Origin of the sequence: Streptomyces sp. NPDC048606 (genome assembly GCF_040650855.1) — a bacterium.
In the GTDB taxonomy this organism is placed as follows: Bacteria; Actinomycetota; Actinomycetes; order Streptomycetales; family Streptomycetaceae; genus Streptomyces.
The window spans coordinates 1-112044 of record NZ_JBEZIB010000004.1 but is presented as its reverse complement, the minus strand read 5'-3'; the positions used below and the strand labels follow the sequence as shown (position 1 = coordinate 112044).

Genomic DNA, 112044 nt, shown 5'->3' with positions numbered 1-112044 from the left:
GTTCAGCACCGTCTGCGCGGCCAGGGCCTGCGCCCCCAGGGAGCCGATGACCAGGGTGAGCACGCTGAAGAACCCCGCCTCGGAGGCATAGGTTCCGGCGATCGGCAGCCCCAGGCGCCAGACGGACCGGACCGCGTCACCGTTCCAGCGTCGCGTCTGGGGCGAGGTGAGGTACGGGCGCAGCACGTCGTCCCGCAGGATCACCGCGAGGAAGGCGAGGAAGGAGAGGAGGAAGACCGTCACGGTGGCGATGGCGACGCCGACGAACCCGAACGCCGGCAGGCCGAACTCGCCGTGGATCAGGGCGTGGTTGAGCCCGACGGTCAGCGCGACCGACACCAGGGTGATGGCCAGCAGCGGCCCGGGTCGCTTGAGTCCGGTGGTGAAGTGCCGCAGGGTCTGGAACCACAGGCAGGGCAGCATGCCCGGCGCCAGGACCATCAGGAACCGGCCCGCTTCGTCGACCACGGTCGGGTCCTGGCCCAGCAGGACCAGGAGGGGGCCGATCATCAGCAGCGCGGCGCAGAACACCACGCCGCACACGGTGGCCCAGAAGAACCCGGCGAACAGCAGCGCGGCGATGCGCCGGCGATCCTCCCGCACGCGCGCCTCGGCGACCAGGTTGCCGAGGCCGGTGACCAGGCCCGTACCGGTGGTGCGCAACTGGTTGAACAGGGCGATGGCCAGTCCGGCGGCGGCTATCTCGACCGTGCCGAGCCTGCCCAGCATCAGGATGTCGACCGTGGTCAGGGCGACGTAGGCGAAGTTGGTCAGGATCAGTGGGAGCGCGAGCGAGAGGAGCACCCGCGAGTTCTCGACCCACCATCCGGCGCCGCCGGTGTCCGCGCCGCCGGTGCCTGCCGCGCCGGTTCCCGCGGCACCGGTCCCGGCGGTGCGGGTCGCTTCGGTCATGTCGCCGCTCACCAGAAGTCGACCTGTTCCCCGCGCCCCGCCGCCCGCGCGAGATCGGCGACGTAGCGGCCCAGCGCGGCGTCGGTGACCGCCATGCCGCTGTTGTAGGCGAAGACGACGTCGTCCTGGTGGCGGCGGGCGGGGGCCCGTCCGAGCAGGATGTCCGGCAGTTGGGCGTCCACCGCGGGGAGGCTGCCGTCCGGGCTGCGGAGGTCGTCGCAGGTGGCGTGCATCTGGGCGGTGTCGGTGGCGATCCGGTAGTCCGCCTGGTGGCATACGTCGGGGTGCACCCCGTACCCGAGGAGGACGGCGACCGAACCGGGCTTCATCCACGCACGGCGCACTTCCCGCGTGGCGGACAGGCCGGCGGCGCCGATCACGATGTCCGCCTCGCCGGCGGCCTCCCGAAGGTCCTTGACGATCTCCACCTCCCGGCCGTCGACGCTGTCCCGGACGGCGCGCAGTCCGTCGGGGAAGGTCCCGAAGACCCGCAGCCGTTCGAGCTTCGGCAGGGCCGCGAGCAGCATCGGCAGCGCCGCCCGGGCCTGGACTCCGGTGCCCACGACCAGGGCGCTGCGGGCGTCGGGGCACGCCGCGCGGGCGAACAGGGCGGTGGTGGCCGAGGACCGCAGGGGGCCGAGCCGCACCACGTCCATCAGGGCGATGGGCGCGCCGGTGGTGTCGTCGACGAGGAAGACGAACGACTGGAAGCGGTAGCTGTCGCGGGTGCGGCGCGGGTCGAACTCGTAGACGGCCTTGAAGCAGACGGTGCCGCTCCCGGCGTCCCTGGCCACCATCGAGTAGCTCAGCGAGCGGTGCTCGGGATCGTCGATGATCGTCTTGACCGGGTTGTTCGAGCCGCCCTCGCGCAACGCGCGGTAGGCCTGCTCGACGACCGCGATCACCTGGCGGTGGTCGAGGTCCAGTCCTTCCTGTTGGGATTGCGGCAACAGCCACAACTTGCCGGGTGGGGCGTAGCTCTGTGACATGCGGGATCTCTCCTCTGTTCTTCGGTGGTCGCGTCGGTGGTCGCGTTGGTGGGGCCGGGCGTCGCGTCAGATGCCGTCGAGGCGCCAGCGCGGTCGGCCCGACGCGTCGTCGAGACGGATCACGGCCTTCAGCGGGAGGGCCGCGTCGTGGAACGGCGACTCGTTGGAGTCCATCTGGTAGCCGGCGGTGTTGAGGTAGGCCAGCTGGTCGCCGCGCCGTACGGGCTGCGGGAAGCCGATCTTCCGCCAGGTCACGAGGTCGCTCTCCAGGCAGGTCGACCCCGCGACGCAGGCCGGGAACACCTCGCCGGCGTGGGCGTGGGCGTGGGCGTGGGCGTGGGCGTGGGTTTGGGTGTGGGCTTCGGCGTCGGCGGGGAGCAGCAGCGGGTCGGGGAGGTAGTCGCTGTTGAACCACTGTTCGGAGAGGCTGAAGCTGCTGCCGGCGACGGTGACGATCGCGTAGCCGTCGGTGTCCCTGCGGTCGTCGACCTGCTGGACGCGGTACAGGGTGAGTCCGGCCTGGTCCAGCAGGGCCCGGCCGGGCTCGACGATGAAGCGGATGCCGTTGCGCCGCGCCTTCGCCGACAGGCTCTGTCCGCCGGCGACCGGGTGTTCCATGATCGCGCGCGCCGTTTGGGCGGCGGTCGGCCCGCCGTAGGCGTAGAAGCTTTTGAAGTCCTTGGCCGCGTGGTAGTGGGCCGGCCCGTTGTCCCGCAGGAACTCCTCCCAGACCCGCGGGTCGACGTAGCGGACCGGCAACCCGCCGCCGATGTCGACCAGTTCCGCGGCGGGTGAGCCGCGGCGCCTGGCGTCGACGCAGTGCTCGATCATCTCGTTCGCCGCTGTCGCGCGTTCCGCCGCGCAGTACCCGTTCAGGTGGAAGGAGAACCCGCGGAGGGCGATGTGGGCGCCGAGCTCCGCGCAGAGGCCGACGGCGGCCTCGCGCTCGGCGGCGGACATCCCGAACCGGCTGCCCGGCTGCGCGTTCGTACGACAGCGCAGCAGGACGGTGGCCTGGCGGCGCGCGAGCCGCGCGGTCGCCGCCAGTCGACGCAGCTCGCTGATCGAGTCGACGGCGACGAGGCAGCCGTGCCGCACGGCCAGGGCGTGCAGCGCGTCGTCCTTCTCGGGCCCGGATACGCCGATCCGGTGTCCGGGCACTCCCCCGGCCAGGGCCTTCACGAGTTCGGGGGTGCTTGCGACATCGACTCCGATGCCGAGCGCGGCGGCCGAACCGACGTAACAGTCGGCCTTGTTGGCCTTCTTGGCGAACAGGATGTCCACGGGGGCGCCGGCCTCCGCGAACGCCGTACGAAGTCGGCGGACGTTCTCTTCGAAGATCTCGGGCAGCACCACGTGCAACGGGGAGCCCAGGCCGTCCATGAGGTCGGCCAGCAGGGAGCGGTGATCCGCGAGGAGCGTGGAGACGGTGGGATGTCGGAGCGCGGTGACGGCGAGGGGCCGGACATGTGCCGGCCGGCGCTCGAGCACCTGTCGTGAGGTGAGCACCCCGTACTTCTATCTGATTATGACACTCGTTTTCAATAGAGATCCGAGGTGCGGGTGCTGCGACCCGGAATGCCAAGTGAACTGAAATCATCACGAATCGGGCATGCCGCCAGGCGACTCTCGATCGAGCGACCTCCGCGCGCGGCCTGCTCCGTCCGGAGGCCCGACCCGCACGCGACAGGCCTCCCGGGCGACCCCCGCACCCGCCCCGACCTCGCCTTATCGATGGCCCGAGCTATTGCGTACGGTGATCAACTCCGGGATCATTCCCCGCCGTGACCCTCTTCCTCGTCGCCCTGATCGGCGTGCTCCTCATCACCCTCTACCGCGTCTTCGTCAGCACCGAACGGGCCGATGCCTGGGCCGAGAAGCACTTCGTGGCGACCTCCTACGGTCTTCCGCCCCGTGACGTCCTCGACAACCGGCGCGCCGGTCCGCTCCCGTCGGGACACCGGTCGCAGGAGAGGCAGGCCGTCGCCGACGCCGCGTGGGAGGGGGACTGGAAGGCCGCCCGGCGCTACGTCGGGGCGGCGGGCGAGGACTGGGACGAGCGGTGGTCCCGGCTGGAGTTCCTCCAGCACGTGGCCGGGCGCGACGACGCCTGGCTCGACGCCTGGCGTGCAGCCGAACCCGGCGACTGTGACGCGGCGACCCTCCTCTCGAGCCTGATGGTCCACCGCGCCTGGGAGATCCGCGGCAGCGGTTACGCACACCAGGTCCCGACCTCGGACATGAACCGCTTCCGCGAGATGCTCCCGGCCGCGATCGAGGAGGCCCGGAAGGCCGCACTGCTCGATCCCGCGAACCCGGGCCCCTGGGTCGTCATGATCACGGCGGCGCGCGGCGCGCGGTACTCCCGCGCGCGGTTCCAGCAGCTCTGGGCAGAGCTCATGGCGCGCGCCCCCCACCACTACGAGGGCCACTGGCAGGCCCTCCAGTACTGGTGCGCCAAGTGGTACGGCAGCAACCGGCTGATGATGCGCTTCGCCCGGGAGGCGGTCCACACGGCGCCGGCAGGCAGCCCGCTCGCCGGGATCTACCTGCACGCGCTGGACGAACTCGCCGAGCGGTCCGGTTCCCGGTTGCTGCCCGTCACGCCCGTACGCCGGCGTCTGCTGAAGCGGATCGCCGCCTCGTTCGACCAGGTGGCGCCCGACGACGAGCACCTGCCGGTCCTGCGCCACCTGCTGGCACACCACTTGGTGGAATCCATGCTGTACACGGCCGCTCTGGAGCAGTTCCGCCGGATCGGACCGTGGTGCGGCGCCGAGCCCTGGCGCGCGGCGGGGAATCCGGTGATGGCGTTCGAGAAGGCCCGCGGCAGAGCCGCGAAGCTGTCCCGGACCCGCCCCACCCCGGCGGGGCAGGTGCACCGGATGGCACGCTAGCCGGTCCTCGCGGGTCTCGTCGGAGTCGGAGGACGGGCCTGACGCCGCCGGCCGGCCCGCCCCTCACACGAGTCCCCGCTGTAGCGTGCGAGCCATGACGCTGGGAACCGAGCCGGTACACGGCTTCTCCGTACGCAAGTTGCTGTGGGCAGCGGGTGTGGAACCGCACGAGCTGCGGTTGGAGGAGTACGCGCACGTGGACCGCGGGGTCGCTCTTGCCCTGCGCGGGTTCGACTCCGAGCGCTCCGAGCTCGTGGAGGGTGCGGTGGCCATCACTTCGGGCGTGCTGACGCGATGGCGTCAGCCACGGCCGGAGTTGGTGGCCGGCCTGGTGCGGTGCCTGGACCTCCGGCACGCCCACGCCGCCGGCGACGCCGCGATGGTGCCGGCGCGGCTCACGTCGGCGGACTCCACGCAGGACATCACCGCGGCCGTCCCCGCGCTGGTCCGGGCCGCCCGTCATCCCTACGAACGGATCGCCGGACCGGCGGCGCTGGCTCTCGCCCTGCTCGACCATCCGGCCGTCATGCAGCCCGTACACCGGTGGTTGTCGTCGAGCACCCGACTCCCGTACTTCCAGGTGACCTCGCTCGGACAGGTCCTGCGGCCCCTGGCGGGACGCGCCGACGCGCTGCTCCCCGGGATCCGCCGGCTGCTCGTCGACTCGGCCGGCGACGAGCACCTGCGACCGGTCCTCGCGGCCCTGGCCTCGTGGGGTCCCGCCGCGAGCGAGGCGGTTCCGGAACTGCTGTCGACGCTCGCCACCCGCAACGCGCGTTGGGCCTGCGACGTACTCGGCGCCGTCGGCCCGGCGGCGATGCCCGCCGCGCACACCCTCGAGGCCTTCGTACGCGGCACCGCCCAACCACCGCGCCACGACGACGGCGCCCTCGCGCCGGACGGCGTACGCAGGTGGCACGGTGTTCAGAACGCCGCATGGGCCCATTGGCGGATCACCGGCGAACCGGAGCTCTTCCTGACGTTCCTGCGGGACGCGGCGGCCAGGGGGTTGGGGCGGGCCGACCTCGGCCGGTTGGCCGAGCTGGGTCCGCGGGCGAGGGCGTGCGCCACCGCGGTCCGGCCGTTGCTGGAGTCGCCCGGCGCGTGGACGCGTGTCCAGGCCGCACACGCCTGGTGGCGGATCACCGATGACGCGGACGCCGCCGTCCCCGTGTTGCTGGCCGCCCTGGAGCCCCTGAAGTCGGGCGCCGCCGACGAACCCTGCCGCGCGGCGGTGCGCCACATCGCCCGGATCGGCTCTCCGGCGTGCGCCGCGGCGCCCCTCCTGGAAGCCGCCCTGTCTTCCGACCGGTGCTTCCCCGCAGACGTCTACCCGGCGGCCCGCGCGGCACTGGCGGCCTTCGAGACGGGCCCGCGCGTCGGACGACCGGTGCCCGGCGAGTAATCCGCCGTGCGGCACTCCCGGTGGCGGGGTCAGATGGTCACCCCGGACACGCGTACGTGCGCGACGTCCCCGTCCTCGTAGTCGATGCGGACGTTCAGGACGTCACCCTGCCGGTCGCCGTTCTCGTCCGTGTGCGGCACCGGGCGCGGCTGCGGGTGCGCGCAGGCGTCGGAACCGTTCCAGCAGTCGCCCCGGCGGACCGGCTCGTCGGGATACGAGGCCCGCAGCCAGGCCTCGGCCTCCTCCCGGGGGGCACGGAAGTCCAGTTCGTAGGAGATGCTCATCCACTGGCCCGTGGTGCAGCGCCGGTCGTGTGTCCCGGCGGGTAGTTCGGCGGCCCGGACGAACCGGGCGGCCCTGTCGCAGGGCGCCCCCAGGGTGCCGTCGAGGGCCGACGCGAACAGGTACGCCTGCCGGCCGCCGAACGCCACGGCCGCCACGACGGCTGTGGTCGCGATCCATCGGGCGGCGCGGCGGGATGGTGCGGTCATGGGTGGGAACCTCCTGGTGGAGCTCGACTTGAACACGTTCAAGGATCCTGAACATGTTCAAAGACGAGGCTCGATGATCTTCGGTTCCCTCGGGGACAAGTCGATCGCTACACCTTGCGACCCAGGAAATTGAGCAACCTGGTCTGGGCGTCCGCGTCGGAGGCCGAAGGGACCTTGGCGCCGAACGCCCTCGGCATCCGGATGTCCCCGTCTTCCGGCAGCAGGATTTCGGTCGCCACGGCCACGGCCTCGGAGTCCAGCGCCTCGTCCTGACCGGTCGCGCGCGCCAGGTCCCATCCGTGGATCAGGGTATCGGCACAGGCCATCCGCCTCACGAACTCCTCGAACGGGATGGATCCGAACTCCTCCCCCAGAAGGGCGCGTGCCTTCACCGGGTCACGCAGGGCGGTCTTGATCTCCCCGGATACCGCCTCCCACGCCTGGATCAGGTCCTCGTCCCGGCCCGGCTCCGAATAGCCCGATCCGTCCAGCCCGGCGACGGCCCGTCTGTGATTCGAGACCACGTGGGCCGCGACGTCCCGGGCCGTCCAGCCGGGACACGGGGAAGGATCCCCCCATCTTCCCGGCGGGCAATCGAGGATCAACTCTCCGAATCGCTCCGCGATCCGCCCGTAGAGCTCCGGCACGGTGGATGCCACTTCGTTCCCCTTCCAGTGATCAGACCGGCGACACGACGCCGGGGCAGCCGACGTACGGGCTTCAGGAACCCGGTTCGATCAGGTTGCCGGTCCGGGCGTCCACGAACGCGTCCGGTACCCGCGACCCTTCCGGCATGCCCATCATCCAGACCGGGCGCCAGACTCCCGCGATCTTCTGAGCGAGGAGCACGGCGCTCGTGGAGCGTTGGCCCGTGCTGTGCCGGACCCGTTCCTCGGCTTGGCCGCGGGTGAGGACCGGAGCGTCGAAGGGAGGGTCCGGCTCCGGAGCGCAGACCGCGCTGAGGATCCGTCCGCCCGATGTGACCGCGATGTCCAGTCGCATCGGCATCATGACCTGGTCGACGTACCTGCGATAGGTCAGCTCGTAGACGCTGTGGTCCCCCGAACTCCCGGCGAGTGCGGATGTCTTCAGGGTGCTGCCGCGCACCTCGTCGGGGAACCACCTGCCGGCGAACTCCTGGCCGACCGTGGCCGCCTCGACCGCGCTCAGAGCTCCGGACTCGGCCCTGTTGTCCGTGGCGATCACCCGCGTGATCTTTCGCTCCGGCCAGATGCCCTCGATCGTTCCCTTCTCGTTCTCGGCCGACACGATCCAGCGCCCCTCGCGCTCGACCGTCCGGACACCCCGCGTCGCGGCGTCCGGACCGAAGGCATCCCTCGCGGCTCGCCCCAGCCACTCGGCCGCGCCGTCCGTCTCCGCCACCCTCTCGGCCGCCTCCCGGTCCGAACGGACCGCGTCGTGCACGGCCGGAGGCCATGCGACGAGGAGCGCCGAGGCCACCGCCCCTCCGATGGCCCCCACCAGGAGCGCCACGCGCGCGTCACGACCCCAACGGAGCCCGGACTCTCTCGCCGAAACCGAAATCCAGAGGACACCTGCCGCGGATCCCACCACGGCGCCGGTCGAGTTCATGAGGAAGTCGGTGAGGCTGCACGACCTCCCGGTCACCCGGATCTGCGCGATCTCGATCAACGCGCTGCCCAGGCTCGCGCACACGGCGGTCAGGACCGGCGCGCGGAAGTGGAGTACGGCGAACAGCGAGGGCGGGACGAACAGCGCCAGGTTCAGCCAGGCCGACTGGTTGAGACCCGCCAGGCCGAACCCCAGGTCGCACGCGTTCCTCCCCGCGTCGCCCGTGAGGGCGGGGACGAGCGTGACGCAGAGGACCCCTGCCACCGATGCCGCGAGCAGTACCGGCAGGGCCACCGGCCCGCCCCTGCGCCGGGCGACGACACCGACCGGGACGCACACCAGCAGGGCCAGTACGGAGAAGGCGAGCAAGAGGCCGGGAACCGCGCCCATCGATGCCTCGATCAAGATGGTTCTCCTCAAGGACATGCCGGGCGTGACGCTGGGGGCAGCACCACGCCCGGCATGCGCGGCCACACGATCAGCAGAAGTGGACCGTCGGCGTGTAGTGGACGGCGCCGTTCGCGGCCATCGCACCGGTCGCCTTGCAGTCGGGTGCGTAGGTCGCCTTGCTCACGCCGCCCCACTGCGTGATGACCGTCTGTCCGGCGGAAACCGACTGGTAGGCGTCGCCACTGCCGAAGCGTCCGTTCTTCGTGAGCATCTCCAGCCTGACGGAGACCCTCGACCCGCCGGTCTTCCTGTAGCTGCTGGACGCGTAGAACACGGACGGGTCTCCGTACGCGGACCCGTCCTGACCGGTGAAGGACAGTGTTCCGTTGCTCAGCTTCGTACTGATGGTCACCGCCTGGGCCATTCCTCCACCCACGACCAGCGTCCCCGCCACGATCCCGACAACCGCTATCCGAGAAAACACGGATTGCCTCCCCATCGTCACGACCAATCACAGGAGAAGAATGCTAAACGGACAGAACCCCATGAGACAGGCGAAGATCAGCCTTTGCCGGCTCAGTACGCATTTCGAATGGATTCACCCATCTCGAACATTCACGTCCGTTCTCGCCCGAGAGGCCGGGGGCCCGCGCAGTCAGCTGTCGGCGCCAAGGCGCGCGAGACTCTGACGCCGGGCGCCGGGCGCCGGGCGCCGGGCGCCGGGCGCCGACAACCCTGTGCCCGTGCCGGTCAACCCTGACGATCGTCGGGGTGGCGGGGTGCCGTTCGGCCGGGGTGCGCCGGCCGCCGGGTTCCTACGGTCGGGGCATGGATGCGAGCAAGCGGTACGGATGGGGTCGACGGTCGGCGATGGCGGCCGCGGCGGCGGGTGTGGGCGCGGCGGTCGTGGTCCGGTCGGCGCCCGACGGGGTGGCGGGGACGAACGAACCGGTGCGCGTCACCGCGGGGTTGTCGGTGCGGGTGCACCGGGCGTTGACCGGGAGCGTGGCGGACGGGCCGTCGTGGGCGGGGACCGTTCTGGAGGCGGCGAGCGAGGGCACGCTGCTGTTCCTGGGCCTGCTGTTGGCATGGATCGGCGTACGCGCCCTGCGCCGCGGGGACGCGCGGGGCCTGGCCGGGGTGGTCGCGGTCGGCGCGGGGACCGTCGTCGCCTACGGGGTCAGTGAGGCGGTCAAGCTCCTCGTCGACGAGGAACGGCCCTGTCGGGCGCTGTCGGGGGTCGCGGCCCTCGCACCGTGTCCCGAGCCGGGCGACTGGTCGTTCCCCAGCAACCACGCCACCCTGGCCGTCGCGTTGGCCGTCGGCGTGGTCCTGATACGGCCCCGGCTCGCGGCCGTGGCCCTGCCGGTGGCCGCGTCGGCCGCGCTGTTGCGGGTGCTGGTCGGGGTGCACTATCCGCACGACGTCCTGGCGGGTTCGGCGCTCGGAGCCACGGCCGTCGTGACCGTGTGGCTCCTCCTGGGGCCGCTCGCCCTGCGGGTGGTGTCAGCCGTCGGCGTACGGCAGCCGGTCGGACGGCACCGGGACCACGCCGGCCTCGTGCGCGACCACGGCCGCAGCGGCCCGGTTGTCGACGCCGAGGCGCGCGAGGATCGAGCTGACGTGGGCCTTCACCGTCCCTTCCGCCAGGCGCAGGCGGCGCGCGATCTGCCCGTTGGAGAACCCGCTGCCGAGGAAGCCCAGTACGTCCCGCTCCCGCGCGGTGAGGGCCTCGACGCGGGCGCGGGCCGCGGAACGGCGCTGGGCCCGGGCTCCCGTCCCGCCGGCGGCGAGGTGCGCGACGACCCGGGCCGCGACCTTCGGTGACAGGTAGGCGGCGCCGTCACCGACCGCCCGGACACCGGCGATCAGTTCCTCCGGCTCGCCGGACTTGATCAGGAATCCGGTGGCGCCCTCGCTCAGGGCGCGCAGGATGTACTCGTCCTCGCCGAAGGTCGTCAGCATCACGACCCCCGTTTCGGGGACGGTCCTGCGTATCTCGGCGGCGGCTTCCAGACCGCCGGTGCCCGGCATCCGGATGTCGAGGACGGCCACCTGCGGGCGGTGGAGCCGGGCGAGTTCCACCGCCTGCCGACCGTCGGACGCCTCGGCGACGACGGTGATGCCGGGGTCGGTGGCGAGGACCGCGCGGACGCCCGCGCGGATCATGGGTTCGTCGTCGGCGATCAGGATCCGGATCATCGGACGTCCTTCCCGGTGTAGGTGTCGGTGGAGACCAGGCGCCCGTCCCGGAAGCAGAGCCGGTAGAGGTCCCCCGAGCGGTCGTCGAAGGGGTCGGCGGTCTGCACGTAGAACGCGCAGGCCGCGCCCTGCGGCTCCGGCGTGGGCGCGGCCGGGCGGCGCGTGGTCTGGCGCTCGGGCAGGTGGCGCGCCACGTCGGCGCGGGGCTGGCCGACGTACAGCAGGGCGTAGTCCTGCGGGGCGAGGACCGACTGCCGTGCCGTCACGGTGTCCCACACCCGCACCCCGCCGATGAGCAGCGCGCAGGTGCACAGGGGCACCAGGACGGCAGCGGCGGCGGTACGGCCCAGCCGGCGGCGGGCGCTGCGGTGTTCCGGCGGCAGTGGGTCGCCCGGACGGCCGGGCTCGGCGCCCCGGCGCGGCGGGGGCACCGCCCCGGGGCGGTGCGGGAGGGTGGCCCGGACGGCGAACCCGCCGCCCTCGGGGCCGGAGGTGAAGGTGCCACCGGCCAGGCGGACGCGTTCGTCCAGGCCGATGAGCCCGAAGCGGTGGCCTTCGCCGGCTGCCGGGACCGCGTGCTCCGGCGCGGCGCGGTCCTGGGGCGCGGCGCGGTCGTGGGGGGACGTGGACGCGGGGGCGGGCGGCGGCGCGTTCGTCACGCTGACGTCGGTGCGTCCCTCCGCATGCCGGACGACGACGTCGGCCCGGTGCCCGGGCGCGTGTTTGGCGACGTTCGTCAGCGCCTCCTGGACGACGCGCCGCGCGGCCCGTCCGACGGCCGGCGGCGCGTCGACGGCCGCCGCTGCGCCCTCCACCCGCAGCCGGACGTCGAGCCCCGCCGCGACCGCCCGGTCCACCAGGCCGTCCAGACCCTCCAGCCCCTCCGGGCCCTCCGGTTCGGTGCGCCCGGCGCCGGGTCCGGAGCCCGGAACCGGGTCCGACGGCTCGCGCAGGACGCCGATCACCTCGCCGAGCCGGTCGACGGCCTCGGCCGCCCTGGCGCGGATGTCCCGCGCGGTGGCCCTGTGCTCCTCGGACAGGCCGGGGGCCAGCTTCAGCGCCCCCGCGGACAGGGCGATGAGGCTGAGGTCGTGGCCGAGGAGGTCGTGCATGTCCTGCGCGATCCGGGTCCGCTCGCGCAACCGGGCCTGTTCGGCGACCAGATGCCGCTCCCGCTCCAGCCGCGCGGCCCGGTCCCATCCGGCCCGGACCAGTTCGCGGTACTGGCGCAGGAACCGGCCCGCGAACCACGGCAGCATCGCCGCCACCAGCAGCAACCCCACGAAGCGGCTCGCCCAGCCCAGCCACGCGGGCACGAGGAGCACGGCCACCACGGCCGCCGCGAGCACGCCGACGAAGGCCACCCCCGTGCTCCGGTTCCGCCCCGGCTGCCACCCCGCGAGGAAGGCGCAGACCGCCGCGGGTACGCCCCACCACAACGTGGCGGCGCCCGTGCCGACGGCCGCCATCGCCCCGACGAAGAGGCCTGCGGACAGTACGGGTGCCGGCGCCCGGGTGATGATCGTTTCTCTCACGGACGCGACCCTACGGAACCCGGCCGGCGCGCGGCACTGCCGAAAGTCCACTACCGCGGGCCGGGATCCCCGGTCCCGAGCCGGCGGCACCCGGCGGTGGTCCTGTTAGGAAACCCCTCCTGCGGGTCAGGGATCAGCCGGGGCGTCGCCCGTTCGTCCAGGAACCCGAAGAGTCAGAAGGAGTCTGTCGTGAAGTACACGGTCTCGATCGAGGTCGCCCAGCCGCGGGAGAGGGTGGTCCGGTTGCTCTCCGACCCGGCGCACCTGCCGATGTGGCTGAGGGGCCTGGTGCTGCACGAGCCGCTCAGCGGGGTGCACGGGGAGGTCGGGACCACGTCGCGGGTGGTGATGCGGACGGGGAAGCGGACCTTCGAGGCCACCGAGACGATCACGCGCCGCGAACCGGCGGACCCGCACGGGATCCCGGCGGGCAGCGTGGTCCACTTCGACCGCGAGATCGTCGCCGAGGGCATGTGGAGCGTCACGCGCGACCGGCTGACCGAGGCCGGCGCGCACACGACGCTCTGGGTGAGCGAGAACGAGTACCGCTTCAGCAGCCTGCCGATGCGGCTGGTGGGACTTCTGATGCCCGGAGCCTTCCGCAGGCAGTCGCTCCAACACATGCGGGACTTCAAGGCGTTCGCCGAGGAGGGGAGGGACGTCCGCGAAGCGAGGGACTGAGCAGTTCGCGACGACCGGCGGAGCGGAGCCGAGGCGCCATCACGTCCGGTCACCACGTCCGGTCACCACGTCCGGTCGCCACGTCCCGGTCACCACGTCCGGTCACCGGTGAAGGTGGACTCGGCGATCCGGGCGAGGCCGTGGTCGAGGCGGCGGAAGTACGTGGCCCGGCTCAGGTGCAGACGGTGTGCGACGCCCACGTGGTCGGACCGGCGGCGCACGTAGTACGAGTCCAGGATCCGGCCGGCCTGGGCGGTGCGCGGATCGTCGGAGGCGCTCAGGGCCGCGATGGCGTCGAGCAGCGCGCGGCGCAGCGCCGCGGCGGTCGGGGTGGTCGTCGAGGCCAACAGGGGGCTCCGGGAGAGGCGTACCGGGTCGGCGAGGTGTTCCAGGGCCTTGCGGACCTCGGCCACGTACCAGCGCAGGGTCGGCGAGGGCTGGGTGGTCAGGCCGGTGGCCGCGATCCGGCCGAGCCACGCGGTCAGGCCGTCGGGGGTGGGGAACGCCAGTTCGTGGATCTCCGCGGCGCCTCCCCCGTCGCAGGTGTCCCCGCGCGGAGTGCCGACGAAGGCGAAGCCGAGGCGGCGCACCAGTCGTTGGTAGTCGGGCGAGGGCGTGGCCACGACCATGCGCCGCCGGGCGATGCCGTCCGCGAGGATGCGGCGCAGCAGCGCCGCGTGCGCCTGTGGGTGTCCGTCCGCGCACGCCGCCATGCCGATGAAGGAACCGCCGTCGCCGCGGGCCAGCCGGTCGGTGTGCTGTCGGGTCACCGGTTCGATGACGGCCATCGAGGCGTCGTCGAGCAGGGGGGTGTTGGTCATGCCCACGGCTTCGTCGGCCTGGTCGCACACCACGTGGAAGCCGTCGGGGGTGTGCCGGAGCCAGGCGTCGAGCAGCCGTCCGGTACGGGCGGTGCTGTGGCCGAGGCCTCGGGCCCACTGGTCCGCCAGGGCGAGGATGCGGTCGTGATCGCCCGGCCGGGCCGGTCGTACGGTGGGCAGGCGGGGAGCGGGCGGGAACAGCGCCTGACGGATGACGGGGTCGTCCGTCAGGTGGAGCGCTTGCTGCGCGAGTGCCTGCCGGCGGGGCTCGTCGGTGGTCGCGTCCAGCAGGCGCAGGTTGCGGGCGGCGGCCCGGGTGATCGCGGCGCGGTGCGCGACCGGGCGACGCCAGCGGTAGCGGAGGTCGAGGAGGGAACGGTACGGCTCGACGACGGCCGGCCCGCATTCGGTGACCGTGATCAGGGCGAGGTCGGTGAGCGCGGCGAACCAGTCCGCGGCTGCGGCCGGCTCCACCAGCTCGGAGAGCAGTTCCTCGTCCCCGCGCCCGATGGCGGCCAGCACTTCCACGACGTCCGACAGGTGACGGTCCAGGGGGACTTCGGCCAGGAGCTCGCGCAGCGCGCGGTCGGCGACGGCGCCCGGGACCTCGTGCGGTGTCGGCGCGAGCAGTGCTCGGCTCAGGGCGGCCGCGACGCGGGGCAGCCCGCCGGCCAGCGCGACCACGAGGTCGAGGCCGGCCGTCACGCCGAGCGAGGCCGCGAGCTCGCGGACCTGCGGGCCCGTCCAGGGTGGGACCCGTACGGTGGTCGCGCCGGGCAGGGGGTGCCTGCTCGTCAGGACCACGTGCACGTCGTGCCCGTCGGGGCCGCGAAGTCGCTCGCGCGGTGTCCCGGCGAGGCCGGGCCCGTCGGCGTCGTCGTCGAGGTAGACGACCGGGTGTGCGCTGTGGGAGGCCTCGCGGAGGGTGGCGTTCGGATCGTCCTGAGGGGCGGCGAGGACCGGTCGGCCGGCGGCGAGTCCGTTCAAGATGGTGCTCTTGCCCGACCCGAGGGGGCCGACGATGGCGATGACCGCGGGGGGATCCGATGTCGCGAGGAGGGTCGTCACCCGTTCCCGGACTTCGTCCTGCCCGGGGTTGGGCAAGGTGTGGGGCAACGTGTGGGCTAACGCGGAGGGTAACGCGGGCTCGGATGTTCCTCGTTCCATGGCGGACCTCCCGGCCGTCGGACGCCGTAGCGGGCGGACCACGGAGCGTGAGGTCCACTTCCGGTGATGCTACGGGTCGGGCAGGGCCGAAGAGGGCATTCCGCCGGCTCCGGGAGGCCTGGGGCCTCCCGGAGCCGGTCGTCAACGGAGCCTGTCAGTCATCGCAGATGATGACGTGCACCACCCGACCGTTCGAGTAGATGATGTAGCCCCCGTAGCGGCAGCCCGCGGCCGCGGCCGACGCCTGGGCGGTGGCTCCGTCGGTCACGAGGTGGACCTTCCCCGTCGAGTCGGCCGAGCCGGCCGAGACGGGCGCCGCCGAAGCCGGAACGGCCGCGAGCAGCATCGCGCCCAGGCCGAGCGCTCCCCCGAGCAGGCCGATCCGCATCCGTCGCATCATGATTCCCCTCACTATCCTTCACCCCGATGGGGTGGGCCTCTGCCCCCTGACGTCAGAGGCGGACACCAACGACGTTACGGGCGGCGACACCGGCCGGAGTCTCACGAGGGTCTCAACTCCCTTGGCCGGCGGGCCTCGTGCCAGGACGGGGTGCGGGGTGGGTGATCACCGGGTGGGTGATCACCGGGTGGGTGGCGCGGTGTGTCGGGCGCCCGACGTCGTGAGGGTGCCGTGGGGCCGGAGGGCTTCGGTCGGGTCGGTGGGGTGGTCCCGCAGGGTGGCGTCCAGGAAGGCGAGGGTGGCCGCGGCGACGACGCGGGGGCTTTCGGTGCGGCCCAGGGTGCCGACGATCGAGGGGACGGGCGGCAGGTATAGGGGGCCGTCCGTGAAGGTGAGGTGCCCGGCCCCGGGGATGGTGAGCCGGTGGCTCGTGGCGGTGTTGTGCGCGAGGGCCTCGGTGAGCCGGGGCAGGTAGCGCGGGTCGGTGTCGGCGGTGATCTCCTGGGTGAGCGCGAGCGCCGGCTGCCGCAGGGCGGGCTCGGTGGGGCCGTGGGGGTAGCCGTCGAGGTCGATGACGGCGGCGAACCGGGGGTCCTGCCGGGCCGCCCGGAGGGCGGCGGCTCCGCCCAGCGAGTGGCCGGTCACCGCGGCGCGGCCGGTGTCCAGGCGGCCGGTCAGCGGGTCGGCGTCCTCCCCGCGGTCCAGGCGCTCCAGTCGGGTGAGGACGAAGCCGAGGTCCGCGGCCCGTACGGCGGTCCAGCCGGCGGCGAGTTCCTCGTCCCGGTCGCGGTCCCCGGAGGAGGCGGTGGTGGCGCGGATCGTGCGGCCGTCGGTGAGGAGGACGGCGGTGGAGTCGTACGGGTGGTCGAGGGCGGCGACCACGTAGCCGTGGCTCGCGAGTTCCTCCGCCCAGGCAGTGTTCTGGGTCCGCACCCCGCCCGATCCAGGGGAGAACAGGACGACCGGGAACCGCCGCGCCCCGCCGGCCGGCGGGGCGTCGACGACCGCGTGGCCGCGGGCCTTCGAAAGGCCGTCGAGCAGGAATCCGGGCAGGCCGACCCCGCCGGCGAGGGCCTCGGAGACGGTCCGCGCCTCGTCGCCCGTGCGCCCGAGGTACCGGGCCCGGGGGACGTCCGCGGGGCTCTGTCGCGCCGGGTACCAGAGTTGGACCACGACGGTGCGCCGGTCGTCCGGGGCGGCGGTGAACCCCTCGGGGCGCAGCGGGTCGGTCCACTGCACCACCCGGGTGCCGACCGCGAAGTCGCCCGTCGGTTCGGGGAAGACGGGTACGGGGAAGGCCCAGGCGGCGACCGGGCCGGTGGCGATCAGGCCGGCGCAGGCCAGCGATGCCGGCAGGGCCGGCCGGCGACGGGTCCGGCGCGCCGGTCGGCCGGTACGGCGCCGCCCGCGCCGCAGCAGGGGCGGGAGGGCGTACGCGGCGCCGGCGAGGGCGGCGCCGGCCAGGACCGGCACCATCTGCCAGCGGATCCCCGCGACAGCCGACACGAGCGCCGACGGCACGAGGAGCGCTCCGGCCGCGAAGGCGCCGGGCCGGCGGGCGGCCGGGGGGAGTCGGGGCGCCACGAGCAGCGTGACGGCGCCCAGCAGGAGGAGGAGTTCGGGGAGGGACAGGTGGAGCCCGGGGATGGTTTCGGTCACCCGGCCATGCTCGGCGCCGCGTCCGCGCCGCCACATCGGCCCGGGGTAGTCGCCGATCGCGACCGGGGTGGCAACGGGCCGCCCCGGCGAGGCGGTCGGACTGCGACCGTGGGAGGTAGCGGGTCTCCTCCTGTGGTCGTACCCCGGCACGGTGCGATGCGACGTCGGGCTCATGTGCGGCGGGGACGGGCCGCCTACGCTGCGGCTGTACGCGGTGGCGGCCCCGGCCGGGCCGGCACGACGACCGATCGGCGAGGGGGTGTGACGGTGCGCCACCGGGACCGGGTACCGCCCCCGGTGTGGGACTCGGCGCTGCCGGCGCTGCTCCTGCTCCACGTCGTGGGCACCTACCCGGCCCGGGAGCTGCCGGTGGCGGCGGCGCTCACCGCCGCCCTGGCGCTTCCGTTGGTGTGGCGGCGCCGGGCCCCGCTCGCGGTGTTCGCCGCCGTGGTGGCCGCGGCCTGCGTCCAGTGGCTCGCGGACGTCCCCCTGGCCGCGGACGTCGCCCTGCTGGTGGCCCTGTACACGGCGGCCGCGCACACGGGCCGGCGCGGCGCGCTGCTCGCCGCGGCCGTCGTGGAGGCCGGGGCCGTGGCGGCCTGCCTGCGCTGGGCGCGGGACGGAGCGTTCGCGGCCCCGTTCGTCGCGCTCTCCGCGATGGTGGTCGCGGCCACCGTCCTCGGGGTGAACGTGCGGACCGGCCGGGCCCATCTCGTCGCCGTGCGGGAGCGGGCCGAGCGCCTCGCGCTGTACCAGGAGCAGCGGGCGTTGCTCGCGGTCGCCGAGGAGCGGGCGCGGATCACCCGCGAGGTGCACGACATCGTCACCCACAACCTGTCCGTCATGGTCGCGCTCACCGACGCCGCCCTCTGCGCGCAGCACGGGTCCCCGGAGCGGGCCACCGCCGCGATGGCGCAGGTCTGCGAGACGGGGCGGCAGGCCCTCACCGACATGCGGCGTTCGTTGGGGGTGCTGCGGGCCGACGAGCCGGAGGCCGAGCGTCATCCGCCTCCGGGCATCGCCCAGTTGGGGGCGCTGGCCGACCAGATGGCCGCCGCCGGGCTGCCGACCGGCCTGGAGGTCCGCGGCGGCCACGCCCACGTGCCGGCCACCGCGCAGCTCACCGTCTACCGCCTGGTGCAGGAAGCCTTGACGAACGCCCTCAAGCACACCCCCGCGGGCACCCGCGCGACGGTCCTGGTCGCGTGTTCGGCCGGGAGCGTCGGCGTGGAGGTCGTCGACAGCGGCCCCCGGCCGGCGCTCCCTCCCGCCGAGCCGTCCGGGCACGGCATCCCCGGCATGCGCGAGCGCGCGGCGGCGTACGGGGGGACGCTGGCGGCCGGTCCGCTTCCGGGGGGCGGCTGGGGCGTGCGGACCCGGCTCCTGCTCGACGGCGGCGGGGCGGGTGTCGTCGTATGACGATCCGCGTCCTGATCGCCGACGACGAGGCGCTGCTGCGGATGGCCTTCGCGACGGTCCTTCGGGCCCAGAGCGACATGACGCCGGTCGGCGAGGCCACGGACGGCGCCGAGGCCGTCCGTCTCTGCCGGGAACTGCGGCCCGACGTCGTACTGATGGACGTGCGGATGCCCGGGACGGACGGGATCGAGGCGACCCGTCGGATCGTCGAGGCCTCCCCGGGGAGCCGGGTGCTGATCCTGACCACCTTCGACCTGGACGCGTACGCCTTCGACGCGCTCGCCGCCGGGGCCTCGGGCTTCCTGCTGAAGAACGCCCGGCCCGAGGAGCTGCTCGGCGCGATCCGCGACGTCGCGGCGGGCGGCGCGGCGCTCTCCCCGCGGATCACCCGGCGTCTGGTGGAGGACTTCCGTACGCGGCCGGCCGAGGGGGGCGCCGTCCGCGACGAGCGGGTGGACCGGCTGAGCGGCCGGGAGCGCGAGGTGCTCGTCGCGGTCGGTCGGGGCCTGTCCAACGCGGAGATCGCGGCCGCCCTGTGTCTCGCGGAGGCGACGGTGAAGTCCCATCTGGGGCGGATCCTGCCCAAGTTGGGGCTGCGCGACCGGATCCAGGCCGTGGTCTTCGCCCACGAGAACCGTCTGGTGCCCCCGGCCTGACGCCGGGCGCCCCATGCCCGACGCCGGGCAGCTCCGGGTGCGCCGGGTGCGTGGTCCCCCGCGGCGCGGGGCGGGCCGCTCAGGCCGTGTACTGGCGGCACGCGCCGGTGAAGACGAGGGCGAGCTCGGCTTCGAGCAGGGGCGCCACGAACCCGGCGACGGCCTCCGCCTCGGGCTCGCGGTAGACCTGGAGCGCGAGTCCCTCCATCACGGCGGCGAGGCGTACGGCGGCGGACCGCGGGTCGAGCGCCTCGTCGACCTCCCCGCACTCCTTGCCGTTGTGGACGGCGCGGGCGATGTCCTCGCGCATCCGCCGGGCGCTCTCGGTGTCGACGTCGGCCAGCGCGGGCGCGTCGAGGGCACGGCCGGCGAAGGCGCGGGCCACGCGGTATTCGGCGCGACGGGCCTCGTCCAGGGGGATGTACTCGGTCATCACGTCGGCCATGACCCCCGCGAGGGAGCGCCGGTGCGCGACCCCGTCCCGGATGCGTGCCTCGACGCGGGCGCGGATGCGGGCCGAGACCTCGCGGAAGGTGTGGAGCAGCATCTCGTCCTTGGTGCGGAAGTAGTGCTGCACCAGGCCGACGGACATGCCCGCGGCGGCGGCCGTGCGCGCGACGGTGACGGCGTCGAGCCCCTGTTCGGAGATCAACCGGCTGACGGCGTCGGCGATCTGACGGCGGCGTTGTTCGTGGTCGGCGGTTCGCGGCACTTGATAACCGTACCAGCGTACGGCTATAACCGTATCGACATACGGTTATCCGTCACGCCCCCCGGAAGCGCGAGGCCCACCGATGCCCCACACCCTTGGCCGCACCCTTTGCCGCACTCTTGGCCACACCGGTCGACACTCCCTGCGACGCGCCGCCGCGGCGGTGGCCGCCCTCCTGCTCGCCCTGCTCGCCTTAGGCGGGGCGTCCGCGGCGGCGGCGACGCACCCGCCCTTGCCGGCGGACCGCTTCGCGGCGATGGACTCCTACGTACGCGAGCGCATGCGGGCCACCGGCACACCCGGCCTCGCCTACGCCGTGGTCGGCCCCGACGGTCCGATCCACGCCCGGTCCCACGGCACGGACGGGTACGGCCGGCCTGTCACGGCCGCGACCCCCTTCCTGTGGGGCTCGGTCGCCAAGCCGATCGCCGCGAGCGCCGTGATGACGCTCGTGCAGGACGGCCGGCTGCGACTCGACGACCGGGTCGTCGACCACCTGCCGGCCTTCCGCTTCGGCGGCCGCGACCACGCCGGCCGGGTCACGGTCCGCCACCTGCTCCAACAGACCTCGGGCATACCGGAATCGGCGACCTTCGCGATCACGGACTGCGTCGACGCCGACTGCCCGGACGCCCTCGACCGGATCGCCGCGCTGGACGACGTACGCCCCCTGGGCCCGGCCGGCACCGCGTACGCCTACACCAGCGCCAACTACCTCGTCCTGGCCGCGCTGGTCGAAGCCCTCACCGGCCGGCCCTTCGCCGACCACCTCCGGGACGGCGTCCTGCGCCCGGCCGGCATGGACGGGGCGATCGTCGACCGGTCCTCCGCCCGGAAGCGGAACCTCCCGCCGGGGCATCAACTCCTGTGGGGCGTACCGTCCGCGATCGTCGACGGCGTGGACGACGACGGCGCCGCCTACGGCTACACCGGCGGCGACCTGAACGACCTCGCCGCCTTCGCCGCCCTCCAACTGCGCTCGGGAAAGACCGCTGACGGCGGCACGGTCCTGTCCGCCGAGTCCGTCCGCCTCATGCGGCGCTCCGGCCGGCTCGACCCCTCCGGAGCCGGCGCCGACTCAGACGCCGCTACCGGGGCCGAGACCGGATACGGACTCGGCTGGCGCGTCGGCGGCCTCGACGCCCCGCTCGACACCGCCGTCTGGCACACGGGCGCCACCCCCGGCTACTCCGCGATGATCTTCCTCCTGCCGGAACGGGGCCTCGCCCTCGTCCTGCAGCAGAACCTGCACGGCCTCCTGCACGACGGCGCCGTCATGGACGTCGGGTTCGGCGCGGCCCGCGTCCTCGCCGGCGGAACGCCCGGCGAACCCCCCTCCGCCGCCGGCTACCACGCCACCGTCTGGGGCCTCACCGCCGTGGCCCTCGTCCTCCTCGCCGAGGCCCTGCACGCGCTGCGCCTGCTGCGCCGGGGCGGCTCGCGGCGCGTCGCCCCCGCCGTCCTGTGGTCCCTCGCGGGCGCCGCTCCCCCGGCCGTCCTGGTGGCCGCCCTCGCCTTCGTCGGCCCCGGGGCGCTGTGGACCTGGACGCCGGACGCGTACACGACCCTCTGCGTGGCGACCGTCGCCGGGACCGCCGTCATCGCCCTGCGGCTCGGGGGCGTACGCGCCACACGCCGCCGCCGACCGGAACGGTCCTGAACGCCACGCGACCGGCGCCCGTACGGAACCTCCCGCCGGAGTGAATCGGGATCGGCCCGACGGGTGACGTGAGGTCATACGGCGTTACGCCCCGATGCCCGTTGCCGCTACAACCCCGCCTGTGACGAAGACCCCGCGCCGCGTGGCGCCCGTGATCGCCTTCTCGTTCCTCGCGCTCGTACAGGGCGCCGCACCGGTGGCGCCCGCGCACGCGGCGCCGCTGCCCGATCCGATCGTGTTCGTACACGGCTGGAACAGCGACGGTTCCACGTGGAACACCATGGCCGATCGGTTCCGCCGCGACGGCTGGCCCGCCGAGCGCCTCCGGCAGTGGAGCTACCCCACCAACCAGTCCAACGCCACGACCGCCTCGCGGTTGGCCGACGTGGTCGACCACGTCCGGGCGGACACCGGCGCCGCCAAGGTCGACCTGGTCACCCACTCCATGGGCGGCCTGTCCTCCCGCCACTACCTCAAGGAGTTGGGTGGGGACCTCAAGGTCGACGCGTGGGTGTCCTTGGCCGGCCCCAACCACGGCACGGACGCCGCGTACCTGTGCGGCGGGGCCGCCTGTGCGGAAATGCGACCGGTGTCGAGCTTCCTCGCCGCGCTGAACTCCGGTGACGAGACGCCGGGAAGCCCGCGATACGCCACCTGGCGCTCGCCCTGGGACAGCATCGTCAAGCCGGAGGAGAGCGTCGCCCTCGCCGGCGCGCTGAACACCAGGGCGTCCTGCGTCCAGCACACCTCCTTCCCGACCGATGCCGCCGTCTACCGGGAAGTCAGGGACCACGTCGCGCCGGGGGGTCGGTGAGGCCGCGCAACCCCGCCGGAAGAACACGCTCCTGACGGACCCTTGCATCCCACTCGCGGTATACATACCCTTGGCGGTATGCCCCGGACAGACGCTGACGACGAACTCGACGAGCGGGACCTCGCCTACCGCATCGCCCAGGCGGTGCACGACCGCCGGACACGACTCGGCTGGTCCCAACGCAACCTGGCGGAAGCGGCCGGCATGAGACAGCCGCACGTCTCCCGGCTGGAAGCCGCGAAGAGCCTCCCCAGCCTGGACGTACTGCGCAGAGTCGCGGAGGCGATGGACACCGACCTCGTGGTGTCCCTCGTCCCGCGGGAGGCCGACGCCGCCCCTGCGACCCCCGCCCACACCAACCCGACGAAGGAGACCGCGAGATGACCGATCGGCGCAGAAGGATGGCCCGCGTGCGACACCGCCACTACGGACTTCACATACAGGCCGTCGCCGTCGCCTTCGTGATCTGCACCCTCCCGCTCACCTACGCGACCCCCCTGGGCCTTCTCGTCACCGCCTTCGGCCAGACGGTCTTCGGCCTCTCCGCCCTCACGCAGTTGCGACACCACTTCGGCCCGCCCTGCACCGAATGCGTCAAGGAGATGCCGCTCGACCCGCAGGAGGCCGCCGAGGAACACCGCGGCTCCCGATGGGCGCTGCGCGCGTCCCACAGCCTGTTCGGATCACTGCCGACGTACGTCGTCTCCCTCGCCCTCCTCCTGATCCTGTCCTTCGGGCCGCTGTACGGGGCCGTCGGCCTGGGTGACGTGGCATGGATCGCGAGCGTCTTCCTCGTTCTCGCGCTCTGCCTCACCCTGGGCATCAACTGGGTGGCGCGGACCCACAACCGCCTGCTGCTCTGGTGCCCGTACTGCCCCGACGACGACGAAGGGGACGACGAATCCCCCACGCCCACCCCCACCGACGGACGCGACCAGCCCGTCCCGGCATGACCCCCCGCAGCGGCACCGCCGCCGGGCTCGGGAAGCCGAGCCGACCCGGGGCGCCGGGCCGAGGACAGCCTTCACCAGCAGTCGCAGCCCGTGCCGTAGAGCAGCAGGAAGATCGCCGTGATCGCGGTCGCACCGAAGGCGGCCGCCGTCAGGGTGGCGAGCCCTCGCCGGCGGCCCTTCGTGGAGGTACGGAAGGTCTGCCAGGCACCATGCGCGAGGAGGAGGCCGAGCACTCCGGCGCCCGCGATCGTCAGGCGGGGGCTGAAGGACCAGGCCAGGTAGGCGACGAGGACCAGGCAGCCGAGCAGAGCGCAGGCCAGAAGGCTGAGGACGAACTCGCCGACGGCTTCTCCCAGCGCCTCGATCACGAAGTCGCCCACGCCCTTCGCCACCCTGCGGACCCCCACGGACATCCCCCGTCCTCGCGTCCCACCACGCCCCATGAGCTGCGTTGCGAAAGACGCCCACCGGGCCGTCATGGTTGCGAGGGTGCGGGGTGGCCGCGAAGCGGGCGGACCGGTCAGCGGGTGCGGATGGCTGTGACGGTGAAGCGCTCGACTTCCGTCAGGTGGCCGCCGGTGGAGGCCACGAGGGTCAGGACCTCGTCGGTGGGGCGGGTGTACGAGACGGTCGTGGTCCAGGGCTGCTCCGAGCCGCCGGCCGGGACGCAGCAGGCGGTGCCCAGGGGGCGCGCCGACGACGGCTGGCGCACCTGCACGTTGATGCTCTCGTCCACGCCGGTGATGCGTCCGCCGACCCGGAGCGGGGAGCGCGCCGTGGCGCCGTACGCGGGCGCGGTCAGCGTGAACGTCGTGTCGTCGGTGCCCACCACCTCCCAGGGGGCGTCCGGTCCCGTCCCGTACCGCACCAGGTGGATGACCGCCGCAGTGCTACGACGGGCCTCCTCGGGAGCGCTCGGGCCGACGCCGATCCGGGCGTGCCGTCCGCTGACGGAGCGCGAGGCGATGCGGTCGATCTCCCCGAAGCCCAGGTAGCCCCGGACGAAGGAGAGCGCGGTCTGGTCCGCGTCCAGGTGCCAGGGCTGGTGGCCGCGTTCGCGGTAGGCCCGCTGCCAGTCCCGTACCTGCGCGGGCGTGGTGAACGGCCACAGCGGGTGCAGGCCCGCCCCGAGGGCCGGTTCGGCCGCTCCGGGTGCCGAGGGCGCGCGGGTGGAGGTGGGCTTGGGTATGGCCGGTGCGGTGGGCGTGATGGGTGTGGTGGGGGTGGTGGATGTGGCGGCGAGGGTGGGAGTGGCGGGCTCGGGGGTCGCCGGCGGAGGGGCGGAGGGCGAATGGAGCGTGCCGGTCGGCCGGGCGGTGGGGGCCGGCGGGGCCGGTGCGCCGTCGTCGCAGCCTGTCAGCAGCAACCCGGTGACGGCGGCGGCGAGGAATCGATGGGGCCGGGTGGGCAGGAGCCTGATGTTCATGGGGACTCCAGGACGGTGACGCCGGCGGGTACCGCCGGTGGCGTCATGGTCCCACCGGACCGCCCCGCCGGGAAGCGGGGCGTCCACCCGAAGCGGAACAGCCGTACGGTGGCGCAGATCGCACCGGGCAAGGGTCCGAAAGCGAAACGGAACACGCCGGCTCGGTGAAATCCGCTCCGTACGGGGCGAATTGGAGGGATCTCCGCACATCGACGGGGGTCTCTTTTTGGATCTTCAGCCAGTACGGCGCGGGTCCACCCTCGGATGAAACTTCCTCCACGGGCCGCGGCTCATTTCAGGAGCCGACGCCACAAATCGAGGGGAACCACCACGATGAGTGGACAGCTGTACGACGGTATCGGGGAAGCCTTCGAGGGCTTCAAGACCCTGCCCATCATCCGCTACGCCGAGGTGCCGGGCTTCCTCGCCCTGGTCGGGGACGTGACGGGCAAGTCCGTGCTGGACATCGCCTGCGGGACCGGCTTCTACAGCCGTGAGCTGCGCCGCCGGGGCGCGTCCCGGGTCCTCGGGTTCGACATCTCCGGCGCGATGGTCGACGCCGCCGAGACCATCGAGCGGGCGGAACCCCTGGGCATCGCGTACGAGGTCGGGGACACCGCGGGCCTGCGGACCTTCGAGGAGCCCTTCGACGTCGCGGTGGCCGTGCAGGCGTTCAACTACGCCCAGGACGTCGCCGAGATCGAGCGGATGATGCGCAACATCCACCGCAGCCTGACCCCCGGCGGCTCGTTCTTCCTCTTCGTGCAGAGCCCGGACTTCGACTTCGACGGTCCCTCGCTGGCCAAGTACGGCTTCCTGTGCGAGTCGACCGGCAAGGACAACGAGATCGGCCGGGGGATCCGCCTCACGGCCCTGCTGGAGCCGCAGGTGTCGTTCGAGGCGACCGTGCCGTCCCGGGAGACGTACGAGAAGACGCTGACGGCGGCCGGGTTCTCCGCGGTCGAGTGGGTCCGCCTGGACGTGTCGGAGGCCGGTGTGGCGGAGTTCGGCGAGGAGTACTGGCAGGACTACGCCGGGAACCGCCCGCTGACCATGATCCGCTGTACCGCCTGACCGGCCGGTCCGCTCCTGCGCGCACGTACGCACGCACGCACGCCCCCGCTCGGCCGATCCGGCGCGCCTCCGGCTCGGCCGGGTGGGGGCGGGGCGGGCACCCCGGGCCGCGGCCCCGGCCCGTCACGGCCCGCGCCCCGGCCCCCGCCCGTCACGGCAACCGCTGCTCCGGGCGCAGGAACCGCAGGCCGCCCCGGTGGTCCCGTACCGCGTGGAACCCGGCGTTCGTCAGCCGCCGGGCGATCGTCCGGCGTCGGACGGTGCCCGTCCGGAACGCCGCGGTGAAGAACAGCGCGACCGCCCCGCCGGAGAGGACCGCCTCGGCCGGCGACCTGTCCAGGAGCAGGAGGACGGTCAGTGCGGCGCAGGCGAGGTAGCCCAGCACCTTCTGGCGGCGGTCGACGACGTACAGGGCCATGACGTCGAAGGTGACGAGGTCCTTCATCACGGCCACGGCGTCGACCGCGTCGGGGAGCGGCTTCAGGGAGCCCGGCTCCAGCCCCGGTACCGCCCCGCCGTTGCCCGCCCGCGGATGGGCTGCGACGGTGGCCGCCTCGCGGGCGCGCGCGTCGGGGTGAGTGTCCCGGTCCATCCGGACCTGGACGAGCGAGTTCCTGAACCCGGTCCGGTACGCCGCGCCGTACGTGTAGCCGTACCGCTCCGCGACGTGGGCGAGGGCGGCGGCCTTCCGCGCGGAGCCCTGGGGAGCGATCTCTACGGCGTCCTGCCCGCGGGCGATCTGCTGGAGCATCCCCGCTATGTCACGTTCTACGGACATCCTGTTCCCCACCCCACGGGACCCCGCACCCGGGGCCGATCGGCGCCCAGCCTAGAGCGTGGACAGCGGTCGCCGTACACGCTGCCCCGGGGCCCGGTCGCGGCATCGGATCGCCACCGTGGTCCGGTAGGGCCACCGTGAGGCGGCTGCGGACGGGGTTTCCCGAACCACAGGCGTACCGAACCCGGCGCGCTCCGAGCAGGAGGCCTTGAGCACGTCCCGCGCGTCAGCGAGGAGCACGGATCCAGGGCCGTGGCGGCCCGGGGCGGTGGTCCGTACGGGTGCGATGAATCGATTCGGCGCGTGGCGGAGGCTGACCCCGACCCGCGGCCACGGGAAGGTGACGCCGGCCCGTGGAGGGGATCACGTGAAGTTGTGGCTGCTCAACCACCTGCCAACCCCGTGGCTGGCACTGCTGGTGGTCGGCGGGATCATCGTCCTCGCGCTCGTCGGCAGCCTGTTGACCACGCGCTTGCTGCCCACCCTGGCCACCGGCGACAACAACGACATGGTCGGCGTCGTCCTCGGGATGTTCGGCGCGATCTACGGCATCATCCTGGCCTTCGTCATCGTCAACCTGTGGACCGACCTCCAGACCGCGAAGACCGTCGTCGCCACCGAGGCCAGCGCCGTGTCCCAGATCGTCCGCGACGCCCAGGCCTTCCCACCGGTCACGCGCGGCGCCGTGCACGCCTGCGTGCACGACTACGTCCACTCGGTCGTCGAGCGACAGTGGCCGCTCATGCGGGCCGGCCGCGGCGACGCCGCCGCCACCTCACAGGCGGTCGACGACCTCTACCGCGTCCTCGCCGCCTACCAACCCCGCACCTTCCCCGAACAGGCCTTCTACGAGAAGGCGCTCGACAGCCTCAACGAGGTCGCCGCCCAGCGCCGGGCCAGGATCTCCCAGAGCCACGACGAACTCCCTGTCCTCCTCCAGGTGCTCATCTTCGGGGGAGCCGCGGTGATCGTCCTGATCACGCTCTTGTACGGAGTCCGCCGGCAAGGGGTACGGCTGCTGTTCGTCGGCTCGGTGTCCGCGCTCATCGGCTTCAGCCTCCTGCTCGTCATCGTCCTGGACTGCCCCTACGCCGGAGACATGAGCGTCTCGCCCCAACCCTTCAGGGAGAGCGCCCTCGCGCCGCTCTGGTAACCCGGGCGGCCCGGCCGAGCCCCGATCAGCGGGAGGATCCGGGCATCATCAGGCGCCCCACCAACCGCATCGTCCGCTTGGTTCGGTCGGGGTCGCGCGCGGCGCTCCAGGGATGGTCCGTAATTCAGATGTGCGTGCGGCGCGATGTTGTTAGGTTCGCGATGTGCCGAAGCTGAATCAGATCATCGCTGTCGAAAAGGGCGTCAAGTCCAAGGCCCTCCAGGAGCTCACCCAGGCTCACCAGGACGTGCAGAAGCCCGCCCTGCTGGCCGGCATCTCCCGGACCTACCAGCCCAAGGACGAGGAGGGCGAGCAGCTGCCTCCCGAGTCCACGCGGGTGCAGATCAAGGCCGAGGACGCCCTGCGGACGACCGCCGGGACGCTGACGCGGCTCTTCGACGTGACCGCGACGAAGGACTGGGCGAACCGCTCGGCAGTCGCGGACGTCGTGGTCGACGGTACGGTGCTCCTGGCCCAGGTGCCCGTTCCGTACCTGCTGTTCCTGGAGAAGCAGCTCACCGATCTGCACACCTTCGTGCGCAAGCTGCCGGTGCTCGACGCATCCGAGTCGTGGAACCTGGACCCCTCGACGGACGCGTGGAAGACGGACCCGGTGCGCACCATCCGCACGAAGAAGGTCCCGCGCAACCACGTGAAGGCCGAGGCCACGGACAAGCACCCGGCCCAGGTCGAGGTGTACTACGAGGACGTCCCCGTCGGTTACTGGACCACGGTGAAGTTCTCCGGCGCGCTGCCCGCCCGGCGGGTCAACGAGCTCCTCGACCGCGTCGAGAAGCTCCAGCAGGCCGTCAAGTTCGCCCGCGAGGAGGCGAACAACACCGAGGTCACCGACCAACGGGTCGGCGACGCGGTCTTCGGCTACCTCTTCCGGTAGCCGCCACATTCGCCCTCCGTCGCGAGCGGAGGGTGCGCGATGAGCGCAAGCTGAAACTGATGTTGAAGCTGATCAAGGGGTGTCAGTTGGGGGTTCGAATCCCTCTCCCCGCACCACGTGCGGGGGTGGCCCAAGCCTGGCAGAGGCGGCCCCGTGAAACTCAGATTCTCGCTCCAGTCTCAGTATTCGCCGCCGAACACCGGATCGACCGAGCGTGGGCGAACATCGACGGATGGGGGTTCAAGTCCCCTCGGCGCCTCACTCGTGGCGCTGTAGTTCAAAGGCAGAACACGTCGATCTCAACGTGACCCGCGGTTCTTAAACGCCGCCGGTGTGCGCAATTGGGTGGCAAGCTGGAGCCCGGGAGCTGGACATGCTCCCGGGCTCCGTCATCACAACGGCCGGACGTGGGCCGAGACCGTCATCCGCGAGCTTGGCGGATGCGGCGCCTGTCGCGATCACGGCGCGGGAATTCCGGCCTGCCGCGCGTGCAGGTCGGAGCGGACGAGCTCAAGGAGCCGGCCCGTCCAGTTGCGTCCTCGCCCGCTGTTCTCTCCCCAGAAATCCGAGTCCACGTCGTCGTAGAGCAAGGTGGCGTCCTTCGTCGCCACGAGCATCTCCGCCAGCTCGGAGTGCCGGTCGAACTTGGCCCGCAGCAGGCCGGTCATGACCGAGGTCCGCGCGTGTTCCCAGCCCTCGCGACGCCGCGCCCCGCGCGCGAGCTCCCGTACGGACGCCGTGGTGTCCGCCGTCGTGACCGCGTCCCGGACCTCCGCGTCGGCGACCGACAGGGCCCGGTAGGCGTGGGCGACCGACGGATAGTCGACCCCTCCGACGCTGATCGGGGCGGGATGCTCGTTCCGCAGTTTCCTCGCGCCGGGCGCGGCCATGCGATCGGCCGTGGGCTCGTTCGGATACGGGTCGTGCAGATGCACCACCGAAACGTGCGCGGAGGCCGACGCGACGGCGGCCGGGACTCGGGTGGGCCGTTCGCTCCGCCGGCGGGCACGGTCCTCGAAGTACGCCAGGGCCCTGTCGTAGGCGTCCTGGGTGACGGGCGCATCGCTCGGCAGGTACGTGTCTCCTCCGGGCCCCGCGACCAGTACCCGCAGCGGCCGGTCCTTGCGGTCCATGTCACCCAGCGCGAAGCGGCGTCGTGTGATCGGGATCGCCAGGAAGGCGGTGCGCACCGCGATCCGGTTCGCTTCGGTCCTGTCGGCGAGGAAGGCGTCCACGGCAGCCAGGCAGCGGGCCGTCGAGTCGGGCCGCCCGTTCAACTGGTCGATGGTGTCGCGGACTTCTGCGGCGAACAGTTCGGGGGTGAGCCGGGTGCGGGGCTCGCCGAACGTCCAGGACGCCAGCCCGTGCACGGATGCCGGGGCACCGTCCGGAATCTCGGTGGCCACCCGGCCGGTCCGGAGCTGCTCCTCGAACTCCTCGATCGTGATCAGGCCCCAGCAGTCGATCAGGCCGTCGGCGTAGATGAAGAGCTCGGTCAGGAAGTACCGGCCGTTGCGGATGAAGGCGTACCGCCAGGTCCCGGGTATGCGTACGCCGTCCACGACGCGATGGGTGACGCGCTTGCTGATCATCCGGGGATGGTTTCAGACGGGCCGCTTCCGGAGCAGGCAGTGGCCGCCCGCTCCGCTATCGGGGTTCCGTCGAGACCGGGGTGAGGAGGAAGAGGCACTGCTTCGCCCTGAATTCGCCCACCCGGGCGACGAAGCGGAACGTGTCTCCCGCGCGGACGGTCTCCGGGGTGTTCGGGCCGGTCAGTTTCAGGCCGGGGACGTTGACGTCCTCGTACTTGAAGGCCGGGCCGATCCCCGTCTGTGCCCCCTTGTCGCCCGGGCCCAGGAGGAAGTCGTAGCGCGTGTCGTAGCTGCCGTGGGGGGCCACGTTCACGATCGAGCCGTCGAACGCGATCGTTCTGCCCGCGTGCTTGGTCGCGAAGTCCTGGTTCGCCTGGTCGCACGAGTCCGGTGTCTTCAGCAGCGCCGCGAATTCCGGGCTGTTCTGAGTCGTGATCACCTCCGCGGCGGCCGACGGGGCGGGGGGCGCCGCCGCGGTCGGAGTCGACGGGGCGGAGGGTGCCGCGCTCGCGCCGGCCACCGAAGGCTTGTCCGCTCCGCCCTCGGCGTCCCCTCCCCCCTCAAGCGCCGCGCCGATCCCGATGACGACGGCCAGGAGCACGAACCCGCCGGCCACGGAGACGATCAGGGCGCGCGGCAGCGGCTTCTTCGGCCGGCGGAATTCGAGGGTGGTGCGCACCTTGCCCTGGGACTGTTCGACGAGTTCCCAGCCTTCCTCCCGCATCTTCGAGATCACCCTGCCGTCGGTGCCGCGCACCGCCTTCACGGTCTTGTGCTCGTACGTGATCTCGTCGGCCATACGGCTCCGCCCCCACCCTTGAATGACCTGTTCACACCAATCGCCCCGCGATCATAGGGGACCGTGCGACGGCCCGTGTCCCGAAGCGGAAGCACCGGGCCGCCGGCCTGCGGCGGGGATCCCACGGGAAAACCGGATGCCGGGCGGTGCGTGGTGCGACGACACTGGCCGGACCACGCACCGCACCACGCCGCCCCGCCCTACCCCACCCCAACCCCGAAGGACGTTCCCGCCCGTGCAGGCTGCCGTCACCGTCACCCCCGCCCAGATGCCCGAACTGCTGCTCGGTCTCGCCACCGTGCGGCCCGTGTTCCTCTGGGGGGCGCCCGGCATCGGGAAGTCCTCGCTCGTCAGGAAGTTCGCCGACTCCCTCGGCCTGGAGTGCGTCAGCCTCCTCGGCACGCAGCTCGCCCCCGAGGACCTGATCGGCGTACCGCAGATCCGTGACGGCCGCTCGGTGTTCTGCCCGCCCGAGGCCATCGCCCGCGACGAGCCGTACTGCCTCTTCCTCGACGAGCTGAACGCCGCCGGCCCGGACGTCCAGAAGGCCTTCTACTCGCTGATCCTCGACCGCCGGATCGGCTCCTACGAGCTGCCCGCCGGCTCCATCGTCATCGGCGCCGGCAACCGCGCCACGGACAACGCGCTGGCCCGGCCCATGGCCTCCGCGCTGGTCAACCGGCTCACGCACGTCCACCTCCAGGCGTCCGCGCAGGACTGGTTGGTGTGGGCCGGCGAGCACGGCGTCCACCCGTGGGTCACCGACTACCTCACCGACCGCCCCGACCACCTCTGGTCCCAGCCGCCCAAGACCGAGGAGCCGTTCTCCACCCCGCGTTCCTGGCACATGCTCTCCGACGCCCTGCACTCCTTCGGCGCGGACATCGACGAGCCGACCCTCAAGGTCGTCGCCCACGGCACGCTCACCCCCGCGCACGCCGTCTCCTTCTGCGGCTACGCCAAGATCGTCCGCCACACCTTCGGCATCGAGGCCATCCTGAAGGGCGACGCCTCCTGGCCCACCCGGCTCCAGGACCGCGACCTGCTCTACTACCTCGCCGAGGCCTTCCGGGGCCGCCTGCTCAAGGAACTCCCGGCGCGGAAGGAACACGTCTCGCCCGCCCTGCGGCAGCACACCCACCGCTTCAAGTCGCTCCTCGTGCAGCTCGCCGAGATCTCCGTCGAGGTCGCCCAGACCGTCATCGCCGACGACGCCGACGGCCTGCCCGTGCTGCCCGGATGGTTCCTGATCGAGGCCGCCCGCGACATGCCGCGCCTGGTCGAGGCCCGCCGGTGACCCGGAGCGGCAAGGCCGGGGCTCAGACGTCCGCCAAGGCCACCAAGGCCGGCGTCAAGCCCGACCCGGCCACCCAGGCCTTCGCCGAGGGCCTGGCCCTGGCCAAGCGGAACCCCGCCCTCGGTGCCCTCCACGCCAAGATCTGCCGCGAGGCCGGCTGCCCGGAGGCCCCGGACGGGGGCCTGGCCACCGTCACCTCCAACGGCATCATCCACGTCCACCCCACCCGACGGGCCGAACCCCAGGAGTGGGCCTGGACGATCGCCCACGCCCTGCTCCACCTCGGCTTCGGCCACGTACCGGCCGACAAGGACGAGGACCGCGCCCAGCCGGACCCCTTCGACATCGCCGCCCGTTGCGCGGTCGTCAACCGCTTCCTGCTGACCTTCCCGGTCGGCCGCGCCCCCGACCACCTGCCCGCCGCCTACCCGGGCGGCGACGCGGACGAACTCGCCGCCCGCTGGCGCCGCGACGGCATCCCGGCCGCCCACGCGCACTGCGGCACCGCCGGGCAGGCCCCCGACCAGGTCCTGACCCCCTGGCGGGCCGGGGGCGGGGCCGCCGTCCCCGACTGGCAGACCGCGTTCGCCGCCGCCCTGACCCGTAGCGTCTCCGCCGCCATGGACGTGGCCGGCGGCCGCCGCGACCGCACCACCGGCGAACGCGTGGCCCAGCGACCCTGGGACCGGGCCCTGAACTGGTTCGTGTCCTCGTACCCGCTGCTCGGCGGACTCGCCGCCGGCCTCACCGTCGTCGCCGACGCCGAACTGGCCCGCGCCCAGGGCATCGCCATCGCGGCCGTCAGCGCCGCCGCCGGGGAGATCTACGTCAACCCGCTGCGCGCCTTCGAGGACGACGAGTGGCGTTTCATCCTGGCCCACGAGATGCTGCACGCCGCCCTGCGCCACGGCGAGCGCCGCGGCGGCCGCGACCCGTACCTGCACAACGTCGCCGCGGACTACGTCGTCAACGACTGGCTGGTGGAGATGCGGATCGGCAGCATGCCCGAGGGGCTGCTGCACGATCCGGCGCTGCGCGGGCTCTCCGTCGAGGAGGTGTACGACCGGATCGCCGGCGACCTGCGCCGGATGCGACGCCTGGCCACCCTGCGCGGCAGGGGCGCCGGCGACATCCTGGGCGAGCCGCTCGCGCACGGCGCGGGGCGCCCGTACACGGATCTCGACGAGTTCTACCGTCGCGGCCTCGTCCAGGGCTTCGACCTCCACGTCCGGGGCGGGCGCGGTCTGCTGCCCGCCGGGCTCGTCCAGGAGATCCGGGCGCTGGCCCACCCGCCGGTGCCGTGGGACGCCCGGCTCGCCCGCTGGTTCGACGAGCACGTGCCGAGGCCCGAGGCCGTACGGTCCTACGCGCGCCCCGCGCGCCGCCAGGCCTCGACCCCGGACATCCCGCGCGCGGGCCGGTACTTCCCGCCCGAGGAGACCGCCCGCTGCACGTTCGGTGTGGTCCTCGACACCTCCGGTTCGATGAACGCCGCGCTGCTCGGCAAGGCGCTGGGCGCGATCGCCTCGTACGCCGAGGCCCGTGACGTGCCGGCGGCGCGGGTCGTCTTCTGCGACGCGGCGCCGTACGACGCGGGCTACGTCCCGCCGACCGAGATCGCGGGCCGGGTCCGCGTCCGCGGTCGGGGCGGCACGGTGCTCCAGCCGGGCGTCGACCTGCTCCAGCGCGCCGAGGACTTCCCGCCCGCGGCTCCGATCCTGGTGATCACCGACGGCTGGTGCGACACCCTGCGCATCCGCCGCGAGCACGCCTACCTGATCCCCCGGGCCGCCTCTCTCCCCTTCACCCCGAAGGGGCCCGTCTTCCACCTGACCTGACGACGATGCAGGGCTCCGCCCGGTCGAAATGGTTTGTCACGCGGTCGGACATGAATGATGATCAGCTCATGACGACCAGAAAGGGCCATGCCCTCTAGCGCCCCGCTTGGGCGCCCCGCTCCGCTCTCCACCGCTCGCGCGCCACCGGCCACCGCTCACCGCAGCGCCCGACAGCCGTGACCGCCCATCCAGGAGAGCCCGCCCGTGCAGCAGACCGCCCTCGTCCCTTACGCCCACCTCCCCCGCGCACACCACGACCGTCAGGTCCTGACCAGTACCGTCGACGTCTTCGGCTCCGCCCACTGGCTGCTTGCCGAGCGCGCTCCGCGGACGGGCGGCGATGTCCCGCCCTTCGACGCGCTGGTCGTCTCCGTCCATCCGGGCGGCGACATCGAACTGACCGAGCTGAGCGCCGTGCGCGCCCGACGGCCGCGCCTGGACCGTCTGCCCGACGGCGGGTTCGTCGTCGCCGCGCCTCGCACCCGCCGGGAGGACGACGCGGACCAGGTCCAGGTCTTCGACGTGCTCGGCCGCGAGATCTCGTCCTTCGGCGTCGGGGACGCCGTCGACCACCTGCTCGTGGACGCGTCGGGCCACATCTGGGTCGGGCACTTCGACGAGAACCCGGAGGGGATCCGCCGCTGGAGCGCCACGGGACGACTCGCCTGGACGTCGGACGGTGCCCGGATCCCCGGTCTCTTCGACTGCTACGCCCTGAACGTCTCCCGCGCCGGCGCCTGGGCGTGCGCGTACACGGACTTCCCCCTCGTCGAGATACGCCCCGATCGCCCCGGCCGGCCCGTGCGGGTGTGGGCGAACCGGATACGGGGCGCCAAGGCGGTGGCCGTCCACGACGATCGGGTCGTCTTCTACGGCGGCTACGGCGAGGAGCGCGACCGACTCGCCCTCGGAGAGCTCACCGAGACCACCGTCGAGCCCACGGGCCTCGGCCTCCTGACCTTGCCTGACGGGTCCGCCCCCGGCCGGCGGCGGGTCGTCGGTCGAGGAAGCAGGATCTACGTCCAGGCAGAGCCGTACACGGCGTGGGGCATGTTCGACCTCGACGGCTGATACCCGGCGCCGGAGGAACGGCGCCCGGCCCCGGGGACCACGGCAGTCCAGCCGGACAATCCCCCGGTGGGGTGACAGGAACCTGTTCGAGCGAGTTTCAGATCCGCCGGCGCAGGCCCGGCAAGCCCACCCGGCCGGATCAGAACATCCGTTCACCACGCGTCTCCGATCCGGCCGTGACGCACCCGAACGGGAGGCGTTATTGGAGCACCAGTACCAGTCGTGCGCCCATCCGAAGGACCCCGTGCACCTCTTACCGAACCGGCTCGACCTCCCCGTCGCAATCGAACGTTCCCGACCGGCCGGCGGACGTCGCGTTGACGCCTCCGCCCCGCGCGGTCGCGCCGTACGGCCCGACACCGGGAGGGCCGCGTGAGCGGGGACGCGAAGGCCGGGCACGGCTCCGCGGGGGTGTCGGAGTCGGAACGGCTGCTCTTCGGCGGTGAACTGGCCTACGACATCGGGTGGGACCGGCACGAGGGCGCCTGGCTGAAGCTCGGGCTCTGGGCCATGGCGAGGGAGCTGCCCCGCCTGGTGGGCACCGGGCTGCGGCTCGCGCACCTGGCCGACGCGCGGGCCCTGCGCGTGGTCCTGGCCTCCGAGGCCGGCCGCGGCGTCACGCAGGCGGTCGGCCTGGTCGCCGTCAACAGCGTGCTCGGGCACATCCTGGCCGGAGGCAGCACGCATCAGCGCCTCGCCCAGGCGGTGCCCGCGCTCGCGGTCGTGGCCGTCACGGCGTTCCTCGGCTCACTGCTGCGCTCCGCGTCGACGGCGGCCACCGGAGCGCTGGAACCCAAGGTGCAACGGGTGGCGACCGAGCAGTACCTCGGGCTCGTGCACCGTACGGAGCTCGCGGCGATCGAGGACGACGAGTTCCACCGGCTCCTCGACGCGGCCCGCTACGGCGCGGACTCCGCCCGGCGCATGATCCGCTACTGCACCAACACCCTCAACGCCGGGGTGTCCCTGGTCGCCGCGGCCGGCGTACTGACCGTGCTGCACCCTGTGCTGTTGCCGCTGCTGGTCCTGATGACGCTGCCCAGCGCGTGGAGTTCGCTCACGATCTCCCGGCAGCGGTACGTCTCCTTCCACGCCTTCGTGCAGCACGCCCGGGCCGGGCACCTGCTCGGGCAGTTGCTGACCCAGAAGGAGGCCGCGGCGGAGGTCCGCGTCCACGGCGTCGGCCCGTTCCTGCTCGGGCACTTCCGGACCATGGCGCAGACCAGCGAACGCGAGCAGACCCGGCTCGCCCGGCGGGCCGCCCGGGTCGGACTCGTCGCCGACGGCGCCGGCGGGATCGCCACCCTCCTCACCTACGGCGCGCTGGGCGCCTGCTGTGGGGCGGGGCCATGGACCTCGCCGTCGCGGGCACGGCCGTCCTCGCCATCCGCGCCGGCGCCGGCAGTCTGGACACGCTGGTGCTCCAGATCACCGAGCTGCACCAGGAGAGCCTGTTCGTCGCCGACTTCGAGCGGCTGTGCCGGGAGGCGAAGGTCCGGGCGATCCCGGTGGGCGGACGGGATCTGCCCGAGCGGCTGCGGGAGGTCCGGTTCGAGGACGTCACCTTCACCTACCCCGGCAGCGGCGGGAGCGAGCCGGAGCCGACGCTGCGGGAGGTGAGCCTGTCGTTCCCGGCCGGGAAGATCATCGCGCTGGTGGGCGAGAACGGCTCCGGCAAGTCGACGCTGGTCAGGCTGCTGGCCGGGCTGTACCTGCCGGACGAGGGCGGCGGCACGATCTGGTGGGACGACGTGGACGCCCGCACCGCGGACCGCGACCAGGTCTTCGGACGGGTCGCGTTGATGTCGCAGGACTTCTACGAGTGGCCGTTCACGTTCCGGGTGAACGTCGGCATCGGCCAACCCGGCGCGGCCATCGACGACCGGGCGGTCGAGGAGGCCGCCTCCTTCTCCGGCGCCGACCGCGTCCTCGACGACCTGCCGCGCGGGCTCGGCACGCTGCTGGCCCGCGGCTACCGCGGCGGCCACCAGATCTCCGGCGGGCAGTGGCAGCGCATCGGGATCGCCCGGGCCAAGTACAGGCGGGCCGAGATCCTGATCGTGGACGAACCCACCAGCGCCCTGGACGCGGTCGCGGAGCAGCGGGTCTTCGACCAGATCCGGGCACTGGCCACGAGCACCGGGCAGACGATCGTACTCATCACCCACCGCCTGCACTCGGTGCGCCACGCGGACCTCATCCACGTCCTGAAGGACGGCCGGATCGCCGAGTCGGGCACCTTCGAGAGGCTGATGGACCCGGCGACGGGGACCGGCGAGTTCCGGGACGCCTACCTGCTCCAGGCCTCGGCCTTCGACGCCGCGATCCCCCACCAGCCCACCGGCGCCCACGACACGGCCCCGACCGAGGAGCGGACATGAGCCCGTCCACCCCCGATGTCACCACCCCCCGATCCGGCGCGTGCCGGTGCGGCCGGATCCGGTTCACCGTCTCCGGGCCGCCCGACCACCCCCACACCTGCAGTTGCGACGATTGCCAGAGGCTTTCGGGGGCACCGATGATGACGTGGGTCTCCTTCCCCCTCGACGGCCTGGCATGGAGCGGCGGCGGAGAACCGTCGTGGCACTACACCTGGCCGGACTCCAGGCGCGGCTTCTGCCCGGGCTGCGGCAGCCAGATCTGCGCACTCGACGACGGGGCCACCCACATCGCGGTCACCCTCTCCTCGCTGGGCAATCCGCCCGACCTGGTGCCGGTCGACCAGAGCTTCCGCGAGAACGCCGTGCCCTGGCTTCCCCGGATCCCCGACACCCGCGACCCCGACCGCGGGTGAACATCCCGCCCGCGCCACGAGATCGGAGAGCCGTGCCCCCGTTCGTTCCGATGGACCACGCCCACGCCCGCCACCGGCCCGGGACGTCGCGGTGAGCGGCGGGGCCCGGCACACCGTGCCGGTCGACGTGCACCTCATCCTGCGCCGCGACGGCGAGGGCGGGCCGGAGGTGCTGTTGTCGCGCCGGGCGGGGCCCGTGTACGCGTCGGGGTTGTGGCACCTGCCCTCCGGGCACCTCGACCCCGACGAGGACATGGTCGCGGCGGTGATCCGGGAGGCCCGTGAGGAGACGGGCGTGTCCATCGGCGTGGAGGACGTGACCGCCGCGGTCACCGTCCACCACCGCCCGCCCACTGGGTCCCGTTCGCGCCTCGGGGTCTTCTTCGAGGTGCGCAGGTGGTCGGGCCGGCCGCGGATCATGGAACCGGACCGGTGCGACGGCATGGGCTGGTACCCGTTGGACGCCCTGACCGGGCCGATGGTGGCGTACTGCCGGGCCGGTCTGGACGCCTACCGCGCGGGCCTGCCGGCGGCCGTGCACTTCCAGCGGCCGGGCGACGCCGTCGAGCACGACGGGACCGCCCACGACCGCACCCGCCTGCTGGGCGGACCACCCGTCGCCGGAACGTAGCCGTCGTCCTGGTCCCGCCGAAGGACAGGAGATCAGTCGGCGTCCGGTCGGCCGCCGAGTACCCGCGTGAGGTCGGACTGGAGCGCGAGGTCGTCGGTGGTCCTGATGAGGCGGTCGGCGTAGGGGGCGATCAGCCAGCCCGCGTCGTGGTCGTACGGGGGAAACATGCCCGAGGCGTTGTGGGCCACCTTCGCGACCAGTTCGGCGAGGGTGAACAGCACGTCCTCCCGCCCGCTCAGGGGTGCCTCCTCGTCCAGGCGTCGTAGCCGCAGCCGGTCGAAGACGTCGGCGGCGTGCGGCCACTGTGCCTCGGTCTCGGCGAGGAGGACGGCCTCGGCGACCTCCGGAAGGGCTCGAAGTGCGCTGCGGCGCAGCGGAGTACGTCGCCGGCCCACGCGACCGGGGCCGTCCGGCTCTCGAAGCGGGAACGGCCCCAGACGTAGCGACGGCGTTGGGCCTCCTGCCGATCGGCCATGATCGCTCCTTCGTCGGAATCCGCGTGCGGTGCGCGGCGAGGCGCGGCGTGCCGTACCAGTCAACCAGGGTGTCCTCCAGGCCGTCCGCCGTACCTCCGGTGTTGTCGTCGACGTACTCGGCGTCGTCGGCGCCCGGCGCCAGGGGTGTGGGGCTCCCCGGCGCGCGGCGGTGCGACCCGGCCTTCAGGACACGTCGGTGCGGACGGCCTTCCCGATCAGGCCGTCGGTGTACGCCACGGACTTCGCCGTGAACTTCCCCTTCGAGGTGACCGTGCCCGTCACGTTCTCACCGGGGGCCAGCTGCACCGTGCTGATCTGGTCTTCGTCGACGCCCAGTTCCGACGTGTGCTTGCCGCCGCCGGTGTCGGTGATCGTGAAGTACAGCGGATTCACGTCGATCGCCTTCGACGAGTTGTTCGTGACCGTGACCGAGACGCTCGTGTAGCCGTCGCCCTGCGCCAGGACGCTCGCCTTGAACGCCGTCTTCCTCGCGGTCACCTCCACCGCCGCCTTCGTCCCCGCCGCCTTTCCCGCCGGGGCCTCCGGCTGCCCGGGCGCTGCCGCGGCCGGCGGCGCGGGGTCCTCGCCGGACGTGTCGTGGCCGCTCCCCGCGATCGCTCCCGCAGCGACGACGGCCAGGAACACTCCGACGATCCCGAGACAGCCGAAGCCGAGGATCTTGCCGACGGGCGACTTCTTCGGGGGTGGCGGGGGCGGGTAGCCGTATCCGGGCGGGGGCTGCTGACCGTACGGGGGCTGCTGCGTCATGGCGTGACCTCGTTCGACGTGCCGGACGTGATCGCGCCAACGTACGGGCGGCACGGGCGCCGCGTGTGGCAGTGACGAAACCGTGACAATCGGTGATCGGCGGCAGTGGCATTCGCCTCCACCCCGGCCGCGTCGGAGCGACCGGAGTGGGTCCCGGCGCGTGTCACCTGTCGACGCGGGTTCCTGCCATCAGGTCGTAGAGGGCGCGTTCCGGGATCACGAAGGAGAGGAGGAAGGCGGCCAGGGGGAACACGTAGAGGGCGGTGATCGGCCAGGTGGTGATGGCGTCCCAGTCCACCGGCCGGTCGTGGAGGACGGCGTATCGGATGGGCACCAGTTGGTAGATCGTCGCGGTGATCAGCGGTCCGTACAGCAGCACGGTCCGCCACAGGGCCCGTAACCCGCCGGCGCGACCCGACGTCGAGGTGTTGCGGACCGTCAGGCGCAGCAGGGCCTTGCCGGGGGTGCGCCGCGCGCGCAGGACGAAGAGCAGCTCGTAGCAGGTGGCGGTCACCAGGAACACGATGATCAGCATCAGGAGGAGGAAGTCGGTGGCATCCGCCATGGGCCGGGCTACCTCCCCGGCGTCGGCCCAGGAGGTCTTGGCGTCCTTGCCTTCGTGGCCCATGCCCCTCGAGAACTCGTTGAGCCGCTCACTCAGGCTCATGCCCATGAATTGGAAGGCCAGCCACCCCAGTGGGAATCCCACGGGCAGCGTCAGGACCGCGCAGAACAGGCAGTCCAGCAGCCGGGCCCAAAACCGTCGTATCGCGATCCGCATGTGGTGTGTCCCGTCCTTGTACGTCCGGTTGTCGAGCGCGGCTGGATTTCTTGCGGTTCGAGCCGTTCGAGGGAGGCCTTCTCGTTCGGGTCGGATGTTCGGTGTCCGCGGGACGACTCCGCGGGCCTTCGTCGAACGGTGTCGACCCGGTCGGTCCTCCGACGCGGGCCGCTCCCCCGCAACGGCTCGGGGCCGTCACCGGAAGGTGACGGCCCCGAGCCCGGTCGGATCCTCCCGACCGGATCGCGCGCCTGCTACGCCGGCTGCGCCGGGACGCGCGAGCCCGCCGGCCCTCCGGGGTAGGTGAGCTTGGCCCGGTAGTACGTCTCGGCGGCGTCGGCGAACTTGTTGACGAAGTGGGCGTTGATCGCGGCCCCGGCCAGCGCCCCGAGGAACGGCACGATGCCCGTAACGGCCTTCGAGCCGAGCATCATCGAGAACTTGACCGCGATCGCGTGCGCCTTCATCTGAAGGACCGGCTTGGTCAGTTTCACCGCCATCTTGCCGCCGGCCTTGCCCCCGACCTTGCCGGCGACCACCGTCATCGCCGCGTGGCCGCTCTGCGTCAGGATCTGCGTCATCACGGCCTGCGCGAACGTCGGGTACGTCGCGTTGAGCGCGATCAGGCCCGCGGCTCCGCCCGCGGAGACCGCGGTGACGCTCAGGGCGTCCCGTTCCACCGCCCCCGACCACAGTCCCAGGATGATCGCCAGGTCGTCCTCGGACTCCACCGTGGCGCCCAGCTTGTAGCCGATGCCCCAGGCGCAAACGGCCATCTTGCGCAGCAGGACGACGAAGTCCGCCGCCAGGGTGGCCATGTGGGCCACCGGTATCGCCATCGCGGCCGCCCCGGCGGCCGCCGCCTGCGCGATCTGGGACGCCCGCCAGCTCTCCAGGGTCTTGTAGTTGCCCACTGCCTGCGCCGCCGCGCTGCTGTCCCCACCCACGCTGTTGAAGGCCTTCAGGAACATCTCCGCTGTGATGTCGGCTGCCATGGTCCACCCTCCCGACATTCGTGCGCCCGCCCTCTACGGGCACCACCCGGTCCTGTCCTGGCCCCGACTGGCGCAAACTCGCCCGTCATGTGCGGCCGTTGACCGCTCCCGGCGCGCCGGGGGCGTCCGGCCGCGTCCGACGGCCGTCCGAGTTCGGTGTCGGACACCCGGCGGGCCTCCAACCTTGGATTACGTCACCGGGAGCCACCCGGGACGGACACCGCCCGGGGAGGAGCCCCGTGATGGACCTGGTTCATCTGTCCGACGTCCTGCTGAGTCATCTGACCGACCTCGTCCCGTACTTGCAGCTCGTCATCGCGACCGGCAGAGCGGGGGCCCTGGTACGCAGGGGCGTCCGTGCGGGTCGCCGCCGCCTGCGCGCCCGCCGCGGCCGGCAGGCCGAGGGGAACCGCACCACCGCCGGGAACTGAACCCGAGGTGCCGAATTCGTGGGAACGGCGGTGCCCGGGGCGCCGCCGTTCCTACGATCGGCCCGTGACCGACGAAGAGAACGGCCGGGCCCCGCAGCGCGGACCTTCCCCCGGCCAGACCCCCCGCGAATGGTTCGCCGCGTTGCTGCGCGCCCACATCGAGGAGCGGGGCGGAGGCTCGTACGGCGAACTGGTGGAGGCCACCAGGCGGGCCCATGTGCCGGTGGCCAGATCGACGCTCGGCGACGCCCTTTCCGGAACGCACACGCCGCGTCTGGAGACCGTCCAGAACCTGGTGATCGCGCTGCACCGCCGGCAGGGGCTGCCGGGCGAACCCGACCTGCCCGGCTGGGGGCGCGACTACGAGCTCCTCCAGGATCTGCTGTCCGTGCGGCGCGAGGGCAGCCGGTCGGCCTCGGACGCCCGCGCGGCCTCGGAGGGCCGCACGTGGCCGCGCGAGTTCGGCAAGGTTCCGGAGGCCGCCGGCGCCTTCCTGGCCCGGCCCGGACGGCGCGTACCCGAGGGGCCGGGGCGGTTCCTGCTCACCGGAACGGGCGGGGTCGGCAAGACGCAGACGGCCGCCGAGTACGTCCGCGAGCGCCTCTCGGCCGGCTCCCTGGACCTCGTGATCTGGGTGACGGCCGCGTCCCGCGAGAAGCTGGTGGGTGACCTCGCCGCGATCGCCGCCGATCTCACCGGCACCACCCGGCCGAACGCCGAGGACGCCGCCGCCCAACTCGAACGGTGGCTGGCCCGCGCCCGGCGCAGCTGGTGCGTGGTGATCGACGACCTCGCCCGGCCCCAGGACCTGGAAGGGCTGTGGCCGCCGTACTCCGATCACGGCGTCACGCTGGTGACGACCCGCCGACGGGACGCGGCCCTCCAGGCCCGCGGCACCGTCGTCGACCTCACCCCCTTCGACGAACGGGAGTCCCTGGCCTACCTCACCTCCCGCCTCGGCCCGCACCGCGCGGCCCCCGAAGACCTCGCCGCCCTCGCCGCCGACCTCGGCCACCTGCCCCTGGGCCTCGCGCAGACGGCCGCGTTCCTGCTCGACAGCGACATCAGCCCGGCCGCGTACCGCGCCCGCCTCGCCCGGGAGGGCGCCAGGCTCGCGGAGCTGGTCCCGAACTCCCTCCCCGACGGCTACCCGCTGCCCTTCAGCGCCGCCTGGTCCCTGTCGGTCGAACGGGCCGACGCGCTGCGTCCGAGCGGCGTGGCCGGCCCCGTCATGCAGGTCCTCAGCCTGCTGGACGGCACCGGCGTGCCCGGCGAACTCCTCGTCACCCCGGCCCTGTCCGCACTCTCCCCGCACCCCTCCGATGCCACCGCCCGCGACGAGGTGCACGACGCGGTGCACAACCTGCGCCACCTGAGCCTCCTCTCCGTCGACACCACCGCCACCTCATCCCGCCCACCGGAGCACGCCACCGGCGAGCCCGGCCCGGGCGGCGCGCTCGCGGGCAAGGCGATACGCGTCCACACCCTGACCCAGCGCGCCACCCGCGACCTGCTGGCCGCACCCGAACGCCGTTCCGCGGTGAGCACCGCCGCGCAGGCCCTCGTCGAAGGCTGGCAGGCACCGGGCGTCCCCGCCCGCCTCGACCGGGCCCTGCGCGCCAACGCCTTCGCCCTCGCCGGCCACGCCCGGGACGAACTCCTCACGCCCGTACCGCACCCGGTGCTCTACCGCATGGGCCACAGCCTCGGCGACTCCGGCCAGGCGAGCGCGGCGCTGCGCCACTTCCGCCGTCTGCGCGAGGTCGTCGACGCGCGCTTCGCGCCGGACGACGAGATCAGCCTCGACACCCGGGGGCACCTGGCGTGGTGGCAGGCCAAGGCGGGCGACCCCGCCGGAGCGGCCCGTGCGTACGCCGCCCTCTACGCCGACCAGGCACCCCTGTACCCGTCCGACCATCCCGGTCTGCTCCAGACCCGGCAGAGCGCCGCCGTCTGGCGGGGCGCGGCGGGCGACCCCCACGCGGCGGTGGTCGAACTGAAGTACCTGTACGAACTGCGCATCGGCCTGGGGCGGTCCACCGACCGCGACACCATCAGCAACCGCAACCACCTCGCCAACTTCCTCGCCGCCTCGGGGGACCACGCCGGGGCCCTGGCCCTGCACGAGGAGGCCTGGCGCGAGGACGAGGCGCGCCTCGGGCCCGACCACCCGGACGTGCTGCGCGCCCGATCGGCGGCCATGCACCACCGGGGCGAACTCGGCGACGTGCGCAGCGCGCTCGCGGCCCTGCGGGACCTCCTCGAAGTGCAACAGGTCGAGGACCCCGACGGCCCCGACACCTTCGCCACCCGCGCCCGCATCGCCGACTGGACGGGACGCTCGGGCCACGCGGCGAAGGCGGTGGCCCTGCTGGAGCCGCTGTTCTCCGACCGGCTGCGCGTGATGGGCCCGGAGCACCCGCACACCCTGGGCACCCGCATGGACCTGGCCCGTTGGCGTACGGCGGCGGGCGAACCGGCCCGCGCGGCGACCGAACTCACCGAGCTGCTGGCCGACGAGGAGGAGCTCCTCGGCCCGAACCACCCCGCCCTCCCGGCCACCCGCGCCGCCCTCGCGGAGGCCCTCGCCGAAGCCGAAGCCGATGCCCTGGGCGCGGCCCCTCCGGAGCGCACCTGACCTCGGCTCGGGCGGCCGATCACGCCGGCCGTTCCCGGCGCATCGGCCGTTCCCGGCGCATCGGCCTTCCGCGTCAGCCGGTCGTCGTGTACCAGCCTCGTGAGGTCAGGGCGGCGTACTCGTTGACGAGGAGGGGCGCCGCGCCGGGGGACAGCTCCCGGTCCTTGCCGGTCCCGCCGTCCAGCACGATGGGGTCTCCCGGCCGGCCGTCGCTCAGCAGTTGGCCGTAGACCGCTCCGTGGAACGCCGTCAGGAGCAGCGGCGCTTCGCGGCCCTCCTGTTCGGAGGGGCCTCCCACCGTCCACAGGAGCTTGCCGCTCACCGCGTCGTACCCGGCCAGTTCCCCGCCCTTGGTGGTGCGCGCGAAGCAGAACGTGGACGCCTTCTCGTCGTACACGCACTTCTCCACCTGGTGCAGTCGCCGGCCGAAGCCCTCGACCTCCCGGGGGTTTCCGTCGGCGATGCCCAGCACCTGGTCCCCGCCGTAGGCGGAGTCCTCAGCGATGTGGACCAGATCGGGGGAGAACGGGCGGATGGTGGCGCCCGACGTGAGGCCCTTCGACCGCCACAGTTCCTGTCCGGTGGCGGCGTCCAGCGCCCTCGCCGTCTTCTCCCCTCCCGCGTGGTCCTTCCCGACCACCTTCCCGCGCTGCACGAGGGTCGCTTCGAAGTCGGGTCGATCCCAGACCCGCCTGCCGGTCGCCAGATCGATGCCGTACGTGGTGGCCGGGCCGAGGTTGCCTCCCAGGACGAGCACGGCGGTGCTGTCCGAGACCCCCGTGACCTCGCAGGAGTCGCCGCTCACGGGAACGTCGAGCGGCACCTGGAGTGCGGCCAGGCCGGACGCCGTGTCCACCGCCACGAGCTCGAAGGTCGATGTGTCGGCGGTGGTGCCCGTCCCCTTGGTCACCGTCGGGAAGACGCCGACGGCCAGGCGCTTGCCGCCGACCGTCCCGACTCCCGGCCGCTTCCGCTCGCACACCGGGGCCTTCTTCTCCAGCGCGTCCTCACCGTACGTCTCGGGCAGCGTCCCCTTGGGGCCCGCTCCCCGGCCGACGCTCTCGCCGGAGGCCAGGTCGACGACCTCGATCCTTCCGTGCCCCGAGGCGTAGGTGTAGGCCTTGCGGCCGTCCAGCGCGACGGCGCCGACGCCGAACCGGTTGAGCGGCGCCCCGCTCGCGAGGCCGAACATCAGCGGAGGGTCGTGCGCCACCAGCTGCCGGGGCTGCTCCTCCGTCGGCTCCGTGGTCTTCTCCGCCGTACGGCTCGGGCCGGTGTCCTTGCCCCCGTCCGGGGTCCCGCCCTTCTCCCCGGCACCGCAACCCGCCACCCACACCGATAACGCGACCGCCAGAGCCGCCGCTCCCCTGCTCGATCCCACGCGCACGCTTTCCCCCTTCGACCTTCGATCGGACGAGCCCGTCTCACGCCGGGTCAGTTTCGATCAGACCGGCGCGGGACGCCAGAGCCGCCGGGGATCCCCTCGCGACGCGCGGGCCGGCGGCGGATGCCTGACTCCCGCGTCAACTCGGCCCGGGGAGGCCGGTGTCCACGGGCTCGGCCAGGCGGGCTTCTGCCGCGGCCTGGACTTCCGGGGTTTCCATCGGGTCGTCGCGGAGTGCTCTGATCCGCTCCAGGTTCCGCGGTCGGTGGGGTGCGGAGGCGATCCCCAGCAGGCGGGCGCGTTCCTCGCAGTCCCAGAGGGACTCGGTGTGGGCGTCGTCGAGGCCCGACGGGTCGATCGCGGCGAGCGCCCGCAGGTAGTCGGCCCGCTCGTAGGAATGGGGCGTGTGCTGCCAGAAGCTCCACAGGATCGGGGCGGCGTCACCGGCGTCGGGACCGAAGCGCGCCAGTCGCCTCGCGGTCGTGTCGGGTCCGCACCAGGCGCGTGCCTCCCACTGTTCGGTGAGTTCGGCGATGAGCCCGGGCAGTGCCTCGGGTCCGGGGTGGTCGGCCAGGACGTCCGCCCCCAATCGGGCCAGCCATTCCCGTTCGTCGGCGGCCCACGCGTGCGCCGCCGGCACCGCGAGGGCCCCGAGGCGGTCGACCGCCCGGCGCAGCAGCGGCAGGGGCCTGCGGCCGTCCGGGGTGTGGAGCGTGGGCACAAGCGGGATCAGCGCCTCGGCCGGGTCCCGGCCGGCCAACGCGCGCAGGGCGTCGATCCTCGTGTTGAACTCGGTACCGCCGGCCGCCAGCAGGGCGAGCAACTCCTGGTCGTCCAGGCCGCCGAGCGACGGCCGCGGCGGGGGTCGGTACCCGGGCACCTCGATCCCGAACCGGCCCCACGGCTCGGAGGACCACAAGAGCTCCTCCTGCCCGCCGATCCGGGCGCGCGCGACGTCGCCCAGGTCCTCCCACCACGCGGCCGGCCAGTGATCCGCGACCGATTCCAGTACGGGCACCCAGTGCGCGCCGTCGCGGATGTGGGCCCGCAGGCCCTCCCGGGCCTCCCACGAACCGGCGAGGGCGAACAGTTCCAGCACGTCGGCGGCCCGGGAGCACTCTTCCTCGCCCCCGGCCAGCTGATCGACGACCGGTGTAGGCGACAGTTCCAGGTCCCGGAGCAGCCGGGCCAGGTACAGACGGCGGGTGTCGGTCTGACCGTCCCACTTCCAGTCCCGGCGGATGCCGTCGTACACGAACGGCGCGGCGGCCTCAGGATCGCGTTGCGCGTACTCGGCGCCGAGCCCCCGACCGCGTTGCAGGAGCCCTTCCAGAGTGTCGTGGGGGGCGTAGGACAGGGTGCGGAACGCTTCGTCGTCATGGCTCATCACCACACACCCTGCCTGTCCGGGGGGCCGGTCGCCACGCGATATCCCCGCATCGGTCGAGGCGGTGGCGGGTTCGGTCGTTCGGTCGTTCGGTCTCATAGCGGGTCATCGCGTCGGCGTGGTCCTGCGTGCCGACGATCCGCCGGCACTCCGCGACCGGCTGCGGTCGGCCGAGCTGAACAAACGCCGGCGGTGCCGGTTCCCGCAGCGCACCGACCCGGTCTCGCAGGCGTACTGCCACGACGGCACCCCGCGCGAGAAGCCCGGTGGTGCGCGCCGCCCAGGAGTTGTCTGCACACGGCGCTGTGGAACGTCGACACGGACGGGCCGGCGCCCCTCGGACACGACCTGCCGTCCGCGGAGTTGGCCGTCGTACCACTGGTCGACATGGCACCGAGCCACGTGGTGGTGGTGTGCGACGCGGGGGTCACCGGCCCGTGGGTCCGGTCCTTCGTCGAGAGCGCGGCGGTCGCCTACCCGTCGCTGAGCGCAGGCGGCCGTGCGCGCGGTGGCCCGGCCTTCCGGACCGGGTCCCGACCGGCTCAGAACCGCCGCTCGGTGCGCCAGGTCGCCTGGCTGCTGGGGTTGGTCAGGTCGTAGGTCGTACCGGAGAGCCGGCCGTCCGGGCCGCGCTGTCCGGTGTAGCGGCCCACGGGACCGTGCGACCAGGCGATGACGAAGTAGATCTGCTGACCGTCCACCGAGCCTTCCCGTACGTTGCCCACGGTGTTGCCGGAGCGCACCGACCCGAAGAGGCGCCCCTCGGCGTTCTGCGAGAAGTCCACGTGGACGGTCGCGTTGCTCTGGTGGATGTCGTACACGCCGGTGGCGTTGAAGCCGGGTACGCGCGCGGACCGCTCCGCCGCCGGCACGGCGCCGGCGCCGTTCGCGGGGGCCGCGAGGCCTGCCCCCGCCACGGACAGGAGCACCGCGACGGAGGCGGCGGTCAGGAGCGTGGGGATGCGGACACGGGCCCTCCAGGGCGGCCGAGACGATCGGCTCCGTTGCATGGTGCACGGAACCTCGACGGCAGCCCTACCCAGCGCCTTCGCACTAAGGCCCGACTTCACCCGAACGAGTCCCGGGGACCCGCTCCCTGGGCCGAGGAAACGCATTGACCAGCATCCTCGGGGCGGAGATCGTGAGCCCATGACGGACAGCACCTGGCTCAATCTCGATCATCAACTCGTCCCCGGCAAGGAACTCTTCCGCAGCGAGCGCGCGTTCCACCTCTGGTCCTACACGGCGAGCCACGGGCAACTCCTGATGCGGAGCGGCGGCGATCCCGAGGAGCCCGGCGAGCCCGACACGACGATCGACCTGCTCTTCAAGCCCGCCGCCGTGGTGAAGATCCGCAGCTGCTACCGCGGCCTGGTGATCAGATGCGCGACCGAGACCGAGAGCGAGCGGGTCGAGGCCGACCACCCCAGCGTCCACTTCGGCCGGGACGAGCACGTCTTCGTCCTCGAAAGCCAGGGCGAGTCCGACTTCGTGGTCGCCATGGCCGTCGGCTGGAGGGAAGGGGTGCTCGGCCGCACCCAGATGAGCTTCTTCCATGACTTCCCCCCTCCCGGCCGGCCGTCTGGCCCAGCCGGCCCCTCCAGGGCGTTCACGCCGGCCTCGACACGGCCTCGGCACGGGAACTCGTCGACGCGCTGTCGGCCGACGGGAACCCCGCGGTCCGACGGGAGCGTTACCGCCACGTCTACGTCGTCATGACTCGGGTCGTCCACCGCGACGGACCCGAGGTCTCCGGGGCGGGCGTCTTCCTGACCAGGGCCGACGCCGAGGAGGCCCGGGGCGTGATCACCGCGAAGTCGGTCGACTGCTGGATCGAGGAGCTCCCGATCGCGATCTGACGACTCCGTGCTCGTTTCCCCGCTCGTTCTCGTTCTCGTGCTCGTTCTCGGCGAGGAAGCCGGCGCCCCTTCGGTGCGTCGGCGGTGGGCCGGGCACCGGAATCGAGTCCGGTACTTTGCCTCAGCGTTCGCTTGTCGTGACCCCGACCAGCGATGATCACCCATTGTGCTCACCAACATCATCACCGCCGTCGGCCTGGCCGTCCTCCTCTGGGCGCTGGTCCACACCACCCGTCTCGCCGTCCGCAACCGCAAGGCCCACCACTTCGACGCCGCCGCCTACGGCCTCGTCCCCCGCGAGCGACTCGACGGCAGCCGCTCCGGCCCGCCCTCGGACGAACCCGCGCTGCGCCTCGCCGTCGACGCCGCCCTGAACGGCGCGTGGGAACCCGCCGCCGGGCTCCTCGCGGAGACCGCCGAGCGGCAGGACTGGGAGGAGCGTTGGCGGCTCGTCGAGGTGTTCGCGGACCTGGCGGTGGACGACGAACACTGGCTGCGGGTCTGGCGCGCCAAGCGACCGCAGGACGCGGACGCCGTCGTCGTACACGCCCACGCCCTGCTGCTCCGTGCCTGGGCGGCGCGCGGCGAGGGGTACATCGACCGCACGTCCGCCGAGCAGGTGGCGCGGTTCCACGAGTTGCTGCCGACCGCCGTGTACGCCGCCCAGGAAGCGGCGCGGCTGGCCCCGCGCGACCCTTCGCCCTGGGTCACGATGGTCGCCGCCGCGCGGGGAATGTGGCTCCCCCACGACGAGTTCCGCGGCCTGTGGAGCGAGGTCACGAGCCGTGCGCCGCTGCACTACGACGCGCACTGGCAGGCCCTCCAGTACTGGTGCGCTAAGTGGCACGGCTCCCACCGGCTGATGTTCGACTTCGCCAAGCGGGCGGCTGCCTCCGCTCCGGCCGGGAGCCTGCTCTCGGCCCTGCAGCTGCACGCCGTGTACGAGGCGGTCCTCCAGGACGGTGACGCCGCCTACCGCACCTGGGCCACCAAGGCCGTGCTCGCCGGCGTCCGAGCCGACCTGGCGCAGGCCGACCCCCAGGACCGCCGACTTCCCGCGATACGGCACCTGTACGCCGCCGTGCTCGTGAAGACCGGGCGGTACGCGGAGGCCCTGGCGCAGTTCCGGCTGATCGGCGGGTGGTGCGGAGCGGCGCCGTGGACGGACGCGCAGGACTCCGTGGCGGCGTTCCACCACGCCCGAGGCCTGGCGGCCCTCCACTCGGGCCGCCCGAGGTGACCCGGTCCGGCACTCGGCTGACGTCGCCCGAAACCCCCGTCCTCGGGCGCCGTCAGCTCAGTGCCGGACCGCGAGGGCCCCTTCTTGCCTGCCCCTCACCGTCCTTGCGGCGCCCACTTTGCCAAGCCCCGGAGCACCGCGCATTGGCCCGGAGTGGACAGTGTCTTGACGGAGAGTCGCCCCGCCGCCCGCGCACCGGGGCCCGGGATCTGTTGCGCGGGGCGCCGCGACACGTGTAAACCCGTGGTCATGCTGCCCGAGAGAACGTTCCGCAGCGCGGAACTAGCGCCCGCCGACCGTTTCGAGAGCTGGCGGGCCCTGATGTCGGAGACGCACGCTCCCATGGAGATGGACAGCGAGCACGCCGCCGACTTCTGGGTGAACCAGCGCGTCATCGCTCTCGGCGGGATCACCGTCTATCCGATGGAATGCCGTCCCCTGACCTTCCGGCGCACGCCGAAGCTGATAGCGAGGTCGGACCCCGAGGCCTTCCACCTCTCGCTGATCAAGCGCGGGGCGGGAGCGGTCACCCTGGGCAAGGACACCGTCGTGCACGGTGTGTACGACATCCACACCAGCGACACCTCGCGGCCGTTCGACATCAGTTCCGGCCCGCATTCCGTCGAGATCATCGGCGTCGAGGTGCCCAAGGCGCTGCTGCCCCTGCCCCCGGACACCGCCGGGAGGGTCATCGGCAAGCGCATCTCGGCCCGGGAAGGGATGGGGGCCCTGTTGGCCACCTTCCTCGACCAGGTGACCAAGGACAGCCGGTCCTACCGGGAGGCCGAGGGCCCGCGCCTGAGCGGCGTACTGGCCGATCTCGTCGCCTCGGTCTTCGCCGGCGTCCTCGAAGCGGACCGGTCCCTGACCCCGGAGACGCACCGGCGCGCCCTGGCGCTGCGCGTGATGGCCTTCATCCGGGACAACGCCGACGATCCGCTGTTGGACGTCCCCGCGATCGCCGCCGCCCACCACATCTCCGTCAGCTATCTGCACCGGGTGTTCCAGCAGGAGGGGGACGGGGCGACCGTCGCGGCCTTCCTCCAGGGGCAGCGGCTGGCGCGGGCGCGCCAGGACCTGGCGGACCCGCTGCACGAGGGCGTGCCCGTGCACGTCATCGGCGCCCGGCGGGGCTTTCGGCACCCGTCCGCGTTCAGCCGGGCGTTCCGCGAGGCCTACGGCCTGCCGCCCGCTGCCTTCCGCGGCCAGGCCCGGGTGGGGGAGAGCGCGTAGGTCCTCGCCGTCCCGGGAGTGGACGAAGCGTCGGGCCGAGTGCCCGATCACCGAGGACGGTTGCCGATTCCCTCGCGCCCTCCGACCCGGGCCCGCGGCGGTACGTGGTCAGCCCTTCAGGGGCAGCACCTGGCCGGCGACCACCAGGAGGACCTCCTCGCAGGCCGCGGCCACCGCGGCGTTGAGCCGGCCGAGCTCGTCGCGGTAGCGGCGTTGCCGGGCGGTGGCGGGCTCGACGCCGGCGCCCACCTCGCTGCTGACCAGCACCACCCGGCGCCGGGTCGCCCGTACGGCGGCCACCAGCTCGTCGGCCCGGGCCCGCAGGCGCTGCCGGCCGCCGGCCGTCCAGGCCGTGTCGTCGCCGGCGTCCACGCGCTCCATCGCGTCGGAGAGCCACGACGCGAGGCAGTCGATCAGGAGCGGCGGGCCGTCCTCGGCGAGCAGCGGGAGCAGTTCGCGGGTCTCCACGGTGTGCCAGTGCGCGGGGCGGCGCTCCCGGTGCAGGTGGACGCGGTGCGGCCAGTCGGGGTCGCCTGCGCGGCCGCCTCCGGTGGCGGCGTACACCACGTCGGGGTAGGTCTCCAGGCGGAGTTCCGCCTGGTGGGACTTGCCCGAGCGGGTGCCGCCCAGCACCAGGGTCCGGCGCGGCACGACCGGGGTCGGGGTCGGCCGGCCGACGGGCACCGCGGTCCCGTCGGGCACGGCCCGGGCGCCGGCCGCGGTGCAGCGGCGGGCCAGTTCGGCGCCGGGCGGGGCGTCGTGGTCCAGGTGTACGGCGATCACGTCGGTGTCGGGGCCGACCGCGCCGGCCGCCCGGAGCCGGGCCAGTGCCTCTGGGCGGCCCAGGACGTCCGCGAGGACGACCTCGTACGGGCGCTCCGCGCCGGCGGGCTCGGCGGGTTCCGTGGGTTCGGCGGGTGCCGCGCCGGGCGGCAGGTACAGGGCCCGGGTGCCGTCGGGGCCGGTGACCGCGTAGCCGGTGCCCGGTACGTCGACGGGGACGGCCCGCACCCGGTGTCCGGAGGCAGTGGTCAGGTCCTGCCCGGCGGGCGGGCCGCCCCCGGGGCCGGTCGACAGGACGTGGCCGATCCCCGACGGCGCGTATCCGGCTCGGGCGGCGGCGGCTCCTGCGGCGGGCGTGGCGTCGAGGAGCAGGGTGGCGTCCACGAGGATCGTCGTGGCGGCGCGGACGTGCTCTCCGAGGCAGGCGGCGCAGCCCGCGCAGGGGCAACCGGGCCGGGGCAGTCCCTCGGGGGCGGCGGTGCCGAGCAGGGTGAGTTCCACGGGTGGGCCTTCCGGAAGGGAGCGGGCGGGGAGGCACTCCCTTACCCGCCGGTGCTTGGCACCGGCCCTTCCAGGAAAGGCGCCCCGCCCTGCCGCCCGCGTCCTCCGAACGGCCCCGGGGCCGGGTGAGGCGCGGTCCCCTCACGGGCACGGAACGGCCCGAGGCGGGGTGCGCTCGGGTCAGGCGTCGAGGTCCAGGGCGAAGGCCGTTTGGACGTCTATGCAGACGGCCTCTCCGGTGGTGGAGCGGCCCACCCAGACCGGGTAGACGCCGTCGCCGCCGGTGTGGAAGACCGCGAGGTCCGCGCCGAGGGCGCCGCCGTCGAGGTGCGTGCCGGCCTCGGAGGTGGTGAGCCGGGCGGCCTCCGGGGAACCCGGTCGACACGCCCCTTCGAGCAGGGCGCGCAGGTCCTGCCAGGCCTCGGCGTCGCCGAGGGCGCCCATCGCCGCGTCGGTGTCGAAGCCGTAGGCCTCGCCCGCGCGGAGGTGGAGCGTGTCGTCACCCGGTCCGAGTGCCATCTCCCAGGTCGCGACGGGGGCGTCGCGGATCCGCAGCCGGACCGCGGCGAGCTCCTCGTAGGGTCCGTGGCCCTGGTCCGCGGCCTCGATCCGGGCCGCCGTCACCGGGTAGGTTCCGGGCGGCACGGCCACGGTGATCCTCGACGCCTCGTCCCAGCTCTGCGGGCAACCCACCGCCAGGACCCCGCTCGGCACCCGGACGCTGCCGCAATCGACGGGGTCGAGGACCGTCGCTCCGGCCACGGTCGTTCCGGGGCTGAAGACGCGGTCGAAGTCGGTGGATCCGAGCAGTCGGGAGGGCTCCCGGCGCCGGCCGGGCCCTTCGGTGGTCACCGCCAGCAGGGCGTCGACCCAGTCCGGGAGCGTGTCCGCGACGGTGAGGGCCGGCCAGTCGTCGAAGCCGGGGCGGGGCGTCCACAGGTGCTCCTCGGCCACCACCGCCTCGATCTCCAGGGAGGAGCCCCGCATGCCCTCGGGCTGGTGGGAGATGCGGGCGGTGCCGTCGGCCGAGAGGTCCACCGCCGTGCGGGGGCAGTGCACGTCGAACTCCGTCGTCCGCTCGTCCGGGTAGCGTCGCACCAGCAGACGGCGGACCGACAACCGGCGCTCGTCGGTGCGCAGCCGCAGCTCGGCCTCGGCGGTCCGGCGGCCCTGCGCGTCGTACGCCCAGGTGTCCACGAAGCCGGCCTGCCACGCCACCGTCCGGACGCCGAGGGGCGCTTCGCGACCCGGCACGCGGTGGATCACCGCGTACGGGAGCCCGGTCGCGTCCCGTTCCCGCGCCTCCTGCGCCGTCAACGGCCGCTCGGGGGTGCGGGTCCGCGGGTCCCAAGCCTGCGCGTACGCCACTTCGACGGCCGTCACCGGTTCCCGTCGCGGTTCCCGTTCGTGGTCCCGTTCGTGGCCCCGTTCCTGGTCCTGGCCCCGTTCGTGGTCCCGTTCCCGTTCGCGTTCCCGTTCCCCGCCCATGTCCGCACCGTCCGCTCGCTCCGCCGGTTGTGGTGGACACCGTAGACGCCGCCTCCGACACGTCGCCTCGGGTCGGGTCGGCCTCGTCCTTCGCCGGTGACGGCGGCTACCGCCGCTTCGGGTCCTCGTCGTGGTCGCCGAGGGTGAGCAGGACGCGGCGCAGCAGGTCGGTCAGCAGGTGTCGTTCGGCCGTGGTGAGCCCGGCGAGTTGGCGTTCCTCTCCGGCGAGGTGGTGTTCGACGAGGCGGTGGGTGAGGTCCCGGCCGGTGTCGGTGAGGGAGATCAGCACGCGGCGGCGGTGGGTGGGGTCGACGGCCCGTTCGACCAGGTCTTTCCTGACGAGGTGGTCGATGCGGTTGGTGAGCGCCGCGGAGCTGACCATCGCGGCCGAGCTGAGTTCGCCGGCGCTGAGTACGTACGGGGGGCCGGAGCGCAGCAGGGTGGCGAGGACGTCGAACTCCCAGGGTTCGACGCCGTGGGCGGTCAGGTTCTCCTTGATGCCGGCTTCGAGCAGGCGCGAGGCGCGGGAGAGGCGGCCGATCACGTCCATGGGGGAGGTGTCGAGGTCGGGGCGGACCGCGTGCCATTGCGCGGTGATGCGGTCGACGCCGTCGTACTTCGATTCTTCCGTCATGCCCGCAGCCTAACATTTCGACATGGAACTGTTTGACATCGGCGGATCACTGGACTTATAGTTTCGACATCGAAATTTTCGACGTAGGGGGAATGCTGTGAAGGTCCTGCTCACCGGCGCCACCGGCTACATCGGCTCCGCCGTCACCGATCACCTCACCGCCGCGGGCCACCAGGTCGTCGCGGTCACCCGCACCGCCGTCGCCCCTGGCGCCGAGCACCGGCCCGGCCGGTCCTGGCACTCCCAGGTGATAGGCGACACCGCCGACCCGGCCTCCCTGGCGGGTGCGGTGACCCCGGAGGTGGACGCCGTGATCCACCTGGCCCCGCCGAGCGGCGAGGCCGATGTCGACGCCGCCGTCATCGAGACGCTCGCCGCACCGCTGCGCGGCACGGGGCGCCCCTTCGTCTACACCAGCGGCGTCTGGGTGCTCGGCGCGACAGGCGAGGCGCAGGAGGTGACCGAGGAGGCCCCGACCAACCCGATCGGCATCGTCGGCTACCGCCCGGCGATCGAGCGGCAGGTGCTGGCCGAGGCCGCCGAGGGCGTGCGCGCCGTCGTCATCCGACCCGGGATCGTGCACGGGCGCGGTGGCGGCATCCCCGCCCTGCTCGTCGAGCGGGCCCGCGAGCACCAGCCGCCGCAGTACTACGGCAAGGAGGACGTGCGCTGGCCGATGGTCCACGTGGACGACCTGGCCGAGCTGTTCGTGGCAGCCGTCGAGCGGGCGGAGGCCGGCACCGTCTGGCACGGCGTCAGCGAGTCGGCCGTCCCGGTCCGCGACCTCGCCCGGGCCGCCGGCCGCGCGGCCGGCGTGCTCGCCGCACCGCACACGGTCTCGGCCGAGCAGACCGCCGAGGTGTACGGCCCGCTCTTCGCGGAAGCGCTCGCCCTGGACCAGAGCGTCAGCGGCGCCGCCGCCCGCACCGTACTCGGCTGGCGGCCGAGCCGGCCGGGCGCGGTGAGCGAGCTGGTGTCCGGCTCGTACCGGCCCGTCGAGGTGTTCGGCGCTCCCGATGGCCCGGAGACCGACGCCGAGGTGGCCGCGATCCGCCGCCTGGTCGCCGAGGTCGAGTACGCGCAGCAGACCGAGTCGGTCGACCGGTTCCTGGCCGTCTTCCGCCGGCAGGACCCGGTGTGGACCACCGGCCACGGCAAGCGGCTGTCGGGCTTCGAGGAGATAGCGACCTTCACCGGGCAGGTGCTGCCGGGGGCGACGGCCGAGTCCACCGCCGTCTACGACGTGGAGCGCGTGCTGTTCCTGCGCCCCGACGTCGCCGCGGTGAACGTACGCCAGCAGCCGGTCCGCGGCGACGGCACCCGCATCGCCGACCGTCCCGAGGGCCGCCCCTTCTACATCCTGGTCAAGGAGGACGGCACCTGGCGCGTCGGGGCCGCGCAGAACACGGTCGCGGTGGCCTGACCCGCCCCGCCCCCTCATACCCCCACCGAACGGCTCCGGGGCACACCGGCCCCGGGCCGGCGGGGGCGTGCGGGCCCGGACAGGGGTCGGGCCCGCACGGGTCACCCGGCCGACTCCGACTCCGGGGTCGTCTGCGGGGTGAGGGTCCCCCGCCACGTCGCGAGGGTGCGCAGGAAGATCGCGAGCGGGCCCACGGCGGCTTCCCGGAACACGAAGCGTGGGCCCTGGGAGGCGATCAGGGCGCTGGAGAGGGCGGAGCCGCCGACGCCGGCCGCGGAGTCGGCCACCTCGTTGAGGGCGTTGGCGGAGGCCAACCGCTCCTCGGGGACCAGCTTGGAGAGGGCGGACAGGTTGGAGAGCGCCGTACTCAGCCACGAGACGGTGAACCCACCCCAGACGATCATGAAGTTGGTGCTCTCCGTCGACAGGATGATTCCGTCCGTTCCTCGTTCATTCGTGGGGAGTGGCGCGGTGCCGTCATCCGCCCCGGCCGGTCGCCGGGGCCGGGGCGGGCACCGGGTCCGGGGCGGACGCCGGTCCGGGGCGGCGCGGCTCAGGCCTCCGGGTCGTTCAGCCTTCTGATCTGCAGGAGTTCGTCCTCGGTGAACTCGGACGCCGCCGCGGCCAGGACCTTCTGGAGGACGGCGGTCTTGCCCGCCAGGTAGGCCGGGACGTCCATCCGCGGGTCCGCGGCGAGGGCCAGCTTCACCGCGCCGTACTCCTCGCGCAGATCGGCGCGGCGGCGCAGGACGTCGCGGACGGCGAGGTGGTTGCGGACGTTCAGGGTGCCGCGGGTGCACACGTACACGTGGCGCGCCGGGTCCTCGTCGGGCGCGCGGAACGCCTCGCGGCCGGCGACTCCCAGGTCGCCGCGGTGGACGTAGCCGATAGCCTCCAGGGCCGCCACGGCCGCGGGCACGTCGTCGGCCGGGACGATCACGTCCAGTCGAGGACCGGCTTGGCGGCGAGGCCGGGCACCGAGGTGGATCCGACGTGTTCCACCACGGCGCCGGGAAGGGACCGCAGGGCGGCGCGCAGCGTCTGCGCGAGCCGCGCGAAGCGGACGGGCCAGTCGTCGGACCAGGGCACCACAGTGATCGTCACGGCGCCATTGTCACCCTGACGGACTGTCGGATGTCAGGGCCTCGCCAAGGGCGTAACCCCGGCAGGGATCCGCCCGGGCCAGGTACCGGATACCGGGAGCCGGCCGCCGGGCACAGGGCACCGGGCACCGCGCGCAGGGCGCCGGGTCACGCCGGTCGGCCCGGGCCAGGTACCGGATACCGGGATGCCGGGGTGCCGGGGTGCCGGGGTGCCGGGGTGCCGGGGTGCCGGGGTGCCGGGCCCAGGGCGCCGGGCGCCGGGCCCGGGACACGCGCGCCGCGCGCCCGGTCACGCCGGTGGGGCGGGTCCGTCGGCCGAGGCGAGCAGGGCGAGGACGGTGGCCTCCATGGCGTGCCGCGCCTCCTCGGGTCCGAGCCCGGTGGAGCGCCAGTGGTACCAGGCGCCCCAAGTGGTCACCGCGTCCAGCCCGTTGACGAGGTCCGTACGCCGCCTGCCGTCGAGCCGGTCGAGTTCCTCGGCCAGCACCGCCTCCAGGCGTTCGCGGGCGTCGACGAAGGCCTCGGCGGTGACCTGGCGGATGCGCTCCGAGGGGTGGTCCATGCGGATCATCGCCAGCCGGGCCGGGGTGATCCACTCCAGGATCCGGGCCCGCTGCTCGACGAGGGCGGCCACGCGCACGGCCCGCGTCCCCTGGGTGGGCAACGGCCTGATCTGCTCGGCGAGTTGTTCCAGTCGGCGGGTGATGGCGGTGTCGACCAGCTGGGCCATGTCGTCGAAGTGGTGGAACACCGAGCGCCGCGAGACCCCCGCGTACTCCGCCACCCGGTCGGCGGGGAAGTCCGTCGCACCCTCGTCGAGCAGCGCGAGGAGCGCGTCGGCGATCTTCTCGCGGGTCTGCCGACCGCGCTCGGCCCTGCCGTCCACCCGCTCCGGCCCGGATTGCCCGCCCATCCGCCGCTCCTCTCTCCGATTGACATTATTGCACTCCAAGTGCAACGGTGAATGTGCACTCAGAGTGCAACTTCATCCCCGGAGGAATCACAGCCCGATGTTCCTTGCCCTGGGCCGTTGGTGTGCCCGCAGACCGCTCCGCGTCCTCGCCCTCTGGGCGGCCGTCCTGATCGCGCTCGCCGCCGCCGTGCTGCTGCACGGCCGCGTCACCAGCGAAGCCGTGGTCATCCCCGGCAGCGACAGCCAGGCGGCCCGGGACGTGGCCGCCGCCTTCCCCGGGCCGGCCTCCGGCAACCAGCCGATCGTCCTGCACACGGACCCGGACGGCCCGACGCTGACCTCCGACGCCGCACGGCGCGCCGTCGAGGCCGCTGCCGAGGAGGTGGGCCGGGTCGCGCACGTGGTGAGCGTGGGCACGCCGTACGGCACGCCCGGCGGCGCGGCCATGAGCCGGGACGGGCACACCGCGTACCTGTCGGTCGGGCTGGACGTGACGGGCCGTGACATCACCCCGGAGATCAGCCGGGCGGTCGTGTCGGCCGCCGAACCCGCCCGCCGGGCCGGCATCGAGGTCACCGCGGGCGGCGACCTCGCGGCCGCCGCCGACAAGGGGTCCACCGCCCACAGCGAGTTGATCGGCCTCGCCGCCGCCGCGGTCATCCTCTTCCTCGGGCTGCGCCGGGTACTCGCGGCCGGTCTCCCCCTGCTCCTGGGCGTCGTCGGACTGGTGATCTCGCTGTCGGTGATCGGTCTGGTCGGGCACGTGCTCGACATGCCCTCCTCGGGGGCCACGATCGCGGCGATGATCGGCCTCGGCGTGGGCATCGACTACACCCTGTTCTGCCTGACGCGGTTCCGGGAACTCCTGGCCGACGGGCACGGTGTGGTGGACTCCGCCGCGCACACCACGGCGAGCGCCGGCAAGGCCGCGGCCTTCGCCGGCTGCGCGGTGGCGGCCGCGCTGGCGGGGCTGGCCCTGGGCGGCCTGCCGCTGCTGCACGCGTTGGCGCTGGCCCCGGGGATCGCTGTACTGGTCGCGGTCCTCGCGGCACTGACCCTGCTCCCGGCGCTGCTGGGGCTGTTGGGCCGCCGACTGGGCCCGCGCCCCGCCGACACGAGCGCCCCGGCGGAGCCCGCGGCCGAGTCGGCGTCCTCCCCCACAGATACGACCGCGCCCGCCACACCCGTCACCGACCCCACTGGTGAGCGCTGGCGCCGCCTCGCCGCCCACGTGGCCGGACGCCCCTGGCGCTACCTGCTCGCGAGCCTGGTGCTGGTGGGCGTACTGGCCGCGCCGGCCGCCGGTTTGACGTTCGGCCAGCTCGACGCCGGCGACAAGGCCGCCGGTACGGCGAGCCGCACCTCCTACGAGCGGCTGGCCGAGGCCTTCGGGCCGGGTGCCAACGGCCCCGTCCAGGTGACCGCGACCCTGCCCACGGCAGCCGCCGGCCCCACCGACCCGCGCGTCTCGAAGGTCACCGAGGCGCTGGAGCACACCCCCGGGGTCGCCGCCGTCGCTCCGGCGCGGATCGGGCCAGACGGCCGTACCGTCCTGTGGCAGGTCACGCCGACCACCGACCCCGGCGATCCCGCCACCGTCACGCTCGTGGAACGGCTGCGGGAGTCCACCCTCCCGGAGGCCGTCGCGGGAGCCGCCGGCAACGCCGGAGCCGACGCCGCCGTGACCCACGTGGGCGGTCCGACGGCCGCCCAGGCCGACCTGAACTCCCGGCTCGCGGACCGGCTGCCCGTCATCATCGCCACCGTCGTCCTCCTCGCCGCGCTGCTGCTCCTCCTCGCCTTCCGCGCGCCGGTGGTCGCGGCCAAGGCCGCCGTGATGAACCTGATCTCGGTCGGGGTGGCGTACGGGGTCCTGACCGCGGTGTTCCAGTGGGGTTGGGGGGCCGGGCCGCTCGGCCTCGACGGGCCGGTGCCGATCCCGGGATACGTCCCGCTGCTGATGTTCGCGGTCCTGTTCGGGCTCTCGATGGACTACGAGGTGTTCCTGCTGACGGCCGTGCGCGAGTCCTACCTGCGCCACCGCGACAACCGGCGCGCGGTCGTGGAGGGACTCGCCGGCACCGCGCGCATCATCACCTCGGCAGCGATGATCATGGTGTGCGTGTTCCTGAGCTACCTGCTGTCCGAGGATCCCGTCGTCAAGATGTTCGGGATCGGCCTGGCCACGGCGGTGGCCCTGGACGCCACCGTGGTACGCGGACTGCTCGTCCCGACCAGCATGGTGCTGCTCGGCGAACGCAACTGGTGGCTGCCCCGCCGACTCGACCGGATCCTGCCCCACATGGACATCGAGGGCGCCCCACCGGCCCCTGTCGACGACCGGGAACAGACCGCCAACGCCGACCCGAAGCCCGACTCGGACCCCGACCCGACCCCCGATGCGAACCCGGCGCCCGACTCCGCGTCCGCGTCCGCGCCGGACGACTCCGCACCCGACCGTCTCCCCGCCCCCTGAGGTATCGCCCCATGCCCTCGAAGGCCACCCCTTCCCCCGTCCCCCCGACCACCCCTCGGCCGAAGGCCGCGCGCACGGCCCCGCCGCGCCGCCCCTCGCGCCGGGTGCTCCGCGTCGCCGTCGCGACCCTCCTGGCCGGCGCCCTGCTGCTCGCGGCGGACGCCCTGGCCCGTCAGGTGGGCGAGGAGCGGTTCGCCGACCGGATAGCGGCCCGCCAGAACGCGGACGTGAACTCGCCCAAGGTGACGATCGAGGGCTGCCCGTTCCTGCTCGACGCGGCCCGCGGCTCCCACCCCGAGGTCCGGGTCACGGCCGACGCCCGGACGCCCGACGGCATCCCGGTCAAGGCCGCCGTCGACCTGCACAAGGTGGCCAAAAGCCCGGCCGGCTACACGGCGGCCTCGGCGGACGCCGCGTTCACTGCCCCGTTCGACGCACTCGGCCCCGACGGCGACCGCGCGGTGCGCCTGTCCGACGCGGGAGACGGCCGACTGCGGATGGAGACCGCCGTCATGGGCATGCCGCTGGTGGTCACCGCCGGACTCCGGCTCGACGCGGGCGTGGTCACCCTGCACGCCGAGAGCGCGACCCTGGCCGGCCGACGGCTGCCCGCCGACACCCCCGCCATCGAGCGGACCCTGTCCGCGCAGAGCCGCCGACTGCCGCCCCTCCCCCTGGGCCTGACGCCCACCACCGTCACCGTGGGGCCCGACGGCGTGACGGCGCACGCCGAGGCCGGGCGGGTCAGCCTCGCCTGACCGCAGGCCGCCGGGCCGGATTCCCGGGTGCCGCCCGGGTTCGAGGTCATCGTTCGGGGCATACGCGCGCCGTCCATCACCACGTCACCGGGAGGCGCCTCATGACCACCACCGACACGGGTACCCCGACCCCGTCCGAGGTCCCGTCCGAGGTCCCGTCCGAGGTCCCGTCCGGGGTCCCGTTCGGGGACACGCGGGCCCGAAGCCTCGAAGCCGGCCCCGAGGACACCGACGAACGCATCCGGCGCATCCGACGCCGCCTGGAACGCCTCATCGGGATCGCCGCGACCGAGGGCAACTCCGTACGCCCCCTGCGCAACGGTGACGCGATCTTCGCCTCGATGCTCGACGCCATCTCCGGTGCCCGGCACACCGTCGACATGATGACCTCCGTCTACTGGAAGGGCGACATCGCCCGCCGGTTCGCCGAGGCCCTCGCTGAACGGGCCCGCCACGGCGTGCGCGTACGGCTGCTGCTGGACGGCTTCGGCAGCCGCCTCATCGAGCGGGACCTGCTGGACCGCATGAGCGCGGCCGGAGTGGACGTCGCCTGGTTCCGCAGACCCGCCTTCCTGTCCCCGCTCAAGCAGAACCACCGCTGCCACCGCAAGGTCCTCGTCGTCGACGAACGGACCGCCTTCACGGGCGGCGTCGGCATAGCCGAGGAGTGGTGCGGCGACGCGCGCAACCCGCGCGAGTGGCGCGACACGCACGCCGAGGTCCGCGGGCCCGCCGTGGACGGCATCGCGGCGGCCTTCGCCCAGAACTGGGCGGAGTGCCACCCCGAACTCTTCGACGACCGCGACCGTTTCGTGAACCACGAGCCCGCCGGCTCGGCCGTCGTGCAGGTCGTGCGCGGTTCGGCCGCCTTCGGGTGGCAGGACATGCAGACCCTGATGCGGGTCGTCCTGGAATCGGCGCAGGAGCGGGTGCGGCTGGCCACCGCCTACTTCGCTCCCGACGACTACTTCGTCGAGCTGCTGTGCGCGACGGCCCGCCGGGGCGTCACCGTCGAGATCCTGCTGCCCGGCCCGCACACCGACAAGCGGGTGTGCCAACTGGCCGGCCGGCACCACTACGAGGAACTCACCGCCGCCGGGGTGCAGATCCACGAGTACCAGCCGACGATGATGCACGCCAAGATCATGACCATGGACGCGGTGGTCTCGCTCATCGGCTCGTCGAACTTCAACCGCCGCTCCCTCGACCACGACGAGGAGGTCATGCTGGCGGTCATGGACCCCGCAGTGACCCGCGAGCTGGACGAGGACTTCGACCGGGACCTCGGCGACAGCACGCGCATCGCCCCGGAGCGCTGGCGGCGCCGCTCCGTCCTGCACCGCGCCCGGGAACTCGCGGTCCGGCCGCTGCGCCGCTTCCTGTGACCCGAGGCCGCCGACCCCGCCTCAGCCGCCGAGGAGTTCCCGCACGGCGGCGATCCTCTGCCGGGCCTCCGTGATCCATTCGGGGCCCAGGTCCAGGGGTACGCGGACCACGATCCCGCTCTGGGGCGCGTCGCGGACCTCCACGACGTACGGGTCCTCCGCGATGAAGCGGAGGTATCCGTCGTTGCTGGCCGGGGGCCAGTCCACGGTCAACGGGCCGTCGGTGTCGTCCGGGGCCCCGTCCGTCTCGTGGGCCTCGATGCGGTCCAGGGCTTCGGCCCAGTGGTCCAGATCATCGGGCGTGATGAGCACGTACAGGCGGGCGTTGACGAAGCTGCTCGCGATCACGATGTCGACGGCGTAGTCGTCCGGGGCGTAGGCGGGTTCGAGTCCGGCCAGGGTGACGCTGACGCTCTGGCCGTGTGAGGACAGGTGGATCAGGTCCGGTGCGGTAGGTGTTTCCACGCGGGGAGTATCGCAGGGCTCGAACGGGTGAGCGGAGGGGGGTGGTCGGTCTTCGCGGGACAGGCGGCGACCAGCGGCGGCGACCGGTCGCGCCCGCCGCCGTCAGCCGTTCGCCCTCCAGATCGCGGCGTTGAGGGCCGCTGCGAAGCAGACCCAGCCCAGGTAGGGCACCAGCAGCAGGGCGGCGGCGCGGGACACCCTGGCGAAGCATGCGACGGTGACGCAGATCGCGGCCGCCAGGAGGACGATCTCGACCAGGGCGAGGCCGTACGCGCCGATTCCGAAGAACAGGGGGGTCCAGGCGAGGTTGAGGGCCAGTTGCACGACCCACCACGTGATCGCCCGGCCCCGGTGCGGGGCGGCCCGACGCCGCCAGACCAGCCAGCCCGCGACGCCGATGCAGCCGTACAGGACGGTCCAGACCGGACCGAACAGCCAGGCGGGAGGGGCCCAGGCCGGTCGGTCCAGGGACGCGTAGAGCGCCGGGGCGTCCGAGGAGGCGAGGGCGCCCACCGCCGCCACGGCGTAGACCGCCAGCAGGAAGGCGACGAGGGCGACCCACGCCCTCGCCCCACGCGCGGTCACGGGGTCCACCGATCCAGACATCACGGCTCCGGGCAAGGCTCGCACCATACGGGACACCCGGTCTTCCACCCGGGGGCCCGGATCGGATGCGGCCCGGGAGCGGGCCGGGACCGGGCCGGGCCGGGACCGGGCCGGGCCGGAGGGGTCGGCCCGGCCCGGTCCCGGCGGGTGTCAGCTGATGGAGGCGATGCCGCCCCAGCCTCCGCTGCCGACCTGGACGCTCGGGCCGTCGATCGGGCCGTGGATGGAGGTGCCGCCCTTGTAGAACTTCAGGGTGCCGTCACCGGCGGTGGCCCACATGTCGGCGGTGCCGTCGCCGTTGGCGTCGGGGCCGGAGGCGATCAGCGGCCGGAAGGCGGTCGTGTACCCGCGGCCGTACTCGGTGCGGGAGGTGAAGGTCTTCCCGTCCGGCTGGCCCATGTAGTGGTACAGGATGCCGTCGCGGGTGTCGCGGGCCAGGAGGTCGATCGTGCCGTCGCGGTCGGCGTCGCCGGGCGCGCTGAGGTCCATGACGTCCCAGCCGCCCGTGCCGATGAGGATCGGGGTGGCGATGGCCGGGGCGGTGCCGACGGCGCCGTGGTGGATGTAGAGCTTGTCGGAGTGGGTGACGAGCAGGTCGGGCTTCCCGTTGCGGTTGGTGTCGCCGACGGAGAGGATCCGGGCGGTGGTGGGCAGGGTGGCCATCTTGATCGGCGCGCCGATGGTGCCGTTGCCGAGGTTGGGGTAGACCCGCAGCTCGCCGCCGACCCGCGCGACGACGTCCTCCATGCCGTCGCCGTTCCAGTCGCCGCGGTGGCTGACGGAGGCGCCCGACCAGCCGCCGCTGCCGATGACGACGGGCGCGCCGAGGGCGCCGGTGCCCGTACCGGGGTAGAGGAGCAGCTTGCCGGCGTCGTCGACGGCGACGAGGTCGGGCTTGTTGTCGCCGTTCAGGTCGCCGGGTACGGCGGAGGAGGTGCTCTCGACCCAGGCGCGTACGTCGTCCACGCGGGTCGCGACGGCCCCGGTGCGGGTCTCCGTCGCCGGAGTGCCGAGGCATCCGCCCTGCCAGGACGCGCTGGTGACGGCGAGGAGTTCCTGCTTGCCGTCCTTCTGGCGCAGTACGGGGCCGCCCGCGTCGCCCTGGCACAGGACGCCGTCGCCGGAGGCCGTCAGGGTCAGGTCGGCCGAGGTGTCGCCGACCGCGGTGAAGGGCGCGGTGTGCAGCCGGTCGGGTACCCAGGTGGTCTTGGTGCGGCCGAAGCCGGCGGCCTGGACGGCCTCGTCGGCGGTCGCGGGGGTGGCGGCGAGGACGGCCGGCTTCACCTGGGCGATGCCGGTGTCCAGCTTCACCATGACCAGGTCCCGGTCGGCGTGCGGGACGAGCTGGATCGCGGAGCGGGTGGCTCCGGCGGTCGTCTGGGTCAGGTCCGCGCGGCCCACGACGACCTTGGTGGCGGTCTTGGGCTTGCCGGGCTGCACGGTGCCCGACGCGTCGGCGAAACAGCTCGCGGCGGAGAGGACCCAGCGGGGGGCGACGAGGGTGCCCGTGCAGGCGCGCTCGGAGTTCCCGATGACGATGCTCGCGGTGTGGGCGTACGCGGCCGCGTCGGCCGGGGCGCCCTGGAGGGCCTGCGCGGGCGAGGCCATCATGCCCGCGGCCAGGGTGGTGGCGACGGCGGTGGCGCCGATCCAGGCTCTGCGGGTGCGTGCGTGTGACAAGACGTTCTCCATGGGAGTCGATGCGGGGTGTTCCGGCCGCGCGGCACGGCGGGCGGAACGACGGTCGGGTACGGCGTCGGGTGCGACGCTCGGGCACGGCGTCAGGCGGGGTGGCGGGTGCGGCGGCGGGTGGGCCCCGCCCGCCCGCCGCCGGTCAGGACGCGCTAGGAGACGGAGATCTCGACGAGGACGTGGTCGCGGCGCTCGGGGTCGGCGGCCTCGCCGACGCCCTTCCACTCGTTGGCGGCCACGGTCACGTTCTGCCGGCTGCCCTCGGCGGTCAGCGTCACGTCGGCCTCGTGGGTGGCGTCGCCCTTCATCCCGTAGACCGCCGGTATCTCCACGCTGAGGTGGCCGGTCTTCCCGGTGACGCGGAAGCAGATCTTGCCCTTGGTCCGGGAGTACACCTCCATCAGGCCGGTGGCGGAGGCGCAGTCGGCGAGCACGATGTGTCCGTCGCCGCGCTTGAGGACGATGCCGAGCTCGGTCTGGATCCTCGCGGCGTCCGGGTAGGCGAAGTCCTCCACCGGGTGCGGCGGGCGGTCGGCGCTCACGCCGGCGGCGGCCGTGCTCGGGGCGGGGGCCTCACTGGCGTACGTCGTGGTGACGGCGACGGCGATGCAGGCCGCGGCCGCCGCGGTGGTCGCGAGGACGCGTCGTACGAGCTTCATTGCGTTGTTCCTTTTCGTGCGGAGGGGGTCGGCCGTCGAGGCGGCCGTGAACACCGAGGGGCGGGAGGGGCCATGAGGCCGAGGGGGTCTACCACGTCAGCCAGCCGATGACCGTGGTCACCCCCTCGCCGACGACTTCCGAGACCTTCCCGCCGACCGTGTGGGCGAGGCCCGATTTCTCCAGGTACGAGGCCTTGCCGAGGAACATGCCGCCGAGCACGAACATGCCCACCGAGGTGTGGAACTCGCTGCTGTCCCAGCCGTACGCCTGACCGGTGAAGTAGGCGCTCACGCCCTTGAGGGCCACGGAGACTCCGCCGAGCACGAACCCGGTGGTCAGCAGGAAGGGCGAGGCCGGCGTCGGGAAGAATCCGCCGACCGTGGCGATGAGCGAGGCCGTGCCGGCGATCGTGGACCAGTGCTTGGTGACCTTCGCCCAGTCCTTGTCGCTGCCGGTGTCCGACGGCCACAGGCCCGCTTCCACGTACCAGGGCTTGTCGCTGTCGGCGGTCTGGGAGGGGTGGGTGCCGCTCGCCTCGTACCGTCGGGCTTCCTCGGCCGCCTTCTGCGCCGCCGCCACCGCCTCGGCCCTGGCCTTCGCGATGACGATCGCCCGCGCCTCGCCGGCCGCCGCGGCGGCGGCCCGCGCGTCCTGACCGGCCCGCCGGGCGGAGGCACTGGCCGCGCTGGCGCTCGACTGGGCGTTCGACGCGGAGGAGGACGCCTGCCGGGCCGAGGACGCGGCCCGCCGCATCGAGTAGTTCGCGGAGCGGGAGGCGACCCGGGCCAGGGACGCCGCCTGCTTGGCGCTCGCCGCGGACCTGGCCGCCGCGGCCGCCGACGCGTCGGCGGCGTCCGCGTTCGTCCTCGCGTCCCGGGCCGCGTTCTCGGCGTCCGCGGCGTAGTCCTGCGCCTTCAGCTTCCACTTGTTCGCGTCGGCGGCGGCCTGACGGGCTTCGGCCGCCACCTTGGAGGCCAGCGCCGCGTCCTCCAGGGCCTTGGCCGCGACCTTCGCTGCGTAGGCGATCGAGGCGCGGATCGCGGAGATGTGGGTGGCGTGGTCGTGGTCCAGGCGGGCGATGTCGTACTTGCCCTGGAGGACGAAGCTCCGCCGCATCCGGGCGGGGCCCTCCAGCACGATCTGCGCGGCGGACTTCGTGTAGGGGCCGCCGGAGGAGAGGAGGGCGAAGACCTCGGCCTGGTCGTCGACCTTCACCGCTTCGACCAGTTCGACGGTGAGGAAGCGGTGCAGGGCCAGGGCGCTCCCGTCGGCCAGGGCCGCCTCGGCCTTGGCCTTGACGCTCTTGCCCGGGTTCTGGTTCAGGAGCTCGAAGACCTTGACGCGGTTCGTGGTGGCGGAGGCCTCGATGATCCCGTGGGTGAGGAAGTCGCGCGCCGCGTTCGGATCGTCGCTCGCCAGCGCCCGGTGGGCGGCCGCGGCGACCTCCGACCCGGCCGTGCCGGCGATGACGAGCACGGTCTCCCGGTCGTCCTGTCGCTCGGCGAGGAGGCGGTCGGTGTCGATCCAGCGGGCGACGTCGTGTTCGTCGCCTGCGAGCGCGAACTCCGCCGCTTCCGAGGTCCAGGTGCCCGGGGAGTCGAGCAGCCCCACGGCGGCCTTGCGGCCGGCGGTGACGGCCGCGCCCAGGTCCCCCGCGCGCAGCGCCTCGCCGGCGGTCGCGATGAGGTCCTTGACGTCCGCGGTGGCCCTGTCGGCCTGGGTGCGCTCCCTCTCCGCCCGGGTGAGCTCCTCCGTCTCCTCCCGGGCGCGCAGGCGGGCCTCCTCGACCCCCATCGCGGTGTCCTCGGCGATGCGGGCGGTCTCGGCGTCCCGGGCCGCCTGTTCGACGCCCCGGGCCTCCTTGACCGCGTCGGCCGCCGCGTTCGCGGCCGTGAAGGCGGCCTCCGCGTGGGCGGTGGAACGCTTGGCGTAGTCGATGGCCTTGCCCGCGTTGGCCGCGGCGTCCTCGGCCGCCGCTGCGGCCTTCTCCGCGTGGTCGGCGGCGCTGTTGGCCGCGTCGCGCGCCACGCCGGCGGCGGTGGCGGCCCTGTTCGCCAGGCTCTGCGAGAGGGCCGCTGCCCGGGCCGCGCGTGCGGCGGCGGCGTCGGCCTCGGCCGCCGCGGCCCTCGCCTTGGCCGCCTGGGACGCGGCGATGCCGGAGGAGGCGGCCGCGTCGGCGGCGGCGTTGGCGGCGGCCGCGGCGTTCTGGGCGGCGCTGGTGGCGGCGGCGCCGGCGGCGGAGGACTGCCGCGCGGCGTCGCCCGCGTGGACCGCGGCGGCCGCGGCGGTACGCGCCCGGCCGGCGGCGTCCCGGGCGCCCTGGGCCGCCTGGCGCGCGGCCGAGGCCTTGGAGGCGTCCTTCGAGGCGGCGATGGCGGCGCCGTAGGCCAGGGAGGCGGCGCGTCCCGCCGCGGCGGCGGCGCCTGCGGCTGCCTGGGCGGCCTGCCCGGCGCGGCCGGCGGCGGACTGGGCGATGCGGGACGCGGAGATCGCCGTGTGGGCGGCGCTCGCGGCGCCCTGTGCGGCGCTCGCGGCGCTGTTCGCCGCCTTGGCGGAGCGCCGTACGTCGTTCTGTGCGGCCCTCGCCTCCTCGGCGGCCTTCAGGGCTGCGGCCTTCGCCTTCTCCGCGGCGTCCTTGGCCCGGTTCGAGGCGGCCACGGCCTGCTCGGTCTGGAGCTTGGCCCGACGCCCCTCGCGGACCACGATCTTGACCAACTGGTCGACCGTGGAGGCTTCTTCGTCACGGGCCCGGGCGATGTGCTGGCCGGAGGCGAGGAACTGACGGATCGCCTCGGGCGAGCCGTCGCTCAGGGCCCGCTCCGCGTACTTCTTGACCTCGGGGGAGGCGGTGGTGAGGATCGCGAAGACCTCGGCCCGCTCGTCCTCCTGCTGCGCGGTGTGCTGGGTCTCCTGGAGGAAGGTGAGCAGGGCCGCACGGGTGCCCGACTCCAGCGCCTTGGCGGCTTCCCGCTTGACGGCGGTCCCGCTGTTGTCCATGACGGTGAAGACCGCCGCCCGCGTGTCCGTGTCGAGGGACTGCCCGTAGCCGTCGCGCAGGTAGGCGGCGATGGCCGCGTCCCCGGCGGACAGGGCGCCGTTCGCGCTCTCGCGGACCGACTTGTCGGCGAGGGGCAGGACGGCGAGCACGCCGAACCGGTTGTCGTCCGCCTTCGCGAGGGGCAGCTCGCCCGTGAGGAAGGCGGAGACCGCGGCCGGCGAGCCGACGAGGGCGGCGGCGGCGGCCTCGCGGACCGCCCGGCCGCCGCTCTTGTAGGCCCATACGGCCTTGCCCCGGTCGGTGTCGGGGAGCCCGTTGATCGGGTCGCCCTCGGCGGCGAGGGCCGGACCGGCGCTCAGGGTGATGACGGAGGGCAGGGCGGGGATCGCGGCGGCGCCGGCCACGGTGCCCAGGATCTTGCGCCTGCTCCACAGCGACGGGGGCGTCACGCGCGGACCTCGGCGAGGAGCGGCAGGTCTGCGCCGACCGGGCCGCGGGATGCGGGTGCGCACGCGGACGCCGGTGCGGAAACGGCCGGCGCGTACTGCGCCGCACCCCCGCCCCGAGAAACGTTTCTTCCTGTGTAACGCAATGCAAACTCCCCTATCACGCCATGTATGGAGGAGATCGCGGCCGATAACAGCCGCTGATCACGCCCGACTTGTGAAGGTGGCTATCGTGACCGGCACACCACGGCTCGACCCGGAGACCGATGGTGCGTGGATCCGGTGTGCGCCGACACTCCGGCCCGGACGACAGCACGGGACCGACCGACCGAACGAACGTCAGCGGCCGTGATCCGGCCGCCGGTTCCCTGCCGACCCCCCACCTCGAACGGCGAGCCACGACACTCCGCGACCATCCCGACGAGGACGGATATGACGCTAGAGCCACTCTTGACGTCCGCTGAGGGCCTGACGCGCCACCGACAGGGTCCCGCGCGCCACGAAGGGCCCGCCGAGCCCGACCCCGACGGCCCCCCGGCGCCGATGCCCGCGCACGTCCCGCTGCTGCCGGGCACGACGCCCGCCGCGTTCACCCGCCTCAACGCGGGCGCCGCCTCGCGCGCCGGCGTCAGCCCGGCCAAGTACGCCGGCCTGCTCGGCATGTCCCCCCGGTACCTGGAGGACGACCGCTACCGCCCGCCGGCCTCCACCAACATCCGCATCTGGGAGCTCCTGACGCTCCACGTGCCCTGGCACGAGGTCTCCCTGCGGATGGCCGAGGAGAGCGCCCTGGGCGCCCTGGGCGTCTGGGACTACCTCATCACCCAGGCACCGACACCCCTCGAAGGCCTCCACGACGCCTGCCGCTACCTGGCCACCGTCGCCGACGCCGGCACCGAGGTCATGCACGTCGAACAGACCGAACGGCACGTCACCATCAGCCACGTCAACGCGGCCGACCTGAGCGACGAGGTCGCCTCCGCGATACGCGCCTACGCGCTGGGCCTGATGCGGCAGCGCATCGGCGAGGCCGCCCGGCGCCCCGTCGTCCCGGTCGGTGTCGTGCTCGCGGCCCGGGCCCCCCGCGACCACCGCGCCCTCGTGGACCTCTTCGGCACCCGCGCCATCGAGTTCGCCGGCCCCGTCAACTCCATCACCTTCGACACCGCCGACCTCATCGCGCCCCAGCCACACGCGCCGGGCCTGTCCGACCTCTTACGACGGCACGCCGAACAGTCCCTCACCGACGCCATCCCGCTGCACGACTGGCTCGACGTCTTCCGCAGCACGTTGCGCGCCGCCCCGGACCCGGAGGTCCCCACCCTGCGCGCCCTGGCCCAGCAGCTGTCGCTGAGCACGCGCACCCTCCAGCGCCGCCTCGAAGAACACGGCACCACCTGGTCGCAGGAGCTCCAGGCGCTGCGCCGGGAGCACACCCTGCGCCTCCTCACCACCACCGACATGACCCTGGACTCCGTCGCCCGTCGCGCGGGCTACGCCGACCCCCGCGGTCTGCGGCGCGCCGTGCAGCGGTGGACCGGACGACCGCTCGCCTCGGTCCGCGGCGCGCGCTCGGGCGGCATTGGGGTGGCGGGCGGCGGCGCCGGTGGCGTGGCTCCCGTGGGTCCGGGCGGCCCTTCCTAGGGTCGTCGGGGGACGGCGTACGGCCGGCCGGGACACAGGTGGGTGAGTCGTGGGACGCAGGACGGTCGGCGAGAGGGCCGAGGGGACGACGATCGACGCTCCGGGGGCCGGCGACCGCCCGCCCGCCCGGCGCCGGCTGCGGAGGCTGGCCGCCGCGACGGGCCTGCTGCTGCTCTGCGTACTGCCGGCGGCGACGGCGGGCGCCGCGCAGGCCGGCGGCGTACGGTCCCCCGCGGGCCCTCCCCTGTACGTGTCCGACTACGGAAACAACCGGGTGCTGGCCCTGCCCGCGGACGGCGACGAACAGGTCACCGTCCCCCTCGACGGTCTGGTGCGGCCGACCGGCATGGCCTGGGACGCCACGGGCCGGCTCTACGTCTCCGACACCGGCAACAACCGGGTGGTGGTCCTGGCACCGGACGGCGGGGGCCAGTCCGACGTACCGACGACCGGGCTGTCGCGTCCGCTGGGGCTCGCCGTCGACCCGGCCGGGAACCTGTACGTCGCGGACAGCTTCAACGACCGGATCGTGAAGGTGGCCGCGAACGGCGGGGGCCAGACGACGGTGCCCACCAGCGGACTGTTGCACCCCTGGGGGCTGGCGTGGGCCCCGGGCGGGTACCTGTACGTCGCGGACTTCGTCAACGACCGGGTCGTCAGGGTGGCCCTGGACGGGAGCGGCCAGAGCACCGTGCCGACCACGGGCCTCTCCCAGCCGACCGGGCTGGCCCTGAACGCCGCGGGTGACCTCTACGTCTCCGACAGCGGGAACAACCGGGTGGTGAGGGTGGCCGCCGTCGGCGGTGCGCAGAGCACCGTGCCCATCGGCGGCCTGAGTTCCCCGCTCGGCCTCGCGCTCGACGGCGCCGGCGCCCTGTACGTGGCCGACGGGTTCAACAACCGGGTGGTGCGCGTACGCGAGACGGGCGGCGGACAGGTGACGCTCTCCTTCACCGGACTCAACACCCCGACGGGCCTCGCCCTGCCCCCGGCGGGGGCGCGCCCGGGGCACGACGGACGGGGGTAGTCCGTTTCTCTCTGGTCACTTTGCTGACCGAATGAAGAAGCGGCGAGATAGACAGTGGGCGGTCTCGGGTAACACGAGCGGAACCGTCCGCTGTCCGCAGGCCGAACGGTCATCCTCATCGCCCACTGCCTCGGCTCCACACGCACCGCCGACCGCATCCGTCCTCGGGGTGGCGGACGCGTCCTCGAAGAAGGCAACTACGAACAGCTGCCCGCCAACGACGTTGCGAACGCGCCATGTGGCGCAAGCAGGCAGCCACCCGACCGTATGACGTCAGCCCGTCCAGGCACGGTGCCCTACAGGAACACAACAGGCAGTAACCCTGTTCAAACTGATGACCTGGCTCGCTGGCACACGACAGCTCTCCCGCAGGCGTACTCGCTCGACCGACACCCCGAGACAACAGGCATGGTGTTGGCAACGGAACTCCTCAACATCAGAGTAGAAGTTGCTCTCCGTGGTGTTCAGGATCAGTCGGTAGCGTGGTAACGGGCAGAAGAGGAACCGGTCCGCGCAGCACGCGATGCCGGGGTTCGACACCCAGCACCGAGGGTATGTAGGCGACTGGCTGGATCGCATCGTTGGGAGGGGTACCCGATGGCGAAGTCGTGTCCGTCGTGTGATGAGGGGCGGCTGCGGAAGCTACGAGTGTCCGACCACGACTATCCCCGGCACCTGACAGAGATCTATCCGAGCGTCAGGGACTCGTTGCGTTCATACGGCAACACCTTTGGCTACCTGGAAGTCATGCGTTGCGAATCGTGTCTGGCATTCGCCGCGCACCACGCTGGCTACAACTGCAAGAAGGTGTGGAAGCTGTCGCGGGTACCGCACATCAACGCGATTCTGCGCTGCCCGAGGTGCCGTGAGGAGTGCTCCTGGAACGGGCCGGGGCAGTAGCCTCCTGATGACCGTTCGGGCCAGGCGGTCCGCGACCGGGGCATCGGCCGGATCGCCGACCACTTGGCGGACCGGGACCCCGGGCACCCGCTTCGGGTCGCCGTGGACGGTATCACCGCCGCGGGGAAATCGACCTTGGCTCGTGCGCTGGCGTCCGCGGTCGCCGATCGCGGCCGGCCCGCGATCCACGTGTCCATGGACGGGTTCCACCACCCGCGCGCCCACCGTCACCGCCGGGGCCGCGACTCGGCGGTCGGCTACTACCAGGACGCCTACGAGTTTCCCGCGTTCGCGCGAACGGTACTCTCGCCGCTGGGCCCAGGCGGCGACTGGCAGATCGACGAACGCCCCGTCGCCGCGGCCGCCGACACGGTACTGATCGTGGACGGCAGCTTCCTCGGCGGCCATCACCGCGGACAAGGTGGCCGCCTTGGCGATCACTGCGGAGAAGCTGGCGGCGAACTCGGTGACCGCTTCGGCCATCGCGGCGGGCGCCGTCGAGGCCATCCACATCAAGGCCGGCTCGATCTCCGCTGACAAGATCGCCCTCGGTATCGACGGCAACATGGTGGCCGACCCCAGCTTCGAGGGCGAAGCCACCCCTGAAGCGCGTCGCGGCAAACGGCGGCTGGAGCGTGATCAGCCCGGGCAAGGACACCCCCAAGGCCCTGCGTGCCGACTGCGCGGCGCCCACGTCGACGGACCGAACCCACACCCTTGGGACGTTCGCCGCGACGCCCGGCATGCGCCTGTGGATGGGCACCGACTACCAGGTCAGCGGGGACTGGGTGGGAAAGAACGCGACCCTGTATGTCCGCTGGGAGGACGCTTCGGGCGCGCTGTTTCTGCACTTCGAGCACTGGTACGACTCGTCGGGTGGACAGGCCGCGATCGGACCCACGGCCACGCGGCACGGCCCGCGGCGTTCAGCGCGGACGGACAAGCCCAGATGGTCAGCTGGCGACGCAATGAGGGCAAGTGGATCGACGTGACGTCTCAGGTCCGCGATGTCCGGCCACGAGGGTTCGCTCTCGAACCGAACCATACCTCCAGCTCCGTCTACGGCCGGGCGCACGGTGTCGGGCAGCAGTTCCCGCCCCAGCTGAAGGTGACCTACGTGAAGTGATCGACGGCTGGCCCGAACGACATGCGTGTCGGAGCCAGGGCTGAATCTCCTACCTCTTCCCTTGCCCCCGCGAACCGTGGACGCTCAACCACGCCTCGGGCGTCAGCCTTCGCCGCTTGCACCACCACAAAACGGAACCGACCGCATCGTGGGCTTGCTCACCACGGCAGGGGCATCGGGCTCCGGCGCCGATTCGAGCCCCATCCGAATCCCTTGGAGATCCTTCACCCACCAGGAACCGTTGTCGCCGAGGAAAGTCAATATGGAACGATCCATGGTTGCGGCAGGCACTCTTTCAAGCCCCTTAAAGCCAACGGGCTCCACAATCCAGATGACTTTCGTGCAAGGAGGAACACTCGGAAGGACCAAGGCGTAAGACAGTACCTTCTTCGACTCCACTGGGTTACTCAGGGTGACAATCAATCTCACTTGGGATACAGGGTCAGGAGACCTGTTCATCAAGTGGATGCTTTGCATACCGGGTGGGTCGCCCCAGTCCTCCCAGACTCCCAGTAGCCGCGCCTGGCGTGTTGTCTCCCTCTCCGCCTTTTCTTCGGATTGCTTCAACTGATCCCTTGAAACTTCCACCCCGAAGAACGTGGAAACCCCGGTAATCAGAAGGCCGATCGCGCCAAGCAGGAGCGTGAATTGCGTTCCAAATCTTCCCCAGTCGATTCCTCGCCACCTTCGCCGCAGGCGCCGCCCCACACCTCCGGTGCGGGCCAGCTGCGGGTCGTCATTCCTGGCCATCGCTCACCTCCGACCTGCCGGTTTCAAACGAGCAGGAGCAGAGAACACCCAGGGGATCACGTCCAGTATCGGCCCGCAGTCGCCGGGCGACCACTTCAGAAGTCTGATGCCAGAAGCCACCACCACGCCCACCCGAGCTGGGACTCAGCCTTCTCAGACCCCTCAGATGCCGATAGCTCGCGGCTACCACCGCCCTGACCGGATGACACCTCTGCGGCTCGCAACGCTTGTGCCACATCAGGCACCGTTTACCCTGGTGCGATTCTGACTGAGCACCGCAGCCGGCCGGTGACCGCGCGGCTGTGGTCGGCCGGAGCGTTCGCGATGGCCCTGCGAGCGGGAGCCCCACTCTGCGCGCTCAGCTGCGAGCGGGTAGCTGTAGGGCGAATCGGCGGACGGCATCGGTAAAGGCATCTGGATAGTCGAAGTTCGCGAGGTGTTTCGCCCGCGGGATCAATTCGATGCGGGCGTGCGGATGCGCGTGGGCGAAATCCATCTCGCCGGACCGGAAGACCCTGTCCTTCTCGCCGTTCAGGATGAGCACGGGAGCTGCCACATGACGCATCGCATCCGCGTCAAAGCGGCCCAGCACTTCGCCCCAGGCCGCCGGCAGAGTGTGGAAGGCATAGCCAGAGCGGATGGTGGCCTCCACCACCTCGGGAGAGTAGAGCCGACTCAGCAACCTGTCATTCCAGCGGGTCAACCGGTCCGCCGGTATACGAGGGACAAGCCCGGCAATCCACCGATACGGTGTTGCCCACGGACCGCACGTTGAGGCACTGGCCCCCGCCAGAACCAGCCCCCGCAGCTGCTCGGGGCAGCGCCGTGCGAACTCCAGCGAGGCGTATCCGCCAAGCGAGTGCCCGACGACCAGAGCGGGCCCATGGTCGAGCGAGTCCACCGCAGAAGCGATGATCTCCGTCGCCGCGTTCAGACTCCAGAGTTGAGCAGAGCGAGCGCCGTGGCCTGGTAGGTCGACGGCGGCTACCCGAAAGTCCTCTTGAAGCGCGGCAAGCTGTGGGCTCCATTGACCCGCGCTGAACCGCGTCCCGTGTACGAAGATGATGGGCGGTGCATCCGCAGCCGTCATGAGTCCCCCAGATCCGCGCTCTCTTCGGACCGACTCTACTGGCGGGCAGTCCCCGGCGCTGAGACGCGGAAATGCTGACCAACGAGGATGCTCCCACTGGCCAATTGCGACGGGGCACGGGGGGTGACGGACCGTTCGAGTGGTGTGCCGGGCGATCCGCTGCCGTAGCCCTGTCCGGAAATGAAGCGACCGTCACGTACCGAACCCGTCGTTGCCCTCGTCACCAGATGTCCGATGCCCGAAAACCCGCAGCTTCGCACTCGTAGTATCAGTTGTGGCGTGAGGCTTCCAGGAGTGACGACCGGTGTCCGTGCCGCCGAGCGCCAAGCCGACGCTGTGGGAACTGCACCGTGCGGTGTCCCAGCTTCGCGAGGACCTGCGAGGTGATCTTGCCGATCTCGCCGCGCGGCTGGATCACGTGGTCACCCAGGACGTCTACCGTGCGGACCAGCGGGCCACCGAACAGCGCATCGGCGCGGTTGAGGCCGGCTTGGCAGGGCTGCGTGGGGAGCACGACCAGGTCGCCGAGCGTGCCGAGCAGCAGCGCCGCGAGGACCAGGCGCAGGCGGCGGCGACCCGTCGGCTGGTGCTTTCCTCGTTCGTTGCTCCGCTCCTGTTGATGGTGTTCCAGCTGTGGCTGGTCACCCAGGGGACGGCTCACTGACGGACGGCTCCACACCTGCATTTTGGTCTTGGGCGCGGGGAGAATCCGAGATCCGAACATGGCTACACCGCTGAGTGCTGATGCCCTCGTGGCGGCGCTGCGCGCTGAAGGCGTGCGCATCGTCGAGCGACCGGGCTGGCGCACGCACAGTCGAAATCACAAGGGCCCGTGGGGGCCGGTCCACGGAGTGATGATCCACCACACGGTCACCTTCGGCACGGCCGAGACTGTGAGCATCTGCGAGGACGGCTACGAGTCGCTCCCGGGGCCGCTGTGTCATGGCGTCATCGCCAAGAACGGGACCGTTTACCTCATCGGGAACGGTCGCGCCAACCACGCCGGCAGCGGAGCCCGGGGCGTACTGAACGCGGTGATCGCGGAGACCGATCTCCCGGAGGACGATCGGGCGGACACCGATGGGAACCGCCACTTCTACGGCTTCGAGTGCGAGAACCTGGGCGATGGCGAGAACCCCTGGCCGGGTCCCCGGCTGGAGGCGATCGAGAAGGTGTCCGCGGCGATCTGTCGTGCGCACCGGTGGAGCTCTGCGAGCGTTACCGGCCACCTGTAGTGGCAGCCCGGCAAGATCGACCCGAAGGGCTTCACCATGTCCGGGCTGCGCCGGCGCATCGGCGGCCGGCTCGCCGGGAAGCCGGGTGGCAGCACCAAGTACACGGTGCGTAGCGGCGACACCCTGTCCGGCATAGGGCGGGCGCTGGGCGTCTCGTGGCAGGAGCTGGCGAAGGCGAACAACATCGTCAGCCCGTACGCGATCCAGCCCGGCCAGGAGCTGGAGGTGCCGAAGTGAGTCGAGTCTCCGATGCGAACCCTAGGACGGCGCGCACCGTGTTCCAGGCCTTTCTGGGTCTGGCTGCGGGTCTCCCGCTGATCGTGGACGCCTCGGGTCTTCCCGGGTCGGCGGTTGGTGTCGCGGTCGCCCTGGCCGGCGCAGTTACCCGGGTGATGGCCCTTCCGGTCGTTCAGGGGCTGCTGCCGCGCTGGCTGTACGAGCCGGAGCGCGCTGCAGTTGAGCCCGAGTCCGACCCGTCCAGTTCGGTGCGAGCAATGGACTAGGGATCCTGAGGGGGTTCGGCGGCAGCCGGGCCCCCTCTCGTCTGGTCCGGCCGCTGCGCGCTCGGCCGGCTGGGTAGGGTCGGGGTAGACCGACCAGGAGGGGCCTTGTGGAGACCGAGATCGTGATCGCGCAGACATCCATTGACGACGAGGCCCGGGCACAGGCTCTGGTGCAAGGGGCCGTTGAAGCACGGCTCGCGGCTTGCTGCCACATCGACGGGCCGTTCAGTGCCACGTATTGGTGGCAGGGGAAGATCGAGACGGCGCAGGAGTGGCGGCTCTCGTACAAGACCACGGCGGACCGGCTTCCCCAGCTGGAAGCGTGGGTGGCTCAGGAACACCCGTATGAGGTACCCGAGTGGGTCACCGTGCCGGTCACAGGTGGTTCGGAGGCGTACCTGAGGTGGGTGGTCGAGGAGACCACCCCGCGCTAGCACGTTCGGCTCCGGCTTCATCGCTTCCGACGTTCGGGGCCTGGGGCCCTCAGGCCGCGAGACCTTGCAGGTGGTGCGCAAGGTCTCGCTCCGAGTTGGGCAGCCGAGCCGCGACGGCGGCGGCTCGGGCCCGGCCCATGGTGTTGGGGCGTGTCTGAGCCGCTGCCGCGAACTGGTGTGCCACATGGACGCCATGGCCGATGTCGCCTCCCTGTAGGAGTGCGTGGGCGAGGTCGCCGAGGATGACGACCCCGGAGTCGGACAGGTCCGGTCCGAGGCGCTGCGCAGTACTGGCTGCCGTTTGCGGGAGCTGCCGGTGGCCGAGGCGGCCGTATACCGAGAGCACGAGCGCGTCCATCCGGGCGGGGGTCATGAACTGGACCCATGCCTGTTCGGTGGTGTGGTCGGCGAAGTCGTAGGCAGTCAGCGCCCGGTCGAGGGCGCGGAGTGCGGCTGTGTCGTCGCCGGCGTTCGCGGTCTCTTCCGCATGGCGGGCATGGATCCAGGCGGCGGCGGCTCCGTTTCCAGGGCCTCGGACATGCTCGGCGGCTTTTGCAAGCAGCTCGACCGCGCGGTTGGGCCTGTCTGCCCCGTAGCTGGCGTAGCCGAGCGCGAGGGCCCGTAGCGGGGGGTGGCCTGCCACTTCGGCGCAGTCGGTGGTGACCTTGTAGTAGGAGCGGGCTGTCCGGTGGTCTCCCAGGTCCCACGCCAGCCAGCCCGCCAATGCTGCTGTCTCGCCGGCGGCAATGGTGAGGGCCCGCTCGTGTTGGCCGGCTCGGGGAAGAGCGGCGGTGATGGCGTCAAGGTGTGACTCGACCTGCCCGCGTAGCTGATGGGCAGTGAGATGGTGTTCGCTGATGTGCAGGGCTCGCGCTCGTCCGCTGAGCGCGTCCGCGGATTGCTCATCGATCTTCGCGCCTTTACCAAGTGCGTTGGCCAGGCGTCCCCATGGCTCAGTTGCCACAGCGGCGCTGACGAGGGCTCCGCCCATCAACCTGCGCCGGTTCAGCACCTCGGTCTCCTCCCCCTCGCGGTGGCGCAGGTTTCGGCGTCGCGCACGAGCTGCTGCTGCTTCCCGTTGGAGTTCGCCGGGAGGTAAGCCGCAGGCGACCGCGATGTGCGCGAGGGTGTGGTTGGTCGGAATGTTTTCGCCGTGCTCGTAGCGGTTGATCTCACGGCGCGTGACGGATGCCCGACCGGAGACCGCGTTGATCGCGTGCGCCTGCTGTTCCTGTGTGCGTCTGGCCTTCAGTCGGAGCTGAAGGAGCAGGTGGCCGAAGTCTGCTGGCATGAGTGTGCCCTCTGTTGGTGGGTGTGTCCCCATCATGGGCCGTTGGCTCCCGCCAGGTTCCCCCTTGACAGCTTTTCCCCCTCTCAATTCCCCTGTTCCGCTCCTCGGTGGCACGGTGCGATAAGTTCCATGACCACGTTCCGCAAGGTGGCGCGCTCCGCGCCGGAGAGTGCAGGCCGTCCACTCGGCGCCGACGCACCGACCGTGCTCCGTCTGGGCGACTGCCCGCTGCCGGATTGCCTGCCGTCCTTACCGTTCTCCGCAGCACGACGTATGGAAGTTCGCGGCGATGAAGCGTTCCGCAACGGAGCAGAGGCGGCGGTCGGATGTACTCGGCCGGCTGGCCCCGGCTCCTTCACCAACGAGGACGCACGCCACCTTCAGGGCATCCGACGGTTCACGACGTCTTGCCTTCGCCGCTGGGGTGTTGAGGAGGACGTGGTGTACGCCGCTGAGCTGATCGCGAGCGAGTTCTACACGAGCGAACTCCGGTATGGCGCAGGGAGCGTTATCCGTGTCCGGCTGATCGCCGGCCCTCACACGTTCACGGTGGCGGTGGCCGGCGGTGGCCCGTACGTTCCCGTGTACCCGATGGTGGAGCCGGATGCGCAAGGTAGGCGCGGGCTGTTGCTCGTAGATCACCTCGCTCGTCTGCACCGAGGGTACTGGGGTGTGTCGGACGACGGAACTGCCTGGTGCCGGCTGGCTTCGTCCGGGCTGTGGGCAACGGCATGACCCTGCCCGCCGAGGTATTGGCCGTTCCTCCGAGTGCCCCGGCGCCTGATATCGGGGAGCTGGCCGCTGCTGTCCGCCGGTTGCTTCACCAGGAGGCTAGCGGTGAAGTGGAGCTCCGTCTCGGACCTCTGTCGTTCGAGTTGGTGGTTACGCCTCGCGGGCGGCGCTCCGATTTGGCGCTCACCCTGATGGACATTTGGCAGCGGGGGTGCGGCCCGGTCGTGGACGACCCCGATCGACCGTTCCGATACTGGCTCGTTCCTCCCGGCACTGCGGCACGGTGGACGGACGAGTTCGGCCGCTGCGTGGCCAAGGGGCCGGGTGGCCATGCCGCCGCTCAGCCGGTCTGCCGCGCCAGGACCCTTCTGGGTCCGTCCCTGGGACCGCAACCGACTTGTCGGGCCGGATGTTGCACAAGTCCCTGTCATCCGCCGACGGCGGCAGAGCGGTGTGGCCGCCGCCTCCGCTTCGCACCTGAACGGCAACCTGCCCCAGTGGACGGCGCTGGTGTCCGCCGCGTTGAAGCCGCCGCCCGCGTAGGCCGTGCACCTTCCCGGTGCTGCCGGGCGGCTTCCAAGTACGTCGCCGGTCTGGCCACGGCGGCCCCCGGCCTGTCCGGCGTCCCTGCCGGGTGTCGTAGGCGGCACAGTGGGTGCATGACCATCACAACCGTGCACCACGTCCCTTACTACTCGCAGTGGGAGTCCGCCGATCTGGTGCCCGAGTTCGTCTCGGGCACCAGATCGGCGGCCACTGACCCACGGTGGGAGTCCTCCGGCGCCGAGTCGGCCCAGGAGTACGCCTTCTGGGCACCCCGCATGTGCGGCATGGCGTGCCTGCGGATGGCGCTCGGCCACTTCGGGCAGCCTGTGCCCCCGTCGGTGCCGTTGGTGCGGGAAGCCTTGGCCGCCGGCGCGTACGTCCGGTCGGGTGATCAGGTTCAGGGGCTGATCTATGCCCCGTTCGCCGCGTGGGTGCGCTCCCGGTGGGGTCTGGTCGCCGAGGCCCGGCCGGAGCTGGCGGTGGAGGAGGTGGACGCCGAGATCGCGCACGGGCGGCTGGTGCTGCTGTCCGTGCACAAGAACATCCGCACCCTCGATCCTCAGCCGGCGGCCCGCAGCGGGCACCTGGTGCTCGCCGTCGGCTCCGGCCTCGACCACATCTCGATTCACAACCCGTCCGGGTTCCCGGAGCACTCGCAGCAGTTCCATCACGTTCCCAGGGCCGACCTCGGCCGGTTCTACGCAGGCCGCGGGGTCGTCCTGGCCGCACCGTAGGAGCATCATGATTCCCCTCTCCTTGCAGGACGCCGCTACCGTCACCCACGGCCTCCTGGTCGGGGCCGACGAGCCCGGCCGGATGATCACCGGTCCGTTCGCGTTCGACTCCCGGGACGTCGAGCCCGGGGCTCTGTTCTGCTGCCTGAAGGGCCGCGCGGTCGACGGGCACGACTTCGCCGCGCAGGCCGTCGCGGCCGGCGCGGTGGCCGTACTGGCCGAGCGGCCCGTGGACGACGTGCCGACCCTCGTGGTCCCCGAGGTCCTGGCGGCCATGGCGCAGATCGCCCGGCGCCTCGCCATCGCCTACACCGGCACGGTGATCGGGGTGACCGGTTCGGCGGGCAAGACCTCCACGAAGGACCTGCTCACCTCGATCCTCCGGCTGGACGGTCCCACCGTGGCGACGGTCCGGTCCTTCAACAACGAGATCGGCTTCCCGGTCACCGTCTCCCGGGTCGACGCGGAGAGCCGTTACCTGTTGCTGGAGATGGGGGCTCGGGGCCTGGGCCACATCGACAGCCTGTGCGACATCGCGTGTCCCACGATCTCGACCGTGCTCGGGGTGGGTTCGGCGCACATCGGCGAGTTCGGCTCCCGCGAGGTCATCGCGGATGCCAAGGCGGAGATCATCCGGGCGCTGCCGGTGCACGGGACGGCGGTCCTCAACGGTGACGACCCGCTGGTTGCCGCGATGGCGGGCGAGACCGACGCCAACGTGATCACCTTCGGGTTCGGTGAGGGCTGCGACGTCCGGGGGGAACACGTCGGCGTCCAGGACGACGGCCGCCCCTCCTTCGTCCTCGTCCACGGAAGCACCCGGCGCCGGGTCGACCTGCAAGTCCATGGGCGGCACAACGTGCTGAACGCCTTGGCCGCGGCAGCCACGGCCGTCGCGGCCGGCGTCCCCGCGGACCCGGATCGTGCAGGGACCGCCGCGACAGCCGCGTAGCGGCCGTTCTCGGTCTCGGCCCCGCTGTTCCTCACGGCACGGCGGGGCCTTCCCGTGTCCGCTTTCCGAGCGGATGTCGGGCGGTGCAAGCAGGTGCAAGTTTCGTGCGTGGGCGGTGAGTTCGGTGCAAGGATTTCACCGGAGTGGACCGGCAGTACCGAGCAAGGAGGGCATCATGGCTCTGCGCAGGCTTGGCAAGGACCCCGAGAGCAAGTCGGGCGGCAGTCCGACCGTCTACCTCGACGAGGAGCGGGACACCTACCTGGTTCAGGGGTGGATCGTCACCGACGACGCGCGCCTGGACCAGCTGGATCTGCCCGGGCACGAGAGCGTGGTGGAGATCCCGCGCCGGATGGTCCAGTTCTTCGAGGAGGGGGACCGTGTCGTCCGTTCCGACGTTTGAACAGCTCCTCGGTTCGGCTCGCCGCTCGGCGGTGCATCTGGAGATGCGCGACGGGTACATGGCCGAGCCTGCGCTCGACGCCTGGAGGAAGGGGTCGAGGGAGGATCTCCTCGCCGAGGATCCGGAGTTCCAGCTGTGGCTGAGGTGGGTGCGCGAGGCCACCGAGCGGGGTGTGGTCGTGCGGCGGGCCCGGGTGTTCTCGGTGCCGGAGTCGGATTACATCCGGTGGGAGCACTTCATCTCCGACGCGAACGTGGCGGCCGGCGAACAGATCCGTTGGCTGCCCCGACGGCAGGCGACCGACATCGCGTTCCCGGGCAACGACTTCTGGGTGTTCGACGAGGAGACGGTGCTCGTCCTGCACCACGCCGGCGATGGTGAGCCCGCGCCGGACTACCTGGAGTTGACCGCGGACCCGAAGATCCTTCAGCTGTGTTCCAGCGCCTTCGAGGCCGTGTGGGAGCGGGCCGTCCCCCACGCGGACTACAAGCCCACCTGAACGAGAAGGCACTGTGGCGTCGTCACCCCACGCGGCCATCGAGGAGGCCAGGAAGACCCTCGGGGCGCGGCTGCGTGAGATCAGGCGCAGGGCGGGCTTCGGGACGGCACGGGCCTTCGGGGCCCGTGCCGGCTGGAGTGAGTCGAAGGTCTCCCGCCTCAAGAACGGCGTGACCTCCCCCAGCGAAGAGGACCTGCACCAGTACGCCTCGCTGTCCGGGGACCCGGCCCTGTTCCAGGACCTGTTCGCCACGGCGGCGGGCATCGACGAGATGTTCGTCGAGTGGCGGCGCCTCACCGAGAACGGGCTCACCCCCGTCCAAGAGGCGCACGTGCCGTTGTACGACAGGACCAGGCTCTTCCGTGTCTACGAGCCCGGGGTGATCCCCGGGCTCGTGCAGACACCCGCCTACGCACGGGCCCTCATGGGTCGCATCGTCGGCTTCTACGGCATTCCCGATGACGCCGATCAGGCCGCCGAGCTGCGGACGACCCGTAAGCGGGAGGTGATGCGCGATGCGGGCCGGCACTTCGTCTTCGTGTTGGAGGAGTCGGCGCTGCGGGCCCGCTTCGGGGACACCACCACCATGGCCGACCAGCTGGCCCACCTGATGACCGTGTCGGTGCGCCAGCACGTCAGGTTGGGCGTCATCCCCTTGAACGCCCAGCGGGCGATGTGGCCGAGCGAAGGCTTTTGGATTTTTGATGACGAACAGGTCGTCATCGAGCTGTCGACGGCACAGATCACCCTCACACAGCCCAGCGAGGTCAAGGTGTACGCGCGGATCTTCGCGGAGCTATCCCGGATGGCCGTCTACGGGAGCCCGGCACGGGCGCTGATCTCCAACGCCATCGACGCCCTTGAATGACCGCGCGCAAGCCGGTGCAAGTTTCTTGCCCCCACCTGCGCCGCCTCTGGATGCTGTCTCCGCCCTCGTCCGCCGTGGTGCGGCTTCCGCGGAAGCGAGGGCGCACCTGCACGTTCGTCAACGAGAGCGCACCGAGCACGGGAGGTCTCAGATGGGTTGGGGTACTGGCAAGGGCGGCAGCGGCGGCGAAGGCAAGCACGCGGGAAACAAGGATCCCGGGACGTCGAAGCCGTCCACGGACACCAAGCAGCCCCAGCCCGAGCCGAAGCACAAGCCGAAGTAGGCGCGCGGTGATCCAGCTCAGAGCAGAGGAGCGGGCCGCCATGCGTGGCCTGCTCGACTCGGTAGCCGAGGACCTCGGGGCTCCGCCTGCCCCGGCGTGGGAGGCGGCTTATTGGGCCGTACCCCGGCATCTGTTCCTGCCGGACACGGTGTGGGTCGGGGACGACCTGGAGGCGTGCTCGCGCCGGGACGCGCCGGAGGCCTGGCTGCGCCATGCCTACGCGGACGGCTCCGTGGTCACCCAGGTCAACGACGGTCAAGGGGGCGATCCGGGTGAGCGGTGGGCGTCCTGCTCGGCGTCCGCGCCGTCGATCGTCTTCCGCATGCTCGACATGCTGGACGTAGCTCCGGGGCACAACGTGCTGGAGATCGGGACCGGCACCGGATGGAACGCCGGCCTGCTCACCCACCGAATCGGCCCCGAGCACGTCACCACGATCGAGGTGGACCAGGTGCTGGCGGCGCGGGCGGCGATCCGATTGAAGGACATCGGGCTGGAGCCTCGAACGATCTGCGGTGACGGAGCCAACGGTCACCAGGCCGGCGGACCGTACGACCGGATCCTCGCGACGTGCTCGGTGCGCTCGATCCCGCCGGCGTGGATCGCCCAGACCAAGCCGGGCGGGGTGATCTTGGCTCCGTGGGAGTCGCCGTGGTTCTGCTACGGCCTGCTGCGGCTCACCGTCGACGGCCACGGTGCCGCTTCCGGCTCGTTCTCCCCACACTCGGCGTTCATGCTCATGCGCGGGCAGCGCACGGACCTGAGGATCTACCGGGACGTGGTCCGCGATGACCAGGTCCCCTTGCAGTCGTCCGCGGCCCTGTCCCCGTGGGCGGTCGCGGGAGACGACTGGGCCGCACAGTTCGCGATCGGGCTCCAGCTCGGCGACGTGTGGTGGACCTGGCACGACAACCCCGACGTGGAAGGCGTCGCCTCCCGGCTGTGGCTCGCGACCACCGACGCCACCACGTGGGCGGCCGTCGACTGGGACGGCCGCAGCGAGGACCGGTTCACGGTGTGGGAGTACGGGCCCCGACGCCTGTGGAGCGAGGTGGAGGCCGCGTACCGGTGGTGGAACCTCTCCGGTGAGCCCAGCCCCGAGCGATTCGGCATGACCATCACCGCCGGCGGTGAACACCGAGCCTGGCTCGATGCGCCCGACCGGCTCATCCCACAGACCGGGTAAGGGCAGGGACGCCCCAAGCAAGTGGACCATCTCTTCATCAGCCGCCCCAAAGGTCGAACGCTTCCACCTCAACCCGCTCCTCCCGAACAACACACCTAAGCCGTCCCGCCGCCGTGGGGGTCGTCGTCCGGCAGTGGAGGAGGGTCGGGCAGGGTCCAGAAGCGGTCCAGGGTGGTCAGTACGAGCCGGCACACCGCCTCCGGGTCGGCGCTGGCCAGTGGTTCGCGGGCGGCGACCGTCCGCATCAGGCCGATTCCGAGCAGCCAGGCCATGGCCAGATCCGCGCGCAGGGCGCCGTCCCGCGCGGAGGTCAGGCCGGCCAGTGCCTTCTGGTATTCCCCGCCCAACTCGCGCAGGGTGCCCGTCGCCTCGTCCCCCCGGCCGACGGAACGCAGGTACACCTCCAGGGAGCGGTCGGCCCCCGGGGCGCTGCGCGTGAGCATCGAACGCAGGGCGGTCTCGAAGAGTTCCTCGGGCGCGGTCGCGTGCAGCTGCTCCAGGCTGCCCCGGGCCACGACCTCGGTCAACAGCCCGTCCTTGGAGCCGAAGTAGCGGAACAGGAGCGCCTGGTTGACACCGGCCCGCTCGGCTATCGCCCTGACCGTGGAGCGCTCGTAGCCCCGCTCGGCGAACAGCTCGCCGGCGGCGTCGAGCAGCCGTTGCCGGGTGGCGGCTGCGTTGCGGGGGCGTTCCGCGGGGCGCGCTCGGGGGGATTCGTCCACGCTGCTGGTCCTCTCGGAGGGCCCGTCAGGATAACGGCCGTAAAGCGTCGTTGACCGTCCCGGTGGCCGCTCCTAGGTTGTAAGCAGCTGCTTACAACCAGGGAGGCAGAAGTGACGACCACCGGCACCACCCCCACCGCCTACCCCTTCAACACCGCCGAGGGGCTGCGGCTCGCCGAGGAGTACGAGCGCGTCCGCGACCGACCCGGCCTGTTGCGCGTCCGGATGCCGTACGGCGAGGACGCCTGGCTCGTCACCCGGTACGAGGACGCCCGCCTCGTGCTCGGCGACGTGCGCTTCAGTCGGGCGGCGGCCGCCGAGCACGACGAGCCCCGGCAGTCCGAGGGGCAGGTCGACAGCGGCATCCTGGGCATGGACCCGCCCGACCACACCCGGCTGCGGTCGCTGGTGGCCAGGGCGTTCACCGTCCGGCAGGTCGAGAAGCTGCGCCCGCAGGTGCGCGCGCTCACCGCGGAACTGCTCGACGAGCTGGAGGCGGCCGGCCCGCCGGTCGACCTCGTCGACCGCTTCGCGCTGCCGATCCCCGTGGCCGTCATCTGCCGTCTGCTGGGCGTGCCCGTCGAGGACCGGCCGCGGTTTCGGGTGTGGAGCGACGCGGCGCTGTCGACCAGCTCGCTCACGGCCGAGGAGTTCGAGGCCAACCAGGCGGAGCTGCGCGCCTACATGGCCGGGCTGATCGAGCTGCACCGCCGGGAGCCGCGGGACGACCTGATGACGGCGCTCATCGAGGCCCGGGAGGCCGACGGCGACCGGCTCTCCGAGCTGGAGCTCGTCGACCTGTGCGTGGCGGTCCTGGTGGCCGGACACGAGACCACGGCCTCCCAGATCCCCAACTTCGTCCTCACCCTGCTGGACCACCCGGAGCAGCTCGCGCTGTTGCGCGAGGAGCCGGCCCTGATCAACCAGGCGGTGGAGGAACTGCTCCGCTTCGTGCCGTTGGGCAGCGCCGCGAGCCAGGCCCGCTACGCGACCGAGGACATCGAGGTCGGCGGCACCCGGGTGCGGGCCGGGGAACCGCTGCTCGTCGCGATCGGCGCCGCCAACCGCGACGGCCTGCGCTTCACCGGTCCCGGCGCCCTCGACATCCGCCGCCCGGCGAACCAGCACCTGGGTTTCGGCCACGGGGTCCACCACTGCCTGGGGGCGCCGTTGGCGCGCATGGAACTCCAGGAGGCGTTGGGGGCCCTGCTGGCGCGCTTCCCCGGGCTGAAGCTCGTGGGGGACGTGACGTGGAAGACCGAGATGCTGGTGCGCGGGCCGCGCGTCATGCCGATCGGGTGGTGAGCGGCGTGACGTGGACCGTACGGGTCGACGCGGGACTGTGCATGGGCTCGGGCATCTGTGCGGGCACGGCCCCCGAGGTCTTCACGCTGGAGGAGGAACGCGCCCGGCCGCGCGAGGAGCGGGTCGCGGCGCGGGAACGGGTCCTGGAGGCGGCGGACATGTGCCCGGCGCAGGCGATCACGGTCCACGACGGCACCGCCGTGATCGGTCCCCGCCCGGACTGACGGGCGCGGACGGGGCGGCCCGGACGGGGCGGTTCCCCCGTGCCGGGGGCCGCCCCCGCCGATATCCTGGGACGGAGATCGGGGGCTTTCCTCGTCCGGAGGGCAGCACGATGCGGCGTCGACACCTCATGCTCCTCGCGGCCCCGCTCCTCGCCTCCTCGGTGGCCCTCGCGCCCGCCCACGCGGCACCGGCCGTCGCAGCCGCGGTGAAGGTCACCAAGGTCGAGGTGGTCACCCTGCTGAAGTCGGGGGAGACCATCACCTGTGACGGCACCCCCGTGGCCATGGCGTTCGACGGGAAGGTCACCGCGACCGGTCCGGGCACGGTCCGCTACCACTGGACCGTGAACACCGGCCGCGCCCGGGTCTCCCCGGGAACGCTCGTCTTCGGCGCGGGCGCCTCCACCCAGGTCGCGTTCCTGGTCGTGGACGTGCCCGCGCCCAGGAAGGCGAAGGCGGTCACGGGGTACGTCACGCTCCACCTGCCGGACCAGGGCAAGAGCGCCCGCGGCGAGCAGGTGACGTTCCCCTGCAAGAAGTGAGGCGCGGGGCAGGTCGGCCTCAGCCGGTGGGGTGGTGCGGGAGTCCGGCGACCAGCAGTTCGACGAGGTGGTCGAGGGCCTCCCGGGCTCCCTCGCCGTCCGTCAGGGTCTCCGGGGCGGCGCGCGGTACGGCCCGGCGGAGTTCGATCCAGCCCAGGTAGGCGGCGTACGCGGCGAGGGCGCGGCGTCGGGCGTCGGCGTCGGGCAGGCCCAGGTCGGCGAAGACGCGGGTCAGGTAGTCGAGGCGGGTCCGCGTCACGCGGTCGAGGACCGCGGCGACGGTGGGGTGGTCGACCTGGGCGACGATCGCCGGCTCCAGTCCGGCGATCTCCTCGTCCCCGAGGGCCAGCGCGAACAGTTTCCGGGCCCTGACCAGCGGGTCGGGCTCGGCGTCGACGTCCTCGATGATCTGCCCGGTCGCCAGTCGCTCCCAGGCCTCCAGGGCGGCCACCAGGAGGGCCTCCCGGTTCTTGAAGTGCCAGTAGAAGCTGCCCCGGGTCACGGCCAGCTCCTTGGCCAGCACGTCGACCGCCACGGCGGCGACACCACCCCGGGCCAGCGCCGCCAGCGCCGCCATCGTCCAGTCCTCGCTGGTCACTCTCCCCTTGGCCATGTTCCATACGCTACTGTATGGATTATCCATACAGTGCTGTACGGATAATTCCTGGGGGAAGGGGTTCACCATGCACACCGACACCGACATCGACGTCGACACTGACGCCGACACCGACGCGACGGGGGCCGACGGCGTCACGCGCGCCGCCGCCGTCGCCGCCGCCACCGGACTGATCGCGGCGGGCGCACTGCACGTCGTCTGGGTGTTCACGCCCTGGCCGCTCGGCTCGGCCGCCGAGTTCGCCGAGACCGTCGTGGGGGTGACGGAGGACAGGCTGCCCTCGGTCCCGTTGACCCTCGGGGTCGCCGGGGCGCTGGGAGCGGCCGGCTACACGGTCCTCAGCGCCGGGCGGACGGTCCCGGTGGTCGGACCGCGGAAGCTGAACCGGATCGGCGTGTGGACCCTGGCCGGGGTGCTCGCGGCCCGCGGCGCCCAGGGCCTGATCCACTCGGGGCTCGCCCTCGGCAACTCCCCCGCCGCGTACCGGCGGCGCGACCTGAGCGTGTACTCGCCCCTCTGCCTGGCCCTGGCCGGCCTGACCGGCTACGTCGCACACCGGACCCGGCGGAGCCGTCCGGGCAGGTGAGGGCCTCATCCGCTGCACGACCGCTGCGAGATGCGCCCGTGCCGGACGGATCCGCATCCTGGGGTTCCCGGATCCGGCTTAGCGGATCCCGATGCCCGGATCCCGGCCACACCACCCGAGGAGCGCGTCATGGACCCGCGTGACCGGTACGGCGTCCGACGATGACCGACGCGGACGCCGCAGCGCGGTGGGTCGTCGCCCCCGACCCGGGGCGCCCCGAGGGCCGGACCTGCCCCCACGTCGCGGAGGCGGCGCCCGTAGTCGGGGAGGACGGATGCGGGCGCTGCCTCGCCGCGGGGTGGCCGTGGGTGCGGCTGCTGGTCTGCCTGGGCTGCGGGCACACGGGCTGCTGCGACAGTTCGCGCGGCAAGCACGCCTGGGCCCACGCCGATGAGACGGGCCATCCGCTGGCCCGCTCCGCCGGGGAGGGCGAGGACTGGGCGTGGTGCTACGTGGACGAGCTGTACCTCGTCCCGGCGCGCGAGGCGGAGGACGGACGCACCGCCCGCTGAACGCCGGCTGACCGCACGGCGATCGGACCGGCCGGACCGGCCGGACCGGCCAGACCGGTCAGGCCGTCGCGACCGCCGCGTCGTGGGTACGCGCCCGCATGCGCGCCGCGTCCGTGCGCGGCGGCGCGCCGAACTGCCGTTTGTACTCCCGGCTGAACTGCGAAGGGCTGTCGTACCCCACGCTGGAGGCGACCGCGGTCACGTCGTTCGAACGCCGGGCCAGCTGCAGCCTGGCCGCCTGGAGGCGGATCTGCTTCTGGAACTGGATCGGGCTCATCGCGGTGACCGACTGGAAGTTGCGGTGGAACGCGGAGACGCTCATCCCGAAGGACCGGGCCAGGTCCTCGACCCGGAAGGCCTCGGCGTAGTGGTCGCGGATCCAGTCCACGGCCCGGGTGATGTGGGTCAAGCCGCTTTCCGGCAGGCCGAGTTGGCGTACGGCCTCGCCCTGCTCCCCCGTCATCAGCAGCCACAGGATCTCCCGCTTGACCAGGGGGACCAGCACCCGGCGGTCGCGCGGCCGGTCCAGCAGGCGCAGCAGTCGCACGATCGCGTCGATCAGCTCCGCCGGCGCGTCACTGACCGTGATCCCGGGCCGGAGCGACCGGGTCGGGGGCGGCAGGTCGCCCGGTCCCGCCCGCAGCATCAGTTCCGCGATGACGGCCGGCTCCAGGGTCATGCCGAAGCCGAGTTCGGGCCCCTGGGCGATGCGTCCGACCACCGGCAGGTCGGCCGAGGCGACGAGGTACTGGCCGACGCCGTACTCGTACACCCTGTCTCCGAGCGCGAGCCGCTTGGCGCCCTGGGCGATGACCGCGAGCATCACGCCGGACATCGCGTACTCCGGCTCGGCGCCCGGTTCGGCCCGGCAGATCCGGACGCCGTCGATGGCCGTGCTCAGGTCGGGCCGCGCGTGGCGGCCCAGCAGCTCGCGGAGCTCGTGGAGGGACATGCCCCCATCCCACCACGCGGCGGGCACGATCCCCGCAGCCGGGAGCAGGATCGTGCAAGAACCTGCGGAGATCGGGCGAGTCCCCGCGCGCCGGGCGGCTACGCCCCGGTGGCCGGCTCCTCGTAGCGGGCGGTCAGGGCGCCGCGGGCGATGGCGTGGAAGCGCAGGTGGAAGCCGACCAGGGCCGGCGAGGCGTCCGCGTCGGGGCCCAGCTCCTCCCGGTCGACGGCGTACACCGTGAACACGTACCGGTGCGGGCCGTCCCCTGCCGGCGGGGCCGCCCCGCCGAAGTCCCTGGTGCCGTAGTCGTTGCGCACCTGCACGGCGCCGGCGGGCAGCCCCTCGAAGGCCCCGGTGCCGGCGCCGGCCGGCAGCTCGGTGACGTCCGCCGGGATGTCGAAGACCGTCCAGTGCCAGAACCCGCTGCCGGTCGGGGCGTCCGGGTCGTAGCAGGTGACCGCGTAGCCGGCGGTGCCCTCCGGGCCGGGTGACCAGCGGATCTGCGGCGAGGAGTTGCCCTTCGCGTACACGTGGGCGTCCGGGAGGGTACCGCCGTCGGTCAGGTCGGCGCTGGTCACCGACAACCCGGGCACCGGCGGGTGGAAGTCGTGCGGCAGCGGGCGGAGCGGACGGGACAGCACCTGATCACTCAACTTCTTCGTCCTTCTTCGTGTCTGTGAAGGGGTGTCGCCCCGGGGGATCCGGGGGCACGTCCCCATCCGAGCACGTGTCCGGCGGGAGGCCGTTGCCGGCGGGAGGATCGGGCAAGAACCTGCGACCTTTACCCGGCGAAGGCGGCGGCCAGTACGCCGGCCGCGCGGGCCACCAGGGCGTCGTCGGCCGGTGCGTCCCGCGCGGGCTTGGTCGTGAGGACCACCAGGACCAGCGGGGCGCCGTGCGGTCGCCACGCGACGCCCGCGTCGTTGTTCGTGCCGAAGGAGCCGCCGCCCGTCTTGTCCCCCAGCCGCCACTCGCCGGGCAGCCCCGCCCTGAACCTCTTGCCGCTCGTCGTGTTCGCGCACAGCCATTGCGTCAGCAGGGCGCGGTCCGGGCGGTCCAGGGCGTCGCCCAGGACCAGCCTGGCGTACGTGCGGCCGATGGCACGGGGGCTGGTGACGTCGGTCTCGCGGTCCGGTTCGGCACTGTTCAGTTCGGGCTCCCAGCGGTCCAGGCGCGTGACGCGGTCGCCGAGGGAACGGGCGAAGCGGGTGACGGCGGAGGGGCCGCCCAGTTCGCGCAGCAGCAGGTTGGCCGCGGCGTTGTCGCTGTGCGTGATGGCGACCCGGCAGAGCTCGCCGATCGTCAGACCGTTCGCGAGGTTCTCCGGCCGTCCCGTCCACGGGGCGTGGCCCGAACGGTCGGTGTCCGCCCGGGTATAGCGGATGCGGCGGGCCAGGGTCGAGCCGTCGTGGTCGAGGTCGCGCAGCACCGCCGCGGCGGCGAGCGTCTTGAACACCGAGCACACGGGGAAGGGTTCGTCCGCCCGGTGGGCGACGGCCCGGCCGGTACCGGTGTCCAGGGCGTACGCCCCGAGGCGCGCGCCGTGTTCGCGTTCCAGGTCGTCCAGGGCCCGGGCGACCGCGCCCGCGGTGGGCGCCGGGGACCGCGGCGGGTGCGACGAGGCGGGGGCGGGGGCGGCGGCCGTGAGCACGGCGCCGGCCCCCGCGCCGAGTGCGGTCAGGACGGCACGGCGGCGGGTGGGACGCATGGGCACGCTCCTTCTCCCTCTTCCTCTTCCTTCGAAACCTTGCCGATCATGACGCTCGACCCGGTTGCGACGGTTCCGTCCCCTTCGGACCGATTGCCCGTCAGGCGGCCGAACCGGGCCGGCAGAGCCAACCGTTGACGGCGAAGCGGCTGTCCCCGGTCTCCTTGCTGGGGCAGCTGACGGTGCGGACCTCGTGCCACCGGTCGGGCCGGAAGAACACGATGCTGTCGTGGTCCGGCCCCCAGTCCTGCCAGGCCCGGTCCTCCCAGGTCAGGGGCCGTCCGTCGGGGTGCAGTGAGGTGGCCCCGTCGTACACGCGCAGCGCGCCGCCCTCGAAGGGGCGGGGCGTGCGGTGCAGGTAGTACACGAAGGTGAGCAGGCGCCTGGAGGCGAAGTCTAGGGTGCCCACGTCCTGGTGGGCGCGGTAGAAGTCGCCGTCGTTGTGCACGTTCAGGCCGTACGAGATCTCGCTGTTCGGGCAGGAGACGCCGAGGGACTGTTCCACCCAGGGCAGCACCTCGTTGATGGCGGCGAGCAGTTCGGGTGCGGTGAAGGTGCCGTCCGAGCGGGACCGGCGGAAGGTGGGCACCACGTCCCCGTCCCGGATGGTGGAGGCCGTCATGGCGCCGGCGGCGGTGTCGATGGCCCGGTCGAGGAGGCGGCCGGAGGCCCGGGCGCCGAGCAGGTCGGTGATGCGGCAGACCGTGGTCGGCAGTCTCCATACGGCGTCCCGGTGCACCGCCGACCCTCGGCGGGGTTCCGCGGCGGGTTCCGGGACGGTGAGGGGGGTGGGGGTGGCGGTGGGGATGGCGCCGGCGTCGGCTGCCGTCTGCGTCGTCATGCGGGTCCTGCCTGAAGGGGGTTGGGGGGTGGGTCCGCGGGGTGGTCCGCCACGGTGTGCGTCCGTGGCGGACCACCCCGCTGTTCGGGGGTCAGGCCGGGCCGGTCAGACCGAGTGGGTCAGGCCGGGCCGGGCTTGGAGCAGTACGGGACGGGGGACTTGTCCACGACGTACCTGGCGGGTACCCAGCCGCGGTTGCCGGCGAGCCGGTACCAGAGGGCGTTGTCGCCGACCTTCTCGCCCTTCGCCTTGCACTGGAGGGCGACCATGGTGCTCGGCTGGAGGCTGCCGAGCGACCTGTGCCCGGTGGAGGGACCGGACCGGATGGTGAGCGGGTGCTTCGAGACCACCTTGCCCTTGCCGCCGTGGTGGTCCTTCGAGCAGTCGCAGGTTCCGGGCTCGCCCTTGGGGCCGGCCGGGCCGGGGGCCCCGGTGGCGCCCGGGGTGCCGGGCGCTCCCGTCGCGCCCGGGGTGCCCTGCTGCCCCGGCAGGCCGTCCTTGCCGGGGATGCCGGGCTCGCCGTCCGTTCCCGCGGGGCCGGGGGCGCCGTCACTGCCGGGCTGTCCGACCGGGCCCGGGGCGCCGGGCATGCCGGGCGCGCCGTCCGTCCCCGCCGGGCCCGGGGCGCCGTCCTGGCCGGGGGCGCCGTTCGTACCGGGCACACCGTCCTGGCCGGGGGAACCGTTCAGGCCGGGGGCGCCGTTCGTGCCGTCCGCGCCCGGTACGCCGGGCGCGCCTTGGTCGCCCTTCTGACCCGGTAGGCCGTCCTTGCCCGGCGCGCCGGGCGTGCCGTCCGTCCCCGCCGGGCCGGGGGCGCCGTCGTTGCCGGGCGGGCCCACGGGGCCGGGCGCCCCGGTCACCCCGGGCGGACCGGTCATGCCGGGGACGCCGTCGTCGCCCTTCTCGCCGGGCAGGCCCGGCAGGCCCGGGGTGCCGTCCGTCCCGGCAGGGCCGGGGGCGCCGTCGTTGCCCGGCAGGCCCGGGTCGCCCGGGCTGCCCTTGTCGCCGGGCTCGCCCGGGTCGCCCTTCGAGCCCGGCGCACCGTCCGCGCCCGGCGGGCCAGGGGGACCCGGTACCGGGGTCGCCACCGCGAAGGACACCGGCGAGTCCGGGTATCCGGAGTCAATGGCCCATGCGCCGTTCTCCAGCGTCACCCCGCTCGGGGCGCCGGCGTCGACCGTCAGCGGTACCGACAGTCGGGTGCGCGCGTTCGCCGGGAAGGCGGGTTCGTTGCCGACCGGAGCGGTGCACGTCAGCAGCCGGTTGGCGTTCGACAGCGCGCACGGCATGGAGCCGACCACGCCGTCGACGTAGTACTGGTTCGCGGAGAACGTCGTCTGGTCGGGTGCCGTCACGCGGAACGCCGAGACGGGAGCGGCTCCCGCTCCGTTCGTTCCGACGATGGTGGCCTGGCCCGATTGGCCGGGCTGGATGAGCGGCACGTACGGCTGGTCGAACCGCATGGTCGCGGCATCGGCGAACGCGGGAGCCATCGGGGCGGCCATCGTTCCGGTGACGAACGCGACCACCATCACTGCGTACATCTGCCTTCGGGACATGTCTCCTCTTCTCGCGTCTACTCGCGTCCTTCGCGCGGGTCAGCGGCTGGTGCCGGCGCTCCGCGGTCCGCGGCCATGACCGCGGCCATGACCGTACGAGTCGGGAAGATTCATACAGAAAAACGGGCAATCCGACCCTCGACACGCCTGTAGAAGCATTCGATCGGCCAACAACGGACCATCGGCCGCCGGAAACAAGCGCTGTACAGAAAACGAAACCCTTCGCCGAGAGCCCGAAGAAAATGACGGAACAAACGGGACGGACGAAATGAGGAAAACGAGAAGGAGGGACGGAATACGAAGTCCAACGGATATCCGGCCCCGGTCCGCAGGAACCCGATCGGGTGAACGCGGGCGCGTACCGGCCCGTAGCCACCAGGCCCGCCGCGACGCTCTGGCGCACACACCGCAGGACACCCGGAACACCGGCACACCGGGTCGGGACGGGTCAGGTCGAGGTCAGGTAGACGTGGAACAGCTCATCTCGCACTCCGACGGCGACATCGAGGACTTCCTCGCCCGCGCGGGATTCCCCCGGGCCCGCCTGGAGTCCCGGGAGGGTTCGGATTCGGGCCCGGCGACGCGCATCTCGCGCGTCAGTTCCGGGGTCCTGGTCCTCGACGAGGCCCGGTACGCGTGCTCGTTCTCGTTCGACTTCGACACGATGGACGGCGTGCTGACCGCGTTGATCCACTCCGGGACGGTCACGTACCGAAGCGGATCGAGGAGGGAGACGTACTGCGGAGGCGACGTCGCCTTCCTACCCCCCACCTCGGGCCCCTGCTCGGGCACGGTCAGGAGCATGGAGACGACGGGAACCATCCTGGACCCCGTACTGCTGCGGAACACCGCTCCGGCCGGCGCCGCCGAGGTCGACAGGGGCGTGCGCTTCACCGCGCACCGACCGCATTCGCCCGCCGCCGCGCAGCTCGTCCGGGCGGCGCTGCTCTACCTGCGGGACGGTGTGCTCGCCAATCCCCTCGCCCGGCAGTCGCCGTTGCTGGTCGCTTCGGCGGGCCAGGTCCTGGCCCACGCCTTGCTGACGGCGTTCCCCAACGACGTCGTGGAGGCGGAGCCGGCCCTGACCGACACGCGGGACGGCAACCGCGCGGCGTTGGAGCGGGCGGTGCGGTTCATCGAGGAGAACGCCCATCGCGAGGTGGGGCTCGGCGACATCGCCCGCGCCGCGCGGGTCACCCCGCGGGCACTCCAGTACGCGTTCTCCCGCCACGGGGACTGTTCGCCGTACGGGTACCTGCGCCGCGTCCGTCTGGCACGCGCCCACTCCGACCTCAAGGCCGCGCAGCCCGGCGGGGGCGAATCGGTCAGGCGGATCGCCGCCCGGTGGGGGTTCTCCAACCCGGGCCGGTTCGCCGCCGCGTACCGGGCCGCGTACGGGGTCGATCCGGCGACGACCCTGCGGTTCTGGTGAAGCCCCCGAGTCGGCCGGAAGGGCCTCGAAAAACCAATTCCCCGTCGTCATGTCATCTCGATTGTGCCGCTCGACGGAAACGGCGGGGGCAAGTGAGCGAATGAGTGGGGAATCGACTTGGCCCTATTCATCCGGGCGGTCGGGAATGACCCGCGGTCCGAAACCGGACCGCAATTCACGCTTCACGTTCCACGAAGGCGGGTCCCATGTACGAACGGCACCGGAGCGACTCCCGTCGCCCGTCGGACGCTCGTCCGATGGGGGGACCTTCGCGATGTGTCCTTCCACGGGGCGTCGATTCCCCCGTCCGGAGCATCGCGTGGACACGGCGAGCGGCGGCAGCGGGCCGCTCGCGTGCCGGCCCCTTCGTTTTCCGTCCCGGTGTCCCACGGCATCCGGGCCGCCACCGCGTCGGCCGTCGGTGACGCTCCGGTGTCTCGGCCAGAATCTGCCTGCGGCGATCCCGAGGGCCGAGCCCCCGAGGCCGAGCCCCGAGGTCCGCTTCGCCGCCCGGGACCGAAACGGAGACTTGGTTGAGAAGGGTGTGCTTCGAGAGCCGAAGCCTTGAGGCCGCGGAGGAGTTCATGTCGGCCCACTACGCCCCCGTGCGGGTCTCCGGTGAGGTCGTGGATCCCGCGACCGCCATCGTCCGAAGGGTGTCCCCCCGAATCAGTGTGGACCAGCTCGACTTCCGGTACGGCTTCTCGTTCGACGCGGAACCCCTCGACCACCTCTGCGTGCTGAGCATCCGTCGGGGAACGGTCACGGTCCTGCGGGAATCCGGTGCGGCGGACACCTGCGGGCCGGGGAACGTGATGATCCCCAGCCTGCCCGGGCAGCCCTACCGGGGCCGCGCCGCGCAGTCCGGTTACACGGCCGTCCTCCTCCATCCCTCCGTCCTCCACCGGGTGGCGGGGACCGAGGAGGACTCCCCCTGCCCCGTGAGCGGATTCCGCGCGGTCTCCCGCGCCGCCGAGGACCGTCTCTCCATGGCCGTCTCCTACCTGGGTTCCATGGCGGAGTCGCCGGGTTCGGAGGCCTGGGACAGCGCGCTGGTGATGCGGACCGCCGCGGAGCACCTGGCGGCGATCGTCCTGGACTCCTTCCCCCGTCGCGCGGGCGAGGAGGAGCTCTCGCTCACGGAGACGAGGTCCGCGCACGCGGGGACGTGGCAACGCGCGGTGCGGTTCATCGAGGAGAACGCCGACCGGGCGATCGGCATCGCGGACATCGCGCGGGCGGCCAAGGTCACCCCACGGGCCGTCCAGTACGCCTTCGCCCGGCACGCAGGGACGACGCCGCTGGCCTGTCTGCGCACGGCGCGGCTGGCCTGCGCCCACGCGGACCTCTCCTCGGCGGAGCCGGGCCCGGTGACGGTGGCCCAGGTCGCCGCGCGGTGGGGGTTCTCGCACCCGGGTCGCTTCTCGGCGCTCTACCGGCAGGCCTACGGCGTCCCGCCGTCCGTCACCCTCAACCGCCGCTGATCCGCGCTCCGTTGCGGGGCGGGCCCGTCCGGGTCGGCGGGGACGGTCCCGCTCCGGCGGATCCCCCACAGGAACGCCGCGGCGACCAGCGCGGCGAGGGCCGGCAGCCACGGCAGGGGACCCGGCGTCATGCTTCCGGCGGCCATCCCGCTGAGCGCGCCGGTCAGTTGCAGGGCGAGCGACTGGACGGACAGGGCGGTGGCGCGCCCCGCGGCGGGGACCCGGCGGTGCAGGAGGTCGTTCTCGTTGGGGCCCGCCGTACCGAGACCGAGGTACACCAGGCCGTAGCCACCGGCCGCGAGGAGCGAGGGGACGGGGCCCGTGAGGTCGGTGCCCGCGCCTACGGCGAGCAGGAGCAGGCCGCCCGCGGCGACGCCGAGGCCCAGCAGGACCGCGCGCTCGCCGCCGCCCGCGAGACGGGCGGCGCGCGGCGCGAGTTGGCTCCCGACGGCCGAGCAGACGAAGCCGGCGCAGGCGAGTGCGGCGAAGAGCATCGCCCCCGATTCCGGTGCGCCCGTGAGCGCCGCGGCCCGGCCGGGTGTCAGCAGTTCGATCGTGGCCAGGGCGCTGCCGGCGGCCGCCGCGCCGAACAGCACGCGGCGGACGAGGACGTCGCGTCCGCCGAGGCGCAGTCCCTCGGCGACGGTGGCGGGGATGCCGCGCAGGAGGGAGCGCTGTGTGCCGGGCGGGCGGGGTGGCCGGGGCGGCTCGGGCAGGGCCGTGAGGACGTAGAGCACGAAGGCGATCTCGATCACGGCGGCCGCCAGGGGCGGGACGGCGAGCGGGATCACCGGGCCCGACGCCTCCCGGCCGGGGCCGGCGGCCAGGTCGGGGACGCGGGCGAGCAGCCAGGGGAGGGCGCCGCCGAGGAGGGTTCCGGCGGCGAGCGCGGCGGAGGAGGCGGCGTCCCCGCGGGCGAGTCCGGTGCGCAGGTCGGCGTCGGGGCCGGAGTGTGCCTGGACGGTGTCGACGTACCAGGCCTCGGTGGGCCCGCTGGACAGGGCGCGTGCGGCGCCCATGAGGGCCATGCCGAGGGTGAGGACCCAGGGTGCGGTGCCCAGGCCCTGGAGGGTGAAGGCGGCCAGGTTCAACAGTCCGGCCGCCGCCAGGACGGGGCGACGGCCGACCACGTCGGAGAGGCCGCCGGTGGGCAGTTCCAGGGCGGCCGCGGTGAGGGAGTGGGCGACGAAGAAGCCGGCGATGGCGGGGAGGGGGATGCCGCGTTCGGTGAAGAGGAGGACGAGGGGGGTGACGGCCAGGCCCAGGGGGAGCCAGTAGAGGGCGCAGGCGGTCGCGTAGCGGCGTCGTGCGGTGAGAGGACCCGGCGGCCTGGTCACGGCGCCGCCCCGGTGTCCGTCCGCGACGGGTCGGGGGCGTACGGAACCGGCTGGTCGGGGTGGACGTCGGGCCGCTCGTCGGCCTGGGCGCCGGCCCGCGCGTCGGCCTGCCCGTCGGCCCGCTCGTCGGGGTCGTGGGGGGCGAGCGGCAGTCCGGCGGCGACGAACACCACTCGCGCGGCGCGGGGATCGTCCTCGTCCCGTCGGGTCAGTTCCTCCAGCTTCCGCTCGATCGTGTCCCAGAGTTCGGTGAGCGACTCGGGGGTGAGGCGGGGCATCAGGTCGCTGATCCCGGCCGGTTCCCGCCAGCTCGGGTCCAGCCGCCCTGCGGCGGTGTCCGCCTCGTGCCGCAGCAGCGACGCGCGCAGGTGCTCGACCTGGGCCCCGCGGGTGAAGTTGACGAAGGCCCGGACCCGGCTGTCGGGGGAGGCCTCCATCGCGCTGTTGCTCCAGGAGGTCGTGGCGTGCACCGCCCGCCAGCGGCGCTCCCGTCCGTCGCGGTGCTCGGCCTCGGCGACGAACGCGTACCTGGCCAGGACCCGCAGGTGGTAGCTCGTGGAGGCGGAGGACTCCGCGGTCCTGACGGCGAGTTCGCTCGCGGTCGCCGGGCCGTCCTCGCGCAGGAGTCCGAGGAGCTTGATGCGCAGGGGATGCGTGAGGGCCTTCAGGGCCGCGGCATCGCGCTCGGGGTCGAGGACCCGTGTGTGTTCTTCTCCGGCCATGGAGGGAGGTTAGGACGCCCGGGAAGGTTTCCAAAACTCTTTTTGCAGAGTTTCCTTTGGGGAATCCGGGGAGGCCGGGGAGCCCTACGGCTTCGGGGAGTCCGACGGCGGGATTCGGCCGATGCCGTCCGCGGGGAGGCGCCCGCCCCCGGCGCGCGCTACCCTCCCCGCCATGATTGACATGAACACGCCCTCCAGGGGCGCGGGGCGCGGACGTAACCGCACCTCACCGGCGCGAAGAGCCGGCCTGCGACTCCTGCTCTGCCTCCTCCTGTTGACCCTCCTCGGCGCACCGGGCGCCGCCGCGGCCACGCCCCCCGCCCCCTCCCCCGCCGCCCCGCCGACGGCCGAGACCACCGCACGCTGGGGCGAGCGCCGCCTCGACGAGGTCTCCTTCCTCACCACCCACAACTCCTTCACCAACTACGAGGACTCCCGCTGGAGTTCGGTCAACCAGTCCGAGTCGGTGCGCGCCCAGCTCGAAGGCGGCGTCCGCGGCCTGAGCCTGGACACGCACTGGTACGAGCGCAGCACCTGGCTGTGCGTCATCAGCTTCGGCAGCGACTGCTACCCGAGCGACGTGTACCTGTGCCACGGCGACTGCAAGACATTCGCCGGGGCGACGTACGCGCTGCCGAGGCAGTCCTTCCACGGCACCCTGCAGACCGTGGTGGACTTCCTGGCCGCCCATCCGCAGGAGGTGGTGACCGTCTTCCTGGAGGACTACGTCGACGCCGAGCAACTCCGGCGGTCCCTGGGCAAGGTCCGCGGGCTCGACGGGCTGCTGTTCCGGCCGGACCAGTGGGACGTCCGGCAGCGGGGCTGGCCGAAGGTGGCCGACCTCGTCACCACCGGCCGACGCCTGCTCGTCTTCTCGGACCGGTCCGACCGCGAACACCTGGGCGTCATGTACGACAGGTCCTGGACGGTCAGCAACTACTGGAGCCTCGGCGACCTGGGCAACGACCTCGCGTGCGTCACCCGCTGGCCCGACGTGCCCCTGGACCGACAGGAGCCCGGATTCCGGAGGCTGTTCACGATGAGCCACCACCGCAACGTGCCCACCGTGCTCACCGCCGCCCTCGACAACGGCGCCAAGCTGCGCGACCGCGTCGCGGGGCAGTGCCGCACGGCGAGCGGCGGGCGCGACCCGAACTTCGTCTCCGTCGACTTCCACCGCCTGTCCGACGGCAGCGGCCACACCCCCGCCTCCGTCGTCGGGGAGCTCAACTCCCGCCCGTGAGGCACCCCGACGCCGCCCGGGCCGTCGTTGCGTTGAGGCGCAGGCCCATTGCGCCGATTTCCGGGCGCTGAGCTGCGATGGAGCCGCCGCGGCGCCCCGGGTTCATTGCCGATCCACGAAACGATACGTACCGTCTCTCCTCAACGAAGCGATGGGTACGGAGCCCGGGCACGGCGCCCGGGCTCCGTCCGATGGTGAGGAGCCGCAACGCCATGCGAAAGACCGTCAACTCCACGTACGTCTCCCTCGACGGCGACACCGAGCGGATCGACCAGTGGTCCTTCGAGTACTGGAGCGATGACCTGGAGCGCTACGCGCACCGACTGCTGTTCGCCGCCGACGCGTTGCTGATGGGCCGCGAGACGTACGTGAACTTCGCCGCCGCGTGGTCGGAGCGCGCCGGGGCGGACGCGTTCGCGGACCGCATGAACGAGATCGCCAAGTACGTGGTCTCCGACACCCTGGAGGGCGGCGACTGGGGCGACACCACGATCATCCCCCGGGACCGCGCCGCCGAGGAGATCGCGCGGCTCAAGGAGCGGCCGGGCGGGGACATCCTCCTGTACGGCTTCGGGCCCGTCGCCGAGAACCTGCTGACGCACGACCTCCTCGACGAAGTCCACTTCTGGGTGCACCCGGTCATCGCGGGCACCGGGGCCGGTGGCGGCGCCGGCACCACGGGCGCGCAGGGCTCACTGCGGCGCCTGCGGCACACCGGCACCACGCCCATGGACTCCGGCGTCGTGGTCCTCACCTACGAGCCCGCGGCCCCCACCGCCCCCGCGTAGCCGGCCGGGGCCGCGCGCGGGGAGCGGCCGAGCCCCGGGAGCGCGGCCCCCGGACGTCCTCCGGCCGATCGTCCACACGCAGGACAGCCGACGTGGCCACCGGGTGGTGTCCTGGAGGGAGCCCGATCCGATCCTCCGAAGGAGGCACCATGAACACCGCCACCACGGACACCACCGGCGCGACGGTCCGGGACTCCGGCCTGCTCGCCCTCACCGCGCTTCCCACCTGGCGATCGCTGGCCGACCTCACGCTCCGAGGCGGCGCCTGCGGCCAACTGTGCGCCCACGGCTGCCTCACGCCGTCCACCACTCACGTGCCCGTCCGACACCCCGCGCCGTAACCGGGAGCGGGGGGCGCGACGCCGTCCGGGCAGAGGTCGAGGAGCGCGTGCATGCGGGCGGCGGGGAGGGAGGGGTTGGCGGCCGCGCCCTCCGCGGCACCAGGGCGGGCGAGGAGGGTGTCCAGGGATTCCGGCGTCAGGTTCGGATGGGCGGCGGCGGCCCTGGACACCGACGCGTCGGGGTCCTCCACCGGGGGCCGGGACAGGGCCGGATCGGCCGCGGCCAGCGCGCGCACCTCGGGGTCCGGGTGATCGAGGAGGTGGACGCGTCCGGTACGGGGGAACGCGGGCAGCGTCAGCAGGTGCGGGCGGTGCGCCGGGCGGGTGACGAACACGTCCAGGAGGAGCTGCGGCGGGGCGAGGGGGTGGTGGCAGGCGAGGCGGATCCGTACCTCCTCGTCCTCGTCGTGCGCGAGCGTGCCGACGAGCTCTTCGGGCAGGCCGGGCCAGGCCGCCGCCACCCGGCGCAGGACCGGCTCCATCGACACCGCGCAGGCGGCGAACCACGCGGGCGAAGGCTCGGTGAGCCGTTCCGGGTCCGGGTCCGGGTCCGGGCCTGCGAACGGTTCCGTGATCGGGCAGGTGCAGTCCAGACCGTGCCCGATGATCCGTTCGATCGCCCGGTACTCCGCCCAGGTGCGGGGGAAGGGGTGCAGACGCGCGCGCCTCCGCACGGACGCGTCCGGGTCCTCCTCCAGCCTCGCCACCAGGTCCGGTGCCAGGTCGGGCCGGGCGGCGACCCTCGCGCGGACCCCGGCCTCGGGATGGCGGGCGAGCCGGGCGAGCGCGTCGGCCGGCGTGTGCCGGTTCCAGGTCAGCGGGTACACCTCGTCGGCGGCCAGGCACTGCTCGACGACGGCGCGAGACAGGGGGTACGCGCCGAGCACGTGCGACCTGCCGTGCGCGCCGAAGGAGGGCAGCTTGGCCTCCACCCCTTCCGGGTCCAGCTCCCACACGCTCTCCCGGGCCGCTTCGCGTACGGCGGGGTCGGGGTCGTCGAGCAGGGCCTCGCGCTGTGCGGGGGTGAGCGACCGCCAGTTCCAGGTGGCGCGGACGCGGAGCCGGGGGTGCTCGTGGTCGGCCATGGAGCGGTGGAAGGAGGCGGGGATCTGGCGGGAGAAGTCGAGTTCCTGGGCGATCTCGTGCTCGGTGAGCATGCGGTCCTCGCCCCCGTCCCGGGCGGTCAGGAGGGTGACGAGGATGTCGTCCGGCAGGGGTCGGACCCGTCGGGGGCGGGGGCGGGGGCCGCCGGCGAGCCGCCCGCGGACGATCCCGGACGGGTCGCTCGCCAGGGGCGCGAGCCGCGAGGGGTCGACGTACCGGTTGCCGGCGAGCGCGCGGCGGACGGCTCGCGCGGGATGGCGGAGGGCGACGTCGACGACCTCGTCCGGAAGGTCGCGTCCCTCGCACATCAGCAGTGCGGCCGGGCCGGCCTCGGGGCCCAGCAGGCGCACCAACACGTCGGAGGGCGCTGCCGGGTTGAGGGCGATGCCGCGCAGCCACGCCGCGTACGGGGATTCGTGCATCGGATCATCGTGCCGGCTCCCGCCGCCCGGACCGGGCCCCGGCGGAGGGGCCCGATGGCCGGACGGGGGCCCTGCGCCTACGTGGTGGGCAGGAGATCGGCGACGAGGGCGGCGAACTCCTCCGGGTCGAGGATGCGGATGCCCAGTTCCTCGGCCTTGGCGCGCTTGGAGCCGGCCTTCTCGCCCGCCACCACCAGGGTGGTGCGCTTGGACACCGACGAGGACGCCTTTCCGCCGGCGCGCTCGATCAGCTCGTTCATCTCGTTGCGGGACAGGACCGCGAGGGGGCCGGTCATGGAGCCGGTCACCACGACGGCCTGCCCGGCCAGCGGGCCGCCCGCCGGGGCCCGTCCGCCGTCGGCGCCCTCCGCGCCCTCCGCGCCGTCCGTGCCTTCGGCGTCGGTCGCGGCCGGGGCGGGCTTCTGCGGCTCGGTGACCTGGATGCCGACGCGCTGGGCCTGGAGTCTGTCGAGGAGCGGGGCGAGTTCGAGGAGTTCGGCCGCGATGACGCGGGCCTTCTCGGAGCCGATGCCGTCGACCCCGGCCAGGGTGTCCGCGTCGGCGGCCCGGATCGCGGCCATCGAGCCGAAGTGCGCGGCGATCCGGCGGGACATCGTACGTCCGGTGCCGCGGACGCCGAGGGCGCAGAACACGCGGCTCAGCGCGGCCCCGCGGGCGGTCTCGATGGCGGCGAGGAGGTTGGTGGCGCTGGTCTCGCCCATCCGTTCCAGGCCGAGGAGTTGCTCGCGGGTCAGGGTGAACAGGTCGGCGACGTCCTTGACCAGGCCGGCCTCCACGAGCTGGACGGCGCGGGTGCCGCCGAGGCCCTCGATGTCGAGCTGGTCGCGGCCGGCCGCGTAGATCACCGAGGCCACCGCCTGGCAGCTCCGGCCGCGCACGCACCGCCACCGCTGCTCGCTGGTGTCGATCGCGTCGCCGCAGCGGGGGCAGGCCTCGGGGAAGAGGATCGGGCTCTCGGCGCCGGTGCGCTGGTCGACCAGCGGTGCCTCGACCCGGGGGATCACGTCGCCGGCGCGGTACACGAACACCTGGTCGCCGATCATGAGCCCGCGACGGGTGATGTCGGACGGGTTGTGGAGCGTGGCGTACGTGACCGTCACGCCGTCGATGACCACGGGCTCCAGGACGGCGCGCGGGGCGATGATCCCGGTCCGGCCGACGTTCCATTCCACCGCCAGCAGGCGCGTCACCTTGTGTTCGGCAGCCAGTTTGCGGGCGACCGCCCACCTCGGGGCGCGCGAGCCGTTGCCGGCCTGCCTCTGGTCCTCGGCCGTGTCGGCCTTGACGACGACCCCGTCGATCCCGAACGGCAGGTCCCCGCGCAGGCCGGCGATCACGTCGATGCGTTCCTGTACCTGCTCCACGGTCTCGCACCGCATCGGTGCGGCGGCCGTGGTGGCGGCGGTGTTCGCGCCGAGCGCGGCCAGCTTCTCCAGCAGGGCGACGTGGCCGAGGTCGTCCAGGCCGATCGCGCTGTAGGCGAAGAGGGTCAACTCGATCCGGTAGGGGCGGTCCTTGGCCCGCAGGGTGCCGGCCGCTCCGCTGCGCGGGTGCGCGAAGGGCGTGGCCTCGTGGGCGAGCCGGATCCGGTTGGCCTCCTCGAACTGCGCGGTCGTCAGCAGCACCTCGCCGCGCAGCTCGACGTCGATCGGCTCGGTGAGGACGGGCGGCAGACCGAGGACGGCGTCGGCGGCGTGGGTGATGTCCTCGCCGGCCAGTCCGTCGCCACGGGTGAGGAGCTGGACGAGGCGACCGGCCCGGTAGCGGGCGGCCACCGCGAGGCCGTCGAGCTTCGGCTCCACGCACCAGCCGGCCACGGGGTGCCCGAGGCGGCGTTCCAGTCCGGCGGCCCATTCGGCGAGCTCGTCGGCGTCGAAGACGTTGTCGAGGGAGAGCATCGGCACCGAGTGCGGTACGTCGCCCTGCACGGCCCCGCCGGCCACCTTCCCGGTCGGCGACTCGGCGAGCACCTCGTCCGGGTGGGTCTCCTCGTAGGCCGCGATGGCGCGCAGCAGCCCGTCGTACTCGTCGTCGCCGAGCGGGGTGGTTCCGTCGCCGTAGTACGCGGCCGACGCCGCGACGGCGGTGGTCACGGCCTCGACGTAGGCGGCGGGAGTGAGGAGGGCACTGTTTTCGGTCATGAAGGTCATCATGCGGCCCGGCACTGACAACGCCCCCGCCCGACCCGGCCGGTCGCGTGGTCGCATGCTGTGACCTGCGAAGATGCCGCTCGTTCCGGCATGTGGCGCGATACCTGCCGGGGCCCGCGCGGGGGGTATCGTCGTCCGGTCACGGACGGCGATCGGCCGTCCGTCCAACCCTGGGGAGCCGACATGACCGATCTGAACTCGCTGCGGGCGAGCCTCGCGTCGGGCGAGCACGCGTTCGCCGACACCCTGGCCTTCGTCGCCGCGCACTACGAGTACCGGCCGCAGGCGTTCCGCAACGGTGAGCTGGAGAACGCCGCGGGCACGAACGAGGGTTCCTGCAAGACGCTGGGCCTGGCCCTGCTGGAGGGGTTGAGCGACGAGGAGGCGCTGCTGGCGTTCGGCGAGTACTACCGCGGTGTGCTGGCGACGCCGAACGACACCGACCACGGCAACATCCGCAACCTCATGGCCCACGGCCTGGCGGGTGTGACCTTCGCGGAGCAGCCGCTGACCCCCAAGGGCTGAACGGCGGGGCCCGACCGCCGGGATGTCGGCGTCGGGAGGGCGTGACCGAAGGGCCGATGAATCGTTTATCCGTATCGTCGCGTCAGTGCACGACCGCTCCCCCCCTTGCGGTGACGTCGACTACCGGCCCCGGGACGCCCCCCGTCCCGGGGCCCCGTCGTGGCCGGCCGGCCCGCCGAGGGCCGCGCGGCCGGGCCCGGGGCCGTGGAGAGTGGCCGACGGAGCGTGGCGGCCGGCTGCGAGGATGCGGGCATGGAACGAGCACTGAGTCGACGGGAGGCGTCCGAGGCGGTCCACGACCACGGCTGGCGCTACCTGTTGGGCACCTTGCGCACGTCGGTCCCGGTCGAATCGTTGGCCCGGGCGATCGCCCTGGCGGCGGACGCCGTCGCGGTGTGCGGCGACGACGCCGATCGCCACCTCCGGGTCGACGCCCGGCCCGAGCTCCTCGTGCTCACCCTGCAGTCCCTGGACCACGCGACGGTGACCACCCGGGACGTCGAGCTCGCGCGGCGGATCTCCGCCGCCGTCGAGGAGGCCGGGACGGCGATGACGCGGCCCGAGGTCGGCACGGGGGCGCCTCGATCGGTCCAGATCCTGGAGATCGCGATCGACGCCCTGGACATCGCCGGGATCCGGCCGTTCTGGAAGGCGGTGCTGGGCTACGCCGACGAGCCGGGCGCCGAGGGACCGCAGGACGCGTTGGTCGACCCCGTCGGGCAGGGCCCGGCGATCTGGTTCCAGCGGATGGATCGGGCACGCCCCCAGCGCAACCGCATCCACTTCGACGTCTGCGTTCCCCACGACGAGGCGCCCCGGCGGATCGAGGCCGCGCTGGCGGCCGGAGGGCGACTGGTGTCCGCGACCCGCGCCCCCGCGTTCTGGGTGCTCGCCGACGCGGAGGGCAACGAGGCCTGCGTGACCACCTGGCAGGGCCGGGACGGCTGAGCGTCACGCGCCGAACCCTCGCCGGCACGGGTCCGACGGCCCCTCGTCTAGATCCGCGACTTCCGCACCGAGTGCCAGGCCGCCCCGCCCAGGGCCCGGGCCGACCGGAACACCGAGAGGTGCTCGTGCCGGCGGTAGAGGTTCCAGTTGTACGGGATCAGCGACAGCTTGTTCGACGAGAGCGAGCCGGGCCGCTGCGCCCGGTACACGGCCAGCGGTTCCCGCAGGGCCCGCGCGACGGTCCCGTCCCGCATGATCGACAGCCAGAGCGCGTAGTCCTGCCGCTTCGGCATGTCCGGCATCAGCCTCGTCCCGACCACCCGGCGGTCGTACATGGCGGTCAGGGCGCCGATGTGGTCCTGGACCAGCATCGCGCGGTAGTCCACGCGCTCCGGCGCCCACACCACGCGCCCGTTGGGCACGAAGTCGGCGGCCTCGCCCTCGTACAGGGCGTCCATCTTGTAGTACGAGGTGAACGTGAGGGGCGTCCCGGCCGTCGCCGCGAAGGCGATCTGCTTCTCCAGCTTCGTCGGCAGCCACATGTCGTCGCTGTCCAGGAAGGCGACGTAGTCACCCCGGGCCCGCTCGATGGCCAGGTTGCGGGCGCGCGCGGCGCCGCCCTGCCGGGCCGCCGCCTCCGGCAGGACCCGCTCGTCCCGGCCTGCGAACTCCCTCAGCAGATCCATCGAACCGTCCGTGGAACCGTCGTCCGTGATGAGCAGTTCGACGTCGGTGTGGGTCTGCGCGAGCACCGACCGTACGGCGGGCCCGAGCGTGGCCGCCGCGTTGTACACCGGCATCACCACGGAAACGAGGGGCACAGCGGTGCTCCTTACCCGACTCCGGTCGGAGTCGTCGTGAAAGTCGTCGTCGGCGGCCCAGGCTACGCGGGACGCCGCCCGCCGTACGCCCCGCCCGCTCGGGCACCTCCGGGCGGGGCGGCGCCTACGGCGCGGGGACCTTCTTGAGCACCATGGCCGGCGGCTCGTCCGGATCCCGGAACTCGACCTCGCCCCGCCAGGGGACGTAGAGCTGGATGCCGCCGATCCTCCCGAGCCCATCGTCCTCGATGTTCAGGTAGACGAAGTCGCTCATCGTGGTGCTCTCCATGTACTCCCAATTCCCGCTGAAGTCGGTGGGCCCGGAGTTCCGGTACGGCGTGACGTCGGTGGCGGAGAACGTTCCGTCGGAGCCGAGCCGGACCTCCCCGCCGGTCTTCTCGTTGCGGTACACGCCCGGCAGTTGGGCGGGGTCCACCACGAACGCCGCGCACCCGGAGGTGAACGCGGCGGAGGCGACCAGCAGGGCGCCGAGCCAACGCCCGCCCGTCCTCCCCCGCCTGGACCCCGTACGCATCACCACAGTCCTCACCCCACACACCAGACGTCCGAACCGACGATCACACCATATTTGAACACGCTCAAAAATGCCCACTCGAGGCGAGGTACGTGACACTGCGGCACCCTCCCCACGGCCACCCCCACCCGAGCCCGACCCCCACCGGGCCTGCCGGGGCCGAGAGCCCGGCACCTCACGCGGTCACGCTCATACCGTCCATCGCCGGTGGGCGGCACGAGCCACGTCGACGAGTTGCCGCCGCAGTTGCTCGCGCCGGGAGCCCCGCGTCTTCATGGCGTGGCAGTTCGGGCAGAGCGCAACCATCTGTTCCGGATGGTCACGGCCCCCCTCCGCCAGGGGGTGGACATGATCGACTTCCAGGATCGCGGCGCCCTGCTCCGTGACGTCGGTGGGCTGTCCGGTACAACCAGGATTCTCGCAACGGCCCTCGCAGCGGAGCAGCACGGCCTCGCGCGCTGAACTCAACCTGTGGGGAAGGTTCACGGTCCGTTCGTTCCGCCGACCCGAGGTGGAATCCGGCCGCTGCTCGATGCGGGCGACCAACTCGCGGTACCGCCCACTGCCTTGGACGAGTGCGACGCCGGCGGGGCGCGCTGCGGACTGCTCCGCTACGGAGCGCCCTCGCAAACCCTGCTCGCACTGTTGATGCCGTGCCCTGCCGGAGGGCAGGGCCTTCCCGCAGACCGGGCAGGCCGGTTGCTGCTTGGGGAGAGCGGGCGTCCCGGCGGTGGATACGGGTGCTGCCTTCGCCCTTTCCCCACGAGGGCTGGGATTGCCGAGTGCGGGCCCGAGGAGCGGGGACAGAGTCGTGTGGACGTACCGGATCCAATCCGCCGCTCGGGTGCAGGAGGCCTGACGCGCATCGGGCGAGTGCCCGTGAGCCACCCAGCGGATCGGTTCTTCGCTGGTCACGATGATCTGACGGCCAGACACGTGGAGGCCGGTGCCGCTCCAAGGGTTCTCGCGCAGAGCGGTTTCGACGGCGCGCAACGCCTCACCGTTTCCCTGACTGCTGAAGGCGAAGGTGACCTTGGGATAGCGCCCCATGTCGATGGAGGCGGTTGCCGAGAAGGGGCTGCCGGCGGCTCCGCCGAGAATCACCCCCGGGCCGACCCGCACCCAATCCGCGTCCACGAGGGCAAGGATGCGGAGGAATTCGTACAGTTCCTCTCTCAGCGCCTTCGCGTCGGAGTTCATCTTCTTCTTGCGGGTCAAGATCCCCTCCCCGGAATCAGTCCGGCGCGGACCTGCCCATCGGACCGTGTCGGCGCCCGGCCGAGGCCCGAAACCGAACTCGGCAGGAACGTACCCCAGCCACGGCGCCGGGGAGCGGCGGGGGCCCGGATCAGGCCCGGGCGGCGAGGTAGCGGTCGCGCTGGGCGCCGCGGAGGTGGCCCGCGGGGAGCCGTCGGCCGTAGGCGACGAGGAGGAGGTCCTGCGCGGCTCCGGACAGGGGTGTTCCGGTGCCGAAGGACCAGTCGAGGTCGTCGGCGCGCAGGGCTGTGCCGTCCAGGTCGGCCCCGAAGAACCTGACGGTCCTGGCGTCGACCCCCTCCAGGAGGATGCGCAGGCGGTCCTCGGGGACGCGGCGGTCCAGGCCCAGGGCGACCGTGATGTCCAGGCCGTGGATCACGTCGTGGCCCAGGGCCGCCGCGATCCCGCCGACCGGGGGCTTCCAGGGGTGGTCCGCGTTGTCGGCCAGGAACGCGGCGAGCTCACGCGTCGAATGGCCGGCCGCGTCCCTGCGGGCGCACCGGTCGGTCATCCGGTGGAGACTGCCGCGCGCCGCGATCAGTTCCCGCGCGATCCTGGAGCGCGTGTACCGGAACCCGAGGGACATGTGGGCCGCGACCTCCCTCACCCGCCATCCGCCGCACAGGGTCGGCGCGTTCCACTGCTCGCTCGACAAACCGTCCAGCACGGCCGCCAACTCCCTGCGCTCGGCAGCGATCGCCGCCTTGATCGCCGTCCTGGTCGCCGCCTTGGTCTCCGCCGTCGGCCTGCGGTGCGTCGTGTTCTCCATGGCCCCAGGCTCTCGACAGACCGGCCATAAGTCCAAGAGTTTGCGCGTCTCGCCGCTAAGGGTTGTCCCGTAAATGATCTTTGAGTTGCCTCGGGGATAGTGGGCTGCTGTACCGCCCGTAGGCCTATCCGGCGAGGGCGAGGTTGTG

At 72.8% G+C, this 112044-nt stretch carries 110 protein-coding genes and 4 pseudogenes (1 of these 114 only partly in view); 58 read left to right on the top strand and 56 right to left on the bottom strand.

Annotated elements, in window-relative coordinates:
* From AB0D01_RS06215 to AB0D01_RS06205, 3 genes are all read right to left on the bottom strand, one after another.
* On the bottom strand, window positions 1–912 hold the 5' portion of the coding sequence (locus AB0D01_RS06215) for an MATE family efflux transporter (RefSeq protein WP_363053856.1). 549 nt of this gene lie to the left of the window's left edge; only the first 912 of its 1461 coding nucleotides appear in the window; its start codon is at window positions 910–912; the stop codon falls past the left edge of the window.
* An 8-nt stretch (window positions 913–920) separates the two neighbouring features.
* Window positions 921–1901 carry an ornithine cyclodeaminase gene (locus AB0D01_RS06210; RefSeq protein ID WP_363053855.1) on the bottom strand — a complete coding sequence of 327 codons (981 nt, stop codon included), beginning with the start codon at window positions 1899–1901 and terminating at the stop codon, window positions 921–923.
* Between the two features lie 66 nt (window positions 1902–1967).
* Complete coding sequence (locus tag AB0D01_RS06205) at window positions 1968–3410, bottom strand: alanine racemase (protein WP_363053854.1); 1443 nt, start codon at window positions 3408–3410, stop codon at window positions 1968–1970.
* A 275-nt stretch (window positions 3411–3685) separates the two neighbouring features.
* Here AB0D01_RS06205 and AB0D01_RS06200 point away from each other — a divergent pair, with 275 nt between their 5' ends.
* Together AB0D01_RS06200 and AB0D01_RS06195 are read left to right on the top strand one after the other, a co-directional pair.
* Complete coding sequence (locus tag AB0D01_RS06200; protein ID WP_363053853.1) at window positions 3686–4798, top strand: hypothetical protein; 1113 nt, start codon at window positions 3686–3688, stop codon at window positions 4796–4798.
* Between the two features lie 94 nt (window positions 4799–4892).
* Complete coding sequence (locus AB0D01_RS06195) at window positions 4893–6203, top strand: hypothetical protein (RefSeq protein ID WP_363053852.1); 1311 nt, start codon at window positions 4893–4895, stop codon at window positions 6201–6203.
* 29 nt (window positions 6204–6232) lie between these two features.
* Here the strand turns inward: AB0D01_RS06195 and AB0D01_RS06190 are convergent, their stop codons facing one another.
* The 5 genes from AB0D01_RS06190 to AB0D01_RS06170 form a co-directional block, all read right to left on the bottom strand.
* A complete protein-coding gene (locus AB0D01_RS06190) occupies window positions 6233–6694 on the bottom strand; it encodes a hypothetical protein (protein WP_363053851.1) in 462 nt (153 codons plus the stop codon).
* 107 nt (window positions 6695–6801) lie between these two features.
* Window positions 6802–7353 (bottom strand): TIGR03086 family metal-binding protein, encoded by a 552-nt coding sequence (locus AB0D01_RS06185; protein WP_363053850.1) that lies wholly within the window; start codon window positions 7351–7353, stop codon window positions 6802–6804.
* Between the two features lie 61 nt (window positions 7354–7414).
* A complete protein-coding gene (locus AB0D01_RS06180; protein ID WP_363053849.1) occupies window positions 7415–8692 on the bottom strand; it encodes a VanZ family protein in 1278 nt (425 codons plus the stop codon).
* A 73-nt stretch (window positions 8693–8765) separates the two neighbouring features.
* Window positions 8766–9089 (bottom strand): hypothetical protein, encoded by a 324-nt coding sequence (locus AB0D01_RS06175; RefSeq protein ID WP_363053848.1) that lies wholly within the window; start codon window positions 9087–9089, stop codon window positions 8766–8768.
* A 403-nt stretch (window positions 9090–9492) separates the two neighbouring features.
* On the bottom strand, window positions 9493–9738 hold the full coding sequence (locus AB0D01_RS06170; protein ID WP_363054037.1) for a hypothetical protein: 246 nt from the start codon (window positions 9736–9738) through the stop codon (window positions 9493–9495).
* Here AB0D01_RS06170 and AB0D01_RS06165 point away from each other — a divergent pair.
* A pseudogene (locus tag AB0D01_RS06165) lies at window positions 9629–10144 on the top strand (phosphatase PAP2 family protein); the annotation flags it as partial. The gene AB0D01_RS06170 and the pseudogene AB0D01_RS06165 overlap by 110 nt on opposite strands.
* Window positions 10145–10183: 39 nt before the next feature.
* Here AB0D01_RS06165 and AB0D01_RS06160 read toward each other — a convergent pair.
* Both AB0D01_RS06160 and AB0D01_RS06155 read right to left on the bottom strand, forming a co-directional pair.
* On the bottom strand, window positions 10184–10879 hold the full coding sequence (locus AB0D01_RS06160; protein ID WP_363053847.1) for a response regulator transcription factor: 696 nt from the start codon (window positions 10877–10879) through the stop codon (window positions 10184–10186).
* A complete protein-coding gene (locus AB0D01_RS06155) occupies window positions 10876–12414 on the bottom strand; it encodes a histidine kinase (protein WP_363053846.1) in 1539 nt (512 codons plus the stop codon). The genes AB0D01_RS06160 and AB0D01_RS06155 overlap by 4 nt, the downstream gene beginning before the upstream one ends.
* A gap of 189 nt (window positions 12415–12603) precedes the next feature.
* On the opposite strand from AB0D01_RS06155, the gene AB0D01_RS06150 reads away from it, so the two are divergent.
* On the top strand, window positions 12604–13095 hold the full coding sequence (locus AB0D01_RS06150; RefSeq protein WP_363053845.1) for an SRPBCC family protein: 492 nt from the start codon (window positions 12604–12606) through the stop codon (window positions 13093–13095).
* 89 nt (window positions 13096–13184) lie between these two features.
* Here the strand turns inward: AB0D01_RS06150 and AB0D01_RS06145 are convergent, their stop codons facing one another.
* The 3 genes from AB0D01_RS06145 to AB0D01_RS06135 all read right to left on the bottom strand — a co-directional run bounded on the left by AB0D01_RS06145 (window position 13185) and on the right by AB0D01_RS06135 (window position 17178).
* Entirely contained in the window at window positions 13185–14903 is a 1719-nt protein-coding gene (locus AB0D01_RS06145; protein WP_363053844.1) for a hypothetical protein, read from the bottom strand.
* Between the two features lie 334 nt (window positions 14904–15237).
* On the bottom strand, window positions 15238–15483 hold the full coding sequence (locus tag AB0D01_RS06140; RefSeq protein WP_363053843.1) for a hypothetical protein: 246 nt from the start codon (window positions 15481–15483) through the stop codon (window positions 15238–15240).
* Between the two features lie 180 nt (window positions 15484–15663).
* Window positions 15664–17178, bottom strand: coding sequence for a hypothetical protein (locus AB0D01_RS06135; protein ID WP_363053842.1), 1515 nt, complete (start codon window positions 17176–17178; stop codon window positions 15664–15666).
* Window positions 17179–17403: 225 nt separating this feature from the next.
* Between AB0D01_RS06135 and AB0D01_RS06130 the strand changes: the two genes are divergently transcribed.
* Both AB0D01_RS06130 and AB0D01_RS06125 read left to right on the top strand, forming a co-directional pair.
* Window positions 17404–18561 (top strand): histidine kinase, encoded by a 1158-nt coding sequence (locus AB0D01_RS06130; protein WP_363053841.1) that lies wholly within the window; start codon window positions 17404–17406, stop codon window positions 18559–18561.
* Complete coding sequence (locus AB0D01_RS06125; protein ID WP_363053840.1) at window positions 18558–19217, top strand: response regulator transcription factor; 660 nt, start codon at window positions 18558–18560, stop codon at window positions 19215–19217. Before AB0D01_RS06130 ends, AB0D01_RS06125 begins: the two co-directional genes overlap by 4 nt.
* 79 nt (window positions 19218–19296) lie before the next feature.
* Here the strand turns inward: AB0D01_RS06125 and AB0D01_RS06120 are convergent, their stop codons facing one another.
* On the bottom strand, window positions 19297–19929 hold the full coding sequence (locus AB0D01_RS06120) for a TetR/AcrR family transcriptional regulator (RefSeq protein ID WP_363053839.1): 633 nt from the start codon (window positions 19927–19929) through the stop codon (window positions 19297–19299).
* An 82-nt stretch (window positions 19930–20011) separates the two neighbouring features.
* Here AB0D01_RS06120 and AB0D01_RS06115 point away from each other — a divergent pair, with 82 nt between their 5' ends.
* The 4 genes from AB0D01_RS06115 (at window position 20012) to AB0D01_RS06100 (ending at window position 23356) form a co-directional block, all read left to right on the top strand.
* Window positions 20012–21589, top strand: a complete 1578-nt coding sequence (locus AB0D01_RS06115; RefSeq protein ID WP_363053838.1) for a serine hydrolase domain-containing protein — start codon at window positions 20012–20014, stop codon at window positions 21587–21589.
* 121 nt (window positions 21590–21710) lie between these two features.
* On the top strand, window positions 21711–22403 hold the full coding sequence (locus AB0D01_RS06110; protein ID WP_363053837.1) for an alpha/beta fold hydrolase: 693 nt from the start codon (window positions 21711–21713) through the stop codon (window positions 22401–22403).
* A 78-nt stretch (window positions 22404–22481) separates the two neighbouring features.
* On the top strand, window positions 22482–22787 hold the full coding sequence (locus AB0D01_RS06105; RefSeq protein ID WP_363053836.1) for a helix-turn-helix transcriptional regulator: 306 nt from the start codon (window positions 22482–22484) through the stop codon (window positions 22785–22787).
* A 26-nt stretch (window positions 22788–22813) separates the two neighbouring features.
* Complete coding sequence (locus AB0D01_RS06100) at window positions 22814–23356, top strand: hypothetical protein (RefSeq protein WP_363053834.1); 543 nt, start codon at window positions 22814–22816, stop codon at window positions 23354–23356.
* A gap of 71 nt (window positions 23357–23427) precedes the next feature.
* Here the strand turns inward: AB0D01_RS06100 and AB0D01_RS06095 are convergent, their stop codons facing one another.
* Both AB0D01_RS06095 and AB0D01_RS06090 read right to left on the bottom strand, forming a co-directional pair.
* Window positions 23428–23769 carry a lysine transporter LysE gene (locus AB0D01_RS06095; protein WP_363053833.1) on the bottom strand — a complete coding sequence of 114 codons (342 nt, stop codon included), beginning with the start codon at window positions 23767–23769 and terminating at the stop codon, window positions 23428–23430.
* A gap of 107 nt (window positions 23770–23876) precedes the next feature.
* A complete protein-coding gene (locus AB0D01_RS06090; protein WP_363053832.1) occupies window positions 23877–24782 on the bottom strand; it encodes a hypothetical protein in 906 nt (301 codons plus the stop codon).
* 333 nt (window positions 24783–25115) lie between these two features.
* Between AB0D01_RS06090 and AB0D01_RS06085 the strand changes: the two genes are divergently transcribed.
* A complete protein-coding gene (locus AB0D01_RS06085; RefSeq protein ID WP_363053831.1) occupies window positions 25116–25856 on the top strand; it encodes a methyltransferase domain-containing protein in 741 nt (246 codons plus the stop codon).
* Window positions 25857–26007: 151 nt separating this feature from the next.
* On the opposite strand, the gene AB0D01_RS06080 is transcribed toward AB0D01_RS06085, so the two are convergent.
* Window positions 26008–26634 carry a hypothetical protein gene (locus tag AB0D01_RS06080; protein WP_363053830.1) on the bottom strand — a complete coding sequence of 209 codons (627 nt, stop codon included), beginning with the start codon at window positions 26632–26634 and terminating at the stop codon, window positions 26008–26010.
* A gap of 367 nt (window positions 26635–27001) precedes the next feature.
* On the opposite strand from AB0D01_RS06080, the gene AB0D01_RS06075 reads away from it, so the two are divergent.
* Entirely contained in the window at window positions 27002–27787 is a 786-nt protein-coding gene (locus tag AB0D01_RS06075) for a DUF4239 domain-containing protein (protein ID WP_363053829.1), read from the top strand.
* Window positions 27788–27950: 163 nt separating this feature from the next.
* The gene (locus AB0D01_RS06070) at window positions 27951–28682 is read left to right on the top strand and encodes a hypothetical protein (RefSeq protein WP_363053828.1); all 732 of its coding nucleotides are present in this window, start codon (window positions 27951–27953) and stop codon (window positions 28680–28682) included.
* Between the two features lie 458 nt (window positions 28683–29140).
* Here AB0D01_RS06070 and AB0D01_RS06065 read toward each other — a convergent pair whose 3' ends face one another.
* Both AB0D01_RS06065 and AB0D01_RS06060 read right to left on the bottom strand, forming a co-directional pair.
* A complete protein-coding gene (locus AB0D01_RS06065; RefSeq protein WP_363053827.1) occupies window positions 29141–30274 on the bottom strand; it encodes an NADAR family protein in 1134 nt (377 codons plus the stop codon).
* A gap of 55 nt (window positions 30275–30329) precedes the next feature.
* Window positions 30330–31073, bottom strand: coding sequence for a DUF4839 domain-containing protein (locus AB0D01_RS06060; protein WP_363053826.1), 744 nt, complete (start codon window positions 31071–31073; stop codon window positions 30330–30332).
* A 235-nt stretch (window positions 31074–31308) separates the two neighbouring features.
* On the opposite strand from AB0D01_RS06060, the gene AB0D01_RS06055 reads away from it, so the two are divergent.
* From AB0D01_RS06055 to AB0D01_RS06030, 6 genes and pseudogenes are all read left to right on the top strand, one after another.
* Window positions 31309–32370: a MoxR family ATPase gene (locus tag AB0D01_RS06055; RefSeq protein ID WP_363053825.1), complete on the top strand. Its 1062-nt coding sequence runs from the start codon at window positions 31309–31311 to the stop codon at window positions 32368–32370.
* Window positions 32367–34208 (top strand): hypothetical protein, encoded by a 1842-nt coding sequence (locus AB0D01_RS06050; RefSeq protein ID WP_363053824.1) that lies wholly within the window; start codon window positions 32367–32369, stop codon window positions 34206–34208. The genes AB0D01_RS06055 and AB0D01_RS06050 overlap by 4 nt, the downstream gene beginning before the upstream one ends.
* Window positions 34209–34412: 204 nt before the next feature.
* Window positions 34413–35279 carry a hypothetical protein gene (locus tag AB0D01_RS06045; RefSeq protein ID WP_363053823.1) on the top strand — a complete coding sequence of 289 codons (867 nt, stop codon included), beginning with the start codon at window positions 34413–34415 and terminating at the stop codon, window positions 35277–35279.
* Between the two features lie 510 nt (window positions 35280–35789).
* Window positions 35790–37660, top strand: a pseudogene (locus AB0D01_RS06040) (ABC transporter ATP-binding protein).
* A complete protein-coding gene (locus AB0D01_RS06035; RefSeq protein WP_363053822.1) occupies window positions 37657–38073 on the top strand; it encodes a GFA family protein in 417 nt (138 codons plus the stop codon). The pseudogene AB0D01_RS06040 and the gene AB0D01_RS06035 overlap by 4 nt, the downstream one beginning before the upstream one ends.
* A gap of 91 nt (window positions 38074–38164) precedes the next feature.
* Window positions 38165–38704, top strand: a complete 540-nt coding sequence (locus AB0D01_RS06030; RefSeq protein ID WP_363053821.1) for an NUDIX domain-containing protein — start codon at window positions 38165–38167, stop codon at window positions 38702–38704.
* Window positions 38705–38736: 32 nt separating this feature from the next.
* Here AB0D01_RS06030 and AB0D01_RS06025 read toward each other — a convergent pair whose 3' ends face one another.
* From AB0D01_RS06025 to AB0D01_RS06010, 4 genes are all read right to left on the bottom strand, one after another.
* Window positions 38737–39099 (bottom strand): hypothetical protein, encoded by a 363-nt coding sequence (locus tag AB0D01_RS06025; RefSeq protein WP_363053820.1) that lies wholly within the window; start codon window positions 39097–39099, stop codon window positions 38737–38739.
* Window positions 39100–39363: 264 nt separating this feature from the next.
* Window positions 39364–39948, bottom strand: a complete 585-nt coding sequence (locus tag AB0D01_RS06020; protein WP_363053819.1) for a DUF4352 domain-containing protein — start codon at window positions 39946–39948, stop codon at window positions 39364–39366.
* 163 nt (window positions 39949–40111) lie between these two features.
* Entirely contained in the window at window positions 40112–40729 is a 618-nt protein-coding gene (locus AB0D01_RS06015; protein ID WP_363053818.1) for an RDD family protein, read from the bottom strand.
* 254 nt (window positions 40730–40983) lie between these two features.
* The gene (locus AB0D01_RS06010) at window positions 40984–41724 is read right to left on the bottom strand and encodes a hypothetical protein (RefSeq protein ID WP_363053817.1); all 741 of its coding nucleotides are present in this window, start codon (window positions 41722–41724) and stop codon (window positions 40984–40986) included.
* Between the two features lie 242 nt (window positions 41725–41966).
* On the opposite strand from AB0D01_RS06010, the gene AB0D01_RS06005 reads away from it, so the two are divergent.
* Both AB0D01_RS06005 and AB0D01_RS06000 read left to right on the top strand, forming a co-directional pair.
* Window positions 41967–42155, top strand: coding sequence for a hypothetical protein (locus AB0D01_RS06005; protein WP_363053816.1), 189 nt, complete (start codon window positions 41967–41969; stop codon window positions 42153–42155).
* Window positions 42156–42219: 64 nt separating this feature from the next.
* The gene (locus AB0D01_RS06000; RefSeq protein ID WP_363053815.1) at window positions 42220–44793 is read left to right on the top strand and encodes a tetratricopeptide repeat protein; all 2574 of its coding nucleotides are present in this window, start codon (window positions 42220–42222) and stop codon (window positions 44791–44793) included.
* 73 nt (window positions 44794–44866) lie between these two features.
* Here the strand turns inward: AB0D01_RS06000 and AB0D01_RS05995 are convergent, their stop codons facing one another.
* Window positions 44867–46180 carry a PQQ-binding-like beta-propeller repeat protein gene (locus tag AB0D01_RS05995; RefSeq protein WP_363053813.1) on the bottom strand — a complete coding sequence of 438 codons (1314 nt, stop codon included), beginning with the start codon at window positions 46178–46180 and terminating at the stop codon, window positions 44867–44869.
* 136 nt (window positions 46181–46316) lie between these two features.
* Window positions 46317–47564: a hypothetical protein gene (locus AB0D01_RS05990; protein ID WP_363053811.1), complete on the bottom strand. Its 1248-nt coding sequence runs from the start codon at window positions 47562–47564 to the stop codon at window positions 46317–46319.
* Between the two features lie 112 nt (window positions 47565–47676).
* On the opposite strand from AB0D01_RS05990, the pseudogene AB0D01_RS05985 reads away from it, so the two are divergent.
* Window positions 47677–48041, top strand: a pseudogene (locus tag AB0D01_RS05985) (LysR family transcriptional regulator); the annotation flags it as partial.
* 65 nt (window positions 48042–48106) lie between these two features.
* Here AB0D01_RS05985 and AB0D01_RS05980 read toward each other — a convergent pair.
* Window positions 48107–48574, bottom strand: coding sequence for a hypothetical protein (locus tag AB0D01_RS05980; protein ID WP_363053810.1), 468 nt, complete (start codon window positions 48572–48574; stop codon window positions 48107–48109).
* 139 nt (window positions 48575–48713) lie between these two features.
* Here AB0D01_RS05980 and AB0D01_RS05975 point away from each other — a divergent pair, with 139 nt between their 5' ends.
* The 4 genes from AB0D01_RS05975 (at window position 48714) to AB0D01_RS05960 (ending at window position 51896) form a co-directional block, all read left to right on the top strand.
* Entirely contained in the window at window positions 48714–49283 is a 570-nt protein-coding gene (locus AB0D01_RS05975; protein ID WP_363053809.1) for a hypothetical protein, read from the top strand.
* Window positions 49280–49423 carry a hypothetical protein gene (locus tag AB0D01_RS05970; protein ID WP_363053808.1) on the top strand — a complete coding sequence of 48 codons (144 nt, stop codon included), beginning with the start codon at window positions 49280–49282 and terminating at the stop codon, window positions 49421–49423. The genes AB0D01_RS05975 and AB0D01_RS05970 overlap by 4 nt, the downstream gene beginning before the upstream one ends.
* Before the next feature lie 166 nt (window positions 49424–49589).
* Window positions 49590–50663: a hypothetical protein gene (locus AB0D01_RS05965; protein WP_363053807.1), complete on the top strand. Its 1074-nt coding sequence runs from the start codon at window positions 49590–49592 to the stop codon at window positions 50661–50663.
* Between the two features lie 249 nt (window positions 50664–50912).
* A complete protein-coding gene (locus AB0D01_RS05960; RefSeq protein WP_363053806.1) occupies window positions 50913–51896 on the top strand; it encodes an AraC family transcriptional regulator in 984 nt (327 codons plus the stop codon).
* A 108-nt stretch (window positions 51897–52004) separates the two neighbouring features.
* Here the strand turns inward: AB0D01_RS05960 and AB0D01_RS05955 are convergent, their stop codons facing one another.
* From AB0D01_RS05955 to AB0D01_RS05945, 3 genes are all read right to left on the bottom strand, one after another.
* Window positions 52005–53180 carry a bifunctional adenosylcobinamide kinase/adenosylcobinamide-phosphate guanylyltransferase gene (locus AB0D01_RS05955; protein WP_363053805.1) on the bottom strand — a complete coding sequence of 392 codons (1176 nt, stop codon included), beginning with the start codon at window positions 53178–53180 and terminating at the stop codon, window positions 52005–52007.
* A 180-nt stretch (window positions 53181–53360) separates the two neighbouring features.
* Window positions 53361–54668: a DUF4241 domain-containing protein gene (locus AB0D01_RS05950; RefSeq protein ID WP_363053804.1), complete on the bottom strand. Its 1308-nt coding sequence runs from the start codon at window positions 54666–54668 to the stop codon at window positions 53361–53363.
* A 106-nt stretch (window positions 54669–54774) separates the two neighbouring features.
* Complete coding sequence (locus tag AB0D01_RS05945) at window positions 54775–55302, bottom strand: MarR family transcriptional regulator (RefSeq protein WP_363053803.1); 528 nt, start codon at window positions 55300–55302, stop codon at window positions 54775–54777.
* Between the two features lie 97 nt (window positions 55303–55399).
* Between AB0D01_RS05945 and AB0D01_RS05940 the strand changes: the two genes are divergently transcribed.
* On the top strand, window positions 55400–56725 hold the full coding sequence (locus tag AB0D01_RS05940; protein WP_363053802.1) for an SgcJ/EcaC family oxidoreductase: 1326 nt from the start codon (window positions 55400–55402) through the stop codon (window positions 56723–56725).
* Window positions 56726–56826: 101 nt separating this feature from the next.
* On the opposite strand, the gene AB0D01_RS05935 is transcribed toward AB0D01_RS05940, so the two are convergent.
* The 4 genes from AB0D01_RS05935 to AB0D01_RS05920 all read right to left on the bottom strand — a co-directional run bounded on the left by AB0D01_RS05935 (window position 56827) and on the right by AB0D01_RS05920 (window position 58741).
* Window positions 56827–57129 (bottom strand): hypothetical protein, encoded by a 303-nt coding sequence (locus AB0D01_RS05935; protein WP_363053801.1) that lies wholly within the window; start codon window positions 57127–57129, stop codon window positions 56827–56829.
* 149 nt (window positions 57130–57278) lie between these two features.
* Window positions 57279–57665 carry a GrpB family protein gene (locus AB0D01_RS05930; RefSeq protein WP_363053800.1) on the bottom strand — a complete coding sequence of 129 codons (387 nt, stop codon included), beginning with the start codon at window positions 57663–57665 and terminating at the stop codon, window positions 57279–57281.
* Entirely contained in the window at window positions 57662–57829 is a 168-nt protein-coding gene (locus AB0D01_RS05925; RefSeq protein WP_363053799.1) for a GrpB family protein, read from the bottom strand. Before AB0D01_RS05925 ends, AB0D01_RS05930 begins: the two co-directional genes overlap by 4 nt.
* Before the next feature lie 288 nt (window positions 57830–58117).
* Window positions 58118–58741 (bottom strand): TetR/AcrR family transcriptional regulator, encoded by a 624-nt coding sequence (locus AB0D01_RS05920; protein ID WP_363053798.1) that lies wholly within the window; start codon window positions 58739–58741, stop codon window positions 58118–58120.
* A 97-nt stretch (window positions 58742–58838) separates the two neighbouring features.
* On the opposite strand from AB0D01_RS05920, the gene AB0D01_RS05915 reads away from it, so the two are divergent.
* The 3 genes from AB0D01_RS05915 to AB0D01_RS05905 all read left to right on the top strand — a co-directional run bounded on the left by AB0D01_RS05915 (window position 58839) and on the right by AB0D01_RS05905 (window position 63360).
* On the top strand, window positions 58839–61217 hold the full coding sequence (locus tag AB0D01_RS05915; RefSeq protein ID WP_363053797.1) for an MMPL family transporter: 2379 nt from the start codon (window positions 58839–58841) through the stop codon (window positions 61215–61217).
* An 11-nt stretch (window positions 61218–61228) separates the two neighbouring features.
* A complete protein-coding gene (locus AB0D01_RS05910; protein ID WP_363053796.1) occupies window positions 61229–61975 on the top strand; it encodes an LmeA family phospholipid-binding protein in 747 nt (248 codons plus the stop codon).
* Between the two features lie 101 nt (window positions 61976–62076).
* Window positions 62077–63360, top strand: coding sequence for a phospholipase D-like domain-containing protein (locus tag AB0D01_RS05905; protein WP_363053795.1), 1284 nt, complete (start codon window positions 62077–62079; stop codon window positions 63358–63360).
* Between the two features lie 21 nt (window positions 63361–63381).
* Here AB0D01_RS05905 and AB0D01_RS05900 read toward each other — a convergent pair whose 3' ends face one another.
* The 5 genes from AB0D01_RS05900 to AB0D01_RS05880 form a co-directional block, all read right to left on the bottom strand.
* Window positions 63382–63825, bottom strand: coding sequence for a DUF5959 family protein (locus AB0D01_RS05900; protein ID WP_363053794.1), 444 nt, complete (start codon window positions 63823–63825; stop codon window positions 63382–63384).
* A 102-nt stretch (window positions 63826–63927) separates the two neighbouring features.
* A complete protein-coding gene (locus AB0D01_RS05895; RefSeq protein ID WP_363053793.1) occupies window positions 63928–64431 on the bottom strand; it encodes a TspO/MBR family protein in 504 nt (167 codons plus the stop codon).
* 150 nt (window positions 64432–64581) lie between these two features.
* Window positions 64582–66111 (bottom strand): FG-GAP-like repeat-containing protein, encoded by a 1530-nt coding sequence (locus tag AB0D01_RS05890; RefSeq protein ID WP_363053792.1) that lies wholly within the window; start codon window positions 66109–66111, stop codon window positions 64582–64584.
* 164 nt (window positions 66112–66275) lie between these two features.
* A complete protein-coding gene (locus AB0D01_RS05885; protein WP_363053791.1) occupies window positions 66276–66782 on the bottom strand; it encodes a hypothetical protein in 507 nt (168 codons plus the stop codon).
* A gap of 88 nt (window positions 66783–66870) precedes the next feature.
* The gene (locus AB0D01_RS05880) at window positions 66871–70230 is read right to left on the bottom strand and encodes an ALF repeat-containing protein (RefSeq protein WP_363053790.1); all 3360 of its coding nucleotides are present in this window, start codon (window positions 70228–70230) and stop codon (window positions 66871–66873) included.
* Window positions 70231–70677: 447 nt separating this feature from the next.
* Here AB0D01_RS05880 and AB0D01_RS05875 point away from each other — a divergent pair, with 447 nt between their 5' ends.
* From AB0D01_RS05875 to AB0D01_RS05860, 4 genes are all read left to right on the top strand, one after another.
* Window positions 70678–71871: an AraC family transcriptional regulator ligand-binding domain-containing protein gene (locus AB0D01_RS05875; RefSeq protein ID WP_363053789.1), complete on the top strand. Its 1194-nt coding sequence runs from the start codon at window positions 70678–70680 to the stop codon at window positions 71869–71871.
* A 49-nt stretch (window positions 71872–71920) separates the two neighbouring features.
* The gene (locus AB0D01_RS05870; protein WP_363053788.1) at window positions 71921–72898 is read left to right on the top strand and encodes a hypothetical protein; all 978 of its coding nucleotides are present in this window, start codon (window positions 71921–71923) and stop codon (window positions 72896–72898) included.
* Between the two features lie 1002 nt (window positions 72899–73900).
* Window positions 73901–74335, top strand: coding sequence for a hypothetical protein (locus AB0D01_RS05865; protein ID WP_363053787.1), 435 nt, complete (start codon window positions 73901–73903; stop codon window positions 74333–74335).
* The gene (locus tag AB0D01_RS05860; RefSeq protein ID WP_363053786.1) at window positions 74229–74924 is read left to right on the top strand and encodes a hypothetical protein; all 696 of its coding nucleotides are present in this window, start codon (window positions 74229–74231) and stop codon (window positions 74922–74924) included. Before AB0D01_RS05865 ends, AB0D01_RS05860 begins: the two co-directional genes overlap by 107 nt.
* 102 nt (window positions 74925–75026) lie before the next feature.
* On the opposite strand, the gene AB0D01_RS05855 is transcribed toward AB0D01_RS05860, so the two are convergent.
* Together AB0D01_RS05855 and AB0D01_RS05850 are read right to left on the bottom strand one after the other, a co-directional pair.
* Window positions 75027–75674: a hypothetical protein gene (locus AB0D01_RS05855; RefSeq protein WP_363053785.1), complete on the bottom strand. Its 648-nt coding sequence runs from the start codon at window positions 75672–75674 to the stop codon at window positions 75027–75029.
* Between the two features lie 358 nt (window positions 75675–76032).
* Window positions 76033–76764: an alpha/beta hydrolase gene (locus AB0D01_RS05850; RefSeq protein ID WP_363053784.1), complete on the bottom strand. Its 732-nt coding sequence runs from the start codon at window positions 76762–76764 to the stop codon at window positions 76033–76035.
* A gap of 304 nt (window positions 76765–77068) precedes the next feature.
* Between AB0D01_RS05850 and AB0D01_RS05845 the strand changes: the two genes are divergently transcribed.
* From AB0D01_RS05845 to cutA, 4 genes and pseudogenes are all read left to right on the top strand, one after another.
* Complete coding sequence (locus tag AB0D01_RS05845) at window positions 77069–77428, top strand: hypothetical protein (RefSeq protein ID WP_363053783.1); 360 nt, start codon at window positions 77069–77071, stop codon at window positions 77426–77428.
* A 58-nt stretch (window positions 77429–77486) separates the two neighbouring features.
* Window positions 77487–78236 (top strand): annotated as a pseudogene (locus AB0D01_RS05840) (N-acetylmuramoyl-L-alanine amidase).
* Complete coding sequence (locus tag AB0D01_RS05835; RefSeq protein ID WP_363053782.1) at window positions 78233–78502, top strand: hypothetical protein; 270 nt, start codon at window positions 78233–78235, stop codon at window positions 78500–78502. The pseudogene AB0D01_RS05840 and the gene AB0D01_RS05835 overlap by 4 nt, the downstream one beginning before the upstream one ends.
* Window positions 78503–78609: 107 nt before the next feature.
* Complete coding sequence (gene cutA, locus AB0D01_RS05830) at window positions 78610–78936, top strand: divalent-cation tolerance protein CutA (RefSeq protein ID WP_363053781.1); 327 nt, start codon at window positions 78610–78612, stop codon at window positions 78934–78936.
* A 49-nt stretch (window positions 78937–78985) separates the two neighbouring features.
* On the opposite strand, the gene AB0D01_RS05825 is transcribed toward cutA, so the two are convergent.
* Entirely contained in the window at window positions 78986–80227 is a 1242-nt protein-coding gene (locus AB0D01_RS05825; protein ID WP_363053780.1) for a helix-turn-helix transcriptional regulator, read from the bottom strand.
* 129 nt (window positions 80228–80356) lie between these two features.
* On the opposite strand from AB0D01_RS05825, the gene AB0D01_RS05820 reads away from it, so the two are divergent.
* The 8 genes from AB0D01_RS05820 (at window position 80357) to AB0D01_RS05785 (ending at window position 86430) form a co-directional block, all read left to right on the top strand.
* Window positions 80357–80962 (top strand): ATP-binding protein, encoded by a 606-nt coding sequence (locus tag AB0D01_RS05820; RefSeq protein WP_363053779.1) that lies wholly within the window; start codon window positions 80357–80359, stop codon window positions 80960–80962.
* Window positions 80963–81618: 656 nt separating this feature from the next.
* A complete protein-coding gene (locus AB0D01_RS05815; RefSeq protein WP_363053778.1) occupies window positions 81619–82239 on the top strand; it encodes a C39 family peptidase in 621 nt (206 codons plus the stop codon).
* 7 nt (window positions 82240–82246) lie between these two features.
* Window positions 82247–83191, top strand: coding sequence for a UDP-N-acetylmuramoyl-tripeptide--D-alanyl-D-alanine ligase (gene murF / locus AB0D01_RS05810; protein WP_363053777.1), 945 nt, complete (start codon window positions 82247–82249; stop codon window positions 83189–83191).
* Window positions 83192–83366: 175 nt separating this feature from the next.
* Window positions 83367–83594: a hypothetical protein gene (locus AB0D01_RS05805; RefSeq protein WP_363053776.1), complete on the top strand. Its 228-nt coding sequence runs from the start codon at window positions 83367–83369 to the stop codon at window positions 83592–83594.
* Window positions 83572–84093 (top strand): DUF6879 family protein, encoded by a 522-nt coding sequence (locus AB0D01_RS05800; RefSeq protein WP_363053775.1) that lies wholly within the window; start codon window positions 83572–83574, stop codon window positions 84091–84093. The genes AB0D01_RS05805 and AB0D01_RS05800 overlap by 23 nt, the downstream gene beginning before the upstream one ends.
* Window positions 84094–84106: 13 nt before the next feature.
* Entirely contained in the window at window positions 84107–84961 is an 855-nt protein-coding gene (locus AB0D01_RS05795) for a helix-turn-helix transcriptional regulator (protein WP_363053774.1), read from the top strand.
* Between the two features lie 151 nt (window positions 84962–85112).
* A complete protein-coding gene (locus tag AB0D01_RS05790; protein ID WP_363053773.1) occupies window positions 85113–85244 on the top strand; it encodes a hypothetical protein in 132 nt (43 codons plus the stop codon).
* A gap of 7 nt (window positions 85245–85251) precedes the next feature.
* Window positions 85252–86430 (top strand): methyltransferase domain-containing protein, encoded by a 1179-nt coding sequence (locus AB0D01_RS05785; protein ID WP_363053772.1) that lies wholly within the window; start codon window positions 85252–85254, stop codon window positions 86428–86430.
* A gap of 95 nt (window positions 86431–86525) precedes the next feature.
* Here AB0D01_RS05785 and AB0D01_RS05780 read toward each other — a convergent pair whose 3' ends face one another.
* Window positions 86526–87152, bottom strand: coding sequence for a TetR family transcriptional regulator (locus AB0D01_RS05780; RefSeq protein ID WP_363053771.1), 627 nt, complete (start codon window positions 87150–87152; stop codon window positions 86526–86528).
* A 111-nt stretch (window positions 87153–87263) separates the two neighbouring features.
* Between AB0D01_RS05780 and AB0D01_RS05775 the strand changes: the two genes are divergently transcribed.
* From AB0D01_RS05775 to AB0D01_RS05765, 3 genes are all read left to right on the top strand, one after another.
* Window positions 87264–88457, top strand: a complete 1194-nt coding sequence (locus tag AB0D01_RS05775; protein WP_363053770.1) for a cytochrome P450 — start codon at window positions 87264–87266, stop codon at window positions 88455–88457.
* A gap of 5 nt (window positions 88458–88462) precedes the next feature.
* Window positions 88463–88681: a ferredoxin gene (locus tag AB0D01_RS05770; protein ID WP_363053769.1), complete on the top strand. Its 219-nt coding sequence runs from the start codon at window positions 88463–88465 to the stop codon at window positions 88679–88681.
* A gap of 110 nt (window positions 88682–88791) precedes the next feature.
* A complete protein-coding gene (locus AB0D01_RS05765; RefSeq protein ID WP_363053768.1) occupies window positions 88792–89223 on the top strand; it encodes a hypothetical protein in 432 nt (143 codons plus the stop codon).
* Window positions 89224–89242: 19 nt separating this feature from the next.
* Here the strand turns inward: AB0D01_RS05765 and AB0D01_RS05760 are convergent, their stop codons facing one another.
* On the bottom strand, window positions 89243–89836 hold the full coding sequence (locus AB0D01_RS05760; protein WP_363053767.1) for a TetR/AcrR family transcriptional regulator: 594 nt from the start codon (window positions 89834–89836) through the stop codon (window positions 89243–89245).
* A 70-nt stretch (window positions 89837–89906) separates the two neighbouring features.
* Here AB0D01_RS05760 and AB0D01_RS05755 point away from each other — a divergent pair, with 70 nt between their 5' ends.
* Both AB0D01_RS05755 and AB0D01_RS05750 read left to right on the top strand, forming a co-directional pair.
* A complete protein-coding gene (locus tag AB0D01_RS05755) occupies window positions 89907–90425 on the top strand; it encodes a DUF3995 domain-containing protein (protein ID WP_363053766.1) in 519 nt (172 codons plus the stop codon).
* Window positions 90426–90586: 161 nt separating this feature from the next.
* Entirely contained in the window at window positions 90587–90937 is a 351-nt protein-coding gene (locus AB0D01_RS05750; RefSeq protein ID WP_363053765.1) for a UBP-type zinc finger domain-containing protein, read from the top strand.
* A gap of 58 nt (window positions 90938–90995) precedes the next feature.
* On the opposite strand, the gene AB0D01_RS05745 is transcribed toward AB0D01_RS05750, so the two are convergent.
* The 5 genes from AB0D01_RS05745 to AB0D01_RS05725 all read right to left on the bottom strand — a co-directional run bounded on the left by AB0D01_RS05745 (window position 90996) and on the right by AB0D01_RS05725 (window position 95997).
* Window positions 90996–91889 (bottom strand): AraC family transcriptional regulator, encoded by an 894-nt coding sequence (locus tag AB0D01_RS05745; RefSeq protein ID WP_363053764.1) that lies wholly within the window; start codon window positions 91887–91889, stop codon window positions 90996–90998.
* 98 nt (window positions 91890–91987) lie between these two features.
* Window positions 91988–92542, bottom strand: coding sequence for a YbhB/YbcL family Raf kinase inhibitor-like protein (locus AB0D01_RS05740; RefSeq protein WP_363053763.1), 555 nt, complete (start codon window positions 92540–92542; stop codon window positions 91988–91990).
* Window positions 92543–92670: 128 nt separating this feature from the next.
* Window positions 92671–93597 carry a class A beta-lactamase gene (bla, locus tag AB0D01_RS05735; RefSeq protein WP_363053762.1) on the bottom strand — a complete coding sequence of 309 codons (927 nt, stop codon included), beginning with the start codon at window positions 93595–93597 and terminating at the stop codon, window positions 92671–92673.
* A gap of 100 nt (window positions 93598–93697) precedes the next feature.
* Entirely contained in the window at window positions 93698–94438 is a 741-nt protein-coding gene (locus AB0D01_RS05730; protein ID WP_363053761.1) for a 2OG-Fe(II) oxygenase, read from the bottom strand.
* 119 nt (window positions 94439–94557) lie between these two features.
* A complete protein-coding gene (locus tag AB0D01_RS05725) occupies window positions 94558–95997 on the bottom strand; it encodes a hypothetical protein (RefSeq protein WP_363053760.1) in 1440 nt (479 codons plus the stop codon).
* A gap of 469 nt (window positions 95998–96466) precedes the next feature.
* Between AB0D01_RS05725 and AB0D01_RS05720 the strand changes: the two genes are divergently transcribed.
* Together AB0D01_RS05720 and AB0D01_RS05715 are read left to right on the top strand one after the other, a co-directional pair.
* Window positions 96467–97429 (top strand): AraC family transcriptional regulator, encoded by a 963-nt coding sequence (locus tag AB0D01_RS05720; protein ID WP_363053759.1) that lies wholly within the window; start codon window positions 96467–96469, stop codon window positions 97427–97429.
* 584 nt (window positions 97430–98013) lie between these two features.
* On the top strand, window positions 98014–98913 hold the full coding sequence (locus AB0D01_RS05715; RefSeq protein WP_363053758.1) for a helix-turn-helix transcriptional regulator: 900 nt from the start codon (window positions 98014–98016) through the stop codon (window positions 98911–98913).
* Here AB0D01_RS05715 and AB0D01_RS05710 read toward each other — a convergent pair.
* Window positions 98874–100250 (bottom strand): MFS transporter, encoded by a 1377-nt coding sequence (locus tag AB0D01_RS05710; protein ID WP_363053757.1) that lies wholly within the window; start codon window positions 100248–100250, stop codon window positions 98874–98876. The genes AB0D01_RS05715 and AB0D01_RS05710 overlap by 40 nt on opposite strands.
* Entirely contained in the window at window positions 100247–100972 is a 726-nt protein-coding gene (locus AB0D01_RS05705) for a helix-turn-helix domain-containing protein (RefSeq protein ID WP_363053756.1), read from the bottom strand. The genes AB0D01_RS05710 and AB0D01_RS05705 overlap by 4 nt, the downstream gene beginning before the upstream one ends.
* Before the next feature lie 172 nt (window positions 100973–101144).
* Between AB0D01_RS05705 and AB0D01_RS05700 the strand changes: the two genes are divergently transcribed.
* The 3 genes from AB0D01_RS05700 (at window position 101145) to AB0D01_RS05690 (ending at window position 103344) form a co-directional block, all read left to right on the top strand.
* Window positions 101145–102215 carry a PI-PLC domain-containing protein gene (locus AB0D01_RS05700; protein WP_363053755.1) on the top strand — a complete coding sequence of 357 codons (1071 nt, stop codon included), beginning with the start codon at window positions 101145–101147 and terminating at the stop codon, window positions 102213–102215.
* Between the two features lie 212 nt (window positions 102216–102427).
* Window positions 102428–103003, top strand: a complete 576-nt coding sequence (locus AB0D01_RS05695) for a dihydrofolate reductase family protein (RefSeq protein WP_363053754.1) — start codon at window positions 102428–102430, stop codon at window positions 103001–103003.
* A gap of 149 nt (window positions 103004–103152) precedes the next feature.
* Window positions 103153–103344, top strand: a complete 192-nt coding sequence (locus AB0D01_RS05690) for a hypothetical protein (RefSeq protein ID WP_363053753.1) — start codon at window positions 103153–103155, stop codon at window positions 103342–103344.
* Here AB0D01_RS05690 and AB0D01_RS05685 read toward each other — a convergent pair.
* Together AB0D01_RS05685 and ligA are read right to left on the bottom strand one after the other, a co-directional pair.
* On the bottom strand, window positions 103314–104870 hold the full coding sequence (locus AB0D01_RS05685; protein WP_363053752.1) for a hypothetical protein: 1557 nt from the start codon (window positions 104868–104870) through the stop codon (window positions 103314–103316). The two genes, AB0D01_RS05690 and AB0D01_RS05685, sit on opposite strands and share 31 nt — an antisense overlap.
* Before the next feature lie 77 nt (window positions 104871–104947).
* On the bottom strand, window positions 104948–107041 hold the full coding sequence (gene ligA, locus AB0D01_RS05680) for an NAD-dependent DNA ligase LigA (protein ID WP_363054028.1): 2094 nt from the start codon (window positions 107039–107041) through the stop codon (window positions 104948–104950).
* Window positions 107042–107224: 183 nt separating this feature from the next.
* Here ligA and AB0D01_RS05675 point away from each other — a divergent pair, with 183 nt between their 5' ends.
* Both AB0D01_RS05675 and AB0D01_RS05670 read left to right on the top strand, forming a co-directional pair.
* Window positions 107225–107566, top strand: coding sequence for a HopJ type III effector protein (locus AB0D01_RS05675; protein WP_363053751.1), 342 nt, complete (start codon window positions 107225–107227; stop codon window positions 107564–107566).
* 252 nt (window positions 107567–107818) lie between these two features.
* On the top strand, window positions 107819–108514 hold the full coding sequence (locus AB0D01_RS05670; protein WP_363053750.1) for a VOC family protein: 696 nt from the start codon (window positions 107819–107821) through the stop codon (window positions 108512–108514).
* A gap of 47 nt (window positions 108515–108561) precedes the next feature.
* Here the strand turns inward: AB0D01_RS05670 and AB0D01_RS05665 are convergent, their stop codons facing one another.
* From AB0D01_RS05665 to AB0D01_RS05650, 4 genes are all read right to left on the bottom strand, one after another.
* Complete coding sequence (locus AB0D01_RS05665; protein ID WP_363053749.1) at window positions 108562–109335, bottom strand: glycosyltransferase family 2 protein; 774 nt, start codon at window positions 109333–109335, stop codon at window positions 108562–108564.
* Between the two features lie 124 nt (window positions 109336–109459).
* On the bottom strand, window positions 109460–109870 hold the full coding sequence (locus AB0D01_RS05660; protein ID WP_363053748.1) for a hypothetical protein: 411 nt from the start codon (window positions 109868–109870) through the stop codon (window positions 109460–109462).
* 189 nt (window positions 109871–110059) lie between these two features.
* Window positions 110060–111088 carry an HNH endonuclease signature motif containing protein gene (locus tag AB0D01_RS05655; RefSeq protein WP_363053747.1) on the bottom strand — a complete coding sequence of 343 codons (1029 nt, stop codon included), beginning with the start codon at window positions 111086–111088 and terminating at the stop codon, window positions 110060–110062.
* A gap of 130 nt (window positions 111089–111218) precedes the next feature.
* Window positions 111219–111896, bottom strand: coding sequence for a maleylpyruvate isomerase family mycothiol-dependent enzyme (locus AB0D01_RS05650; protein ID WP_363053746.1), 678 nt, complete (start codon window positions 111894–111896; stop codon window positions 111219–111221).
* Between the last annotated feature and the right edge of the window lie 148 nt (window positions 111897–112044).

Excerpts from the sequence above, each read along its gene's own strand:
- AB0D01_RS06015 (WP_363053818.1), bottom strand. The coding sequence starts at position 40,729 with ATGCGGATCGCGATACGACGGTTTTGGGCCCGGCTGCTGGACTGCCTG.
- AB0D01_RS06060 (WP_363053826.1), bottom strand. The coding sequence starts at position 31,073 with ATGGCCGACGAGATCACGTACGAGCACAAGACCGTGAAGGCGGTGCGC.
- AB0D01_RS05935 (WP_363053801.1), bottom strand. The coding sequence starts at position 57,129 with ATGATCGTCTGGGGTGGGTTCACCGTCTCGTGGCTGAGTACGGCGCTC.
- AB0D01_RS05790 (WP_363053773.1), top strand. The coding sequence starts at position 85,113 with ATGGGTTGGGGTACTGGCAAGGGCGGCAGCGGCGGCGAAGGCAAGCAC.
- AB0D01_RS06190 (WP_363053851.1), bottom strand. The coding sequence starts at position 6,694 with ATGACCGCACCATCCCGCCGCGCCGCCCGATGGATCGCGACCACAGCC.
- AB0D01_RS05945 (WP_363053803.1), bottom strand. The coding sequence starts at position 55,302 with ATGACGGAAGAATCGAAGTACGACGGCGTCGACCGCATCACCGCGCAA.
- ligA (WP_363054028.1), bottom strand. The coding sequence starts at position 107,041 with ATGACCTTCATGACCGAAAACAGTGCCCTCCTCACTCCCGCCGCCTAC.
- AB0D01_RS06035 (WP_363053822.1), top strand. The coding sequence starts at position 37,657 with ATGAGCCCGTCCACCCCCGATGTCACCACCCCCCGATCCGGCGCGTGC.
- AB0D01_RS05990 (WP_363053811.1), bottom strand. The coding sequence starts at position 47,564 with ATGAGCCATGACGACGAAGCGTTCCGCACCCTGTCCTACGCCCCCCAC.
- AB0D01_RS06085 (WP_363053831.1), top strand. The coding sequence starts at position 25,116 with ATGAGTGGACAGCTGTACGACGGTATCGGGGAAGCCTTCGAGGGCTTC.
- AB0D01_RS05915 (WP_363053797.1), top strand. The coding sequence starts at position 58,839 with ATGTTCCTTGCCCTGGGCCGTTGGTGTGCCCGCAGACCGCTCCGCGTC.
- AB0D01_RS05705 (WP_363053756.1), bottom strand. The coding sequence starts at position 100,972 with ATGGCCGGAGAAGAACACACACGGGTCCTCGACCCCGAGCGCGATGCC.
- AB0D01_RS05950 (WP_363053804.1), bottom strand. The coding sequence starts at position 54,668 with ATGGGCGGGGAACGGGAACGCGAACGGGAACGGGACCACGAACGGGGC.
- AB0D01_RS05695 (WP_363053754.1), top strand. The coding sequence starts at position 102,428 with ATGCGAAAGACCGTCAACTCCACGTACGTCTCCCTCGACGGCGACACC.
- AB0D01_RS05975 (WP_363053809.1), top strand. The coding sequence starts at position 48,714 with ATGACGGACAGCACCTGGCTCAATCTCGATCATCAACTCGTCCCCGGC.
- AB0D01_RS05750 (WP_363053765.1), top strand. The coding sequence starts at position 90,587 with ATGACCGACGCGGACGCCGCAGCGCGGTGGGTCGTCGCCCCCGACCCG.
- AB0D01_RS06135 (WP_363053842.1), bottom strand. The coding sequence starts at position 17,178 with ATGTGGCGGCGCGGACGCGGCGCCGAGCATGGCCGGGTGACCGAAACC.
- AB0D01_RS06090 (WP_363053832.1), bottom strand. The coding sequence starts at position 24,782 with ATGAACATCAGGCTCCTGCCCACCCGGCCCCATCGATTCCTCGCCGCC.
- bla (WP_363053762.1), bottom strand. The coding sequence starts at position 93,597 with ATGCGTCCCACCCGCCGCCGTGCCGTCCTGACCGCACTCGGCGCGGGG.
- AB0D01_RS05905 (WP_363053795.1), top strand. The coding sequence starts at position 62,077 with ATGACCACCACCGACACGGGTACCCCGACCCCGTCCGAGGTCCCGTCC.
- AB0D01_RS05755 (WP_363053766.1), top strand. The coding sequence starts at position 89,907 with ATGCACACCGACACCGACATCGACGTCGACACTGACGCCGACACCGAC.
- AB0D01_RS05960 (WP_363053806.1), top strand. The coding sequence starts at position 50,913 with ATGCTGCCCGAGAGAACGTTCCGCAGCGCGGAACTAGCGCCCGCCGAC.
- AB0D01_RS05920 (WP_363053798.1), bottom strand. The coding sequence starts at position 58,741 with ATGGGCGGGCAATCCGGGCCGGAGCGGGTGGACGGCAGGGCCGAGCGC.
- AB0D01_RS05730 (WP_363053761.1), bottom strand. The coding sequence starts at position 94,438 with ATGACGACGCAGACGGCAGCCGACGCCGGCGCCATCCCCACCGCCACC.
- AB0D01_RS05825 (WP_363053780.1), bottom strand. The coding sequence starts at position 80,227 with ATGCCAGCAGACTTCGGCCACCTGCTCCTTCAGCTCCGACTGAAGGCC.
- AB0D01_RS06005 (WP_363053816.1), top strand. The coding sequence starts at position 41,967 with ATGGACCTGGTTCATCTGTCCGACGTCCTGCTGAGTCATCTGACCGAC.
- AB0D01_RS05685 (WP_363053752.1), bottom strand. The coding sequence starts at position 104,870 with ATGCACGAATCCCCGTACGCGGCGTGGCTGCGCGGCATCGCCCTCAAC.
- AB0D01_RS05660 (WP_363053748.1), bottom strand. The coding sequence starts at position 109,870 with ATGCGTACGGGGTCCAGGCGGGGGAGGACGGGCGGGCGTTGGCTCGGC.
- AB0D01_RS06065 (WP_363053827.1), bottom strand. The coding sequence starts at position 30,274 with ATGATCAGCAAGCGCGTCACCCATCGCGTCGTGGACGGCGTACGCATA.
- AB0D01_RS06125 (WP_363053840.1), top strand. The coding sequence starts at position 18,558 with ATGACGATCCGCGTCCTGATCGCCGACGACGAGGCGCTGCTGCGGATG.
- AB0D01_RS06010 (WP_363053817.1), bottom strand. The coding sequence starts at position 41,724 with ATGGCAGCCGACATCACAGCGGAGATGTTCCTGAAGGCCTTCAACAGC.
- AB0D01_RS06105 (WP_363053836.1), top strand. The coding sequence starts at position 22,482 with ATGCCCCGGACAGACGCTGACGACGAACTCGACGAGCGGGACCTCGCC.
- AB0D01_RS05980 (WP_363053810.1), bottom strand. The coding sequence starts at position 48,574 with ATGCAACGGAGCCGATCGTCTCGGCCGCCCTGGAGGGCCCGTGTCCGC.
- AB0D01_RS06020 (WP_363053819.1), bottom strand. The coding sequence starts at position 39,948 with ATGACGCAGCAGCCCCCGTACGGTCAGCAGCCCCCGCCCGGATACGGC.
- AB0D01_RS06115 (WP_363053838.1), top strand. The coding sequence starts at position 20,012 with ATGCCCCACACCCTTGGCCGCACCCTTTGCCGCACTCTTGGCCACACC.
- AB0D01_RS06095 (WP_363053833.1), bottom strand. The coding sequence starts at position 23,769 with ATGTCCGTGGGGGTCCGCAGGGTGGCGAAGGGCGTGGGCGACTTCGTG.
- AB0D01_RS05815 (WP_363053778.1), top strand. The coding sequence starts at position 81,619 with ATGACCATCACAACCGTGCACCACGTCCCTTACTACTCGCAGTGGGAG.
- AB0D01_RS05725 (WP_363053760.1), bottom strand. The coding sequence starts at position 95,997 with ATGTCCCGAAGGCAGATGTACGCAGTGATGGTGGTCGCGTTCGTCACC.
- AB0D01_RS05805 (WP_363053776.1), top strand. The coding sequence starts at position 83,367 with ATGGCTCTGCGCAGGCTTGGCAAGGACCCCGAGAGCAAGTCGGGCGGC.
- AB0D01_RS05970 (WP_363053808.1), top strand. The coding sequence starts at position 49,280 with ATGACTCGGGTCGTCCACCGCGACGGACCCGAGGTCTCCGGGGCGGGC.
- AB0D01_RS05885 (WP_363053791.1), bottom strand. The coding sequence starts at position 66,782 with ATGAAGCTCGTACGACGCGTCCTCGCGACCACCGCGGCGGCCGCGGCC.
- AB0D01_RS05765 (WP_363053768.1), top strand. The coding sequence starts at position 88,792 with ATGCGGCGTCGACACCTCATGCTCCTCGCGGCCCCGCTCCTCGCCTCC.
- AB0D01_RS06140 (WP_363053843.1), bottom strand. The coding sequence starts at position 15,483 with ATGATGCGACGGATGCGGATCGGCCTGCTCGGGGGAGCGCTCGGCCTG.
- AB0D01_RS05690 (WP_363053753.1), top strand. The coding sequence starts at position 103,153 with ATGAACACCGCCACCACGGACACCACCGGCGCGACGGTCCGGGACTCC.
- AB0D01_RS05650 (WP_363053746.1), bottom strand. The coding sequence starts at position 111,896 with ATGGAGAACACGACGCACCGCAGGCCGACGGCGGAGACCAAGGCGGCG.
- AB0D01_RS05700 (WP_363053755.1), top strand. The coding sequence starts at position 101,145 with ATGATTGACATGAACACGCCCTCCAGGGGCGCGGGGCGCGGACGTAAC.
- AB0D01_RS05760 (WP_363053767.1), bottom strand. The coding sequence starts at position 89,836 with ATGGCCAAGGGGAGAGTGACCAGCGAGGACTGGACGATGGCGGCGCTG.
- AB0D01_RS05855 (WP_363053785.1), bottom strand. The coding sequence starts at position 75,674 with ATGGCCAGGAATGACGACCCGCAGCTGGCCCGCACCGGAGGTGTGGGG.
- AB0D01_RS05910 (WP_363053796.1), top strand. The coding sequence starts at position 61,229 with ATGCCCTCGAAGGCCACCCCTTCCCCCGTCCCCCCGACCACCCCTCGG.
- AB0D01_RS05675 (WP_363053751.1), top strand. The coding sequence starts at position 107,225 with ATGACCGATCTGAACTCGCTGCGGGCGAGCCTCGCGTCGGGCGAGCAC.
- AB0D01_RS06210 (WP_363053855.1), bottom strand. The coding sequence starts at position 1,901 with ATGTCACAGAGCTACGCCCCACCCGGCAAGTTGTGGCTGTTGCCGCAA.
- AB0D01_RS05850 (WP_363053784.1), bottom strand. The coding sequence starts at position 76,764 with ATGACGGCTGCGGATGCACCGCCCATCATCTTCGTACACGGGACGCGG.
- AB0D01_RS06160 (WP_363053847.1), bottom strand. The coding sequence starts at position 10,879 with ATGATCCGGATCCTGATCGCCGACGACGAACCCATGATCCGCGCGGGC.
- AB0D01_RS06195 (WP_363053852.1), top strand. The coding sequence starts at position 4,893 with ATGACGCTGGGAACCGAGCCGGTACACGGCTTCTCCGTACGCAAGTTG.
- murF (WP_363053777.1), top strand. The coding sequence starts at position 82,247 with ATGATTCCCCTCTCCTTGCAGGACGCCGCTACCGTCACCCACGGCCTC.
- AB0D01_RS06080 (WP_363053830.1), bottom strand. The coding sequence starts at position 26,634 with ATGTCCGTAGAACGTGACATAGCGGGGATGCTCCAGCAGATCGCCCGC.
- AB0D01_RS05715 (WP_363053758.1), top strand. The coding sequence starts at position 98,014 with ATGTCGGCCCACTACGCCCCCGTGCGGGTCTCCGGTGAGGTCGTGGAT.
- AB0D01_RS05895 (WP_363053793.1), bottom strand. The coding sequence starts at position 64,431 with ATGTCTGGATCGGTGGACCCCGTGACCGCGCGTGGGGCGAGGGCGTGG.
- AB0D01_RS05670 (WP_363053750.1), top strand. The coding sequence starts at position 107,819 with ATGGAACGAGCACTGAGTCGACGGGAGGCGTCCGAGGCGGTCCACGAC.
- AB0D01_RS05820 (WP_363053779.1), top strand. The coding sequence starts at position 80,357 with ATGACCACGTTCCGCAAGGTGGCGCGCTCCGCGCCGGAGAGTGCAGGC.
- AB0D01_RS05745 (WP_363053764.1), bottom strand. The coding sequence starts at position 91,889 with ATGTCCCTCCACGAGCTCCGCGAGCTGCTGGGCCGCCACGCGCGGCCC.